Genomic DNA, 112,613 nt, shown 5'->3' on the forward strand with positions numbered 1-112,613 from the left:
GGGCGGCGCGGGCGGACCCACCGGCGCACCAGGCACACCGGGCGGCCCGGGCGGCTGCGGCGGCTGCACGACCGCCGGACCCGCCAGCATCGTCGCGGCATGGTCCAGCCCACCCCCGAGCGAACCGGAACCAGGAGCCCCGGGCGGCGCGGGCGGACCCACCGGCGCACCAGGCACACCGGGCGGCCCGGGCGGCTGCGGCGGCTGCACGACCGCCGGACCCGCCAGCATCGTCGCCGCGTGGTCCAGCCCACCCCCGAGCGAACCGGAACCGGAACCGGGAGCCCCCGGAACCCCGGGCGGCCCCGGAGGCGCGGAAGGCGGCGTCGGCCCACCGGGCGGCGCGGGCGGCGGCGGAACGGTCCCGGGGGCGGCCAGCATCGTCGCGGCGTAGGCCGCACCGCCGGGCGCACCCGGCCCCGAAGGCGCCCCCACGGGCGCAGGCGGCACGGGAGCACCAGGGCCCCCAGACGCCCCGGGCATCCCCGGCGCACCGCCCGCGGACCCCCCGACCGGCCCTCCCGGGCCCGGGGGCACGGGCGGCACCGGACCGGCGCCCTGCGGCGCCCCGCCCGGAACCCCACCCGGCACCCCGGCGGCACCCGCCCCCGAGGCCTCCGCCTGGAGGGCCAGCGCCGGAGCGATCGCGGTCTTCGGCAGCTGGCTGCCACCCGACATCAGCTGGGTCTTGGCCTCCGCGCCGGCCCCGGAGGAAGCCGGGGCGTCGTCGAAGTCGGAGCCCGACAGCGGCGGCGCGAACACCGTCGCGGGCAGCGGTACGGAGCCGTCGTCGGCCCCCGGGTTCACATCCGTCCCGGCCCACGGCGTGGACCCGGCCGGAACCGCGCCGGAAACGGGCCCACCAGCGGAACCACCGAGGGAACCACCGACGGGAGCACCCCCGGAAGCGGAACCCGAGGCAGGACCCGAGGCAGGACCCGAACCCGAACCGGAGCCGGACGCAGCACCCGAACCGGAACCGGACACAGGACCGGACCCCCCGGCCCCCGCCCCCACCACCGGCGGAATCCCCGCCCGATCGGCCGCCTCCTGCAGCCACTCCGGCGGGCTCAGCATGAACGACGTCTGCTCCGAGTCGATCCGCGGCGGCGGAACCGAAGCCTCCGAAGCCGCCGCGGCAGCCGCCCCGTACTCCTCCTCGTACCGCCGGATCACCTCACCCACCGGCAACCCCGGCCACAGCGTCACCTCACCGCTGTCCCGCGCGATGACCAGCCGCTGCCGGCCGCCACCCGACACCGGAGCCCCGGCCCGGTCCTCCGCCCACACCACGAAGCCCAGCCCGAACTCCCGGACCCGCACCTCACGGTGCTGGTACCCGGGCACGTCCCCGTTGATCCACTCTTCGGCGCGCTCCTGCGCCTGCGCGAACGTCACCACGACGCGCTCACCCCTCACCCATGCCGGCGTCAGACACCGGAACCGACCCCGACACTGCAACCGACCGCGCGAATCCGCCGTCCACCATCAGACCGGCCACCGTCTCCAGCTCCGGCGGGTTCCCCGCCAACCGCTCCAGGAAGGCATCGAAATCGGCACCGCACGGCAGCAACAGCCGCTCCACACGCTCCTGCACCGACCAGCCGTCCCGGTCGCGCGCGTCGTCGTACGGGGAGAACCAGACGGAACCGACCCGGTCCCCCCGCACCTTCACCGCGAGCAGCCCGCCCTGCACGAAGGCCACGCACAGGTAGTCCTTCGTCAGGTGGTCCCGCAGACACTTGTTGATGTAGACGAGGTCGTTGACCGCCGCCTCCTCACGCACCGTGAAGAACGGCTGGTCCACCAGCATCCCCAGCTCCACGAACAGCCCCGCGCCCACCGGCGCGCACCCGCCCGCCGCCTTCAGGAACGAGCGGTACGCCTCCGGAAGCCGGTACCCGAGGTCCTCCTCGACGCCCTGGACCTGCGCCTCCGACACCGACACCAGGGACTTCGGCAGCCCCAGGTGCACCGGCCGCACCTCCTGGAGCGGCCGCCCGCCACGCTTCTCGTGGTCCACCGGAGCCGTCGCCAGACCCGCGTGATGCCGCAGCAGCGCCTTCACCTCGACCGGGACCAGCTCCATCCGCCGCGAACCCGCCACGTGGTGCCAGGTCCAGCCGTGCGGCGTCGCCACCGGCCCGACCGTGTCCCACAGCGGATGCCCCGCCGCCCGCATCGCCGCGTTCGCGGACACGCAGTCCGTCAGCCGCAGCTCGTCCGCGCCGAAACCCTCCGGGGGCTCGGCGATCTCCACGGCCGCACGCGCGTACCGCGAGAAGTCGGGGTGACCGTCCCCGTCCATCCGCACACCGTGGGGATGCCGAGCGGCCCGGACCGGGTCCGGGAAATGCACGACCTGCCCCGAGTACGCGGCGTTGGGTGGCACGGCCTGCTGCCCGAGCCGACCTGTCGTCATGGTGGTGGCCCCCTGCTGGATCTGGCTGGTTCACCACAGCCTATGTGCTCGGGCAAGACCCTCACCCGCCCCCGATCCCCACGGGGGCGCGCGGGGCGGGAACATCCGAATTGATACGAATATTCGACCCCGCTTCCACGTGACAGCGGACATTTGACAGGCTGTCCCCGCAGCACGGGGGCGTGCGCGACAGCGGCCACCACCGCCGCCACGGGAGGGAAAGGCACCATGCAGACAGCGACCACGCACAATGCGGGCATGCACCACGCGGCACCCGGCGCCGACCGTGGGCAGAGCACCGAAGCCGGCCCCGCCGGCCCCGCAGGCGACCCCCGCCTGCGCTGGAGCACCGCGACCGGCCCCCACACCCCACCCGTGCTCCGCTTCCGCCGCGACGGCATCCTCCCCACCGTCGCCGCCGCCCTCTCCGTACGCGGCGAAACCCTCACCGGCACCGCCGGCAAGGGCGACCGGCCACCCGTGCTCCACCCGCTCGTCCAGGACTTCCTCGACACCCTCACCAGCGGCCAGCGGGAACGCTTCACCGGCCGCTGCCCCGAAGCGATACTCCTCTCCCGCCACCTCACCACCGTCGAAGGCGCCCGCAGCAGACGCGCCTCCCGCAAACCCCTCACCGCGAGCGAAGCCCGCCGCGCCCTGAAACACTCCAAGATCACCGCACGCCGCATCCGCGAGGACGGCGACCCCCTCCACGGCAGCTACGCACCCCCCTGCCGCTCCTGCGACGCCCTCCTCAACCACTTCGGCGTACGCCCCGTCGACCTCACCCAGCCCGAGTAGCCACCATGACCGCCTCCTCAGCCTCCGCAGCCGCCTCGGCCACACCGGCACCCCGGAACCCCGCCGCCGGCCCCACCGTCGCCGCCTCCTACGGCCGCTCCTCAGCCAACCGCTTCCCCGTCGGCGTCGACGCCGCCCTGCGCACCGCCGGCTGGGAACCCGGCCGCTGGGACATCAAACAGGCCGAATACTGGGCCGACGCCCTGCGCGACCACACCACCCCCGCCGGCCACCGCCACACCGTCTTCCCGGCCGCCGTCGAAGCCTGGGCCGAATTCGGCGGCCTCACCATCACCGCCCCCGGCCCCGGCCGCCAGATAGCCCCCACCCCGGTCCGCCTCGACCCCCTCACCGGCCTCCACCTCGCCCGCACCTTCGCCGACCTCGGCCGCGCCCTCTCCACCCAGCTCTGCCCCCTCGGCTCCGACACCGCCGGCGGCGCCCACCTCGCCATCGACCGCGAAGGCCGCACCTACCTCGTCGACCACACCGGCGACTGGTACCTCGGCACCACCCTCGACGAGGCCCTCACCCTCCTCCTCACCGGCCTCCAGCCCGCCCGCCTCACCACCGCCTGACCACCCGCCCGGGGGCGGGACTACCGGAACGGCAACACCGCCGACACCCTGAACCCGCCCCCCTCCGTCGGACCCGACACGAACACCCCGCCCAGCCCCAGCACCCGCTCCCGCATCCCGACGAGGCCGTTCCCCCCACTGGGCAGATCCGCACCCCGCGCCTCCCCCTCACACGGCCCGTTCTCCACCTGCATCGCCACCTCCCCCTCCCGATGCGCCAGCCGGACGACCACCCGCGCACCCGGCGCGTGCTTGTGGCAGTTCGTCAACGCCTCCTGCACCACCCGGAACGCCGTCTGCTCCACCTCCGCCGGATACGCACACCGCTCCCCCTGCACCACCACCTCCACACTCATCCCCGCCGCCCGCGACTGCCCCACCAGCACCTCCAGCTCCGCCAGCGAAGGCCCCTCCTCCACCACCGGAGCCACCCCAGCCACCCCGGCCGCCACCGAAGCCACCGGAGCCACCGCCCGCACCGGCTTCTCCGACGCCCGCAACACCCCCAACATCTCCCGCAGCTCCGTCAACGCCTGCCGCCCCATGTCCCCCACCAGCGCCGCGTTCCGCACCGCCTTCTCCGGGTCCTTCCCCGCCACCGCCTGCAACGCCGCCGCATGCACCACCATCAACGACACCCGGTGCGCCACCACGTCGTGCATCTCCCGCGCGATCCGCGTCCGCTCCTCCTGACGCGCCCACTCCGCCCGCTCCTCCGCCCGGTCGGCCAGCAGCGACAGCTCCCGCTCCAGCGAGTCCGCCCGCTCCTGCAGGCTCTCCATCAGCCGCCGCCGCGCCCCCACGTACAGCCCGAGCAGCACCGGCGGCACGGTCAGCGCCACCGCCATGAACGCGGACAGCACGAAAACCAGCGCGCCCTCCCCGTCCACGTCCCCCCGCGTCCGCAGATACGTCACGACGAACGTCCCCGCCAACGACATCGAGGCCAGCGTGGCCGTGATCCGCCGCGGCACCTCACAGGCGGCCAGCGTGTACAGCCCCACCACCCCGAGCAGGAACCCCATCGCCGCCGGCGTCACGGCGATCCCGACCAGCACCACGGCGATCGGCCACCGCCGCCGCAGCACCAGCACGGCCCCCACGACGACCCCGAACACCACCCCCAGCGCCACCGGCAGCCCGGCCTCGTGCGCGAAAGGAACCCCCTCCAGGGCGCACTCGACGGCGGACACCACCCCCAGCCCCGCATCGAGCACGGCCCCCCGCCGCCGCTCCCACCACCAGGGCCCGTCCCGCCCCACCCCGTCCGTCTCATCCCCCGTACTGGTCATACCGCCCAGCGTACGCAGCGCGCCTGGCACGGGCGCGAACGGAATTCCGGCGAACGCGGGGTAATCGCACGTCCGCGTGAATCGCCCGCGATCCGAGACCTGAATCCCACATTCCGGACGACAGTGGCGACATGAGCAAATACGCCGACTTCGAGGGCCTCCGCGCCCAGGCCGTCACCCTCCGCCGCGAAGGCCTCAGCCGCCGCCAGATCCGCGACCGCCTACAGGTCGACAACAACGACATCCTCAACCGCCTGCTGGAGGGCGAGCCGGCCCCCGAGTGGACGAAGCGCCCCAACGCGAAGGACGACCTCCGCGACCGGGCCCGCGAGCTCCGCCTCCAGGGCATGACGTACGACCAGATCCAGGTCGAACTGGGCTGCTCGAAGAGCTCGATCTCCCTGTGGGTCCGCGACCTGCCGAAGCCGGAGCGGCGCTCACCGGCAGAGCAGGCCCGACTCGCCTCACGCCGACGCTGGGAGCACGAAACCACCGTCCGCAACGAACGGCGGATTCGCACCAAAGAAGCTGCACGAAGCGAGGTCGGCCAGCTGAGCGACAGAGAACTGTTCGTCGCGGGCGTGACTCTGTATTGGGCAGAGGGAGCCAAGGACAAGTCGTACGACCGCCGCGAGAAGGTCCAGTTCGTCAACAGCGACCCAGGAGTCATCGAGGTGTTTCTCGCCTGGCTGGACCTCATCGGCGTCGATAGGGAGCGGATTCGCTATCGCGTGATGATCCATGAATCGGCCGACGTCAAGGCAGCCGAGGATTTCTGGGCCACGTTCGTCGGAGCAGAGCCAACGCAGTTCGCCAGGGCGACCCTCAAGAAGCACAACCCCCGCACCACCCGCAAGAACGTGGGCGAGAACTATCGAGGCTGCCTGGCCCTCTACGTCAGCCAAAGCGCCGACATCTACCGTCGCATTGAGGGCGCCTGGTGCGGCATAGTAGGTGCGTCCAAGCAGAACCGGAAAGATCGAATGTCCGGTTTGGACTGATTAGCCATCCCCTGTGGTGTAATCGGCAGCACTGGGACCTTTGGAGTCCTATGTCCGGGTTCGAGTCCTGGCAGGGGAGCAATGCAGGTTCGGGTCCTGACCTCACGGTCGGGACCCGGCTTCGTTTCCGACCTGTGACCCCCCGCTATCCTTCACGGGTCCACCCCCGAAGCCGAAGGGCACACCCGTGAGCGCAACCCGCCCGGCAGCCGTCGTCGTACTCGCAGCGGGTGAGGGCACCCGCATGAAGTCCGCGACGCCCAAGGTTCTGCACGAGATCTGCGGGCGCTCGCTCGTCGGTCACGTGGTCGCCGCCTCCCGCGAGCTCGACCCGACCCACCTCGTGGTCGTCGTGGGCCACGCCCGCGAGCAGGTGACCGCGCACCTCGCCGGCATCGACGCCGGCGTCCGCACCGCCGTCCAGTACGAGCAGAACGGCACCGGGCACGCCGTCCGGATGGCCCTCGAAGAGCTCGGCGGCCAGCTCACCGGCACCGTCATCGTCGTCTGCGGCGACACCCCGCTGCTCACCGGCGAGACCCTGCGCGCCCTCGCGGCCACCCACGAGGCCGACGGCAACGCCGTCACCGTCCTCACCGCCGAGGTCCCCGACTCCACCGGTTACGGCCGCATCGTCCGCGACCCGCAGACCGGCGCCGTGACGGCCATCGTCGAGCACAAGGACGCCACCGACGCCCAGCGGGCGATCCGCGAGATCAACTCCGGGGTCTTCGCCTTCGACGGCGCCCTCCTCGCCGACGCGCTCGGCAAGGTCCGCACCGACAACAGCCAGGGCGAGGAGTACCTCACCGACGTGCTCGGGATCCTGCGCGAGGCGGGTCACCGCGTCGGCGCGGCGGTCGGCAGCGACCACCGGCAGATCCTCGGGATCAACAACCGCGTCCAGCTCGCCGAGGCCCGTGCGCTGCTGAACGCGCGCCTGTTGGAGCAGGCCATGCTCGCGGGCGTGACCGTCGTGGACCCGGGCAGCGTGTTCGTGGACGTGACCGTCACCTTCGGGCAGGACGCGCTGGTCCACCCCGGCACCCAGCTGCTGGGCGCGACGCACATCGGCGAGGGGGCCGAGGTCGGCCCGAACTCCCGGCTGAAGGACACCCGCGTGGGCGCGGGGGCCCGGGTGGACAACACGGTGGCGGACGGGGCGGTCGTCGGCGACCAGGCCACCGTCGGCCCGTTCGCGTACCTGCGTCCGGGGACGGATCTGGGCGCGAAGGCGAAGGCCGGTACGTACGTCGAGATGAAGAACGCGACGATCGGCGAGGGGACGAAGGTTCCGCACCTCTCCTACGTCGGTGACGCGACGATCGGCGAGTACACGAACATCGGCGCGGCGAGCGTCTTCGTGAACTACGACGGCGAGCACAAGCACCACACCACCGTCGGCTCACATTGCAAGACGGGTTCGGACAACATGTTTGTGGCTCCGGTCACCATCGGGGACGGCGCCTACACGGCTGCCGGATCGGTGATCACGAAGGACGTTCCGGCGGGTGCGCTGGCCGTGGCCCGCGGCCAGCAGCGGAATATCGAGGGTTGGGTGGCCCGCAAGCGGCCCGGCAGCGCTGCCGCGACGGCGGCGCAGTCCTCGTCCGACAAGGACTCCGGCCACCACTGAGGTGAACTGACCGGAAACGAGTACGCCCGGGACGGCGTACCGTGATAGGTGCACGCAATTCGGCTGGCTCACCGTGTGCGGGACGGACGTACACGGGGGCGAGCAGCTTTTCACACGTCTGAGGAGACAGTGCTGTGACCGGGATCAAGACGACCGGCGAGAAGAAGCTGATGCTCTTCTCCGGCCGCGCCCACCCCGAGCTGGCCGAGGAGGTCGCGCACCAGCTGGGGGTCACCCTGGTGCCGACCAAGGCTTTCGACTTCGCGAACGGCGAGATCTACGTCCGCTTCCAGGAGTCGGCGCGTGGCGCGGACTGCTTCCTGATCCAGAGCCACACGGCTCCGATCAACAAGTGGATCATGGAGCAGCTGATCATGATCGACGCGCTGAAGCGCGCGTCGGCTCGTTCCATCACGGTGATCGTGCCGTCGTACGGCTACGCCCGTCAGGACAAGAAGCACAAGGGTCGTGAGCCGATCTCGGCGCGTCTGGTGGCGGACCTGCTGAAGACGGCGGGTGCGGACCGGATCCTGACGGTCGACCTGCACACGGACCAGATCCAGGGCTTCTTCGACGGTCCGGTGGACCACCTGTCGGCCCTGAACGTCCTCGCGGACTACGTGGGCGCGAAGGTGGACCGTACCAAGCTGACGGTGGTGTCCCCGGACGCCGGCCGTGTGCGGGTGGCGGACCGCTGGTGTGACCGTCTGGACGCGCCGCTGGCGATCGTGCACAAGCGCCGTGACAAGGACGTCGCCAACCAGGTGACGGTCCACGAGGTCGTCGGCGAGGTCAAGGGCCGCGTCTGCGTGCTGGTCGACGACATGATCGACACGGGTGGCACGATCTGCGCGGCGGCCGACGCGCTGTTCGCGCACGGTGCGGAGGACGTCATCGTGACGGCGACGCACGGCATCCTGTCGGGTCCGGCTGCCGACCGTCTGAAGAACTCGAAGGTCAGTGAGTTCGTCTTCACGAACACGCTGCCCGATCCGTCGGACCTGGAGCTCGACAAGATCACGGTCCTGTCGATCGCGCCGATGATCGCCCGTGCGGTGCGCGAGGTGTTCGAGGACGGTTCGGTGACGAGCCTGTTCGAGGAGCAGCAGTAGGCCTGAGGGCCCTGCGCTAGATCCTTTTGGGCGCGGCCTCCCCGCCGGGTACACTCGATGAGTTGCTCGGCGAGGGAGGCCGTACCTGTTTTCCGGTACGGATGCTCCGTTATCGACGCGCTCTTCGTAGCAGGCCGTTTCGGCCGGGTGACTTCTGTCCGTTTCGTCACCCCACGAGGAGTGAGCATGTCCGAGATCAAGCTTTCCGCGCAGCCCCGCGACACCTTCGGCAAGGGCTCTGCCCGCCAGTCCCGTCGTGACGCCCTGACCCCGGGTGTCATCTACGGTCACGGCACCGCCCCGAAGCACGTCGGCGTCGAGTCCCACGCGCTGATGATGGCTCTGAAGACCCCGAACGTGCTGCTCTCCCTGGACATCGCGGGCGCCGGCACCGAGCTGGTCATCCCGAAGGCCGTGCAGCGTCACCCGCTGAAGCGCAACATCCTGCACGTCGACTTCCTGATCGTCCAGAAGGGCGAGAAGGTCACGGTCGAGGTTCCGGTCGTGACCGAGGGCGACCTGGCCCCCGGTGGCAACCTGCTGGAGACCCTCCTCGCCACCGTTTCCGTCGAGGCCGAGGCCACCCACATCCCGACCGAGATCACCGTCTCGATCGCGGGCCTGGAGGCCGGTGCCACCGTGCACGCCTCGGACCTGGTCCTGCCGGCCGGCACCACGCTGGCCGTCGACGGTGAGACCGCCGTGCTGCAGGTCGTCGCCCCGCAGGCCGAGGAGCCGGCCGCCGAGGCGGCCGAGGGTGCCGAGGCCTGAGCCTCGCCCTTCCCCCTCAGCAGTTGCTGACCGACCGCCGTCCGGCTCCACTGGAGCGGGACGGCGGTCGTTGTCGTTCACGGGATGGAGGAGCTTTTGATGTCGGACGATACGGCGCCGTGGCTGATCGTCGGTCTCGGTAACCCGGGAGCGGAGTACGCCGGCAACCGTCACAACATCGGCTTCATGGTGGCCGATCTGCTGGCCGAGCGGATCGGCGGCAAGTTCAAGGCGCACAAGGCGCGGGCGCAGGTGCTGGAGGGCCGGATCGGTGCTCCGGGGCCGGCGAACCGCCGTGTGGTGATCGCGAAGCCGATGTCGTTCATGAACCTGTCGGGTGGTCCGGTGACGGCGCTGCGCGATTTCTACAAGGTGCCGGTGGAGCGGATCGTCGCGGTCCATGACGAGCTGGACATCGACTACGCGACGCTGCGGCTGAAGCTGGGTGGCGGGGACAACGGCCACAACGGGCTGAAGTCGATGACGAAGGCGATGGGTGCGGAGTACCACCGGGTGCGGTGCGGGATCGGCCGGCCGCCGGGGCGGATGCAGGTGGCGGATTTCGTGCTGAAGGACTTCTCGTCGGCGGAGCGCAAGGAGCTGGACTGGTTCGTGGACCGGTCGGCGGACGCGGTGGAGTGTCTGGTCCAGGAGGGTCTGGAGCGGGCGCAGTCCGCGTACAACTCGTAGGGCGGCTGGATGTACGGGAGCCCCCCGCGCCGGATGGTGCGGGGGGCTCCGTCGTGTCCGGGTGGGTGTCAGCCGGTGTTGCGCAGGCCGGCGGCGACGCCGTTGACGGTGAGGAGGAGGGCTCGGGCCAGGAGCGGGTCGGGGGTTTCGCCGCGGGAGGCGGCGGCGCGCTGGCGGGCGAGGAGGGAGACCTGGAGGTAGGAGATGGGGTCCAGGTAGGCGTCGCGGACGGCGAAGGTCTGCTGGAGGACGGGCTGGGAGTCGAGGAGCTTCTCGCCGCCGGTGATGCGCAGGACCTCGCGGACGGTGAGTTCGTGTTCGGCTTCGATGCGGGCGAAGACGTGCTTGAGGCGGTCGGGGACGAGGGTGTCGACGTAGTGGCGGGCGATGCGCAGGTCGGTCTTGGCGAGGGTCATCTCGACGTTGGAGAGGAAGTTGCGGAAGAAGTGCCACTTCTGGCCCATCTCGCCGAGGGCGTCGTCCTGGCCGGATTCGCGCAGGGCCTTGAGGCCGGAGCCGACGCCGTACCAGCCGGGGACGATCTGGCGGGACTGGGTCCAGCCGAAGACCCAGGGGATGGCGCGGAGGCCGTCGAGGCCGGCGCCGGAGTCGGGGCGGCGGGAGGGCCGGGAGCCGAGGTGGAGGTCGGCGAGCTGGTCGACGGGGGTGGCGGCGAAGAAGTAGGCGGGCAGGTCGGGGTCTTCGACGAGCTCGCGGTAGGCGGAGTGGGCGGCGTCGGAGACGATGTCCATGGCCGCGTCCCAGCGGGTGAGGGCGTCGGGGGACTGGCGGGGCGCGGTGTGCAGGGCGGAGGCCTGGAGGGTGGCCGCGACGGTCAGTTCCAGGTTCTCGCGGGCCAGGGAGGGGACGAGGTACTTGTCGGAGATGACCTCGCCCTGTTCGGTGACCTTGATCTCGCCTTCGAGGGTGCCCCAGGGCTGGGCGAGGATGGCGTCGTGGGAGGGGCCGCCGCCGCGGCCGACGGTGCCGCCGCGGCCGTGGAAGAGGCGCAGGCGTACGCCGTGGCGGTGGGCGACGTCGCGCAGGCGGCGCTGGGCGCGGTGGATCTCCCACTGGCTGGTGGTGATGCCGCCGAACTTGCTGGAGTCGGAGTAGCCGAGCATGACCTCCTGGACGTCGCCGCGCAGGGAGACGAGGCGGCGGTAGGAGGGGTCGGCGAGCATCTCGTCGAGGATGACGTCGGCGGCGCGGAGCTCGTCGGTGGTCTCCAGGAGGGGGACGATGCCGATCTTGGCCCAGCCGGCGTGGAGGTCGAGGAGGCCGGCTTCGCGGGCGAGGACGGCGGCGGCGAAGACGTCGTCGGCGCCCTGGCACATCGAGATGATGTAGGACTCGATGACTTCGGGGCCGAACTTCTCGAAGGCGTCCTTGATGGCGGAGAAGACGCCGAGGGTCTTCTGGCCGGCGGGGTCGAGGGGTGCGGGGGTGGGTGCGAGGGGGCGGCGGGAGCGGAGTTCCTTGGCGAGGAGCTTCTGCCGGTAGTCGCGGGGCATGTCGGCGTAGCGCCAGGATTCCTCGCCGAGGCGGTCGAAGAGCTGGCCGAGGGCGTGGTGGTGGGCGTCGGCGTGTTCGCGGACGTCCATGGTGGCGAGCTGGAGGCCGAAGGCGGCGATGGTGCGGATGGTGCGGTCCATGCGGCCGTCGGCGAAGAGGGCGCCGCGGTGTTCGCGCAGGGAGGTCTGGATGAGGGTGAGGTCGGTGAGGAGCTCGGCGGTGCCGAGGTAGTCGCGGCCTTCCTCGTGGGGGGTGCCCTTGGCGAGGCGTTCGCGGGTGTTGAGGAGCTTCTGGCGGATGCAGGTGGCCTTGAGGCGGTAGGGCTCTTCGGCGTTGAGGCGCTTGTAGCGGGGGCTGATCTCGGGGAGGCGTTCGAGGTCGGCCTGGAGGGAGGTGAGGAGTTCTTCGGTGGCGCCGGTGTAGCGGATGGAGTTGGAGAGCAGTCCGCGCAGGTAGTCGATGAGTTCGAGGGCGTCGGTGATGCCGTGTTCGTGCTGGAGGATCAGGACGTCGCGGGTGACGTCGGGGGTGACGTTGGGGTTGCCGTCGCGGTCGCCGCCGATCCAGGTGCCGAAGGTGAGGGGGCGGGTGCCGGCGGGGAGTTCGACGCCGACGCGCTGGAGTTCGGCGGCGAGGTCCTCCAGGACGTCGCCGACGGCGTTGGCGTGGAGTTCGTCGAGGTAGTAGATGGCGTTGCGGGCCTCGTCGGTGGGTTCGGGGCGGACGACGCGCAGTTCGTCGGTCTGCCAGACGAGGTCGATGTTCTCGGCGAGGCGCAGGTCGTGGCGGCGGCGGTCGCCGGCTCCGGTGACGGGCTCTTCGAGGAGGGCGGCGATGCGGCGGAGCTTGTTGAGGACGCTGCGGCGGGCGGCCTCGGTGGGGTGTGCGGTGAAGACGGGGCGGACGTTGAGGTTCTTGACCGTCTCGCGCAGGTGGTCGGGGTCGGCGTCCTTGAGCATGTCGGCGGTGCGCGCGAGGAGGCCGCCTTCGGCGGCGCGGTGGGCGCGCAGTTCCTTGCCGCGGTGGACCTGCTCGGTGATGTTGGCGAGGTGGAAGTAGGTGGAGAAGGCGCGTACGAGCTTGGCGGCGGTCTCCAGGTCGGTGTCGCCGAGCAGGGCTGCGGCGGCCTCGCCGTCGGTGCGGGTGAGTGCGCGGACGCGTTCGACGAGGTCGAGGAGGTCCTGGCCTTCCTGGCGGACGAGGGTCTCGCCGAGGAGGTCGCCGAGGCGGCGGATGTCCGCGCGCAGTTCCGCGTTGGCCGTCTGTGCGGCGTCCTTGCGGTCGGACGGGGCGGCGGGCTGGGTGACGGGGGCCTGGGGGGCCTGGTCAGCACTGCTCACAGGTGCGGCTCCTTGCAGTGTTCGAGCGCTACTGGGCTGTGGGCTCCCCGGGGGTGCGCGTGCGGCGGTGCCGCTCGTGGGTGCGCAGCCCGGGCTGCCCGTGCGGACCGCGCTGTCCGACGACACCAGGATAGGCGGCGTGTCCCTGTGCCCTGGCAGAGCGTGCCCGTGTGCTGGCGGGGCGGCGTGGTGCGGGGGGTGGTGGGGCGGGTCGGGGGTGTGGTGCTGGCGTGCTCCTCTTGCCGGGCGCGAGGGTTTTGCCATACTTACGTTGCCGTAGGTTACGGGTCCGTAGGTCGTGGGTCGTGACCGGGGCACCTGCCGGCTTCTCACCCCCCAGGGGATCCCTGATGACTGTCAGTCCCGATCTGATGGAGGGCGCTTCGGCGTCTTCCGGTACACCGGCACCGTCCGCGACGCGCGGCGGTGAGCAGAAGCGCTCCGTGGAGCAGGTGGCGCTGCTGCTGTTCATCACCGTGCCGTTCCTGGCGCTGCTGGCGGTGGTGCCGCTGGCCTGGGGCTGGGGGGTGAGCTGGCTGGATCTGGGCCTGATGGTGTTCATGTACTTCCTGGCGTGCCATGGGATCACCATCGGGTTCCACCGCTATTTCACGCACGGTTCCTTCAAGGCGAAGCGGCCGCTGCGGATCGCGTTGGCGGTGATGGGGTCCCTGGCGGTGGAGGGGCCGCTGGTGCGCTGGGTGGCGGACCACCGCAAGCACCACAAGTTCTCCGATCACGAGGGTGACCCGCATTCGCCGTGGCGGTTCGGGGAGACGGTGCCGGCGCTGATGAAGGGCCTGTGGTGGGCGCACATCGGCTGGCTGTTCGACGAGGAGCAGACGGACCAGCAGAAGTACGCGCCGGATCTGATCAAGGATCCGGCGATCCGGCGGATCAGCCGTGACTTCGTCTACTGGACGGTGCTGTCGCTGGCGATCCCGCCGCTGGTGGGGGGTCTGGTGACGATGTCGTGGTGGGGGGCGTTCACGGCGTTCTTCTGGGGTTCGCTGGTGCGGGTGGCGCTGTTGCACCATGTGACGTGGTCGATCAACTCGATCTGTCACGCGGTGGGCAAGCGGCCGTTCCGGTCGCGGGACCGCAGTGGGAACGTGTGGTGGCTGGCGGTGCTGTCGTGCGGGGAGTCCTGGCACAACCTGCACCACGCGGATCCGACGTCGGCGCGGCACGGGGTGCTGCGGGGGCAGGTGGATTCGAGTGCGCGGCTGATCCGCTGGTTCGAGCTGGCGGGCTGGGCCTCGGACGTGCGGTGGCCGTCGGGGGCGAGGATCGACGCCCGGCGCAGGGCCACGACCTCGAACGCGGCATGATGGGGGACGTGGCGATCGACGGCAGCACTACCAGCAGCGACAAGCCCAGGCGAGGCCGCCGGGTCCGGATGACGGGCGCCGAGCGGCGCCAGCAACTGCTGGACATCGGCCGCGCCCTGTTCGCCGAGAAGGGGTTCGAGGGCACGTCGGTGGAGGAGATCGCGGCGAAGGCCGGGGTGTCGAAGCCGGTGGTGTACGAGCACTTCGGTGGCAAGGAGGGGCTGTACGCGGTCGTCGTGGACCGTGAGATGCGCCAGTTGCTGGACGGGGTGACGGGTGCGCTGACGGCCGGGCATCCGCGGGAGCTGCTGGAGCAGGCGGCGTTCGCCCTGCTGGACTACATCGAGAACTACACGGACGGTTTCCGGATCCTGGTGCGGGACTCTCCCGTGGCGCAGTCGACGGGCACGTTCGCGTCGCTGATCAGTGACATCGCCACGCAGGTGGAGGACATCCTGGGTCTGGAGTTCAAGGCGCGGGGGTTCGATCCGAAGCTGGCGCCGCTGTACGCGCAGGCGCTGGTGGGGATGGTGGCGCTGACGGGGCAGTGGTGGCTGGAGACGCGGCGGCCGAAGAAGGCGGAGGTGGCGGCGCACCTGGTGAACCTGGCCTGGCACGGGCTGGAGAACCTGGAGGCCCGGCCGCGGCTGGTGGGCCACCGCAAGAGCTGACGCGCGGACGCACGCGCGGGCGGGCGGCGCCCCGTCACCGGTTCTCCGGTGACGGGGCGCCGTCGTATGGGGTCCGCCGTCCGGGGCGGGGGTGTTCAGTGGCCGGTGAGGGGTTCCAGGAATTCCAGCCGGTTGCCGACGGGGTCGTGGGAGTAGAAGCGCCGGTGGCCCGGGAGGTTGTCGTCCCAGACGACGTCCGCTCCCCGTTCGCGGAGTCTGCCGGCGTACTCCTCGATGCCGGTCACGCGCAGTCCGGGGTGGGCCTTGCGGGCGGGCCGGAAGTCCTCTTCCACTCCCAGGTGCAGCTGTACCGCGCCCGCGGCGAACCAGCAGCCCCCGCGCGCGGCGAGGACGGGGGGTTTGGAGATCTCGGTCATGCCCAGGACGCCTTGGTAGTAGGCGCGGAGCCGTTCCTCCGATCCGGGGGGTGCGGCGAGTTGGACGTGGTCGACGGCGGTCAGCACGGTCAGGCCTCCCTGCGGGCGATGGCGAAGATGCGGCGGAAGGGGAAGACGGTGCCCCGGGGTCCGTGGGGGTAGGCCAGGCGCAGGGCTTCGCGGTATTCGGCGAGGAACCGTTCGACGGCGTCGCGGTCGTCGCCGAGGGCGGTGAGCACGGGGCGCAGGGCGGTCCCCTTGACCCAGTCGAGGACGGGGTCGGGGCCCTGGAGCATCTGGTGGTAGGTGGTCTCCCAGACGTCGACGGCGCAGCCGAGTTCGGTGAACCGGGCGAGGTACTCGGCGGGTTCGAGGAGGTGGACGTAGCGGGCGCCGTGTCCGCCGAGGCGCTCGCGCCAGCGCGGGGTGTCGCAGAGCTCGGCGAGGAGCCGGTGGCTGGGGGCGGTGAAGTTGCCGGGGATCTGGAAGGCGAAGGTGCCGCCGGGCCGCAGGCCGTTGATCCAGGCGGCGAAGGAGCCGGGGTGGCTGGGCACCCACTGGAGGGCGGCGTTGGAGACGATCAGGTCGTACGTCTCCTCGGGCATCCAGGTGGCGATGTCGCCGTGGCGGAAGTCGAGGTGGCCGCCGCCGGGGGTGGGGCCGGCGTACTCGGCGTCGGCGAGGCGGAGCATCTCGGGGGAGAGGTCGAAGCCGGTGATGCGGGCCTCGGGCCAGCGGTCGGCGAGGAGGGCGGTGACGTTGCCGGGGCCGCAGCCCAGGTCGGCGATGCGCGCGGGCCGGGTGGGGAGCTCGGATATGCGCGTCAGGAGGTCGAGGAAGGGGCGGGTTCGGTGGCCGGCGTGCCGGAGGTACTGGTGGGGGTCCCAGACGGGTGCGGACGGGTTGGAGCCGTCCATGGCGTGGGGGCGCACGGCCGGCGCGGTGTCGGAATGCATGTTCGAGCCTCCCTACTGGTGGGGCGGTCGGAAGCGGAAGCTGTTCCGGCCCCCTCCATGCCCCGTGCTCCGTCAGAGTATATCTCGATATCAAGATTCTTGAGTTGAAGAGACTTCATGTCGACAGACCCCGTACACTGATCGGCATGGAGGACGAGGTCGACCGACTGGTCGCGGCATGGCGGCGAGAGCGCCCTGACCTCGACGTGGAACCGCTCGAAGTGCTCAGCCGCGTGAGCCGGCTCGCGCGCCACCTCGACCGCGCCCGCAGGCTGGCCTTCTCCGAGCACGGTCTCGAACCGTGGGAGTTCGACGTCCTGACCTCGCTGCGGCGCGCCGGGGCCCCGTACCAGCTCTCCCCGGGGCAGTTGCTGACCCAGACTCTCGTCACCTCCGGCACCATGACCAACCGCATCGATCGGCTGGCCAAGAAGGGCCTGGTCGAACGGCTGCCGGACCCCAGCGACCGGCGCGGGGTGCTGGTACGCCTGACCCCCGAGGGGCGCGACCGCGCCGACCAGTCCCTGGCCGGGCTGCTGGCCCAGGAACGGGCGATCCTGGCCCAGCTCTCCGCGGCCCAGCGGGTCGACCTGGCGGGCCTGCTACGCCAGTTGACCGCTCCGTTCGACAACATCCCCGGCTAGCTCCGCCGGCCGTACGCCGGCCCGCCGGGCCAGCGCCACGGCCGCCAGGGTGGAGTGCACGCCGAGCTTGCCCAGCACGTTCTGCATGTGGGTGCGGACGGTGTGCGGGGACAGGAACAGCCGCGCCGCCACGTCCTTGCGGCCCAGTCCCGCCACCATGCAGCGCAGCACCTCGTGCTCGCGCGGGGTGAGGGACCCCACGAGCCGTTCGCTGTCGGTGCGGTGCTTGCGGGCGGCCGTCAGCTCCCGCAGCACCCCGGTGAGCAGCGCGGGCGCGAGGTGCGTCTCCTCGCGCAGCACCCCCCGGATCACGGCGAGCAGCCGCGACAGCGAGCAGTCCTTCGCCACCCAGCCCGACGCCCCGGCCTGCAGGGCCAGGGCGGCCCGGCGCGGGTCGTCCCGCTCGGCGAGGACCACGGTGCGCAGGCCCGGGTGGGCGGTACGCACCGCGGCGACCAGCGCGATGCCGTCCGCCGCCGGGGCGGACGGGATGCCGGACGGGATGCCGTGCGCGCGCTGGCCGGGTACGGGCAGGGCCGCGCCCGTGGCCGTACCCGTGCCGGAGACGGCACCGGGCGGCCCGGGCGGGCCGGCCGCGCCGGGCGGCCCGGCTGCGCCGAGGTCGGCGTCGACGAGCAGCACGTCGAAGCGCCGGCCTTCCGCGGCCGCCCGTTCGAGACAGCGCTGGGCCGCGGGACCGCTGCCGGCCGCGGACACGTCCACGTCCGGCTCGGCCGCGAGCGCGGCTGCGAGAGATTCGGCGAAGATGCGGTGGTCGTCGACCACCAGGACCCGGATACGAACCACAAAACCCCCAAGGGTCGGGGAACGGACGACTACGGGTACGACGCCCGGGCCGGGTGGCTCCCAGGCCGCCGCGGCCGCCGCCGCGACATCTGTGACACCTACCCGGGACCGGACGCCGTACCCGGCGTGTCTCGACCCCTGAATCAACACCGGCCCCCACCGGCGTCACGCTTCAGCGTAGAGCGGGCGGCGTTCCGTGGTTGGCCGAATAGCAGAAGTTTTCCGAGCGATTTTCGGGTCGCGGGCTCCGCAACGGCCCTCCGCGTGGCCTGATTTCGCCTGCCCGGAAGGCCGGGAGCGTGATTTTCCGACCGGCGCGTGCCCCGGGCAGTTGCACGGGGTCCATTTCACCCGGCGTACGCACGCCGAGCGCCCGCGCAGAGCGCCCGTCCACCGCGCCCGCCGGATACGCGTGCGCCCCCCGCACCGGAGGGGGCGGGGGGCGCTGCGGGGCGCCGGGAGACCGGCGCACGGGGGGCGCGGGGGGCGCGTCAGGCGCGGCGCTCGCGGGCGAAGTTCCAGGCGTCCGTCACGATGCCGGTGAGGTCCGAGCGGGTCGGCACCCAGCCGAGGCGCTCGTGTGCCGTGCGCGCGGAGGCGACCAGGACCGCCGGGTCGCCGGCCCGGCGCGGGGCGACGACCTCGGGGATGTCCCGGCCGGTGACCTTGCGGACCGTCTCGATGACCTCGCGCACCGAGAAGCCGCTGCCGTTGCCCAGGTTGCAGATCAGGTGCTCGCCCCCGGCCGCGACGCGCAGCGCCGCGAGGTGGGCCTCGGCGAGGTCGGCGACGTGGATGTAGTCGCGCACGCAGGTGCCGTCGGGAGTCGGGTAGTCCTCGCCGAACACGGAGATGGACTCGCGCTCCCCCAGCGCGACCTGGAGGACGAGGGGGATCAGGTGGGTCTCGGGGTCGTGGCGCTCGCCGAACTCCTTGTAGGCCCCGGCCACGTTGAAGTAGCGCAGCGAGACCGCCGCGAGGCCGTGCGCCGCGCACTCCCCCGCGATCATGTGGTCGACGGCCAGCTTGGAGGCGCCGTACGGGTTGGTGGGGGAGGTCACCGAGGTCTCGGTCAGCGCGCCCTCGGCGGGCTCGCCGTAGGTGGCGGCGGTGGAGGAGAAGACGAGCGTGCGCACCCCGGCCTCGCGCATGGCGTTGAGCAGGGCGAGGGTGCCGCCGACGTTGTTGTCCCAGTACTTGCCGGGGTTCACGACGGACTCGCCGACCTGGGAGGAGGCCGCGAAGTGCAGGACGGCGTCGTAGGAGGCGTCCAGGTACCGGCCGGCGTCCTGGATGCGGCCGTTGACGAGGGTGGCGCCGGCGGGGACGCCCTCCCCGAAGCCGGTGGAGAGGTCGTCGAGGACGGTGACCTCGTGTCCGGCCTCCAGCAGATGGGCGGCGACGACGCTGCCCACGTATCCGGCACCACCGGTGACCAGGTACTTGCTCACTCGTACTCCTACCTCTCGCGGACGCACGCGGCTGCGCGTGCTGGTGTCTGGCTTACCGGATTCCGCGCTTCCGGGGAAATCGTCCGCCCGTGCGGGTCAGCCCGCGGCCGGCTGCGGCCCGTCGACGGGCTCCTGCGGCCGGCGCGGTACGGGCGGCGCGGCCCGGTCGAGGAGTCCGGTACGGGCGGCCAGTGCGGCGGCCTCCAGCCGTGAGCCTACGCCCAGCTTCATCAGCACCCGCTGGACGTGGGTGCGGGCGGTGCTCGGGGCGATGTCCATGCCGGCGGCGATCAGCCGGGTGTCCTCGCCCTCGGCGACCCGCACCAGGACCTCCACCTCGCGCGGGGTCAGCAGCCGCAGCAGCCGGGTGCCCTCGTCGTCGGGCTGGGCGGCGGGGTTGAGGAGCTCGGCGAAGGCGCTCTGCAGCAGCTGCGGGGAGATGGCGACCTCCCCGGCCCGTGCCTTGGCCAGGGCCCGCTCGACGCCCTCGATGCGCTCGTCCTGGCGTACGTAGCCCGAGGCGCCGGCGGCGAAGGCCGCGGCGATCCCGCGCGGGCTCGGCACCGGGCCGAGGACCACCACGGCGATCTGCGGGCGCTCGCGTTTGATGCGCATGACGGGTTCGAAGACCCCGGGCTCCGCGGGGGTGGCGGTGCCGAGCAGGCACACCTCCGGGGCGCGGCTGATGACCAGTTCGGCGGCTCCGGCCGCGGGCGCGGCCGCCGCGAGCACCCGGTGCCCGCGTAGTTTCAGGGCCGAGGCGAGCGCCTCGGCCAGCAGACGGTGCTCGTCGACCACCATGACGCGTACGCCCATCAAGGCTCCCACCCCAGATCCTTCTGACCCGGCAAGCTACACGCTTGTTCGACGGGGCGCGGCGGTTACCGCGCGAAAGCCCCCGATCGGTGGGCACCGGCCGGGGGCTTTCGCGAGGGTCCGCGTACGGGTGTCAGTTCGCGGCGAAGGAGACGAACAGGTAGTCCTTCTCCTTGTCGGAGTACGGCTTGCTGGCCAGGCTCTCGGCCAGGAACAGGCGGCCGTTGTGGTAGCGGACCTCGGAGCGGTCCGGGGAGAAGCCCGCCTCCAGGCTCCGGCTGCCGGCCGGGTTCTGCATGAGGACGGTCTCCTTCATCGTCTTGCCGTCGAGGCTGACGACCTGCCCGCCGTTGTCGTACGGGGGCACCTTGTAGGCGATGATGTTCGACCCGTCCATCCGCAGCGGGTACATGACGTACTTCTCGCCCGCGTCGGCGCGGTCGCTCGTCGCCTTGCCGGTCTCCAGGTCGAAGGAGACGATCTCGTTGGTGCGGCCGACGGCGTTGGCGGACGAGTTCTGGTGCTCGTACGTCGGCAGGTAGACCTTGCCGTTGCCGACGACCATGTTGGTGCACTGCTCGACCTCGGTGGCCGGGCACTTGGGCGCGTAGCTGCCGGCGGAGAGGCCGATGCGGGTCTTCAGCTGGCCGGCGTCGTCGAGGACGAAGAGGTCGCTGACGTTGGTGGCGTTCTTCGCGGTGTTGCCGACGTTGGCGGCGATGATGAGCGGCTTGGTGGAGATGATGCCGGCCCATTCGATGCCCGCGGACAGCTTGTACGAGTACTTGGGCGCACCGCTGGCGGGGTCGAGGGCCTGCGCGTAGAGGGTCTCGTCGGCGCTGCCGCCGCACTTGCGCAGGACGGCGAGGGCCTCGCCGCCGGCGTAGCCGAGGTCGTAGCAGCCCTGGGCGTCGGTCTTGGGGGTCCACAGGGGCTTGCCGTCGGCGAGGTTCCAGGCGGCGCCGCCGTAGAGGCCGCCGGCGGCGACGGTCTGGCCGCTGAGGGTGATCTCGGTGAACGCCACGGGCTTGTCGCCGCCGGTGGCGGACTTGGCGGTGGCGGTCCACACCATCTTCCCGGTGTTCAGGTCGATGACGCCGGCCTGGGTGCACTGGGGGTACTTCTTCTCGGCGGTGGCCGGGCCCTCCTGGAAGAGGATGGCGGTCTTGTTGTCGCTGATGTGCCGGGTGGCCGCGCAGACGTTGGCGCCGAGCGGGAGCTCCCACTTCTTGCCGCCGTCGACGAGGTTGTAGCCGACGACCTTGCCGATGTCGGACTTGACGTAGGTGGTGTCGGTCAGCCAGGAGCCGTCGACGCCGATCACGTCGGAGCCGGGCACCTGGGTGGTGGCGCTGACCAGCGGCTTCGACTTGGTGTTGGACGGGGCCTTCTCGCTGCCGGCCTGGCCGGGGGCCTTGGGGTCGGGCGAGCCGCTCGCGGCGGCGGGGGGCGGGGTGTCGCCGCCGCCGTCGTCGGAGGTGTACCAGAAGCCGCCGCCGATGATGAGGGCCATGGCCAGGACGGCCGCGGCGACGATCACCAGCTGGTTGCGCACGTCGTTGCCGCCGCCGCGCGGGGCGGGGGCGGACGGCTGCGCGGGGGCCGGGGCCTGGAGGGTGCTCGGCTGCTGCGGGTAGCCGTAGCCGGGCTGCTGCTGGGGGTAGCCGTAGCCGGGCTGGGCGCCGGGCGGGGGCACGGCCGGCCTGGCGGGCTCGGTCGGGGCCTGCTGGGGCTGCGGCGGGGTGCCGGGGGCCTGCGGGCCGGCCGGGGGCGGGCCGGGCGGCGGCGGGGGGCCGCCGAAACCGCCGGCGGGCGGCTGGCTGGGGGGCGGCGGGGTGCTCATCTGCTGCTACTGCCTCTCGGTGGGCGGCTCGGTGGACTCGTTCACTTGCCGAATGCCATCAGGAGCTTCTCGTCCGTGCTGTTGCCCGCGAGGGAGGTCACGGACAGGAAGAAGCGGCCGTCCTCGAAGGACCTCCTGGAGAACATGAAGGAGCCCTCGATCTTCGCGGCCGGGCCCGAGGGCAGGCGGAGCAGGGTCGTGGGCGCGCCGCCGGCGGCCGGGTACGAGAGGATCTCGCCGGGCTGGTCGAGGGTGCCGGTGTGGTAGGCGACCAGTCGGCCGCCCGCGGCCTTCAGGGGGGTCAGGCCCCGCTTCTCCCCCGCGGCCTGGCGCCACTTGGGCTTTCCGGTGGCGAGGTCGAAGGCGACGATCTCGTTGTTGCCGCCGCCCTTGGCGTCGGTCGTGAGGTAGAGGGTGTCGCCGTCGACGGCGGAGTCGCCGCAGCCCTGGAGGTCGTCGAGGGTGCTGCCGCCGCAGTTGACGGTGAAGGAGCCCTCGGCGGCCATGGTGGAGCGCTTCTTGCCGTCCGGGGTCAGCGCGATGACGGCGCGTTCCTTGGTGTCGCGGTTGCCGATGTCGAGGACGGCCGGGGCGACCGAGTAGACGCCGTTGACCTGCCAGCCCTTGGGGAGCCGGTAGGCCCAGGTCTTCTTCCCGGTGACCGGGTCGGCGTCCTGGACCTCGACGATGTGGTCGTCGTCCATGCACAGGGCGATGCCGAGGAGCTTGCCGTTGCCGGCGGCGTACTGGGTGGGCTGGCAGCCCTCGGGGACGTTGCCGGAGAAGAGTTTGTCGCCCGTGCCGATGCGGTAGGCGCTGGTGCCGCCGAGCCGGTTGACGACGACGGTGTCGCCGGTGAGGTTCAGGCCGGCGCTGCCGCCGCCGTCGAAGATGCTCTCCTTGGCGACCTCCTTCGTCCAGCCCTCCTTGCCGGCCTTCAGGTCGATCAGCTTCAGCTGGTTGCAGGAGGCGTTGGAGCCGGTGCCGTCCTTGACGACGACGACGGTCCTGCCGTCGGCGGTGGTCTGGCCGGTCAGCCCGCAGATCTCCGCGCGGGTGTCGACCTTCCACTTCTCCTTGCCGTCGGTCACGGAGTAGCCGACGACGGAGGTGCCGAGGGTCTTGGCGACGGTGTCGCCGACCACCCACTGGCCCTTGGTGGGGATGCCCATGCCGGGGCCCTGGAGTTTGACGGTCTTGAGCCAGAGCACCTTGTCCTCGCCGGACTGGCGGCCCGCGTTGAGGTCGGTCTGCTCGGCGCTGCCGTTGCCGCTGCCGTCGCCCTTGTCGACGGTCGGGGAGCCGGAGGGCTTGGAGTCGGCGGGGGTGGAGCCCTGTGCGACGGGCTGCTTGGGGCCGTCGCCGCCGCTGCCGAACGCGAACCAGGCGCCGGCGCCGAGGACGAGGACGCCCGCGACGGCCGCCGCGACGATCACCGCGCCCTTGCGGCGGCCGCCGGGCGGCGGTCCGGCGGGTGCGCCGGGTGCGCCGGGCGGCGGGAAGCCGTACCCGCCGGGCTGGGCCAGGGGCTGGGGGACGGTCGGCGGCTGCTGGGCGTACGGGTTGCCGCCCTGGGGCGGGTAGCCGTAGCCCTGCTGGGGCGGGCCGGGGAGGTGGCCGTAACCGGAAGGGGGCGGTGGCTGGTTCGGCGGCGGCTGGGGCGGCTCGGTCATCAGCGCATACCTTCGGCTTCAGGCGGTCGGTGGGCCGGGGGGTACCCCGGAGATCGAAAAGAACCGACCCTTTCTATCACTCGTGGCCGGTACGCGACGGGCCGGTCGCACCCCTGTTCCCAAGGGCGGACCGGCCCGTGACGCGCCTGTTATGCGGCCGTACGAGGGCCTCGGCTCAGGCCTCTTCGGCCAGTTCCAGCCAGCGCATCTCCAATTCGTCGCGCTCGGAGATGAGTTCGCGCAGCTCCGCGTCGAGCTTGGCGACCTTGTCGTAGTCGGTGGAGTGCTCGGCGATCTGCGCGTGCAGGTTCGACTCGCGGTCGGACATCTTGTTGAGCTGGCGCTCGATCTTCTGGAGCTCCTTCTTCGCGGCGCGCGAGTCGCCGGAGGAGGTCGACTTGGGCGCGGCGGCCGGGGCGGGTGCCGGGGCGGCCGCCTCGATCATCCGCCGGCGGCGCTCCAGGTACTCGTCCAGGCCGCGCGGCAGCATCCGCAGGCTGGCGTCGCCGAGCAGGGCCATCACGGTGTCGGTGGTGCGCTCGATGAAGAACCGGTCGTGGGAGATCACGATCATCGAGCCGGGCCAGCCGTCGAGGAGGTCCTCCAGCTGGGTGAGGGTCTCGATGTCGAGGTCGTTGGTGGGCTCGTCGAGGAACAGCACGTTGGGCTCGTCCATCAGCAGCCGCAGGATCTGCAGCCGGCGCCGCTCACCGCCGGACAGGTCGCCGACGGGCGTCCACTGCTTCTCCTTGGTGAAGCCGAACTGCTCGCACAGCTGGCCGGCCGTCATCTCCCGGCCCTTGCCGAGGTCGACGCGGTCGCGGACGCGCTGGACGGCCTCCAGGACGCGCAGCGACGGGTCGAGCTCGCCGACCTCCTGGGAGAGGTAGGCCAGGCGGACGGTCTTGCCGACGGTGATCTCGCCGGAGGCGGGCTGGGTCTCGCCCTGGGTGCGGGCGGCCTCGGCCAAGGCCCGCAGCAGGGAGGTCTTGCCCGCGCCGTTGACGCCGACGAGGCCGACGCGGTCGCCGGGGCCCAGGTGCCAGGTGAGGTGCTTGAGGAGGGTCTTGGGGCCGGCCGTGACGGTGACGTTCTCCAGGTCGAAGACGGTCTTGCCGAGGCGGGCGTTGGCGAAGCGCATCAGCTCCGACTTGTCGCGCGGCTCCGGCACGTCGGCGATCAGCTCGTTGGCGGCCTCGATGCGGTAGCGGGGCTTGGAGGTCCGGGCGGGGGCGCCGCGGCGCAGCCAGGCCAGCTCCTTGCGCATCAGGTTCTGCCGCTTGACCTCCTCGGTGGCGGCGATCCGCTCGCGTTCGGCGCGGGCGAAGACGTAGTCGCTGTAGCCGCCCTCGTACTCGAAGACGGAGCCGCGCTGGACGTCCCACATGCGGGTGCAGACCTGGTCGAGGAACCAGCGGTCGTGGGTGACGCAGACGAGGGCGCTGCGGCGCTCCTGGAGGTGCTTGGCCAGCCAGGAGATGCCCTCGACGTCGAGGTGGTTGGTGGGCTCGTCGAGGACGAGGAGGTCCTGCTCGGCGATGAGCAGCTTGGCGAGGGCGATGCGCCGGCGCTCACCGCCGGAGAGCGGGCCGATGACGGTGTCCAGGCCCAGGTCGAAGCCGGGCAGGTCCAGGCCGCCGAAGAGGCCCGTGAGCACGTCGCGGATCTTGGCGTTGCCGGCCCATTCGTGGTCGGCCATGTCGCCGATGATCTCGTGGCGGATGGTGGCCGCGGGGTCGAGGGAGTCGTGCTGGGTGAGGACGCCCATCCGCGTGCCGCCGCTCTGGGTGACCCGGCCGCTGTCGGGTTCCTCCAGCTTGGCGAGCATCCGGATGAGGGTGGTCTTGCCGTCGCCGTTGCGGCCGACCACGCCGATCCGGTCTCCCTCGGACACGCCGAGGGAGATGCCGTCGAGCAGGATACGGGTGCCGTACACCTTGCTGACTGCCTCGACATTGACCAGATTGACGGCCATCAGACGCGCTCCAGGGAAGGGTTTGTGGATCAGCCCCTCAGCCTAACCCTCCGCGCCGACGGCGACCGTTCCACCAGCCAGGCGCCCGCCAGGGCCATGCCGATGGCGGCGGGCGCGGTGACCGGGACGGCGACGAGGGTGGCGGTGTGCCCTTCCAGCAGCCCGCCGAGGCCGGTCATGGACAGGCCGAGGATCCCCAGCAGGCACAGGGTGGTGCCGAGGGCGGCGGCGGGCCCGCTGCCGGGGGCGGTGTCCGCCGGGGAGGGGGTCTCGAAGCGGCGCAGGCAGGCCACGAGGACGGTGGTGAGGCCGGCCGCCAGGAGGATCCTGACGGGGACCTGCGCCCACCAGGCGGCGGTGGCGGGCTCGGGCAGGGCCGGGCCGAGGGCGAGCTGGGCGGCGTACACGGCGAGCATGGCGGTGAGGTGCCACAGGAACGCGGTCATGGCGACCCCGTTGGCGGCGACCACCCCGCGCCAGACGCGGGGCCGGGCGAGCAGGGCGGCGGCGGGCCGCGCGAGCAGCTGGACGGCGCCGACCAGCCACATGCCGTGGCAGAGCAGGGCGAGGGTGGGCGGGGCCATGTTGGACACCTTCTCGCCGGGCATCCCCACCATGGACAGCGGGTACGGGCCGACGGCGACGAGCAGCACCGCCCCGGCGAGGCCGGCGGCGCCGAGGAGGGCGGGGCGGCGGATGCGGCCGTCGGCGCGCAGGAAGCCGAGCTGGTGGACGGCGAGCCAGACGAAGGCGAAGTTCAGGAACTCGGCGTACGGGAGGTGCAGCGCGAAGCGCACGACGTCGACCAGGGCGGCGGCTGCGGCGAGCGCGGCGAAGGCGGCCCACCCCCAGCGGGCGTGGGCGCGCAGCAGGGGCGGGGTGAGGGCCACCATGGCCAGGTAGATCCCGATGAACCACAGCGGCTGGGTGACCATGCGCAGCGCGGCGCCGGCGAGCGGGCCCCGGTCGGCGCCGGCGAGCTGCACGACGAGGGCGAACGCGGCCCAGCCGAGCACGAAGACCAGGGTGGGCCGCAGCAGGCGGCGCAGCCGGGCGCGCAGGAAGGCGGCGTAGACGGGCCGGCCGGCGGAGCGGCGCTCCAGGGACCGGTAGGAGAGGGCGTGGCTGAACCCGCCGACGAAGAAGAAGACGGGCATGACCTGGAGCCCCCAGGTGAGCACCTGGAGCGGGGGCACGAGGGCGAGCAGGTTCCCTATGCCGTCGGCGCTGACGGCGGCCATCAGCCAGTGGCCGAGGACGACGGTCGCGAGGGAGGCGACGCGGAGCAGGTCCACGTACCGGTCGCGCGTGGCGGGGGTGGCGGCGGCGAGGTCGCTGGCGCTGGCTGTCATGTCCCCTACGCTCCTGGCCCGCGGCGGCCGGGAACAGGGCGCGGCTACTCATCCGCGCCCTAGGTACCGGTGGGTGACACGGGGGCCGCTGCGCGGGGCTTCCCCCGCGCGGGGCTGTTCATGGCCCCGCCGGCGTTTGAGGCGCGGGGGTCTGGGGGCGGAGCCCCCAGGAGCGGGGTCCGGGGCGAAGCCCCGGGGAACGGAGGAAGGGCGGGGCGGGGAGACGGCTCCGCGCAGCGGCGCCACGCGCACCCCAGGCGGGACCGGCTACGCCAGGACCGTGGCGCCCGGCGCCGGCGAGGCGGTCACGCGGGTGGCGCGGCAGGTGCCGGAGGCCTCCAGCTCGGCCGCCACCTTCGCCGCCGCCTCGGCGTCCCGCACCAGGAACGCCGTCGTCGGCCCGGACCCCGACACCAGCCCGGCCAGGGCCCCGGCCCCGACCCCCGCCGCGAGGGTCTCGGCCAGCTCCGGCCGCAGCGACAGCGCCGCCGGCTGGAGCCCGTTGGACCGCGGCAGCACGGCGGCCAGCGCGTCGGGGTCGCCGGAGGCAAGCGCCGCCAGCAGCTCCGCCGAGGCCTGCGGGACGGGTACGTCCATGCCCTCCATCAGCCGGTCGAACTCGCGGAACACCGCCGGGGTGGACAGCCCGCCGTGCGCCACCGCGAACACCCAGTGGAAGCCGCCCGCCGCGACGGGGGTCAGCAGCTCCCCGCGCCCGGTGCCCAGCGCCGCGCCGCCCACCAGGCTGAAGGGGACGTCGCTGCCGAGCTCGGCGCAGATCGCGAGGAGCTCCTCGCGGGGGGTGGCGAGCCCCCACAGCGCGTCGCAGGCCAGCAGCGCCGCCGCGCCGTCCGCGCTGCCGCCGGCCATGCCGCCGGCGACGGGGATGTTCTTGGCGATGTGCAGGTGGACGGCGGGGGTGAGCCCGGCCCGGGCGGCGAGGACTTCGGCGGCCCGCGCCGCGAGGTTCGTACGGTCCAGCGGCACCTGGTCGCTGTCGGGGCCCTCGCAGCTGACGGTGGGCCCGTCGCCGGTGGTCGGGGTCGCGGTGACCTCGTCGTGGAGGGAGACGGCGAGGAAGACGCTGGCCAGGTCGTGGAAGCCGTCGGGGCGGGCCGCGCCCACCGCCAGCTGCACGTTGACCTTCGCGGGGACCCGTACGGTCACCGGCCCGTGCGGCGCGGCGCTCACAGCGCGGGCTTCCGCGCGTCGGAGGGCTTGTGCTCGGCGATGGCCGCGAACTCCTCCACCGTCAGGGATTCGCCCCGGGCCAGCGGGCTGATCCCGGCGGCGGTCAGCGCGGCCTCGGCGGCGGCGGCCGAGCCGGCCCAGCCGGCCAGCGCGGAGCGCAGGCCCTTGCGCCGCTGCGCGAAGGCCGCGTCGACGACGGCGAAGACCTCGGCCTTGGAGGCGGTGGTCGCGATCGGCTCGGAGCGGCGGACGAGGGAGACGAGTCCGGAGTCGACGTTCGGGGCGGGCCAGAAGACGTTGCGGCCGATGGATCCGGCGCGCTTGACGTCCGCGTACCAGTTCGCCTTGACGGACGGGACCCCGTACACCTTGTTGCCGGGGCGGGCGGCGAGCCGGTCGGCGACCTCGGCCTGGACCATGACGAGGGTCCGCTCGATGCTGGGGAAGCGGTCGAGCATGGTCAGCAGCACGGGCACGGCCACGTTGTAGGGCAGGTTCGCGACGAGCGCGGTCGGCGCGGGGCCGGGCAGCTCGGTGACGAGCATCGCGTCGGAGTGGACGAGCGCGAAGCGGTCCTTCTTCCGCGGCATCCGTGCCTCGATGGTGGCGGGCAGCGCGGCGGCGAGGATGTCGTCGATCTCGACGGCGACGACCCGGTCGGCGGCCTCCAGCAGGGCCAGCGTCAGCGAGCCGAGGCCCGGGCCGACCTCGACGACGACGTCGTCGGGGCGTACCCCGGCGGTGCGCACGATCCGGCGGACCGTGTTGGCGTCGATGACGAAGTTCTGGCCCTTCTGCTTCGTCGGGCGCACGCCGAGGGCGGCGGCCAGCTCTCGGATGTCGGCCGGGCCGAGGAGGGCGTCGGAAGGGGCCTCGGAGGCCTGGGGGGTCCCGTGGGGCTGCTGCTGCTCTGCGGTGCTCACTGGTAAAGCCTACGGCCGCAGTGCGGCCACGGACTCGCCCCCCGCTGCACGTAGAGCTTCTTCGCCCGGAACGTCTGCTCCCCGGCCGGGGCGTCCTGCGGGCGGCCGCTGCCGCCGAGGGCCTGCCAGGTGGTGACGTCGAACTGGTAGAGGCCGCCGTAGGTGCCGGAGGCGTCGGTGGCGGAGGGCCGGCCGCCGGACTCGCACCGGGCGAGCGCGTCCCAGTCGAGGTGGTCGGCGCCGGCGACGGAGGTCGGCAGGGGCTTCGTGCCGACCTTGACAAGCTGGCTGACGGGTTCGCGGACGACCTCCTCGGCGATCCTGCGGGCGGGCTGGCGGACCCCGTTGACGGTGCGCAGCCCGTACGTGACCCGGCGCGCGCCGGGGCGGCCGGCGCGTTCGACGACCTCGGTGCCGGCGAAGAGGGTGTCGTCGTCGACGCGTTCGGTCTCGTACGGGATGCGTTCCTCGCGGACCTCGCGGGTGCCGGTGATGCGCAGGACGGTGACGGTCTGTCCGTCGCGCGGGAAGGAGTCCGGGGGCACGGAGGTGGTGTCCTCGCCGCGCAGGGTGATGCCGGCCTGGCCGAGGGCCTCCTGGACGGTGGCGGCGTTGGTGCGGATGGTGCGTTCGCGGCCGTCGGCCATGAAGGTGACGCCGCGTTCGGTGCGGACGCTGAGGGTGAGTCCGGCGCGGGGGACGGGGGCGGTGCGGGGGGCGGAGAGGTAGGCGCCCTCGACGCGGACGCCGAGCTGGTGCAGGGCGGCGTCGACGGTGCGGGCGGTGGTCCACAGCTGGCGGCTGGTGCCGTCGAGGGTCAGGCGCAGGGGGCGGCCGTAGCGGACGACGACCTCCTCGCCGTCCTCCAGGGCGGAGCCGCGGGCGGGGGCGACGAGGTCGTGGGGGCCGACGCCGAGGCCTTCGGCGGCGAGGAGGTCCTCGACGTTCCCGGCGAAGGTGTGGAGGGTGCGGGGTTCGCCGTCGACGGTGAGGTGGACGGACTTGTCGGCGGCGACGAAGGCGGTGGTGCCGCCGGCGAGGAAGGCGACGACGAGGGCCTGGGGGACGATGCGGCGCCAGCTGTCGCGGACGGCGGCCCCCTGCCCGGCGGGCCGGGTCCGCCGGCGGCGGCCGGTGGCGGCGGCGGGGGCGGCGGGGTGGGGGCGGTCGGCGCCGGCGCCGGGGTCGGTGGCCCGCCCGTCGCCGGCGGGGCCACCGGGTGCCCGGCGGCGGCCGGTGGCGGGGGCGGGGGCGGTGTCCGGCGGGGTCCCGGGGGCGCGGCGGCGGCCGGTGGCCGGGGCGGGGTCCGGGGCGGCGTCGGACGGGGTGCCGGGGGCGCGGCGGCGGCCGGTGGCCGGGGGGACGTCGGGGGCGGCGTCGGGGTGGCCGGTGGCGCGGCGCCTGCCGGTGGGGCGGCGGCCTTCGGCGGGGGGCGCGGCCGGGGTTCCGGCGGGCGGGGGCGCGGCGGGTGGGGGCGCGGCGGCCGGGGGTGGTCCTGCCGGGGCCGGGGCGGCCCGGCGGCGGCCGCCGCCGCCGGCCCGGCGGGCGGGGGCGGGGGCGGGGTCGTCGGCGGTTCCCGGGGCGGTGGCCGCCCGGCGGCGTGCGGCGCGCCGGCCCTCGGCCCGGGGGGCGGGGACGCCGGGCTCGGGCCCCGGGCCCTGCCCCGGGCCGGGACCCGGACGGGGGTCCGGGCCGGTGCGGTCCGGCTCGGTCTCCGGCCAGGAGGCACGGCGGTGACTGCCCTGCGTATCGCTCACGTCGCTCGCTCCACTGGTCCGGCCCCGGCTGGTTCGGGCACGGCACCCTAGCGGGAGCGGCCGTCACGCACCAAAGCCGTTCGACTACCCAGTGTGTCGAACGAACGGGTGTACCGAAGGTGTCGCGGCGACCGTACCGAAATGTCGGCACATCGCCATGACGTCATGTCGCCATGCGGTGATGTCCCCACACCCGCCCGCCGCTCAGTGGCTCAGTGGTCGAGTCGGTAGTCGAAGGCGCGGGCCGTGTTCGCCGCGAGGGCGGTGGCCATGGCGTCCTCGTCGATCCCGCGCACCGCGGCCATCGCCCGCACCGTCAGCGGGATCAGGTACGGCGCGTTGGGCCGCCCGCGGTAGGGCGCCGGGGTGAGGTAGGGGGCGTCCGTCTCGACGAGCACCAGTTCCAGCGGGGCCACCGCCAGGGCCTCCCGCAGCGGCGCCGCGTTCTTGAAGGTGACGGTGCCGGCGAAGGACATGTAGTACCCGGCGGCCGCGCACTCCCGGGCCATCTCCGCGTCCCCGGAGTAGCAGTGGAAGACCGTCCGCTCGGGCGCGCCCTCCTCGCGCAGCACGCGCAGCACGTCGGCGTGGGCGTCGCGGTCGTGGATGACGAGGGCCTTGCCCTGCCGCTTGGCGATCTCGATGTGGGCCCGGAAGGAACGCTCCTGCGCGGCCATTCCCTCCGGCCCGGTGCGGAAGTGGTCCAGCCCGGTCTCGCCGACCGCCTTGACGTGGTCGAGGGCGGCCAGCGCCTCGATCTCGGCGAGGGCGTCGTCCAGCGCGCCCTCGCCGCCGCCGGCCCGGGCGCCCTGCCGCGACCAGCCGTCCGGATCGCCCAGGACGATGCGGGGGGCCTCGTTCGGGTGCAGCGCCACCGCCGCGTGGACGTTGGCGTGGGCCGCGGCGGTCTCGGCGGCCCAGCGCGACCCCTTCACGTCGCAGCCCACCTGGACGACGGTGGTCACTCCCACCGAGGCCGCCTTCGCCAGCCCCTCCTCGACGGTGCCGGACTGCATGTCGAGGTGGGTGTGCGAGTCGGCCACCGCCACCCGCAGCGGTTCGGGCAGCGGGGGCGGGGCGTCCTTGGCGGAGGAGGAAGGGCTAGGGCTCATGGGCCGATCTTATGACCGGCGCAGCCGCCCCAGCAGGCGGGCGAGCAGGCCGGGCCGCCGCCCGGGCTCGTTGACGGTGACCGGCCCCGGGGCGTCGTGGGAGGGCTTGCGCTGCCTCGGCGGGCGCGGCGGGTTGTCCCCGGCCGGGACGGGTCCGGCGATCCCGGGGGCGATGCGGTGGTGGTAGAGGCGGTCGATGGTGGCGTTCACCTGGGAGACCGTGCCGGCCCGCATGATCCGCACCACGTGCCCGCCGCAGTTCAGGCAGGTCGGGTTGGACAGCGGGGAGGGCACCCGCTCGCCGTTCACCATGTACATGATGAACGGCTGGCCCTTGCCGTCGGTGTGGTGCTCGATCGCATAGGCCTGCTCCCAGCCGTACCCGCACTTCATGCACGCGAAGGAGTAGGCCTCGTGCACGGTCTGCACGTCGGACATGGAAACGGCGGCAGGACCTGCGACGGGGACGGGTACCGGGGTGTCAGCGATCTCACTCATGCCAGCTCCTCTTGTTCCACTGGTGCCAATGACAGTGGACGCCTCTTCGGGCGGGAGCGCATCAGGCCCTGTCCAGTGTTGGACTCTCTTTGGGCCAGTCATGTCTCAAAGCGGCCGGTGCGCGGTCTGAGCTTTGCTTTTCAGGTTAGCTCTTTACCGATCTACGGCATCTTTTGTGCCGCATTCTTTGCCGCGACCACCGCGTCGAAGACTTCGCGCTTGGGTACTCCGGCCTCGGCCGCGACCGCCGCGATGGCCTCCTTGCGCCGCTCGCCCGCCTCCTCGCGCACCCGCACCCTGCGCACCAGCTCCTCGTCGTCCAGGTCCGCGGGCCCGGCGGCCGGCGCGCCCTCGACGACGACGGTGATCTCTCCCCGCACGCCCTCCGCGGCCCACTCGGCCAGCGCGCCCAGCCCGCCGCGCTTGACCTCCTCGTAGGTCTTGGTGAGCTCGCGGCACACGGCGGCCCGCCGGTCGGCGCCGAACACCTCGGCCATGGCGGCCAGGGTGTCGTCGAGCCGGTGCGGGGCCTCGAAGTAGACGAGCGTGCGCCGCTCGCCCTCGACCTCGCGGAGCCGGCCGAGCCGCTCGCCCGCCTTGCGCGGCAGGAACCCCTCGAAGCAGAACCGGTCCACGGGGAGCCCGGAGAGCGCGAGCGCGGTGAGGACGGCGGAGGGCCCGGGCACGGCCGTGACCTTGATGTCCTTCTCCACCGCGGCGGCGACCAGCCGGTAGCCGGGGTCGGAGACCGAGGGCATGCCCGCGTCGGTGACCAGCAGCACCCGCCGGCCCGCCTCCAGGGCCTCGACCAGCTCGGGGGTCCGGGCGGACTCGTTGCCCTCGAAGTACGAGAGGACGCGCCCGGTGGTGTGCACGCCGAGGCCCTGGGTGAGCCGGCGCAGCCGCCGGGTGTCCTCGGCGGCGATCACGTCGGCCCGCTCCAGCTCGGCGGCGAGCCGGGGCGGGGCGTCGGCGAGGTCGCCGATCGGGGTCCCGGCGAGGACGAGTACGCCGTCGGAGGAAGGGGATCGGTCGGCGCGGGGCTGGTCTGCTGTCACCGCCTCATCCTCTCATTGGGGCTCGTGGGGACTGGGGCTCGCACAGGGGCGTTCCCTACGATGACCCGGTGACCAGTACCGCGACGCCGCCGCCCAGCCCCGCGGGGGCCCCGCCCGTCCCGCCGGGCGGAGGCGGCCCCGAGCACGAACCGCCCGCGTGGCTGCGCCGCCTGCGCGGGTTCGGCTACGCGCCGGCCGCGCCGGCCGCCGATGTCCGCACCCGCCTCGTGCCCCCGTACGCCCGGCCGTCCGCCCAGCTGTGGACGGCGCTCGGGATCGGGGAGGCGAGCCGGGAGAAGTGGCAGCGGGCCATGGCGTGGGCGGGGCCGCTGCTGGTGGCGTTCGTCGCGGGCGTGCTGCGGTTCGCGCACCTGGGCAGCCCCAAGGCGGTGATATTCGACGAGACGTACTACGCGAAGGACGCGTGGGCGACCATCCGGCAGGGCTACGAAGCCAGCTGGCCCAAGGATGTCGACAAGTCGATCCTGGCGAATCCCGACCTGGTACCGCTGCCCGCCGACCCCGGCTACGTGGTCCACCCGCCGGTCGGCAAATGGGTGATCGGGCTCGGCGAGTGGATGTTCGGCTTCGACCCGTTCGGCTGGCGGTTCATGACGGCGGTGCTCGGCACCCTGTCCGTCCTGATGCTGTGCCGCATCGGCCGGCGCCTCTTCCGCTCCACCTTCCTCGGCTGCCTGGCGGGCGCCCTGCTCGCGGTCGACGGCCTCCACCTGGTGATGAGCCGCACCGCCCTGCTCGATCTGGTGCTGATGTTCTTCGTCCTGGCCGCCTTCGGCGCGCTGGTCGTCGACCGCGACCGGGCGCGGGCCCGCCTCGCGGCGGCGCTCCCGGTCGACGAGGAGGGCCGCGCCCGCCCGGACGCGGCCGTCGCGGAGACCCTCCGGCTGGGCTGGCGCCCGTACCGGCTGCTGGCCGGCGTCTGTCTGGGCCTGGCGTTCGGCACCAAGTGGAACGGCCTGGTGGTGCTGGCCTTCTTCGGGGTCCTGACCGTGCTGTGGGACGCGGCCGCGCGCCGCACCGCCGGCGCGGGCGCCCCGTACGCGGCGATGCTGCGCCGCGACGCGCTGCCCGGGTTCCTCTCGACGGTGCCGGTGGCGATCGCCGTGTACCTGACGTCCTGGCTCGGCTGGATCCTGAGCCCGGACGACGGCAAGGGCGGTTACTTCCGCGACTGGGCCGCCAAGTACGACCGGAACAGTTCGCTGTCCTTCCTGCCGGAGTGGCTGCGCAGCCTGTGGCACTACGAGACGGAGGTCTACAAGTTCCACGTGGGCCTGACCTCCGGCCACACCTATCAGTCGAACCCGTGGAGCTGGCTGGTCCTGGGCCGGCCGGTGTCCTACTTCTACGAGTCCCCCTCCCCCGGCACCGACGGCTGCCCGGCGACCGAGGCGGGCAAGTGCGCCCGCGAGGTGCTGGCCCTGGGCACGCCGCTGCTGTGGTGGACGGGCTGCGTCGCGCTGCTGTACGTGCTGTGGCGCTGGCTGCTGCGGCGCGACTGGCGGGCGGGCGCGATCGCGTGCGCGCTGGGCGCGGGCCTGCTGCCCTGGTTCAACTACCAGGAGCGGACGATCTTCTACTTCTACGCGGTGGTCTTCGTCCCCTACCTGTGCCTGGCGGTGGCGATGATGGTCGGTGCCCTGCTGGGGCCCTCTGGCTCCTCGGAGCGGCGGCGGGCCCTGGGGGCGATCGGGGCGGGGGTGCTGGTGCTCCTGATCATCTGGAACTTCATCTATTTCTGGCCGATCTACACCGGCCAGACCCTGCCCATGGACTCGTGGCGTGGCCGGATGTGGCTGGATACGTGGATCTGACCCCTTACCCGCGCGTAAGGTGAGCCCCACAGGTTCTTTGAACGCGTTCAGAGAACGGGGGCTCCTGGGGAGGGGACAGAAGTGAACGGGGCGGCGAAGGGTGCCATCGTCGGCGGGGTCTTCCTGGCGATGGCCGGCGGTGCGGCGTACGGGGTGATCACCCTGGTGGGTGACAGCGGCGACAGCGGCGCCGGTACCGGCGGCGGCAAGAACGGCGCGGGCGGCACCGGCTCGGTCACCGCGCCGAAGGCGACCGGTCCGGTCACCGACCAGGAGACGGCCCGGGTCGCCAAGGAGTTCCTGGCCGCGTGGGCGTCCGGCGACGCCCGCACGGCGGCCGACCTGACGACCGACGCCCAGGCCGCGCAGCCGGCGGTGGCCGATTTCCGGTCCAAGGGGGTCGTGTCCAAGGCGGTCATCACCCCCGGCACCCCCGACGGCGCCACCGTGCCCTTCAAGGTCGAGGCCGAGATCACCCACGAGGGAACCACCAAGCCCTTCGTCTACGACTCCCGGCTGACCGTCGTCCGCGGCGCCGGCAGCGGCAAGCCGCTCGTCGACTGGCAGCCCTCGGTGATCCACCCCCAGCTCCAGAAGGACGAGCGGCTGCGCGCGGGCACCCCGGCCAGCCCGCCGGTCCAGGCCGTCGACCGCCACGGCAAGGAACTCACGCCCGAGCGCTACCCGTCGCTGCGGCCGGTGCTGGACGCGCTGCGCAAGACGTACGGGCAGACGGCGGGCGGCACCCCCGGCGTCGAGGTGTGGATCGAGCCGGCCACCGCCGACGCCCCCAAGCGGAGCCTGGCGACACTGGTCGAGGGCAGGCCCGGGCAGCTGCGGACCGTCCTCGACGCCGACGTGCAGGCGGCGGCGGAGAAGGCGGTGGGCCAGTACGAGGAGGCCTCGGTGGTCGCGGTCCAGCCGAGCACCGGCGACATCCTGGCGGTGGCCAACCACCGCCGCGACGGCTTCAACGCGGCGATGCTGGGCCGGCGGGCACCCGGCTCGACGATGAAGATCGTGACGGCCGCGATGCTGCTGGAGAAGGGCCTGGTGGCGGCCGACCGGCCGGCGGCGTGCCCGGCGAGCGCCACATGGGACGGGAAGGTCTTCCGCAACCAGGGCGGCTTCTCCCTCCAGGGCCAGCCCTTCTCGACCAGCTTCGCCCGGTCCTGCAACACCGCCTTCATCAGCCTGATCGACGACGTGAAGGACAACGGCGCGCTGCCGAGGACCGCCAAGGAGGCCTTCGGCCTCGGGCTGGACTGGAAGACGGGCATCCCCTCGCAGGACGGCACCGTGCCGGTGACGTCGGGTTCGGCGGCCGCCGCCGAGTACATCGGGCAGGGCGCCGTCCAGATGAACCCGCTGAACATGGCCTCCGTGACGGCGACGGCCCGCACCGGGGTGTTCCGCCAGCCGGTCCTCGTCAAGGCCTCCCTGGACGGCCGCACCCTGGCGACGGCTCCGCGCTCCCTGGCACCGGGGGTGTCGGCGCAGCTGGTGCGGATGATGCGGCAGACGGCAACGAGCGGCACGGCGGCGAAGGCCATGGCCGCGGTCGGCGGCTCCGACAAGGGGGCGAAGACCGGCTCGGCGGAGGTCGACGGCGCGGCCGCGCCGGACAGCTGGTTCACGGGCTTCAGCGGCGACGTGGCGGCGGCGGCCATGGTCGAGGCCGGCGGCCACGGCGCCGACGCGGCGGGCCCCGTCGTGGCAACGGTCCTCAACACCCCCTGACACCCTGGGCCACGGCAAAGGACGAAGCCGGCCCACGGAACCCGGGGCGCAGCCCGGGGAACGGAGGAAGGGCGGGGCGGGGACAAAACACTTCGCCCCCGTCCCGGCACGGCGCTAGCGTCCCGGCATGACGACGACGAGCAGCAGCACCCCGCACCCCCTCTTCGCCCGGGCCCTCGCCGAACTCGGCCTGGACCTCGCCATCCGCACCTTCCCCGAAGGCACCCGCACGGCCGCCGAGGCCGCCGCCGCGGTCGGCTGCGAGCTCAGCCAGATCGTGAAGTCACTGGTCTTCGCCGCGGACGGCGTCCCGGTCCTGGTCCTCATGGACGGCGCCTCGCGCGTCGACGTCGAAGCGGTACGACGTCAACTGGACGCCGTGGAAGTCACCCGCGCCGACGCGGCCCTCGTCCGCGAGACCACCGGCTACGCCATCGGCGGCGTCCCGCCCTTCGGCCACCGCACCCGCACCCGCGTGCTGGCGGACCAGGCCCTCCTGCGGCACGACGTGGTCTGGGCGGCGGCCGGCACCCCGCACACCGTGTTCCCGATGCCCCCGCGCGAACTCGTCACCCTCGCGGCCGCCGAGCCGGCCGACGTCCGCGAACGCCACTGACGGCGACGAGCACCCAAAAAAGCGCCAAAGCGACAAAGCGCTACAGGCAGGAGCGCAGCGCCCGCACCAGCGCCTGCGCGCGCGGGTCGGCGGTGACCGACTTGGCGTGCGCGTTGGTGACGTACCCGAAGCCGATGCCCGCCTCCGGGTCCGCGAAGGCCAGCGAGCCGCCGCGGCCCGGGTGGCCGAAGGAGGCCGGGGACAGCAGCGGCGACGCCGGCCCGTGCAGCATGTAGCCGGGGCCGAAGCGGGTCCCCACGACCAGCACCCGGTCAGGGCCCGCCGCGAACTCGGTGCCGGCCAGCGCGGTGGTCGCCGGGGTGAAGATCCGCGCCCCGTCCTCCACCACCCCGATGGTCGCCGCGTAGAAGCGTGCCAGGGCGCGCGCCGTGCCGATGCCGGCCGATCCGGGCAGCTCCGCCGCCTGGTAGACGGGGTCGTTCTCGTCCGGCTGGGGGTCGATGGCGGCGAAGGCGCGGCGGGTGAGCGACTCCGGGTCGGCGTACGCCTCCGAAACGTTTCTCCTCGGCCGCGTCTTCAGCAGTCCCGCACTCGGCGGCGGCTCGACGGGCGCCACCCGGCCCACCCGGTGCGCCTCGCCCTCCGGCAGGCCGATCCAGAAGTCCAGGCCCAGCGGCTCGGCCATCTCCTCGGCCAGGATCCCGCCGATGGTGCGCCCGGTGGCCCGCAGCACCAGCTCGGACACCAGCCAGCTGAAGGTCTGCGCGTGGTAGCCGTGCGCGCTGCCGGGCTCCCAGAACGCCTGCTGCGCGGCGACCGCCCGCGCCCCCGACACCCCGTCCGCGGCTTCCGCCATGGTCAGGCCCCGGTCCAGGGCGGGGACGCCGGCCTGGTGCGCGAGCAGGTGGCGGACCAGGGTGCGCTCCTTGCCGCCCGCCTTGAACTCAGGCCAGTACGAGCTCACCGGCGCGTCCAGGTCCAGCAGTCCCCGCTGGTGCAGCAGGAGCGGCACGGCCGCGGCCACGCCCTTGGTCGCGGACCGCACGATCGTCGCGGTGTCCTCGGCCCAGGGCTCGGTCCCGTCGGCGTCCTTCGTGCCGCCCCACAGGTCGACGACCTTGCGGCCGTCCCGGTACACGGTCACGGCCGCGCCCCGGTCCCCGAGGACCTCGAAGTTGCGCGCGAAGGCCTCGCGTACGGGCTCGAAGCCCCCGGTCACCACACCCTGGATGTTCACGAGCACACCAACAACCGCGGACCTGCGCTTATGCCGCGGCCACCGAACGCGGGTCGAACCCGAACGGCAGCTCCAGCCGGTGCGCGCCCATCAGCTCCTCGTCGCACAGCAGGTCGCGGGTGCGCCCGTCGGCGGCGATGACGCCTTCGCTGAGGATCACCGAGCGCGGGCAGAGCTCCAGGGCGTAGGGCAGGTCGTGCGTCACCATCAGGACGGTGACGTCCAGGGCGCGCAGGATGTCGGCCAGCTCGCGCCGCGAGGCGGGGTCGAGATTGGAGGAGGGTTCGTCCAGGACGAGGATCTCCGGCCGCATCGCGAGGACGGTCGCCACCGCCACCCGGCGCCGCTGGCCGAAGGACAGGTGGTGCGGGGGGCGGTCGGCGAAGGCGGCCATGCCGACCTGTTCGAGGGCCTCGCGGACCCGCGTCTCCAGCTCGGCGCCGCGCAGGCCGGCGGCGGCCGGGCCGAAGGCGACGTCCTCGCGGACGGTCGGCATGAACAGCTGGTCGTCGGGGTCCTGGAAGACGATCCCGACGCGGCGCCGGATCTCGGCGAGGTTGCGCTTCTCCACGGGCAGCCCGGCCACGGTGACGGAGCCGACGCCGCCGCCCAGGATGCCGTTGAGGTGCAGGACGAGGGTGGTCTTCCCGGCTCCGTTGGGCCCGAGCAGGGCGACGCGCTCGCCGCGGCCGACGGTGAGGTCGACACCGAAGAGGGCCTGGTGCCCGTCGGGGTAGGCGTAGGCGACCCCGGACACCTCCAGCGAAGGCACGGGACGGCTAACGCCAGTGGAGGCCTCAGAAGCCTTAGAGGCGGAGGGAGCGGTCACAGCGTCCAACCCATCAGACAGACGGCGAGCGCCGTCACCGGGAGCACGGCCGAGTACGCCCACTGGGCGCGGGTGGCCGTCACGTCGTCGATCACCGGCATGGAACCGGCGTAGCCGCGGCTGACCATCGCGAGGTACACCCGCTCGCCGCGCTCGTAGGAGCGGATGAAGAGGGCGCCGGCGGTCTTGGCGAGCACCCCCCAGTGCTGGATCCCGCGCGCCTCGAAGCCGCGCGAGCGCCGGGCGATGGACATCCGGCGCAGCTCGTCGGTGATGACGTCCCCGTACCGGATCATGAACGAGGCGATCTGCACGAGCAGCGGCGGCAGCTTCAGCCGCTGGAGGCCCAGCAGCAGGGCCCGCAGTTCGGTCGTGGAGGCGAGGAGCACGGAGGCGGCCACGCCGAGGGTGCCCTTGGCGAGGACGTTCCAGGCGCCCCACAGCCCGGAGACGCTCAGCGACATGCCGAGGACGTCGACCCGTTCGCCCTGCGACACGAAGGGCATGAGCACGGCGAACAGCACGAACGGCACCTCGATCAGCAGCCGTCGCAGCAGGAACCCCGCGGGGATCCGGGCCGCCGCGGCGACGGCGGCCACGAGGACGGCGTACAGGCCGAAGGCCCACATCGCCTCGCGCGGTGTCGACACCACGACGATCACGAAGGCGGCGGTGGCGGCGATCTTGCAGTGCGGCGGCAGCTCGTGCACGGGCGAGTGCCCGTGCCGGTAGAGCTTGTGCGCGTGGCCCGCCCCCATGTCAGCCCGCCGAGGGGGCGGCGGTGGAGGACGCGGTCAGGTCCTGGGCGCGGCGGCGGCGCGCGACCCAGAAGACGCCGCTGCCGACGGCTACGGTCGCGCCGACGCCGATGACTCCGGCGAGGCCGCCGGACAGGCGGGCGTCGTCGACGTCCTTGACGCTGTAGTCGGCGAGCGGCGAGTCGGCGCTGGCGTGCGCCCGCGTCTTGGCGTCGATGCCCTTGTCGGCGGCGACCTTCTCCAGGCCGTCCGGGCTGCTGGAGGCGTAGAAGGAGACGAACCCGGCGAGGACGAGGGCGGTGACCAGGCCGGTCAGCCAGAGCTTGCGGGTGGAGCGGGCGGCGACCGGGACGGGGGCCGCGGCGGGCGCGTCGACGAGTTCGCCGCCGACGCGCAGCTTCAGCGGGGCGGCCAGGCCGCGGGCGCCGTGCACCAGGTCGGGGCGTACGGCGATCACGGCGCCGACGGTCGCGGCGGTGATCAGCGCCTCTCCGATGCCGATGAGCACGTGGACGCCGACCATCGCGGTGAAGACCTTGCCGAGCGGGACGTCGGTGGTGCCGCCGAGGGCGTAGAGGAGGGTGAACATGACGGCCGCGCCGGGCACCGAGAGCAGGGCTCCGGCGAAGGCGGCGACGGTGACCGAGCGCCGGCCGGAGGGCAGGAGCCGCAGCAGGACGCGGAAGACGGCGTAGGAGACGAGGACGGTCACCACGGCCATGTTCAGGATGTTGACGCCGAGCGCGGTCAGGCCGCCGTCGGCGAAGAGGATGCCCTGCATCAGCAGGACGACGGAGACGCAGAGCACGCCGGTGTAGGGGCCGACGAGTATCGCGGCGAGCGCGCCGCCGAGGAGGTGGCCGCTGGTGCCGGCGGCGACGGGGAAGTTCAGCATCTGCACGGCGAAGATGAAGGCGGCGACGAGGCCGGCCAGCGGGGCGGTGCGTTCGTCGAGCTCGCGGCGGGCGCCGCGCAGGCTGACCGCGACAGCGGTGGTGGCCGCCACTCCTGCGGCCACCGAGACGGGTGCGTCGATGAATCCGTCGGGCACGTGCATGGAGCGGCTCCGCTTCCTCTTCCTCACATGGGTGTTTAACCGTTCAAGAGTAGTGCCCACTTGCAAACGATTGGCAAGAGCTGCCGCCGCACAAATACATACGTGCGGTTTCGTGGGAATGTGCGAGGCTGGACGGGCAAACGGACGTAAAAGTTCCGATTCAAGGAGTCCGGTCGATGTCAGCCACCGCCGAGAATCCGCCAGCCACCGCCGCGGCCGTCGAGGAGCGGGTCAGCGCCCGCGTGATCAGCGACGACCCCCTCTACCGCGCGATCCCGGTCGCCCTGCGGTTCGCCCCCGCCGAGCCCCTGGCCGTACGCATCGTCTTCCCCGCCGAGCTCTCCCCCGAGGGCACCGACAACGAGTGGGTCCTCCCCCGCGCGCTGCTGGAGGCCGGCCTGCTCGCACCGACCGGGACCGGGGACGTACGGGTCTGGCCCTGCGGCCGGGTCCAGGCGGTGGTCGAGTTCCACTCCCCTGAGGGTGTCGCCGTCATCCAGTTCGACAGTGCCGTCCTGCGCCGCTTCCTGCGCCGCACGTACGCCACCCCCGGCGCGGCCGCGCGCCCCGCGGCCACCCGTACGGCCTAGCGGGAACGCGGCCGGCCCCGCACCTGGGGTTCCAGATGCGGGGCCGGGACTCACATGCTTCAGAACGTCGGCGAAGCATTAGCCGCCCGACGGGTCAGGCGTTGACGAGCTGGCGCTCCTTGTCGGGGTCCTCCGGGGACCCGGCCTCCGGCGCGGACTCCCCGAGGTGCTTGCGCAGGCTCTCGCCCTCCACGTCCACGTTGGGCAGGATCCGGTCCAGCCACGCGGGCAGCCACCAGGCCTTGTGGCCGAGCAGCGCCAGCACCGCCGGCACGATCGCCATGCGCACCACGAAGGCGTCGAACAGGACGGCGACGGCCAGACCGAAGCCGATCATCTTCACCATCGCGTCGCTGGCGCCCAGGAAGCCGGAGAAGACGGCGATCATGATGACCGCGGCCGCCACGACCACACGGGCACTGAACCGGAAACCGGTCACCACGGCCTGGCCCGGGCGCTCGCCGTGGACGTACGCCTCCCTCATCCGGGTGACGAGGAAGACCTCGTAGTCCATCGCCAGGCCGAACACGACGCCCACCATGAAGATCGGCATCATCGACATGATCGGACCGGTCTGCTCCACCCCGAAGACGGACCCGAGCCAGCCCCACTGGAACACCGCGACGACCGCGCCGAGGGCGGCGACGACCGACAGCAGGAAGCCGAGGGCCGCCTTGAGCGGAACCAGGATCGAGCGGAACACCAGCATCAGCAGCAGGAACGCCAGGCCGACCACGAGCGCCAGATAGGGCAGCAGCGCGTCGTTCATCTTCTGCGAGAAGTCGATGTTCATCGCGGTCGCACCGGTGACGAACACGTCGTTCCCGTTGCCCTCGCGGATCTTGTGGACCAGGTCCTCGGTCTGCGTCGAGGACGGGCGCTCCTTCGGGATCACGCTGATGACGGCGGCGTCCTTGGCCTCGTTCTGGTGCGGCGGGGTCACCGCGACCACGCCCTCCAGCCCCTTGATCCGGTCGACGGTCTTGTCGGCGAGCGCCTTGTCGCCGTCCACGACCACCATCAGCGGACCGTTGAAGCCCGGGCCGAAGCCCTCGGACAGCATGTCGTACGCCTTGCGCTGGCTGGTGGAGACCGGCTTGGAACCGTCGTCCGGCAGGCCCATCTCCAGCTTGCTCGCCGGCACCGCGACGGCGCCGAGACCGATCACACCGACCAGCAGCACCATGATCGGGCGGCGCAGCACGAAGCGGGCCCAGCGGGTGCCGCCGTTGGGCTTCTCCTCGGCGCCGGCCGGGCGGCCCTTGCCGAAGATCTTGCTCTTCTTGCCGGCGGGCAGCACCTTCTTGCCCGCGAAGCCGAGGATCGCCGGGACCAGCGTCAGGGCCACGAGCACCGCGATGACCACCGTTCCGGCGGCCGCGACACCCATCTTGGTCAGCATCGGGATGTTGACGACGGCCAGGCCCACCAGGGCGATGACCACGGTCAGACCGGCGAACACCACCGCGGAGCCCGCGGTTCCGGCGGCGCGGCCCGCGGCCTCGTCACGCTCGCGGCCCTCGGCGAGCTCCACGCGGTAACGGGAGACGATGAACAGCGCGTAGTCGATGCCGACCGCGAGGCCGATCATCATCGCGAGGGTGGAGGTGGTGGAGCCGAGGTCCAGCACGTTGGCGAGCGCGGTGATCGAGGAGACGCCGATGCCGACGCCGATCAGCGCGGTCAGCAGCGGCAGCCCGGCCGCGATCAGCGAGCCGAAGGTGATGACCAGGACGATGCCGGCGATGAGGATGCCGATGGCCTCGCCGGAGCCCGTCTCGGGGGCCTCCATCAGCGCGTCGCCGCCGATCTCCACCTGGAGGCCGGCCTTCTGCGCGTCGTGCCCGGAGTCCTTCAGGGCGTCACGCGTGACGTCCTTCAGCTCCATGCCGCTGACCTTGTACTTCACCGTGATGTAGGTGGTGGAGCCGTCCTGGCTCACGGCCTGCATCCGGTACGGGTCGTCGACGGTGGCGACCTGTGCGGCGCCCTCGCCCTGCTTCAGGCCCGAGATCAGCTTCTCGACCTCGGCCTTGGGCCCCTGGTCGGTGACCTTCGCGCCGGCCGGGGCCTTGACGACGATCCGGGCGGTCGCGCCGTCGGCGGACATGCCCGGGAACTTCTTGTCCAGCAGGTCGAAGGCCTTCTGGGCCTCGGTGCCGGGGATGGAGAACGAACCGGAGGTCGGCGCGGCGGCCGTCGCGGCGCCGAAGCCCGCGGCGAACAGCAGCGCCACCCATATGAGGGCGACGAGGCCGCGGCGCCTGAAGGCGCCGCGCCCGAGCCGGTAGAGGAAGGTGGCCACGTCGTGGTTCTCCCGTTTCAGGTCGTGGGATGGATCCTGCGCCCATACGGCCATGGGCCATGGGCGGATCAGGGCGTGGAAAGCCGGCCCGACGACGAGAGCGGCGTGTCAGGAGCAGCAGGCGGTTCTTGTGCTTCTTGCGGGAATCAGACGCCGAGGGCGGGGAAGACCACGGCGTCGATGAACTGGGTGAGGAACGCCCGGTCGACGGACCGGTCCTCGATCAGCGGCAGGGCGATGAACGCCCCGATGAGCATGTGCGGCACGAAGTCCAGCGCCGGACAGTCCGGGCGGACCTCGCCCCGTTCCACCGCGCGCCGGAGCATGGCCTGGAGGCCGTTGATCTCCGGGTCGACCAGCAGGTCGCGCAGCGCCCGGTGCAGCTCCGGGCTCTCGTGGACGGCATGGGCCAGACCCCGCATGAGAGCGGTGTCCTTGGCCATCTGCGCGTCGTCGGAGTGCTCGACCATGCGGGCGAAGTCACCGCGCAGGGTGCCCGTGTCGATCTCCCGCAGGGAGACCGGCTGGGTACATCGAAGGGCCTTCGCGACCAGCTCCGGCTTGCTCCCCCACTGGCGGTAGAGGGTGGCCTTGCTGGATTTCGTACGGGCGGCGACCGCGTCCATGGTCAGCGCCTCGTAGCCGACCTCGCGCAGGAGGTCGAGGACCGCCTCGTGGAGCTCGGCCTCCCGCTCGGGGGTGATCCGGCTGCGCCGTGCCGACATCGCGTCGGTGACCCGGCAGCTTCCCTTCATCACGACCACCCATCCGAACGAAACGGTTTCGTACACCGGATAGCCTACCTCCGCCCTTAACGAAACGAAACCGTTCCGTTTCGCTACGGCGGTGGCGTCGGTCACACGGGCGGCACCCCATGGAGCACCTGTACGAGTTGCCGGGCCCCCCTGGCGCGGAAAGCATTGTGGGGTGAGTCACGACGTCGCGTACCTCCGCTTCCCGCACCTGCACGACGACCTGCTGTGTTTCGCCACCGAGGACGACCTGTGGGTCGCCCCCCTGGTCCCCGAGGGCCACACCCCGGGCCGGGCCTGGCGCCTCAGCGTCGACCGCACCCGGGTCGGCCACCCCCGCTTCTCGCCCGACGGCCGGCACATCGCGTTCACCACCTGGCGCAGCCTCGACCCCGAGATCCACCTCGCCCCCGTCGACGGCGGGCCGGCCCGCCGGCTCAGCTACTGGGGCTCCACCGACACCCGCGTCTGCGGCTGGGACCCCGACGGCAACATCCTGGCCGTCTCCTCGCACGGGCAGCCGTTCTCGTACTACTCCTGGGCCTACAAGCTGCCCACCGACGGCAGCCCCGGCGGCCGCCTGCCCTGGGGCCCCGTATCCGACATCCAGGTCGCCGACGCCGACGGCGAGCACCGCAGCCTGCTGCTGACCGGCAAGCCCCCGCACGAGCCCGCCGCCTGGAAGCGGTACCGGGGCGGCGCCACCGGCCGGCTCTGGCTGCACGGCAAACGCCTGCTGGAGGACATCGAGGGCCACCTCGAAGCACCAATGTTCGTCGGCGGCCGCATCGCCTTCCTCTCCGACCACGAGGGCGTCGGCAACCTCTACTCCTGCCTGCCCGACGGCACCGGCCTGCGCCGCCACACCGACCACGAGGAGTTCTACGCCCGCCACGCCTCCAGCGACGGCTCCCGCGTCGTCTACCAGTGCGCCGGCGACCTCTGGCTGGTGGACTCCCTCGCCGAGGACGCCTCCCCGCGCAGGCTCGACGTCCGCCTCGGCGGCCCGCGCGCGGGACGGCGTACGTACCAGGTGCCCGCCGCCAGCAACGTCGACTCGCTGTCGGTGGACACCACCGGCCGGGCCAGCGCCGTCGTCGTCCGCGGCAGCCTGTACTGGCTCACCCACCGCGACGGCCCGGCCCGCACCATCGCCGACACCCCGGGCGTACGGGTGCGCCTCCCGGAGATGCTCGGCAGCGGCGGGCAGGTCGCCTACGTGACCGACGCCGAGGGCGAGGACGCCATCGAGATCGCCTACCTCCCCCGCGCCTCCGGCGAGCGCGAGCCGCGCCGGCTGGCCTCGGGCGAGCTGGGCCGCGTCACCGAGCTGCTGTCCGATCCGGCAGGCGAGCGCCTCGCCGTCGCCTCCAACGACGGACGGCTGCTGCTGATCGACGCGACGGAGGAGTCCAACGGGGAGGTCACCGAGCTGATCCGGTCCATCAACGGACCCGTCACCGACCTCGCCTTCTCCCCCGACGGCTGCTGGCTGACCTGGTCGCACCCCGGCATCGGCCACTCCCTGCGGCAGATCAAGATGGCGAAGATCTCCGGTCCGGGCGCGCGCGTCGTCGTCGACGTCACCAACGGCCGCTTCGCCGATGAAAACCCGGTTTTCACACGGGACGGCCGCTATCTCGCCTTTCTGTCGTGGCGCGGGTTCGACCCGGTGTACGACGTCCACACCGGCGACCTGTCCTTCCCGCTGGGCTGCCGGCCGTACCTGGTGCCGCTGTCCTCCGCCACCCCCTCCCCCTTCGCCTTCTCCCCCGACGGCCGCCCGGCGGCGGGCGGGCTCGACCCCGTCGAGGGGGAACCCGGGGAGGGCGACGGCACGGTGACGGTGGAGGTGGAGGGCCTGGAGAGCCGGGTCACCCCCTTCCCCGTGACCGCGTCGAAGTACTCGGCCCTGCACCCCGTGAGCGGCGGCGGACTGGTGTGGCTGCGCTGGCCCATCTCCGGCGCGCTCGGCGAGACCTTCGCCAACCCGGCCGACACCAGCGGCAAGCCGACGCTGGAGCACTTCGACATGACCAAGGCCCGCAAGAGCGAACTGGCCTCCGGGCTGGACTGGTTCGCGGTCAGCGGCGACGGCACCCGTCTCGTCGTCAACGACGACGGTGACCTTCGCGCCGTGCCGGCCACCGAATCGGGTGACGGCGACTCCACCGTCTACCTCGACCTGCGCCGCATCCTGCACGAGGTGGACCCCGCGGCCGAGTGGCGGCAGGCGTACGAGGAGGCCGGCCGGCTCATCCGCGCGTACTTCTGGGAACCGAACATGTGCGGCATCGACTGGAACGCGGTGCTCGGCCAGTACCGGCCCCTGGTCGAACGGGTCGCCTCCCCCGACGAGTTCGCCGACCTGCTGCGCGAGGTCCTCGGCGAACTCGGCACCTCGCACGCCTACGTCTCCCCCGCCCGCCGCAACGAGGGCCCGCCCCACTACCAGCGGGCGATCGGCCTGCTCGGCGCCAACCTGGTGCGCCGGGACGAAGGATGGGTGGTCGCACGGATCCTGCCCGGCGAGTCCTCCGACTCCAAGGCCCGCTCCCCGCTCGCCGGCACCGGCATCCGCGACGGCGCGGTGCTCACCCACGTCGACGGCCGGCCCGTGGATCCGGTCGCCGGCCCCTACCCGCTGCTCGCGGCGGCCGGGGGCACCACCGTGGAGCTGACGTTCACCCCGGCCGAGGGCGAGGGCCGCTCCCGGCGCGTCGCGGTCGTCCCGCTCGTCGACGAACGGCCGCTGCGCTACCAGGACTGGGTGTCCAAGCGCCGCGCCGTGGTCCGCGAGGTCAGCGGCGGCCGCTGCGGCTACCTGCACATCCCCGACATGGGCGGCTCGGGCTGGGCCCAGTTCAACCGCGACCTGCGCATGGAGATGTCCCGGCCCGCCCTGATCGTCGACGTGCGCGGCAACGCCGGCGGGCACATCAGTGAACTCGTCGTCGAAAAACTCACCCGATCGATTCTCGGCTGGGACCTCACCCGCGACGCCCAGCCGGTCAGCTACGCCTCCAACGCGCCGCGCGGGCCGATCGTGGCCCTGGCCGACGAGGCGACCTCCTCCGACGGCGACATGATCACCGCCGCGTTCAAACTGCTCGGCCTGGGCCCGGTGGTCGGCCAGCGCACCTGGGGCGGGGTCGTCGGCATGACGGGCCGGCACACCCTCGGCGACGGCACGGTCATCACCGTGCCGATGAACGCCGCCTGGTTCCCGGAGTACGGGTGGTCGGTGGAGAACCACGGGGTGGAGCCGGACCTGGAGATCATGCGCACCCCGCTCGACTGGGCCGAGGGACGGCACGCGCAGCTCGACGACGCCGTGTACCTGGCGCTGGAACTGCTGGAGCAGGACCCGGCCGCGATCCCGCCCGGCTACACGGACGTCCCGGACGGCCGCCGCCCGAAGCTGCCGCCGCGGCCGTAGCGCGCGGCACGACGCGGCGCGCGGTACCCGTGGCGCACGGCACGAGGGGCGCGACCCGTGAGACGTACGGGTCGCGCCCCTCGCCTGCGTGTGCGGCCGGTGTCAGGACCGGCTGTCGTCGAGCTCGTCACGGACGCCGTCGACCGGCTGCCGCGCCTGCGGCTTCCCTTTTGATCAGAGGCTACGGGTGCGCTCCTGCTCGTCGGCGGCTCCGCCGGCGCCCACCAGCCCCTTGGGCACTCCGGCCAGCCGGGGTTCGAACCGCTTCATCTCGCGCCGCCCGCCCGCCGCGATGACCGCCGGCAGGTAGCCGCGTACGGCCTGCGTGCCCCGCAGCCACCACTGCGCGTACACGTGCGCCGAGCGCCGCTCGATGCCGGCGACGATCCGGTCGACGGCCGGGCCGAGCGGGTAGGTCCGGTTCGCCGGCCAGGGCAGCCGGCCGCGCAGTTCGCGCATCACGTCGTGCTGGTCGGCGCCGCGGACCATGTCGGTGTCGGTCCAGGAGAGGTAGCCGACGCCGACCTTGACGCCCTTGTAGCCGACTTCGGCGCGCAGGCAGTGCGCGAAGGCCTCGACGCCGGACTTGGAGGCGCAGTACGCCGACATCATCGGCGCGGGGGTGATCGCGGCGAGCGAGGCGATCTGGAGGAAGTAGCCGCGGCTCTCCATGAGGACGGGCAGGAAGGCGCGGGCGGTCACCGCCCCGCCGATCAGGTTGACCTCGATCACCCGCCGCCAGGCCTCGGGGTCGGAGTCCACGAAGGGGCCGCCGGAGGCGACGCCCGCGTTGGCGACGACGATGTCCACCTTGCCGAAGCGCTGCTTGACCTCCTGCGCGACCCGGGCCATCGCCTCGTGGTCGGTGACGTCGGCGTACCAGTGGTCGCTGTCGGTGTGCAGCCGCTCGGAGACCTCCTTGAGCGCCTCCGGCTCCAGGCCGACGAGCGCGATCTTCGCGCCGCGGGCGGACAGTTTGCGGGCGAGCAGCTCGCCGACCCCGCGGGCGGCGCCGGTGACGACGGCGACCTGGCCTTCCAGACTGCTGCGAGCACTCACGGCGTCTTCTCCTTCTCGGTCGCGATGGCGGTCGTGGTCATGGTCGGGTCCGTGGTCGTGTCCGTGTCCGTGGTGTCCGTCGCGCTCGGGGCGGCGTGCGGGGCGCTCGTCGCGGGCGCGGCGAGGTACCGGGACGTCAACTCGCGCAGGGCGGAACTCACCGCTTCGGGTGCCTCGACAGGGGTCATGTGCCCCATTCCGGTGAGTTCGGTGAGCCCGACGCAGTGCGGCAGCGCGGCCGCGAGCCCGCGGGCGAGCACGACGGGGGTCAGCCGGTCGTCGCGGCCCACGATGACGGCGGTGGGCACCGTCAGCCGGGCCACCCCCTCGTCCAGGTCGAGGCCGGCCAGCACGTGCGACCACGCGCGGCGCACCCCGGCGGGGCAGGCGTGCACGATCCGTGCGCAGGCTTCCACCCGTTCGGGCGCGGAGCCCGGGCCCATGGTCGCGTACTTGAGGACCGCCCGGGTGGCGGGGGTGACGGGCCCGAGCGGGGCGGGCGACCCCAGCAGTCCCCGGGTCATACGGGTCCGCGCGCGCCCGGGGCGCAGCGGCAGCACGGTCGCCTCCGCGACCAGCCGCGAGCTGCCGGTGCTGCACAGCAGGGCGGCCGCGGCGTGCTCGGCGAACCGGGGGCGGCCGACGGCGGCCATGACGGTCATGCCGCCCATGGAGTGCCCGGCGACGACGGCCCGCTCGCCGGGGGCGAGGGTGGCCTCCAGCACGGCGACCAGGTCGTCGGCGAGGGCGGCGGTGCTGTACGCGGCGGCGGCCGGGCTGCGGCCGTGGCCGCGCTGGTCGTAGGCGATGACGCGATGGTCGCGGGCCAGTTCCCGGATCTGGGCGGCCCAGAAGGCGGTGGAGCAGGTCCAGCCGTGGGAGAGGACGACGGCCGGGGCGCCCTCGGGGCCGTGGACCTCGACGTGGAGGCGGGCCCCGTCGGCGGAGACGGCGACCAGTTCGCGGCCGGCCGCGGGGGGCGCGTACCGCCCGGCGGTGACGTGCGGCGGCCGGCTCATGCCGCGCCCTCGCCGGCGGTGGCCGACTCGGCGGCGGTGGCGGCAGCGGCGGTGGCGGCCGCCGGCGCGGCGGCCGCCGGGCGCTGGGCGGAATCCTCGCGCCCCCGGACCCGTACGACCTCGTACTCGGCCAGGTCGACCGTCAACGTCTCGCGCCGGAACTCACCCGTCGTGCCCGGCCAGACCGTGGTGTTGCGGCCCTGTGCGTCCAGGTACCAGCTGGTGCAGCCGCCGGTGTTCCACACCGTCCGCTCCATCCGCGCCTGCACGCGCCGGTTCCACCGGTTGACGGCGGAGGGGCGGGCGGCGAGCGCGGTGCGGCCGCCGCGCGGGCCGTCGCCGAGCAGTGACAGCTGGTGCAGGTAGTCGGCCATGTAGTTCAGCTGGGACTCGATCATCAGGATCATCGAGCTGTTGCCGAGTCCGGTGTTCGGGCCGATGATCGTCATCCAGTTGGGGAAGCCGGCCGCCGTCGCCCCGCGCAGCGCCTGCATCCCGTCCTTCCAGGTGTCCGCGAGGGTCTGCCCGTCCGCGCCGACCACCCGGTCGGCGATCGGCATGTCGGTGACGTGGAACCCGGTGCCGAAGATGATCGCGTCGACCTCCGCCTCGGTCCCGTCGGCGGCGACGAGGACCGAGCCCCGCACCTCCTTCAGCCCGGAGGCGACCACGTCCACGTCGGGCCGGGCGAGCGCGGGGTAGTACTCGCTGGAGAGCAGGATCCGCTTGCACCCGATCCGGTACGAGGGCGTCAGCCTGGCCCGCAGCACCGGGTCCTTGATGGAGCGCGCCATATTCGCCTTGGCCAGGGCTTCGATGAGCCCGAGTTGGTTCGGCCGCTTGGTGAACGCGCTGACCTGGAGTTCCCGGATCCCCCACAGCAGCCCGCGCCGGGCGGTCTGGGTGAAGGGCAGCTGCCGGTGCAGGCGGCGTTCGAGGGAGCTGATGGCCCGGTCGGTGCGCGGCATGACCCACGGAGGGGTGCGCTGGAAGAGGGTCAGGCGCGCCGTCTTCGGGGCGATGGCGGGGACGATCTGGATCGCGGAGGCGCCCGTGCCGATCATCGCGACGCGCTTGCCGCGCAGGTCGTAGTCGTGGTCCCAGCGCGCGGAGTGGAAGACCTTGCCGGGGAACTCCGCCAGCCCCGGGATCTCCGGCATTTTCGGGTCGGACAGCGGGCCGGTCGCCGACACCACGACGTCGGCGGTGAAGGCGCCCGCCGAGGTGTCGATCTCCCAGCGCAGTTCCTCGGCGTCCCAGCGCATCATCAGGACCTCGTGGCCGAAGCGGATGTGCGGCCGCAGCCCGAACGTGTCGGCGACGTGTTCCAGGTAGGCGCGGATGGCCGGCTGCCCGGAGAAGGTGCGGGGCCAGTCGGGGTTGGGCGCGAAGGAGAAGGAGTACAGGTGCGAGGGGACGTCGCAGGCGCACCCGGGATAGCTGTTGTCGCGCCAGGTGCCGCCGACGGAGTCGGCCCGTTCCAGGACGACGAAGTCCGTGATGCCCTCGCGCCGCAGCCGGACGGCCGCGCCGAGTCCGCCGAAGCCCGACCCGATCACCGCCACCCGTACGTGCTCGCGCCCGTGTCCGCGCCCGTCCATGCCGCTCATGCCCGCCGCCTCCCGCTTCCGCAGTCCGTCCCAGCCACGTCAAGCCACGCCGTCACACTCATCCGAACACTGCCAGCAATCACTGGCACAATCGGGAGCGTAGAGCAGCGCCGTACCCATGGGTAGGGGTCGCGCCCGGAAAGTTACCCGGGGTACGCCCTAGGCTGCGCATGTGGAGACGCGGGGGACGTGGGAGGCGGAGGCGGCCGTGAAGCGCGAGTACCGGACCCAGGAGCTGGCCGAGGCAGCCGGCATCCCGGTGCGCACCCTGCGCTTCTACCGTGAGCGCAGGCTGCTCCCGCCGCCGCGCCGCGAGGGCCGGATCGCCTGGTACGACGACCAGCACCTGGCCCGCCTGCGCACCATCGCCGCCCTGCTGGAACGCGGCCACACCCTCGGCGGCATCGCCGAACTCACCGCCGCCTTCGAGAAGGGCCGCGACGTCGGCCAGCTCGGCGAGCTGCTCGGCATGGGCTGGTCGGACGAGACGCCCGTACGGCTCACGCCGGAGGCGCTGGCCGACCACTTCGAGGGCGAGGTCACCCCGGAGAACCTGGCCGCCGCCCTCGACCTCGGCTACCTCGCCACCGACGGCGAGGAGATCGTGCACGTCAGCCGGCGCCTGCTGGACGTCTCCTCCGCCCTGGTCCGCGAGGGCGTACCGCTCGCCGCGGTACTGGAGACGGGCCGCCGGGTCCGCGCCCACGCGGACGCACTGGCGGAGCTCTTCACCGAGCTGATCTCCGGCCACCTCGGGGAGGAGGCCGTCACCCGGCTGCGGCCGCTCGCCAAGAGCGTGGTCGAGGCCGAACTCACGATGGCGATGGACCGCCTGCACCAGCGGCGCGGCCCTGCGGCGCCCCGGCCGTCCCAGCCGCCTCAGACGCCGCGCTCGTAGACGACGGTCACCGGCGCGTGGTCCGACCAGCGCTCCGGGTGCGTCTCGGCCCGCTCGACGAACGCCTTGACGGCCCGGGCGGCCAGTCCCGGCGTCGCGACCTGGAGGTCGATGCGCCAGCCGGCGTCGTTGTCGAAGGCCCGCCCGCGGTAGGACCACCAGGAGTAGGGGCCCTCGGTGTCGGGGTGCAGGACGCGCACGACGTCCACGTAACCGGCCTCCGAGTAGACCTTCCCGAGCCACTCGCGCTCCTCGGGCAGGAAGCCGGCGTTCTTCCGGTTGGTCTTCCAGTTCTTGAGGTCGGCCTCCTGGTGGCAGATGTTCCAGTCGCCGCACACCACGACCTCCCGGCCGTCGGCGGCCGCGCGCACCTTCAGCGCCCGCAGGTAGGTGTGGAACTCCGCCATGAAGCGGTACTTCTCCTCCTGCTTCTGCGTCCCGGCCTCGCCGGAGGGAAGGTACAGGCTCGCCACGGTGACCCCGGGCAGGTCGATCTCGACGTACCGCCCGCTCGCGTCGAACTCGTCACTGCCGAAGCCCACCTGTACCCGTTCGGGTGAGTTCCGCGTATACAGGGCGACGCCGGCCCGGCCCTTCACGGCGGCCGGCGCGAACACGGTGTGCCAGCCCTCGGGCTCCCGGGCCTCCACCGGAATCTGCGATTCCTCCGCCCGTACCTCCTGCAGGCACACGACGTCGGCATCGGATCCGGCGAGCCACTCCACGAAGCCCTTCTTCGCGGCGGCGCGGATCCCATTCACATTCACGGAGGTCACGGTGAGCATCCCAGCACCATAACCGCAGCCTTCCGTACGATGTTCTGATGTCTCACGGGATACACCTGCGCGCCGTACCGTACGACCACCCGGACGCGCTGAAACTCGACGCCCAGGTCCAGCTCGAATACCAGGAGCGCTACGACGGCGAGGGCGACGCCACCTTCCTCGACCCGGCGATGTTCGTCCCGCCGGCCGGGCTCTACCTCCTGGCGTACGACGCCTCGGACACCCCGGTGGCCAGCGGCGCCTGGCGGGCCCAGGACCACAACGACGAGGGCTACTCGGACGGCGACGCCGAGGTCAAGCGCATGTACGTCGTACCCGAGGCCCGCGGGAAGGGCCTCGCCCGCCGCATCCTGGCCGAACTGGAGGCCGACGCGACGGCGGCCGGGCGCCGCCGGATGGTCCTGGAGACGGGCGACCGGCAGCCGGAGGCGATCGAGCTGTACCTGTCGTCGGGGTACACGCACGCGGAGAAGTTCGGCTACTACCGGGAGTACGAGTCGAGCCGCTGCATGGCGAAGCCGCTGCCGTCGCCCGCCGCCCCCGCCTGACCGAACCGCCGACCCGCCGACCCGCCCGTCGGTACCGCTCCGGGCGCTCGAACGCCGCGCAGGCCACGCACGACCCGCCGCCGGCGTTCGACCGCCCGCCCCCCGCCCCGCTACCGCCCGAGCCACTCCGCCCGGTCGCTCCCCCACCGCGACGGCCCCCGCCGCCACTCCCCGAGCGGACTCGCGGCGTGGCGCAGCGTCCCGTACCCCGACGGCCCCTCCCGCAGCCACGGCCCCGCCGCGTACCCCGGCACCCCGGGCCCCGCCCCCGGGACGTCCCGCACCAGCCACGACGCCGTCCCGGCCAGGGAGAACCGCAGCAGCCCCCCGGTCCCGCCCGCCAGCGCCCTGAGGACGCCCGCCGCGATCAGGTACCCCGTCCCGTGGTCCAACGCCTGCGCCGGCAGCACCCCCGGCACGCCGTCCTCCCCCGCGCACCGCGCGGCGATCCCGTACCCCGCCTGCACCAGCGAGTCGAACCCCCGCCGCCCGGCCCACGGCCCCCGCCTGCCCCACGCGCACAACTCCGCCACCACCAGCCCCGGCCGCCGCTCCAGCAGCTCCCGCCCGCCCAGGCCGAAACGTTCCAGCGCCCCCGGCCGGTAGCCCGTGACGACGACGTCCGCCCCGTCGAGCAGCCCCTCCAGTACCGCCCGGTCCTCCGCCCGCGCGAGGTCCAGCAGCGCCGACCGCTTCCCGAACCCGGTGTCCGCGTACGCGTCGTCCGCCTCCGGCAGCCCCGGGGGGTCGATCCGCAGCACGTCCGCCCCGAGCACGCCGAGCGTGCGCGTGGCGACGGGGCCGGCGATGACCCGGGTCAGGTCCAGCACGCGCACCCCCGAGGCCGGAAGCGAAGCGGCCGCCGGCCCGAGCGGACGCACGCCGCGCGCGTCCCCCCGTACCCACTCCGCCAGCGGCTGCGCGGCCCCGTACTCGGGCGCCACCGCGACGGCCAGCCCGCCCTCCCCGTGGACGAGCTCCTGCACCTCCACGGCGCTACGCCCGGCGAGGGCCCCGCGCACCGCCTCCGGGGTCGCCGGCACGCCGAGGGCCCGTACGAGGGCCGCCTCGTGGTGCGGATAGTTGGCGTGGGTGCGCACCCACCCGTCGGCGGCCCGCCAGAACCCCGACAGCGGGGCGAAGCCCACCGGGGCGCGGCCCTCGATCCGAAGGTGGCGTTCGCTGACGAAAGCCGTCGCCACGGCCCCCTCGTCCACGATCACGGGAGCCGCGTCCAGGGCCGTCCCCCCGGCCCGTACGGCGGCCAGCTCGGCTGCCGCGAGCGCGCACACCCCGACGGTGGCCCGCGCCAACTCGCGCACCGGCAGGGGACCCTCCAGGCCGCTCGGGCCCCGGTACTCCACCCGCTCCGACAGCCCGTCGGCACCGCCGAGGGCTTTCCACGCCTGCGCCGTGGCGCCGTCCTGGTTCGTCATGCGCCCCAGTGTGGCGTGACGGATCTTCAGGGAAAGCAGAAAGTCCCGCCCGATCTTGCGATCGGACGGGACCTTCATCGTCTGTGGACCTGTGGGGATTTGAACCCCAGACCCCCTCGATGCGAACGAGGTGCGCTACCAGACTGCGCCACAGGCCCTTGCGACGTGTGAAACATTAGCATCCCCGCGCCGCTGCTCCAAAACGCGTTCCCGGCCGCGGGCCGGCGGGGCGCGGCGACCACCTCCGGCGGGGTCCTCGCAGGTCACCCGCCGGAGGCCGGGACGTTCACTCGTTCGCGGCGCGCGGCCGGTCGTCGCTTTCGTACTGGTCGAAGAGCGGGGTCCGCCCGGCCTCGCGGCCGCGCGGGCGCGGGGTGGCCGGGTGGGGCTGGGGCTCCGGCTTGGCGGGGGCCGGGCCCGGCTGGGCGCGCAGCCGCGGGTTGGTGGGCTCGGCGGCGCTCGAACGGGTGGCGCTCCAGCCGTCCGGGTTGACCGGCCCGGTGGCGCGCGGGGCGACGGGGGCCGTCACGTACGTGGGCAGCGGGACCGGTACGGGCTCCCAGCTGTCGCCGCGCGCCGGGCCGCGCTCGCGCTCGCGCTGCTGGTCGACCCACTCGGCATGGTCGGTCTGCTCGACGAGCGCGCGGCGCCCGGCCTCCTGGGGGGAGACCGGCGGCGCAGGGTCCGGCTCGGCGGCGCCGGCGGGCTCGGGGTCGCGGCGGCGGGAGCGGCTCTCGCGCAGGGCGCGGGCGGCCGCCTCGGCGCGGCGGCGGTCCATGGTGAACTCGTAGCGCCGGCGTTCCTGGACGCGCAGGTGCACGATGTACGCGCTGAGCAGGAGGGCCGGGACGGCCGGCGCCCACAGGTAGCGCAGCCCGCCGACGGCCGCGGCGATGGCGCCGCCGCTGAAGGCGAGGAAGAGCAGGGCCGTGGTGCGCCGGCGGCGCGCGAGGACCTGGAGGCGCTGCTGGCGACGGACCCGCTCGACCCGTTCGACCTCGACCGATCTCGGTTCGGCCCGGGTCGGGGGCACGCCGAAGGCCCGGGCGTCGGCGTCCACGGAATTCACCGTTTCGGTCGCCGCGTCCGGGTCCGCGTGGGGCTGGGGATCCGCCTGGACTTCACCGCGCTCACGCAGCCCCTTGGCGTAACGGCGCTCCATTCCCGCCCGGCCGGAAAGCAGCCGAATGGCGGTGGAGAAGCGTTCCGTCGGACGCGCTTCGTTCAGCTCGTCCTGCCTCCGGAGCCACATGGGCACCAAGTAGGCGGCCCAGGCCCCGACGATGACTGCGTAGATGAGGCCGCTGCTGCTCACACCCACACCGTAGAGGGGCGCGGCCGGACGGATCAGCCAATTGGGCCGGTGTGTCGCACGATCCGGCTGATATCACCGACTTTTTTTGTGATTCTTCGGATCAGGTTATGGGCGAATCGAGCGGTAATTCGAACGCTTTTGCGATTACCTGCCTTACGGCGTGGTCGTCGGCGGCGGGCTTTCCTTCTTGCGCACCCGGTTCCAGCGGCGCAGCAGCCCCTGCGGGACCTCCTCCGCGGTGAGCGCGAAGACCAGGTGGTCGCGCCAGGCTCCGTCGATATGGAGATAACGCGGCCGCAACCCCTCCTCCCGGAAGCCCAGCTTCTCCACCACGCGGCGGCTGGGGCCGTTCTCGGGGCGGATGCACACCTCGATGCGGTGCAGCCCGACCTTCAGGAAACAGTGGTCCACGGCGAGCGCGACGGCCGTCGGCATCACCCCGCGGCCCGCCACGTCCCGGTCCACCCAGTAGCCCACGTGGGCGGCGCACATCGATCCCCAGGTGATCCCGGCGACCGTCAGCTGGCCGACCAGCCGCCCCTGGTACTCGATGACGAAGGGCAGCATCCGGCCCGCGTTCGCCTCCGCCCGCAGGTGGCGGACCATCTGCCGGTAGGTCGGCCGGTGGATCACCGGCCCCCACGGCGCCGGCGGCGGGATGGTGGCCTCCCACGGCCGCAGCCAGTCGCGGTTGCGCCGGTTGACCTCGCGCCAGGCGCGCTGGTCGCGCATCTTTATCGGCCGCAGCGTGACGTCGCCGTCCGCCAGCACCACCGGCCAGGACGGGCCGTTCAGCTCGGGCTCCCGGGGGCCGCGTCCGGTCTGGGGTGGTCGCCGCCCCGGATCTGGTCGACGGCGTGCGGCAGGATCCGCGACAGCACCGCCAGGCCGTCCTTGACCCCGCCCGTGGAGCCGGGCAGGTTCACGATCAGCGTGCGGCCCGCCACGCCGGCCAGGCCCCGCGACAGGGCGGCGGTCGGCACCTTGGCGAGGCCCTCGGCGCGGATGGCCTGCGGGATGCCCGGGATCTCGTAGTCGAGCACGCGGGCGGTCGCCTCCGGGGTCCGGTCGGTCGGCGAGATGCCGGTGCCGCCGGTGGTCAGGATGACCTCGTACCCGGCGGCGACGCCCTCCCGCAGCGCGGCCTCGACGGGGTCGCCGTCCGCGACGACGCGCGGGCCGTCGACCGCGAAGCCCAGCTTCTCCAGGGCCTCGGCCAGCAGCGGACCGCCCTTGTCGGCGTACACGCCCTGCGAGGCGCGGTTGGAGGCGGTGACCACCAGGCCGCGGGGTACGGGCGCGCCGTCGGCGGCGGCCGGCGCTTCCCGGGTCCCGCGGGCCACGGGCGGCACGTGGCTGTGGACCTCGCCGCCGCGCGGCGGCGTCACGAGCGCGTCCAGTCGCCGGACTTGCCGCCCGTCTTCTCCTCCACCCGGACGTCGGTGATGACCGCGCCCTTGTCGACGGCCTTCACCATGTCGATCACGGTGAGTCCGGCGACGGCGACGGCGGTCAGCGCCTCCATCTCCACGCCCGTGCGGTCGGTGGTCTTGACGGTGGCGAGGATCTCGACGGCGTCGTCGGCGACCTTCAGGTCCACCTTCACCCCGGAGACCGCCAGCGGGTGGCAGAGCGGGATCAGGTCGGGGGTCTTCTTGGCCCCCATGATCCCGGCGATCCGCGCGGTGGCGAGGGCGTCGCCCTTCGGCACTCCCTCGCCGCGCAGCAGCTCGATCACCCGGGGCGAGACCAGGACGCGGCCGCTGGCGCGCGCCGTGCGGGTGGTGACGTCCTTTGTCGATACGTCGACCATCCGGGCCGCGCCGGCCTCGTCGATGTGCGTCAGCCTGCTCTGCGTACTCATGTCTACGTGCCGCTCCCGCTCCGGGCCCCGAAACGCCGGGGCCTGTGTGGTGCAACACGCTACCCGCACCGGGCCCTCCCGAGCCGGGCAGGACCACTGGGCGAACGGGGCGGCCGGCCGCGCGGGGCGACCGGCCGGACGCGGCCGCAGTGAGGGCGGGTCGGCTAGCCGAGCGGGATGACTTCCAGCTCGCTGCCCGGCTCCACCGAGGTGACGTCCTCGGGGACGACCATCAGCGAGTCGGCGTGCGCCAGGGCGGCGATCAGGTGCGAGCCCGATCCGCCGACCGGGCTGACGGTGCCCGCCTCGGGGTCGTACTTCCCGCGCAGGAACTGCCGGCGGGCGGCCGGGGAGCGCAGCGGCTCGTCGGCCTTCAGCACGGCCCGCACGCCCGGACGGCTGACCTGCGACGCCGGCAGCCCCATGAGGGCCCGGATGGCGGGGCGCACGAACAGCTCGAAGGAGACGTACGAGGACACCGGGTTGCCGGGCAGGGCCAGCAGCGGGGTGTGGTCGGGGCCGACCGTGCCGAAGCCCTGCGGCTTGCCGGGCTGCATCGCGAGCTTGCGGAAGTCGACACCGGCCGCCTGCGGCTCCTCGCCGTCGCCGGAGCCGGCGGCGGTCAGGGCCTCCTTGACCACGTCGTACGCGCCGACGCTGACCCCGCCCGTGGTGACCAGCAGGTCGGCGCGGATCAGCTGGTCCTCGATGGTGGAGCGCAGCGTGTCGGCGTCGTCGGCGACAGCGCCGACGCGGTAGGCGATGGCACCGGCGTCGCGGGCGGCGGCGGCCAGGGCGAAGCTGTTGGAGTCGTAGATGGTCCCGGCGGCCAGCGCCTCACCCGGCTGGACCAGCTCGCTGCCGGTGGACAGCACGACCACGCGCGGGCGCGGGCGGACCCGTACGGTGCCGCGGCCGATCGCCGCCAGCAGCGCGATCTGCGGCGGGCCGAGGACGGTGCCGGCGGCCAGCGCCAGGTCGCCGGCCTGGACGTCGCTGCCGCGGGCGCGGACGTGCGCCCGGGCCTCGGCCGCGCGGTGGACCCGCACCTCGCCGCCCGCGCCCTCGGGCGCGGCGCTGGCCGGGGTCATCCCGGAGGCGGCGCCGCCGCCCGTGCCGCCGTCGGTCCACTCGACCGGTACGACGGCTTCCGCTCCGGGGGGCAGCGGGGCGCCGGTCATGATGCGGGCGGCCTGGCCGGGTCCGACGGTGGGCAGCTCGCCGCTGCCCGCCGCGACGTCGCCGATGACCGTGAGCACCGCGGGGAACTCCTCGCTCGCACCCTGGACATCGGCCGTGCGGACGGCGTACCCGTCCATGGAGCTGTTGTCGAAGGGCGGGAGGGCGACGGGCACGGTGACGTCCTCGACCAGGACGCAGCCCTGGGCGTCGAGCAGCTGGAGCTCGATGGGCTCCAGCGGCCGGACGGCTGCGAGGACGTCCGCGAGGTGCTCGTCCACCGACCACAGGCGGTGGTGGCCGGTGTCCTGCGGTGCTCTGCTGCTCAAGGTGCTACATCTCCTCCGTGACGTAACGGTGAAGCCAGGTGCGGAACTCCGGGCCCAGGTCCTCACGTTCGCACGCGAGTCGGACGATGGCCCGCAGGTAGTCCCCCCGGTCCCCGGTGTCGTAGCGGCGGCCTCGGAAGACCACGCCGTGCACCGGGCCGCCCACGCTCTCGTCGGCGGCCAGCTTCTGCAGGGCGTCGGTGAGCTGGATCTCCCCACCGCGGCCCGGCTCGGTCTCCCGCAGTATGCCGAAGATCGCGGGGTGCAGGACGTAGCGTCCGATGACCGCGTAGTTGCTGGGCGCCTCGGCGGGCTCCGGCTTCTCCACGAGGCCGGTGATGCGGACGACGTCGTCCTCGCCGGTCGCCTCGACGGCGGCGCAGCCGTAGAGGTGCACGTGGGCGGGGTCGACCTCCATCAGGGCGATGACGGTGCCGCCGGTGTTCGCGTGGACCTCGACCATCCGGCGCAGCAGGGGGTCGCGCGGGTCGATGAGGTCGTCGCCGAGGAGGACCGCGAAGGGTTCGTCGCCGACGTGCGGCTCGGCGCACAGGACGGCGTGGCCGAGGCCGCGCGGGTCGCCCTGGCGGACGTAGTGCATGGTGGCGAGGTCGCTGGACTCCTGGACCTTCTTCAGCCGGTCGTCGTCGCCCTTGGCGGTCAGGGCCGACTCCAGCTCGTAGTTGCGGTCGAAGTGGTCTTCGAGGGCGCGCTTGTTACGACCTGTGATCATCAGGACGTCGTCGAGGCCGGCCGACACGGCCTCCTCGACCACGTACTGGATGGCCGGCTTGTCCACGACCGGGAGCATTTCCTTGGGGGTCGCCTTGGTCGCCGGCAGGAAACGGGTACCGAGGCCCGCAGCCGGAATGACGGCTTTCTTGATCACAGGGTGCGACTGAGTCATGGGCAGAACCATAGTGGGTCGTACCGAACACCCGGCCAGATTCCGGTAAATAGATCCAACTCTGTCCTGATAGAAAAGGAAATGTGACCTAACTGTGGTAGAGAGCCTGTCCGGAAATGCACCGTTCCCTCCCGAGAAGGCCGCCCTGCGCCGCCAACTCCTCGCCGCTCGGCAGGCCTTGTCACCCGAGGCCCGCCGCACGGCGGCGGGCGCGCTCGCGCGCTCCGCGCTGGCGCTGCCGGAACTGGCCGGCGCGCGCACGGTGGCCGCGTACGTCTCCGTCGGCGCGGAACCCGGCACGCGCGAGCTGCTCGACGCGTTGCGCGACGCCGGCAAGCGGGTGCTGCTGCCCCTGCTGCTGCCGGACAACGACCTCGACTGGGCGGCGTACGAGGGCCCGGGCAGCCTGGCCGAGGCCGCGCACCCGGGGAAGATGCGGCTGCTGGAGCCCTCCGGTCCGCCGCTGGGCCCGCAGGCCGTCACCGGGGCGGACGCGGTGCTGCTGCCCGGGCTGGCGGTGGACCGGCGCGGGATGCGGCTCGGACGGGGCGGGGGCTCGTACGACCGGGTGCTGGCCCGGTTGGAGCGGGCCGGCGCGCATCCGGCGCTGGTGGTGCTCCTCTACGACGAAGAGGTGGTCGCGCGGGTCCCGGAGGAACCGCACGACCACCCCGTCCAGGCGGTCGCCACCCCGTCGGGGGTGGTGCGCTTCACGGCCTGATCACGCCGGGGCGGTCAGGCCGTGCGCGCCGCTCACGGCTTGAGCGTCAGGGTGTCCACTGTCGACTTGTCGACGGCGTCCTTCCCGAACGGCCAGTCCAGCAGCTCACCCTTGGCCCAGAGGGTCGTCTGGTCCGTGTAGTTGCCGTCGTACGCGTGGCCCGAGGCGCCGGTCAGGTTGATCCAGCGCGACTTGTCCAGGTCGTTGAGGTTGACGACCATCCGCATCGACGGCACCCACGTGACGTCGTACCCGCTGGAGGCGTTCCAGCCGGTGGCGTTGACGGTGGCCTCGCCGCCGCCCAGGTTCCACGGGCCACGGTTGAGGAGCCACTGCATGAAGCCCGGGCCCTCCTTGCCGATGGTCTGGTTCTTCAGCGTCAGCTGGTGCAGCCGGCCCCAGCTCCAGGTCGACTGGTCCTTGCCGAGCTTGGCGGTCAGCTCCCAGCGCGCGTCCTCCATCGCCCGGGCGAAGAGCTCGTCGCGGGTCTTGATGGGCTTGTCGTGGACGGTCTTCGGGGTGGCGGTCCACCACGGCGACTTCTCGTCCTTGACCAGCCGGCGGACCACCTCGAACCAGCGGTCGCCGCCGTCCGGCTGCGCGGAGTCGGGACCGCGCGTGCCGCACTCGCGGACGGTCTTGGCGAGGTCGTCGTTGGGGCCGGTGCTCTCCTCGATGACGTTCATGCAGCTGCCCTCGACGCGCAGCTCCTTCGGCATCTTGTCGCCGAACGCCAGCTTGAGGATGTTGCGCCAGACCGCGTTGAAGTACGCGGCCGCCGCCGAGTCGTTCTCCTGGGTGTAGTTCCAGCCCTCCAGCAGCTTCTGCGCCGAGCGCACGTCCGGGTCGGAGACGGGGATCCTGGCCAGCATCGGGGTCAGCAGCGCGGCGATCTCGCTGCTGTTGTCCATCTGCATGGTGCGCATGTCGTCGGTGGAGATCTTGCCGCTGTCCTTGATCTTCGCCTCGATGAGGTCGTTGATCCGCTGGCTGCGGGCGCCGTAGCCCCAGTCGGTGGTCAGGACGTACGGGTACTTGCCCGCGCCGCCGGGGCCGCTCGTGCCGGTGCCGGTGCCGGTGCCGGTGCCGGCGCCGGCGCCGGCGCCGGTCCCGGTGGTCGCGGACTCGGTGACGGCCTGGTTGGCGGTGACGATGTAGCCGCGCTGTGGGTTGAGCTCCCAGGGCAGCTCGTTCTGCGGGATGTAGCCGGCGTTGCCGTCGCGGCCGCCCTTCCACGCGTACTTGGGGTCCCAGCCCGGGGCCGGCATGCGGCCGTCGCCCTGGCCGCGGACCGGGATGCGGCCCGGGGCCTGGTAGCCGATGTTGCCGGTGGGGCCCTTGTTGTCGGCGTAGATCAGGTTCTGGGACGGGACCTCGAAGTCCGCGGCCGCGGCCCGGAAGCTCGGGAAGTCCTTGGCCCGGTCCAGCTTGAAGACGGCGTCCATCGACTTGCCGGGGTCCAGGGCGGTCCAGCGCAGGGCGACGGCGTAGCCGGTGCCGCGGTCGGGGGCCGAGCTCGGGACGGGGGCGCGGGAGCCGACGGTCTCCAGCTGGTCGCTGCGGTCGGAGATCAGCGGTCCGTTGTTGGTGGTGCGGACGGTGATCTTCTTGCTCTTGCCGCCGGCGACCTTGATCTCCTCTTCACGGGTGGTGAAGGGGACGACCTTGTTGTCGTAGACGTAGCCCTCGGGACGGACCTGCTCCAGGTAGAGGTCGGTGACGTCGGCGCCAAGGTTGGTCATGCCCCAGGCGATGTCGGCGTTGTGGCCGATGACCACGCCGGGCATGCCGGAGAAGGTGAAGCCGGCGACGTCGTACTGGCACTTGGCCGAGACGGCGCGGCAGTGCAGGCCCATCTGGTACCAGACCGAGGGCAGCTGCGGGGACAGGTGCGGGTCGTTCGCGAGCAGCGGCTTGCCGGTGGTCGTGTACTTGCCGGAGACGACCCAGGAGTTGGAGCCGATGCCGCTGCCGTTGGGGCCGAGGATGGCCGGGATGTCGTCCAGGGTCTTGGCGAGGGAGGTCAGCTGCGTGCGCAGGCCGACGGCCGCGCCCTGGGCGCTCGCGTTGTCGGCGAGGCCGGTGGCGGGGTTGACTCCGCCGTTGGGGGTGGCCTGCGAGCCGGTGGCGCCGGTGCCCGTGGTGGCGCCCGTGCCGGTGCCCGGGCCGGGGGTGGCGCCCGTGCCGGTGGTGCCGGTGCCCGTGCCGGTGGTGCCCGTCGTGGAGGAGCCGGAGGCCGCGGTGCCCTGGGGCGCGTACTTGCCGCCCGCGACGGTGCCGCCCTCGACGATCGGCTTGTTCCGGTCGAAGGGGTAGGCGGGGTAGAGCTCGTCGATCTGCGCCTGCGTGAGCTTGTTCGACATCAGCGAGCGGTCGATCTCGTCCTGCATGTTGCCGCGCAGGTCCCAGGCCATCGCCTTGAGCCAGGCCACCGAGTCGACCGGCGTCCACTGCTCGGGCTTGTAGCCGTCGGTGATCTTCAGGGCGGCGTGCTCGACGGAGAGGTCCTTGCCGGACTTCCCCTTCAGCCACGTGTTGACCCCGTCGGCGTAGGCCTGCAGGTACTTCTTCGTGTCGGCCGAGAGCTTCTTGTCGTACTCCTCCTGCGCGACCTGGCGCCAGCCGAGGGTGCGCAGGAAGGCGTCGGTCTCGACCTGGCCGGAGCCGAACATCTCGGAGAGACGGCCGGAGGTCATGTGACGGCGTACGTCCATCTCCCAGAACCGGTCCTGCGCGTGGACGAAGCCCTGCGCGCGGAAGAGGTCCTCGTCGTTGTCGGCGTAGAGCTGGGGGATCCCGTGCTCGTCGCGCTTGACGTCGACGGTCCCGGTCAGGCCGGGGACCTTGAGGGAGCCGGTGGTCTGCGGGAACGAAGCGCGCACGGTGTCCACGCTCCAGTACGCGCCGTAGCCGAGGCCCGCCAAGAGCGCCAGGACCAAGACGAGCACGAGCAGGCGTGCGCGTCGTCCCTTCTTCTTGACGGAAGGTCCGGATTCTTTGGCGGGCATCGCTGTCCTTCGAGGGGCAGGGTGGTCCTGGGAGTGCTGGGAGCAACCATAGGCGCAGGACCGCCTCCGTTGATCCGCCAGGGGTCAAGGTCCGTAGGACAGGGGGGAACCGCCGTTTCACAATGTGGGTATCGCGTAAAGAGTCCGTCAAAGATTAGGTAAGGTAACGAAGCACTTGCCGAATACGCCGCCGGTGGAACGTTCCGCCGGACGCGCTTTGAGGAAAGGGCCGCCCACTGACTGTCCACACGCTCAACGAGCTCCTGCTGGTCTGCTCGCTCGTGCTGCTCGTCGCGGTCGCGGCGGTACGCATCTCTTCACGCAGCGGCCTCCCCAGCCTGCTCATCTACCTCGGCATAGGCATCGCCATAGGCCAGGACGGCATCGGCAACGTCGTATTCGACAACGCCGAGCTGACGCAGGTCATCGGTTACGCCGCGCTCGTCGTCATCCTCGCCGAGGGCGGTCTGGGCACCAAGTGGAAAGAGATCAGACCGGCCCTGCCGCAGGCGGTCGTCCTGTCGCTGGCCGGCGTCGCGGTGAGCGTGGGGGTCACCGCGGCCGGCGCGCACTACCTGGTCGGACTCGAATGGCGGCAGGCACTGCTGATCGGTGCGGTCGTCTCCTCGACCGACGCGGCGGCGGTCTTCTCCGTCCTGCGGAAGGTTCCGCTCCCCTCGCGCGTGACGGGTGTGCTGGAGGCCGAGTCCGGCTTCAACGACGCCCCCGTCGTCATCCTGGTGGTGGCCTTCGCGACGGTCGGTCCGGTGGACGCCTGGTACGTCCTGGTCGGCGAGATCGCGCTGGAGCTGGCGATCGGCGCCGCGATAGGCCTGGCGGTGGGCTTCCTGGGGGCGTACGGGCTGCGGCACGTGGCGCTGCCCGCCTCCGGCCTGTACCCGATCGCCGTGATGGCGATCGCGGTGAGCGCGTACGCGGCCGGCGCGATGGCGCACGGCTCCGGCTTCCTCGCGGTCTACCTGGCGGCGATGGTGCTGGGGAACGCGAAGCTGCCACACTGGCCGGCCACGCGGGGGTTCGCCGACGGGCTGGGCTGGATCGCGCAGATCGGCATGTTCGTGCTGCTGGGCCTGCTGGTGACCCCGCACGAGCTGGCCGGGGACTTCTGGCCCGCCGTGATCATCGGACTGGTGCTCACGATGGTGGCGCGGCCGCTGGAGGTGTTCGTCAGCCTGCTGCCGTTCCGGGTGGCGTGGCCGGAGCAGGTCCTGATGTCGTGGGCGGGGCTGCGCGGCGCCGTGCCCATCATCCTGGCGACGATCCCGATGGTGACCGGGATCGAGGGCAGCGACCGGGTCTTCAACATCGTCTTCGTGCTGGTCGTCGTCTACACGCTGGTGCAGGGGCCGACGCTGCCGTGGCTGGCGCGCAAGCTGAACCTGCGCGAGACCGACGAGGCCGCGGCGGACCTGGGCATCGAGTCGGCGCCGCTGGAGAAGCTGCGCGGGCACCTGCTGTCCTTCTCGATACCCGAGGCGTCGCGGATGCACGGCGTGGAGGTCGGCGAGCTGCGGCTGCCGGCGGGGGCGTCGGTCACGCTGGTGGTCCGGGACGCGAAGAGCTTCGTGCCGGCGCCGTCGACGGTGCTGCGCCGGGGGGACGAGCTGCTGGTGGTGGCCACGGATCCGGTGCGGGACGCGGCGGAGGCGCGGCTGCGGGCGGTGGCGCGCGGCGGCAAGCTCGCGGGGTGGCTGGGCACCGGTGGCGGAACGTCACTCTAGGTGCCGGAGGGTGGCCGTTCGCGCCACCCGGGCGGCGGTTTTCAGTTAGAGCGGCATTCTAAATCAGCAATTTCGGTGGCTTGCACCCGACCTTGCCCCCATTTCGGAGGGTCGGAATGCGAAGTTCCAGTTAATCGCAGGTGAAGACATGCCTTGTCACCGTAATCACAGGGCGTGGTAGTGGATTCCCCTGTACGATGAAGGCACACCACATCGAACCAACTCTGCCTGACGCAGAGCTGGCGCGACCGCAAAGCGGCCGTGGCACCCTCCCGCAGTGGGCGCCCAGGTATCACTCGGTTCTGCGCAAGAGGACAGCTCTCGGGGCTCCCACATGTACGGGTGCGGTCGCTCACAAAGCGGCCCGCCGTCCGCAGACGGGGATGCTCTACCAGGCAGCGGAAAGGCCAGGCCGTGACATCCGCGGTCACGACCGACACGTCCGCCCGACCCGGTTACGGGCAGCTCCTGCGCACGCCCGGCGCCCTCTCCTTCGTCCTCCCCGGCTTCGCCGCCCGCCTGCCCTTCGGCATGCTGACCATCAGCATCCTGCTGCTCGTCCAGCACGCCACCGGCTCCTACGGCGACGCCGGCATCGTCTCCGCCGTCACCGGCGTCTCGATGGCCCTGTTCGCCCCGGTCATGGGCAAGCTCACCGACCGCCGCGGCCAGAGCGCCGTCCTCGTACCGGTCGTCCTCGCCCACGCCACGGCGGTCTCCGCCCTGACCGCGCTGGCCCTGCTCGGCGCCCCGCTGTGGGCGCTCGCCCTGGCCGCCGTCCCGGCCGGCGCCTCCGTCCCGCAGGTCGGGCCCATGGTCCGGACCCGGTGGGCGGTCAAGCTGGAGGGCTCCCCGCTGCTGCCGACCGCGGCCGCGTTCGAGTCCGTCACCGACGAGTTCACCTTCGTCGTCGGCCCGGTGCTCGCCACCGCGCTGTGCACCGGGGTCCACCCGGCCGCCGGCCTGGCCACCGAGGCGGCCCTGACCCTGCTCGGCGGCCTGTTCTTCGCCGCGCAGCGCTCCACCGAGCCTAAGACCGCCCCCGCGGCGGCCGCCGGCGAGAAGCACGCCTCGGCCCTGTCCTTCCCCGGCCTGCGCGTCCTGATCGTCGCGTTCCTCGGCATCGGCGCCGTCTTCGGCGGCATGCAGGTATCGCTCACCGCCTTCGCCGGCGAGATCGGCAACCCGGGCGCCAACGGCCTGCTCTACGGCGTCTTCGCGGCCGGCAACATGATCGCGGGCATCACCATGGGCGCCGTCGCCTGGAAGATCGGCCCGCGCCGCCGCCTGATCCTGGGCTACGTCGGCCTGACCGCCGCCGCCTCGGTGCTGTGGGCCGTGAACTCGGCCGTCCTGATGGGCGCGGTCGGCCTGGTCGTCGGTCTGTGCATCGCCCCCGCGCTGATCACCGGCTACACGATGATCGAGCAGCTGGTCCCGGCCGCCTCGCGCACCGAGGCCTTCACCTGGCTGACCGGTGCGGTCGCCTTCGGGCAGGCCGTCGCCGTGATCGTGGCCGGCCGCCTGACGGACGCGCACGGATCCTCGTACGGGTTCCTCGTGCCGCTGGCCGCCACCGCGCTCGCGCTGGTCACCCTGGTGGCGCTGCGCGCGAAGCTCGCGCCGAAGGCCCCGAGCCGCATCGTGAACTCGTCCGCGCCGGCCGCCACCGCGCCCGGCCGGACCGGGCGGGAGCGCACGGCCGAGCGTGGGATCGGTCACCGCGCGCCTGTGACGGTGGACTGATCCGCCGGAATACGTCACCATGGAGCGTCGTTAGCACTCATTGAGTGAGAGTGCCAGGAGGAAATTCGTGCCGACCTACCAGTACCAGTGCACCGAGTGCGGTGAGGGCCTTGAGGCCGTGCAGAAGTTCACCGATGACGCGCTGACCGTGTGCCCGAGCTGCGACGGACGCCTGAAGAAGGTGTTCTCCGCGGTCGGCATCGTCTTCAAGGGCTCCGGTTTCTACCGGAACGACAGCCGTGGCGCCTCGTCGAGCAGCACGCCCGCCTCGAAGCCGTCCTCCTCGTCGTCCACGTCGACGTCGACCGCTTCGGCCCCGGCCGCCGCGTCGTCCTCGACGTCCTCCAGCGCGGGCGGCAGCAGCTCCAGCTCGGCCGCCTGACCTCGTACGCCTTGCGCAAAGGCCCCGTTCGCCCTCCTGGGCGGCGGGGCCTTTCGCGTCCCCCGTTAGGGTGGCCGCATGGTGAACGCAGAGATCGGTGTAATCGGCGGCTCGGGCTTCTACTCCTTCCTGGAGGACGTCACCGAGATCCAGGTGGAGACCCCCTACGGGCCTCCGAGCGACTCCCTGTACCTGGGCGAGCTCGCCGGCCGGCAGGTGGCGTTCCTGCCGCGGCACGGGCGCAGCCACACCGTGCCGCCCCACAAGATCAATTACCGGGCCAACCTGTGGGCGCTGCGTTCGGTCGGCGTCCGGCAGGTGCTGGGGCCGTGCGCGGTGGGCGGCCTGCGGGCGGAGCACGGGCCGGGCACCCTGCTGGTACCGGACCAGCTGGTCGACCGTACGAAGTCCCGTGCGCAGACCTTCTTCGACGGGGAGCCGCTGCCGGACGGGAGCGTCCCGAACGTCGTGCACACCACGTTCGCCGACCCGTACTGCCCGGTGGGGCGCTCGGTGGCGCTCGCGGCGGCGCGCGGACGGGAGTGGGAGCCGGTGGACGGCGGCACCATGGTCGTCATCGAGGGGCCCCGCTTCTCGACGCGTGCGGAGTCCCGGTGGCACGCGGCGGCCGGCTGGTCGGTGGTCGGCATGACCGGGCACCCGGAGGCGGTCCTCGCCCGTGAGCTGGGCCTCTGCTACACGTCGATGGCGTTGGTGACGGACCTGGACGCGGGTGCGGAGACGGGCGAGGGGGTCTCGCACACGGAGGTCCTGAAGGTGTTCGGCGAGAACGTCAGCCGGCTGCGCGAGGTCCTGTTCGACGCCGTGGCGGGCCTTCCGGCGACCGAGGACCGCGACTGCCTGTGCACCCACGCCCACGACGGCTGGGACCTGGGCATCGAACTGCCGTAGGCGCGCTGGAGGCGGGCCGCAGGCGCCATGGAGGCGGGCCGTGTCCTTGACGGGCCACGGCCGGCCTCGGGTGCCGGGCGGGGGAATCGTTTCTTCGGGTGATGTCACGTTCCGCGGGGCCGTCCTGTCTCCTCTGCGAAGGGGTCGACGGGACCCCCACGTGGAAGAGGCCGCCATGCCGCGCATCTCGCTCACCCCGCCCCGCACCCTCCTCACGCGCGTCGGCGCCTGGTACGCGCGCCGCACCTACGGCAAGGTGCTCGACCCCGTCCAGGCGTACGGGCACAACGCGCGCGTGCTGTTCTCGTACGCCCGTTTGGAACAGCGGGCGGCGAAGTGAAGCGCGCTCGACGCCGGGCTGAAGCACCTCGCGGTGATGGCCTGCGCCGCGCGGATCAACTGCTCCTGGTGCATGGACTTCGGCTACTGGGAGGGCCACGAGCTGGGCCTGTCGCCGGAGAAGATCGAGCGGGTGCCGCGGTGGCGCGAGGCCCGGGAGGTGTTCACCGAGCTGGAGTTGCTGGTGATGGAGTATGCGGAGGCCATGACCGAGACCGAGCCGGCGGTCACCGACGAGATGGCGGCCGGGCTCATCGCGCGGCTCGGTGAGGCGGCGTTCGTCGAACTCACCGCCGTGGTGGCCCTGGAGAACTGGCGTTCGCGCGTGAACAGCGCCTTCGGTCTGACCAGCCAGGGGTTCTCGGAGGCCTGCCGGGTGCCGGGGCGGCCCTGAGCGGCCGGGCGGGGTGGCGCCCCTTGCGGGTGAAGAGGTTGTCCACAACCTGGGGATCGTCCACAGGCCGGAGCGGGCTACGGCGAAGGGGCGGATCGTGGGAGGGTCCGGGCGCTGGACCCGGACACCGGATCTCGACCCCTTCGGCGGTGATCAGCATGTCCATGACCTCTCCCGACTCCCCCGGCTCCCCGGCCTCTCCCTCGGCTTCGGCTTCCTCGCCGTCCGCCACGGCCTCACCTTCCTCACCTTCCTCGCCGTCCTCGCTTTCCTCCGCGTGCCGCCCGGCGCGGCCCGTGCCGCCGTTCCCGCCGCTGCGCGTCGGCCGGGCCCGGGGGCGGCTGCGCCGTGCGGTGCGCCGCAGGCGGCGGGTCGCCTCGGCCGGGCTGGCCGTGGTGGCGGCCGCCCTGGCCGTGGGCGGGACGGACGCGCGGGCCTCCCGGGGCGCGGCGCCGCCCGAGGTGAAGCCGCCGCCCGCGGCGGTGCGGCTGGTGTCGGCTCCGGTGCGCATCGCGGACGCCGCCACGGTGCGGCTGCTGCGGCGCGGGGACCGGGTGGACGTGGTGGCGGCGGAGCGCACGGGGCCGCCAAGGGTGGTCGCGGCGGGGGCCAGGGTGGCCGAGGTCCCGGCGCCGGAGGGGGGTGCGGGAGACGGCGGGGCACTGGTGGTGCTGTCGGTTCCCCGGGAGACCGCGCGGGCCCTGGTGGGGGCGGGCGCGGTGGCGCGGCTGGCGGTGGCGTTGTGCTGATTCGCACTGATGTGCAGTCGAGTCGCTCGCCTGTGGGCACGGATTGGACATGGCGGGCCATCACTGCCGTAGCTTTCGGAACCGTTGGCTCCGTGTACAGCAGTGACGAAGAAAGGCTCAGTCGTGAGCGAGAAGAAGGAGAGCGTCCTGGCGGGCTTCAAGGCCTTCCTGATGCGCGGCAACGTGGTGGACCTGGCGGTGGCGGTGGTCATCGGCGCCGCGTTCACGAACATCGTGAACTCGATCGTGAAGGGCATCATCAGCCCGGTCGTGGGCGCCATCGGCACCAAAAACCTGGATGTCTACACCTCGTGCCTGAAGGCACCTTGTGGGGTGGACGCCAAGGGCGAGCCGACCGGCGTGAACATCATGTGGGGCTCGGTCCTGAACGCCACGCTGAGCTTCGTGATCACCGCCGCGGTCGTCTACTTCCTGATGGTCCTGCCGATGGCGAAGTACCTGTCCCGGCAGGAGGCGCGCCGCAAGGCCAGGGAGGGCGTGAAGGAGACCATCGAGATCACCGAGCTCGAAGTGCTCAAGGAGATCCGCGACACCCTGGTCTCGCAGCGCAGCGGGAACGGCGAGAACGCCAGGACCCCGGGGGCCCGCGACGGCTTCTGACCGCCGCGGCGGATCAGATGTGGTGCGGGGGCTTCTCGTCGAGGAAGCGGGCCAGGTCGGCCGCGCTTCCGCCGGCGGGCGGCCGCTCGCCCCAGCCGCGGTCGGTGTCGTCCGACGACTGCCGGTCGAGCGGGTCGTCGAAGACCAGCTTCGGCCTGGGCTTCGGGGCCGGCTTGGACGGGTCCTGCGCCCCGGCTGCGGGCTCGGAGGGCTGCGGGTCGGAGGCAGAGGCGGCGGTGCTCATGCCCCAAGGGTACGGCCGGCCCCGTCCCGGGCGCGGGCCCGGGACGGGGCGCCGGCGCCCGTCGCGGCTCCCGTCAGCTGGGGGCTTCCGCGCCCTTGCGGGCGTAGAACCACCAGCAGACGGCCAGGCAGGTCGCGTAGAAGCCGATGAACATCCACAGGGCGTTCGTGACGGCCATGGCCGCGAACATGGCGGGGATGAAGAAGAAGCCGTAGGCGGCGATGGCGGACGAGAAGCCGGTGACGGCGCCCGCCTCCATCTCCGACTGCTTCAGCGCGGCCGCCTGCGCCTCGGGACCCTGGCCCACGGCCTGGCGCATGTGCTGCTCCCTGAAGATCACCGGGATCTGCCGGAAGGTCGATCCGTTGCCCAGTCCGGAGAAGGCGAAGGCCACCAGGAAGCCGGCGAAGAAGGCCCAGAAGCTTCCCTGGTCCCCGCCGGAGGGCAGCGCGAAGATCACGACGACCAGGGCGGCCGCCATACCGACGAACGACAGCATGGTCACCCTGGCGCCGCCGATCCGGTCGGACAGCCAGCCGCCGGCCCAGCGCATCAGCGCGCCGATGAAGGGGCCGATCCAGGCGTAGGTGGTCGCCTGGTATCCCTGCGCCTCGAAGTTGTTCTTGATGAGCAGGGGCAGGCCGGCGGCGAAGCCGATGAACGACCCGAAGGTGCCGACGTAGAGCCAGGTCATCAGCCAGTTGTGCTTGCGCTGGAAAATGACCTTCTGCTGGCTGAAGGGGGCGGCGGCCACCTTGAGGTCGTTCATCAGGAACCAGGCGAGCAGCGCCATGACGACCAGCAGCGGCACCCACAGGAAGGCGCCGTTCTGGAGCCAGATGTCCGTGTTCTTCTTCGTGTCGTGCTGCGGGCCGCCCGCGGGGGGTCCCAGCACGGCGGCGGTGACGACCAGGGGCGCGACCAGCTGGACGACGCTCACGCCGAGGTTGCCGAGGCCGCCGTTGAGGCCGTTGGCGCTGCCCTTCTCCCGTTTGGGAAAGAAGAAGCCGATGTTGGCCATGGAGGAGGCGAAGTTGGCGCCTCCGATGCCGCAGACGGCGGCGATGAGGGCCAGTTCCCAGTACGGGGTGCCGTTGTCCTGGAGCGCGAAGCCCAGCCACAGCATGGGGGCCACGAGGACGAGCGTGCTGAAGGCGGTGAACTTCCGCTCGCCGAAGATCGGCCCGATGAAGGTGTAGAGGATCCGGAAGGTGCCGCCGGTGATGCCGGGGATGGCGGTCAGCCAGAACAGCTGCGACTTGGAGAAGCCGAAGCCGACGTCGTTCAGCTTGACCACGGTCACCGACCAGACCTGCCAGACCACGAAGCCGAGCATCAGCGCCGGGATGGAGATCCAGAGGTTGCGCTGGGCGACCCGGCGGCCGGTGGACTGCCAGAAGCCCTCGTCCTCGGGGCGCCAGTCCCCGATGACGGCGCCCGGCTTGTAGGTCTCCTTGCGGTGCGAGCGCACCGCGGACGGGGTGGGCGTCGGGAGGGACATGGTCATCGGTCCTTCGGGTCGAGGAGCCACAGCGCGATCACGACGAGGAAGGAGAGGATCAGGAATCCCGCTCCCCACCAGGCCGTGGCCGTGTTGCCCTTCATCCACTCGTTGACGGTGACGGTCAGCGCCCAGAGCTGTCCGATGACGACCGTGAGGACGAGGGCGAGACGGGCGTTGAGCTTGGAGGAGCGCTCCGGTTCCTGTTCGGTGCCGGCGCCCGGGCCGGGGCCGGTGCGCCGGATCCGCGGGTCGCCGTAGCCGCTGGTGGGGCGGATCTGCGGATACCGCTCGTGCACGGGCCGGTTGAGCCGGGGCTGGGCGCTTCCCGGGTGGTACGCGGGGCGCGGGGGCGGTTGATCGGTCATGTCCGCCTGCTCTCGGTGGCGCCGGCCGCTCCGGGGCAGCCCAGGCGCTGGGCCGCCGCGGGGCGGGAGTCGCCGAACTGCCGGCAGAGGGCGTCCTTGGCGGTCTCTCCGGACCGGGCGGTGGCGATGGCCCAGACGCTGCCGTCGGACCGCTCGGTGAGGAAGATTCTGGGGAGGGGGCGGGGTGGCGGGCCGGCGGTGACCTCTCCGGTGCGGGCGTCGAAGACGCCTTCGTGGCAGGGGCAGTACAGCTCGCCGTCGGGGCCGCGGTCCTCGCGCCACAGGACGGCGCAGGCCAGGTGGGTGCAGACCGCGGAGTAGGCGACGAGGCTTCCGTCGGCGAGCCGGACGGCGAGGGCGCGGTCCTCGTCTCCGGGGAAGCGGAAGGCGACGGACTGGCCGGGGGCGAGCGTGTCGGTGACCTTCTTGGGTTCGGGCAGGTGCTCGCTGTCGCCGTGGCGGTGCAGGATGCCGGCGGCGACGCCGACGCCGCCGATGGCGAGGCCGCCGGAGACGGTGGCGACGATCCGCAGGTAGTCGCGGCGGGTGGTGAGGGAGTCGGCGCTGATCCGGTCGCGGAGTTGCTCGGCGGCGGCGTCCCTGCCGTCGCCGGCGCCCTGGCCGGGCTGGGGGGCGGGCTGTTCGGTCACGCTCATCGCACGTCCACCCCATTGACTTCGACGACGGGCAGGCCGCCGGGGACCGGCCACTGGACCTTGTCGGCGGGGACGACCATGGCCACGCCGGTGGAGACGACCACGTCGCCGAAGGCGAACGAGTCGGCGACCTGGACGCCGGGCCGCTCGGCCTGGAGCTCTTCGAGGGTTCCGTAGAAGAGGGCGCCGGTGGGGCAGACGGTGGCGCACATGGGGGCCAGGCCGTAGGCGGTGCGGTCGTAGCAGAGGTTGCACTTCATCTGGAGCTTCGCCTGGAGGTCGATCTTCGGTACGCCGAAGGGGCAGGCGTTGACGCAGTTGGCGCAGCCGATGCAGCGGGTGGTGTCTGCCTGTTGGACGACGCCGTCGGCGGTCACCAGGATCGCGTCGGCGGGGCAGACCTCGGCGCAGGGGGCGACGGGATCCTCGCAGTGCATGCAGACGGTCGGCAGGGAGGCCACGGACTGGCCGGGGTCGCTGTAGTCGAGGTGGATCATCGACTTCCCGCGGTGCGAGTCGCATTCGCGGCAGGCGGAGACGCAGGCCTGGCAGCCGATGCAGCGGCCCGGGTCGATGAAGATCGTGCGGCCCATCATGGCGGCGTCAGCTCCTCTCCGCGGTGCCACGGCCCTGCGGGGACGTGGGCGGCAGGGGGTCGGTGCGGGAGACCTGGGCCTCGGGGTAGGCCTGTCGGCCGGGTGCTGTGGGGGGTGCGGGGACGTCGTCGACGCGTTCGGCCGGCTCGATGCGGGCGGCGCAGACCTTGTACTCGGGGATCTTCGAGCGGGGATCGAGGGCGTCGATGGTCAGGGCGTTCGCGGCCGTCGGTACGGGCCAGTGGTAGGGGATGAACACGGTGTCGGGCCGGATGGCCTCGGTGACGAGGGCCGGGAAGACCTCGCTGCCCCGGCGGGTGATCACGCGGACCGGGTCGCCGTTGCGGAAGCCGTGGGAGGGGTGGACCTCGACCCAGGGGCGCGGGGTCTGTTCGACGAGGGCGCCCAGGCGGCGGGTCTGGTTGCCGGAGAGGAAGTGCGCGACGGTGCGGCCGGTGGTGAGGGAGAGGGGGAATTCCTCGGTGTAGGCGTCCATGGGCGGATGCCATTCCACGACCTGCATGTGGATCTTGCCGTCGGCGTGGTAGGTCCGGCCGTCCTCGAAGAGGCGGGGGGTGCCGGGGTGGTCGGTGGAGGGGCAGGGCCAGGAGATGCCGCCGGTGGCGTCGAGTCGGTCGTAGGTGATGCCGTAGTAGTCGTTGACGGTGCCGGCGGAGGCGATGCGCAGTTCCTCGAACACCTCGCGGGAGCCGGGGAAGTCGAAGTGGTCGCCCTCGCCGAGGCGGCGGGCGAGCTCGCAGATGACCCAGGTGTCGGTACGGACGCCGGCCGGGGGTTCCTGGGCTTTGTTGTGCTTGACGACGCGGGCCTCGGCGTTGGCCATGACGCCCTCGTCCTCGGCCCAGGTGGTGACGGGGAAGACGACGTGGGCGTTGGCCGCGGTCTCGGAGAGGAAGAAGTCGAACTGGGCGTGGAACTCTGCGGTGTCGTAGCCGGCCTTGACCACGGCGTAGTTGGGCAGGGAGACGAAGGGGTTGTTGCAGATGCCGATGAGGCCGCGGATCTCCCCCCGCTGCATCTGCCAGACCATTTCCATCATGGAGGTGCCCGCGCCGGGGAGTTCGGATTCCTCGATGCCCCAGATGCGGCAGATCTGCGCCCGGTGTTCCGGGTTGGTGATGGAGCGGCCGCCGGGGAGGAGGTCGGATTTCTGGCCGTGTTCGCGGCCGCCCTGTCCGTTGCCCTGGCCGGTGATGGTGCCGTAGCCGGCACCGGGTTTGCCGATGTTGCCGGTGGCCACGCACAGGTTGATGACGCTCAGGCAGTTCTCGACGCCCTGGGAGTGGTGTTCGATGCCGCGGGCGTGCCAGGCCATGGCCTTGCCGGCGGTCGCGAAGACGCGGGCGACCTGGGCGATCTGCTCGGCGGGTACGCCGCAGATCTCGGCGGCGCGGGCGGGCGGGTAGTCGGCGACGGTCTTCTTGACCTCGTCCCATCCCGTGGTGTGTGCGGCGAGGTAGGCCTCGTCGGTGAGTCCTTCGGCGACGATCACGTTCAGGACGGCGTTGAAGAACGCGGAGTCCGTGCCGGGTCTGAGGGCGACGTGGATGTCGGCGGTGCGGGCGATGGCCGTTTCGCGCGGGTCGACGACGATCAGGGTGGCGCCGCGGTCGCGTGCGCCCCACAGGTACTGGGTCATCACGGGGAAGCACTCGCCGACGTTCGAACCGGCGATGAGCAGGCAGTCGGTGAGCAGGATGTCGGAGAAGGGGTTGCCGGCGCGGTCGATGCCGAAGGCGAGTTTGTTGGCGCCTGCGGCGCTGACCATGCAGAGGCGCCCGTTGTAGTCGACGTGCCGGGTCTTGAGGGCGACGCGGGCGAACTTGCCGACGAGGTAGGTCTTCTCGGAGAACAGGCTGGCGCCGCCGAGCAGCCCGAAGGCGTCGTTGCCGTGGGCGGACTGGATGCGGCGGATCTCGGAGACGGTGAAGTCCAGGGCCTCGTCCCAGGAGACCTCCCTGAACTGCTCGTCGCGGGAGCGGCGCATCAGGGGCGCGGTGAGCCGGTCGGGGTGGTTGACCTGCTGGTAGGCGTTGATGCCCTTGGGGCACATCCGCATCCGGTTGATGTCGTGGTTGCGGGGTTCGACGCCGAAGACCTTGCCGCCCCGGTCGACGCGCAGGTACATGCCGCATTGGACGCCGCAGAAGCAGCAGTGGGTGGGGACGAGGGTCTCGCCGTTCTGGTCGGCGTGCCAGCGGTCGGCGGGCAGGCCGCCGGCGTCGCGGAAGTTGCGGGTGCCGGGCGGGGCGATCGCCGGGTCGAGGGGCACGGGGGTGTGCTTGGCGGGGTCCGTCGCGGTCACTTGAAGCCCTTCTTGACGTGGGTCAGGTAGGCGTTGCCGCGCAGGATCCGCTTGCAGCGGGGGCAGTACTCGACGAAGGCGTTGAAGTCGAGGCGGAGGTCGCGCATGGTGCCGCGGAGGTTCTCGACGTACGGGGTGGTGTCGATGGGTTCGCCGCAGCGCTTGCAGGCGAAGATCTGCTCGTCCTGGCGGGCGGTGTATTTGAACAGCTGCATGCCGACGGCGGCCGGGCGCTGGACGATGTGGAAGAACTTCCCGAAGGGGATGTAGATGAGGGTGAAGACGACCGAGACCATGTGGAGGATCGCCAGGAACTCATAGCCCCCGCCGTGCAGGAAGATCGACGAGAAGGTGAGCAGGAGTCCGGTCACCGAGATCACGATGAGGCAGATCAGCGGGAGCAGGTCGTAGGCGAAGCGCTGGCCGGTGATGGCGCCGCGGTCCTTCATGCGCCGCCACAGGAAGTACGAGGCTCCGGGGATGACGAGGGCGGCGGCGATGTCGAGGCCGTGGAACATCAGCCAGCCGAGGACGTTCAGGGAGTTGAAGCCGAGGACCTTGAAGCCCCAGATCCGCATCTCGTAGCCGGGGCCGGAGCCGCTGGCGGAGGTGAAGGTGAACCAGCCCCAGGTGAGGGGGAAGGTGATCGCGGCGGCCAGCAGGCAGCCCCAGAAGGTGAGCTGGTGGGCGGCCCAGCGGGGGCGGGAGCGGGCGCCGAGGAACTTCTGGAAGCCGAGGTAGGTGGCGATCATCCGCGGGAGGGCCGTGGGTGCCTTCTTGAAGTTGGCGGCCGAGAAGAAACTGCCGAAGCCCTTTGTGAAGAGGCGGCGCGCGCCGGGTGCGGAGACCCAGACGGTGTAGCGGTAGGCCACGCCGAAGGCCAGGAAGACGGTGGCGACCGCGTAGGGCAGCAGGGCGGAGTCGAAGTCCCGCAGGAGGCGGCTGCCGAGCACGATCGCGGCGATGAGCAGGACGGATACGGCCGCGCCGGCCAGGGTGGCGCGTGTGGCGACGGACCGGCCGGCCGGCGGCCGGGGTTCCGGCGCGCCGTGGGGTGGCGGCGGGGCTGCGGGGAGTGCTTCGGTGGGCTCGGACACAGCACCACGCTAGGTGGTCTGTACCGTTTAAGCCTGTTATGCGGCCTTTATGGTTGCTCCGAACGGGTCATACGGCCCGCAGACCGCGGGCGGCGAAGACCGCCTTGGCCTCGGCCACCTGTCCGGCGGTGGGCGACGGCGTGTCGTGGAGGGTGAAGGGCATGCCCAGCGCCTCCCACTTGCTCTCGCCCAGCTTGTGGAAGGGCAGGACGTCGACCCGCGAGACGTTCCCGAGGGCGGCGGCGAAGGCGGCGACGCCGTCGATGTTCTCGCGGGCGTCGGTGAGGCCGGGCACCAGTACGAACCGCAGGTGCACCTCCTTGCCCAGGCCGGCAAGGCGGCGGGCGAAGTCGAGGGTGGGTTGGAGCGGGCGGCCGGTGACGTGCCGGTAGGTGTCGCGGTCCCAGGACTTGATGTCGAGCAGGACGAGGTCCACGTCGCGCAGCAGCGCGTCGGTGGCGCGGGCGCCGAGGAAGCCGGAGGTGTCGAGGGCGGTGTGCAGGCCGAGCTCGTGCTTCATGCGGTGCAGGAGTTCGCCGGCGAAGACAGGCTGGAGGAGTGGTTCGCCGCCCGAGAGGGTGGCGCCGCCGCCGGAGGCGGAGATGAAGCGGGTGTACTTGCGGGCCTCCGCGATGACGTCGTCGGCGGCGGTGCGCTTGCCGCCGCGCATGCGCATGGTGTCGGGGTTGTGGCAGTACAGGCAGCTCAGGGGGCAGCCGGCGAGGAAGGTCACGAACCGGGTGCCGGGGCCGTCGACGCCGGTGGAGAGGTCCCAGGAGTGCACGGATCCCTCGCTGGGACGGTGGGTCGCGGCGGCGGCCGGGGTGCGTCCGCGGGTCACGGGCGTGGCGGCCGCGGCGGGGCCGACGGGGAGGCTCGTACCGAGGAGGACGGTCATGGTGGGTGCTCCAGACGTGTTCCGGTGTCCGATGTTCGAGGGGGGCCGCCCTGCGGCCCGCCGGGCGGCGGGGCCGGGGACCGGGGGCGGCAGGCGGGGGCCGGGGGTGTGGTTACAGCGAGCCGTGGAAGGTGCGGTTGAGTACGTCGAGCTGCTGGTCCCTGGTGAGACGGACGAAGTTGACCGCGTACCCGCTGACGCGGATGGTGAGCTGCGGGTACTTCTCGGGGTGTTCCATGGCGTCGATGAGGGTGTCGCGGTTCAGGACGTTGACGTTCATGTGGAAGCCGTCGACCGCCATGTAGCCGTCGAGGACGCCGGCGAGGTTCCTGATCCGCTCCTCGGGGGTGCGGCCGAGGGCGTCGGGGGTGACGGTGTTGGTGAGCGAGATGCCGTCCTCGGCGTCCTCGTAGGGAAGCTTGGCGACGGAGAGCGCCGAGGTGACGTAGCCGTGGGTGTCGCGGCCGTTCATCGGGTTGGCGCCCGGGGAGAACGGCTCGCCGGCGCGGCGGCCGTCGGGGGTGTTGCCGGTCTTCTTGCCGTAGACGACGTTCGAGGTGATCGTCAGCACGGACTGGGTGTGTTCGGCGCCGCGGTACGTCTCGTGCTTGCGGATCTTGCGCATGAACTCCTCGACCAGGCGGACCGCGATCGCGTCGACGCGGTCGTCGTTGTTGCCGTAGGCCGGGTAGTCGCCCTCGACGAGGTAGTCGGTGGCGAGGCCGGTCTCGTCGCGTACGGCGGTGACCTTGGCGTGCTTGATGGCGGAGAGGGAGTCGGCGGCGACCGAGAGGCCGGCGATGCCGCAGGCCATGGTGCGGCGGACGTCGCGGTCGTGGAGGGCCATCTCGATGCGCTCGTACGCGTACCGGTCGTGCATGTAGTGGATGACGTTCAGTGCGTGGACGTAGGTCTCGGCGAGCCACTCCATCTGGGTGTCGAAGCGCTCCATGACCTCGTCGTAGTCGAGGACGTCGGTCGTGGGGGCGGCGGTCCGGGGGCCGACCTGGGCGCCGGACTTCTCGTCGCGGCCGCTGTTGACCGCGTAGAGGAGGGTCTTGGCGAGGTTCACGCGGGCGCCGAAGAACTGCATCTGCTTGCCGACGGGCATCGCCGAGACGCAGCAGGCGATGGCGGTGTCGTCGCCGAAGCGGGGGCGCATCAGTTCGTCGGACTCGTACTGGACGGAGGAGGTGTCGATGGAGACGCGGGCGCAGAACTCCTTGAAGCCCTGGGGCAGGCGGGGTGACCAGAAGACGGTCATGTTCGGCTCGGGGGCCGGGCCGAGGTTGTAGAGGGTCTGCAGGTAGCGGAAGGAGGTGCGGGTGACGAGCGGGCGACCGTCCTCGCCCATGCCGGCGATGGACTCGGTGACCCAGGTCGGGTCGCCGGAGAACAGTTCGTCGTACTCCGGGGTGCGCAGGAAGCGCACGATGCGGAGCTTGATGATGAAGTCGTCGACGAGTTCCTGGGCGGTTTCCTCGGTGAGGAGGCCGGCTTCGATGTCACGCTGAAGATATATGTCGACAAAGGTGGAGGTGCGGCCGAGCGACATGGCGGCGCCGTTCTGTTCCTTCACGGCGGCCAGGTAGGCGAAGTACAGCCACTGGATGGCCTCGCGGCCGGTGCGGGCGGGGCCCGAGATGTCGTGGCCGTAGGAGGCGGCCATGGTCTTGAGTTCGGCGAGGGCGCGGATCTGCTCGGCGAGCTCCTCGCGCAGGCGGATCGTCTCCTCCAGCGAACGCACGCCCGCGGGGAGCGCGTTCAGCTCGTCCTTCTCGTCCCGCTTGGCGGCGATGAGGCGGTCGACGCCGTAGAGGGCCACGCGGCGGTAGTCGCCGATGATGCGGCCGCGGCCGTACGCGTCGGGGAGGCCGGTGACCACGCCGGCCTTGCGGGCGGCGCGGATCGCGGGGGTGTAGGCGTCGAAGACACCGGCGTTGTGGGTCTTGCGGTAGGTGGTGAAGACCTTCGCCAGTTCCTCGGAGACCGGGTAGCCGTAGGCGTCCAGGGCGCCGGCGACCATGCGCCAGCCGCCGTTCGGCATGATGGCGCGCTTGAGTGGGGCGTCCGTCTGGAGGCCGACGACCAGGTCCTTGTCGCGGTCGACGTAGCCGGGGGCGTGCGCGGTGATGGTCGAGGGGATGTCGTACGCGACGTCGTAGACGCCCTTCTCGCGTTCCCGGGGGAACTTGTCGGTGAGGGACTTCCATACGGCGGTGGTGCGTTCGGTGGGTCCGGTGAGGAAGGAGTCGTCGCCCTCGTAAGGGGTGTAGTTCTGCTGGATGAAGTCGCGGACGTCGATGGCGTCGCGCCAGAGGCCGCCCTGGAAGCCGTTCCAGGCTCCGGTGTGCATCGTGGTTTCCGCAGGGGTGGCAGTCATGGCCGGCACCTTCCGAGTCGCCTCATTGCTTGACTCCATTGCACGCCCTTTGATCGATCATTTGGAGCCGCGTTGGTCCCGAGTCGGGGGCCGAAGGTCCCCGGGCCGACCGGCACCGATTGCCGCACATGGGTGGTGACCTGGGGTTTCCGGTGGGGACCAAAGTCCCTCGTGCTCTTGTGAAAGCATTCACAAATATCGTGCAGGGTCGCCTGAAATCCGATGATCCGACGTATGGGCGCGCCTGTGGATATCCCGGCGCGCGTCGTGGGCGGCCCCGCGCAGCATGGGAGTCGTGAGAGAGGGACCCGCGTGAGGGGGACACGGGTCAGCTGGGGGCTTCCGCGCCGGGCCGGGCGTAGAACCACCAGGCCACGACCACGCAGCTCGCGTAGAAGCCCACGAAGCCCCACATCGCGCTGGTCACGGCGAAGTTGGCGAACATCGCCGGGATGAAGAAGAACCCGTAGGCGGCGATGCCGGCGGTGAACCCCGTCACCGCTCCGGACTCGATCTCCGCCTGCTTCAGGGCCGCCGCGTACTGCGGGGTGCCCTCCGTCAGGCCCTTCAGGTGCCGGCCCCGGAAGATCACCGGGATCTGCCGGAAGGTCGAGCCGTTGCCGATGCCCGAGAAGAAGAACGCAGCCAGGAAGCAGAGGAAGAAGCCGTGGAAGGAACCCTGATCCGAGCCCGTGGGCAGGAAGTCGATCACGCCGATGAGCGAGGCGCCCATGCCGACGAACGACAGGATCGTCACCCGGGCCCCGCCCAGCCTGTCGGCGATCCACCCGCCCGCCCAGCGGGCCAGGGCCCCCAGCGCCGGGCCCATCCAGGCGTAGGCCGCCACCGAGTACGCCGGGAAGGTGGTCTTGATGAGCAGCGGCAGCGCCGCGGCGAAGCCGATGAAGGAGCCGAAGGTGCCGACGTAGAGCCAGGTCATCAGCCAGTTGTGCTTCCGCCGGAAGATGATCTTCTGCTGGCTGAAGGGGGTGGAGGCGACCTTGAGGTCGTTCTGCCCGAACCAGGCCACCACCGCGAGGACGACGACGACCGGGACCCAGACGAAGGCCGCGTTCTGGAGGTGGATCTCCGAGCCGTTCGCCTTCCGCTGGCCCGCGCCGATCGCGAGTACGGACGAGGTGATCAGGATCGGGGTCAGCAGCTGGACGACCGAGACGCCCAGGTTGCCGAGGCCGCCGTTGATGCCGGTCGCGTTGCCCTTCTCCTGCTTCGGGTAGAAGAAGCCGATGTTGGCGAGGGAGGAGGAGAAGTTCGCGCCGCCGATGCCGCAGAGCGCGGCGATCGCGACCATCGTGCCGTAGGAGGTGTCCGGGTCCTGCACGGCGAAGCCGAGCCACAGCAGCGGGACGATCAGCACCAGCGTCGAGAGCGCCGTGAAGCGGCGCTGGCCGACCATCGGGCCGAGGAAGGTGTAGAAGACGCGGGCGGTGCCGCCCGTGATGCCGGGCACGGCGGTCAGCCAGAACAGCTGCGACCGGGTGTAGCCGAATCCGACGTCCTTCAGGTTGGTCGCCGTGATGCTCCAGACCTGCCAGACCACGAAGGCCACCAGGAGCGCCGGGACCGCGATCCACAGGTTGCGGGTCGCGACCCGCTTGCCCGTGGAGTTCCAGAAGGACGGATCCTCCGGCCTCCACTCGGTGATGGTGCGGCCCGGGCGGTACTGCTCCGGGTCGGCCGGTACCTCCGGCGCTTGCTGGGTTGCGGTACTCATGGCGTCGTCCTGAATTTCGGGGAGGGTGGTGGCCCTTCCAGGCTCTGCCCGCGGGGGCGGTGCGCGGCAGGGGCGAACGTCGTGCGGACGGCGGGACAAGGTCCCGCCGGGGGAAGTGCGTTGGTCGGTCCCGCGGTGTCCGCGTCCGCCCGGGGTACCCGTGCGCCGCGGGCCGCGCGCCTCGGCCGTCAGGCGTGCGGGCCCTGGTGTGCTGGGCGGTATGACGTACGTACCGATGACCGCCCGCAGCCGCGTCGAGGGCCACCGGACCGCGACCACCCTGGAGCTGTTCTTCGACCTCTGCTTCGTGGTCGCGATCGCGCAGGCGGGCCAGCGGCTGGTGCACGCGCTGGCGGAGGGGCATCCCGGAAGCGGGGTGATCGGCTACTTCTTCGTCTTCTTCGGCGTGTGGTGGGCGTGGATGAACTTCACCTGGTTCGCCTCCGCCTACGACTGCGACGACGTGCCCTACCGGGTGACGACCCTCGTGCAGATCGCGGGGGTGCTCGTCTACGCGGCCGGGGTGAGCCGGGCCTTCGACGGGAACGACTGGACGGTGGCCGTCATCGGCTACCTGATCATGCGCGTGGCGCTGACGGCGCAGTGGCTGCGGGCCGCGGCCGGGGAGAGCGGGGCGGCGCGGAGCGCCGCGCTGAAGTACGCGGCGGGGTTGTTGCTGTGCCAGGCGGGCTGGGTGGGGCTGCTGTTCGCGCCGGACGACTGGAAGCGCTGGCTGTTTGTGGTGCTGGTGGTGGCCGAGCTGTTGGTGCCGGTGGTGGCCGAGAGCGGGCACCAGACGCCGTGGCACGCCCATCACATCGCGGAGCGGTACGGCCTGTTCACCATCATCGTGCTCGGCGAGACGATCGCCGCGAGCACGGTGGCGGTGAAGTCGGCGATCGACGAGCACGAGGCGCTGGGTGTGCTGCTGCCGATCGCGGCCGGCGGGCTGCTGATCGTCTTCGCCGCGTGGTGGATCTACTTCGCGGTGCCGATGCACGAGCGGCTGAACTCCAACCGGGAGGCCATCCCGTGGGGCTACGGCCATCTGCTGATCTTCGCTTCGGGTGCGGCGATCGGGGCGGGCATCGAGGTGGCGGTGGAGCACGCGGTCGGCAAGGCGCACATCTCGCAGGTGGCGGCGAACGCGGCCGTGACCGTGCCGGCGGCGCTGTTCCTGCTGATGGTGTGGCTGCTGCACTCGCGGCACTTCAAGCGGGGCGCCGCCCAGCAGCTGGTGCTGCCGTTGTGCGCCGTCGCGATCCTCGCCTGCACCTGGGCGGGTGCGTACGCCGTCCTGTACGCGGGCCTGATCGCGGCCGCCGCGGTGGTGGCCGGGACGGCCCTCGCGGTACGCCCGGTGCCGGAAGCCGTCTGAGGCCGGCCGAGGCCGGGGCGGCCGGGGCCGTCACCCACGCGGTGCCGCCACCGTTCTCCAGCGCAGGACGCCACGGTGACGGGCGACGGCAGAGAGGCACCTCGGATGACACTCCCCTCGCAGAGACTCGGATCCGGCCCCGGCGCGGAACTGACCGAGCCGGGTTTCTGGCAGCGGCCGCCGGCCGAGCGCCTCGCGGCCTTCGCCCGCCTGCGGGCCCTGGACTCCCCCGTGTTCGTCCCGGAGGGCGGCGGCCGCACCGGCCACTGGGCGCTGGTGCGCCACGCGGACGTACAGGAGGCCAGCCGGCTGCCCAAGGTGTTCGCGAGCGCCCCCGGGGTCACCACGCCGGAGCCGGCCCGCTGGGTGCGGGCCCTGTTCGGGGACTCGATGGTCAACCTGGACGGCGCCGACCACGCGCAGCTGCGGAAGATCGTGCAACGGGCGTTCACGCCCCGGCTGCTGGCGGCCGCGGAGGAGGACATCCACGCGGTCGCGGCCCGGATCGTGGACGACGTCCTGGAGCACCGGCCCGACGAGTTCGTCTCGGCGGTGTCCTCGCGGCTGCCCCTGGAGGTCATCTGCAACATGATGGGCATCCCGGAGCGCTACCGGGCGGAGATCGCCGACCGGGTCAACCACGCCTCGGAGAACATCGGTGTGGAGCGCGGCCTGGCGTCGCGGCTGCGGATGCCCGGGCGGGGGCTGCGGGCGCTGGCCCGGATGCAGCGGATGGTGGCGGGCATCGGGCGGGAGCGGCGCCGCAACCCGTCCGACGACCTGATCTCGGCGCTGGTGTGCGCGAACGTGGACGGGCAGGCGCTCGGCGCCCGCCAGTTGGGGGCGTTCTTCAGCCTGCTGATGGTGGCGGGGGTGGAGACCACCCGCAACGCCATCACCCACGGTCTGACCCTGCTGACGGACTTCCCCGGCCAACGGGACCTGCTGCTGTCGGACTTCGAGAGGTACGCGGACGGCGCGGTGGACGAGATGATCCGCCATTCGACGCCGATCATCCAGTTCCGTCGGACGGTCACCGCGGAACACACGCTGGGCGGGCACGCGTTCGTGCCGGGGGACAAGGTGGTGCTGTATTACGCGTCCGCCAACCGCGACGAGGCGGTCTTCCCGGACCCGGACTCCTTCGACATCACCCGCTCGCCCAACCCGCACCTGGGCTTCGGCGGCGGCGGACCGCACTTCTGCCTGGGTGCCCATCTGGCCCGGGTGGAGATGAAGGCCCTGTTCCGGGAGCTGCTGACCCGGCCGGTGGGGCTGCGGGCGGTGGGCCTGCCGGATCTGGCCGGGTCCAACTTCGACAACCGGGTCCGCTCGCTGCGCTTCGCCTTCGAACGGCCCTGACGCGGGGCGGCGGCCGGGGAAAGGGGCCGGCCGCCGGGCAGGCTGGGGGCCCGGCGGCCGGAGTTCGGCGGCGGGCGCCGCCGCCGTGGCTACTTCTGCAGGCTCTGCACCGCGAGGACGCAGTGGGCGCTGCTCGTCAGCACCGCCTCGTCGCCGGCGAAGCCCTGGAGCAGCTCCGGCGTCACGGCCTGGCCCGGGACGGCCTCGGGCCAGGCGCGGGTGGCGAACAGGAAGTACGCCTGCCCGCTCTCGTTCGCGGCGGCGACCCACTCCGGCGGGGCGGTGCAGGTGGCGTTCAGGCCGGGCATGGTCAGCGCGATCTGGTCGTCGGCCAGCAGGATCTGCACGGGGAAGGTCCGCGGGTTGCGGGTGCCGTCCATGACGACGTCGCCGATCTGCAGACCGATCTCCTCCAGCAGCCCGCGGGCGGCCGCCTCGCCGCCCTCCCGGCCCTGCGGGCCGTCGCCGAGGGTGTAGGCGATGAGGTACGGGACGTCGTGGCCCTCGGAGGGGTCACCGATCCAGGCGAGGACGGAAAGGGTGCCGAGCCGGGAGCGGTCGATTTCGGCTTGCGTGGAAGTCATGCGCCGCACCTTAGTGCTCTCCCGCCCGGCCCTTTCACGGCCTTTCACCCGCGCGGGCTACACGGCCCAGTATCCCCCTCCGGAATTCGGCCGCGTGTTCGCGTCCTGATACTGGAGCCGCACAATGCGCTGGTTTTCCGGAATCTCGAACACCACCCAGCCCTCCACCCGCTCACCGACCGCGAGGGAATCGAAGACGATCGGTTTGCCGGTCGTCAGTTCCCCGGTGCGCACCGCCGGGTGGCGCTTGCCCGCGCCGTCGTACGCCCACATGCGCCCGAGCGCCCCGTACGAGGCCCCGCCGACGTTGACGAACGACATCGAGGCGGCCACCCAGCGCTTCCCGGCGGGCGGCGCGTAGTTCGGCTCGACGCTGACGGCGGGGTCGACGAACGCGGCGAGCACCACCTGGAGGTGTCGACCCACCTCCTGCCCTTGTACCCGTACGGAGTCACCCACATGGGCATCCTTCACGGCCCCGGCCGCCGCGGCCCGGTCGGGGGCGGCGGGCTCCTCGTCGCCGCCCGGTACCCCGTCGTCGGCCGGGGCGCCGGGCGCGGCGGCCCGGACGGGGGCCGCCCCCTCGGGGGCGCTCTGACAGGCGGTGGCGGTCAGCAGCAGGGCGGGCAGGAGCGCGGCGGCGGCGAGCAGGGGGGCGGTGCGACGCATACGGGGACCCCTTCGGGGATCTTCGGAAGAAGGCGTTTGCCGGCGATATCTTTCGGCCAGTCTCACGCGCCCGAGCGGGGAATTGCACACACCGACACGAGCGCGGGGACCGAGTTGGCCGCCGACTGCCAGCACAATGCGTTCCGGCGGAATCCCGCCACCCGCACCCACCCGGAGGAAAAATGCGCACCCCCGCCCGCCGAATGGCCCTGACCGCCTTCTCCGCCCTGGCCGTCACCACCCTGTTCGCCACTCCCGCCCTGGCCACCGTTTTCCACCAGGGCATTTCCCTGCGGTCGCAGGCGCACATCAACCGGGAGGGCGAGGTCGTCCTTTCGGGCACCTACCGGTGCGAGCTCTCGCCGGCGTCCGGCGCGGTCCAGATCAAGGCCACCGTCGTCCAGGACGGCACCCGCCTGAGCATCGGGGCCGGCGAGGTCTTCTGCGACGGCCGCGCGCACCACTGGAAGGCGGTGAGCCCGATGACGGCCGGCCTGCACGCGGGCCCCGCCCGCGCCGTCGCCGAGCTCCAGGAGATCCACATGGCCGGGCTGATGCCCCGTGCGCTGAGCACGGTCGCGGAGGACCGGCAGGACATCGAGGTGGTCGTCGACCACCGGTAGGTCTCGCGGGCGGGGCCGGTAGCCGCCGCTACCGGCACTCCGGCGCGACGCCCGTCATCGACATGAACTGGGCGGTCTGGCATCCGGGCTCGCTGTGCGGCCGTCCGGTCGTCCAGTCCACGACCGCCTGTGCCCCGGCCGCCAGCAGCAGTACCAGGAGCGTTACCACGACGCCCGTGACCGCGCCCCTGTTCAGGCGGCGCACGGCTCGTTCCGGCAGCCACGCGGAAGACCACGCTTCGGTTTCATGGCCGAATCATCACCCCGCCCCCCGCATCCCACAACCCGGCGTGACCGCACGGTCACAGGACCCGCGGTCACGCCGTGCCGTGCGCGGTGTCCCCCGCGTCGAACTCGCACCACACCGCCTTGCCGTCCCCCCGGGACTCCACCCCCCAGTGCGTCGCCAGCGCGTCCACCAGCAGCAGCCCGCGGCCGGTGGTCGCCGCCTCGCCGGGGGTGCGCCGGCGAGGCCACACGCTGGAGCGGTCCTTGACCCACAGCCGGATCCGCCGCACCGGCTCCGGCAGCACCTCCATGGTCAGCACCGCCCCGCCGTCCGTGTGCAGCAGGGCGTTGACCAGCAGTTCCCCGGCGGCCAGCTCCACGTCGTCGGCCAGTTCGGCCACGCCCCAGTCGCGCAGGGCCTGCCGCAGGGCGTAGCGGGCGTCGGAGAGCCCCTCGGGGTCCGCCTGGTGGACGTACTGGTGGATCCGCGGGGCCCGGTGGGTGCCCGGGTCCGGGGCCCGCCGCAGCACCAGGAGGGCGACGTCGTCGCCGGAGCCCCAGCGCTCCCACAGCCGGTCGGAGAGGTGGTCGGCGAGCTCGCCGGCGCCCTGCGGCCCGCTGCGCACGGCGTGGGCGAGGGCGTCCATGCCGGCGGTGATGGTGGAGCCGGGCTCCTCGACGAGCCCGTCGGTGCACAGTACGAGGGTCTCGCCGGGGACCAGGTCCAGCCGGGTCTCGGGGAAGTCCTCCTCCCCGAAGGCCGAGGCCAGCCCGAGCGGCAGGCCGCCGCGCACGTTGGGCCAGCCTGTACGGCCGTCCGTGTGCCGGATCAGCGGCCCGAGGTGGCCCGCGCGCACGGCCCGTACCCCTCCGGTCTCCAGGTCCACCTGGGCGTACATGCACGTCGCGAAGCGTTCGGTGTCCAGTTCGGCGAGGAAGCGCGAGGCCCTGGCCAGGACGGTGGACGGCGGGTGGCCCTCGCCCGCGTAGGCGCGCAGCGCGATGCGCAGCTGGCCCATGATGGCGGCGGCGTGCGTGTCGTGCCCCTGGACGTCGCCGACGACGATGCCGACGCGGTCGCGCGGCAGGGAGATGACGTCGTACCAGTCCCCGCCGACCTCCCGTCCGCTCCACGCGGAGTGGTAGCGCACGGCGATCTCCCCGCCGGTGATCTCGGGGATGCGGCGCGGCAGCATCGAGGCCTGGAGGCCGGTGGCGAACTCGCGCTCCTGGTCGAACAGGAGCGCCCGCTGGAGGGACTGGGCGACGATGCCGGCCAGGCCCAGGCACAGGTTCTGCTCCTCGGGGCTGAACTCGGTGCGCCGGCGGTAGAAGAGCACGAGGCCGCCGATGGCCCTGGCCTGGGCGATCAGCGGCAGGTAGGCGGCGGCGTCGAAGCGGATGCGGCGCAGGTAGTCGGCGAGCAGGGGGAACTCGTCGGCGAGCGCGGTCAGCGAGGTGGCGAAGCGCGCCTTGCGGGTGACCACGGCCTGCGACAGGGGGAGGGATCCGTCCAGACGGGTGAACTTGCGCTCGTCGAGGATCTCCAGGGACTCCCCGCTCAGCGCGATGATCTTGATGGCGTCGTTCTCGACGAGCCCCAGGGCCAGGCCGTCCGCGCCGAGCCGTTCGAGGGCTCCGGCGCCGGTGAGGGCGGCGGTGACGTCGTCGACGGTGACGGCCCGCGACAGGGCCTCGGTGGTGCGCTGGACGATGGCGGCCTGCTGGATGCGGGCGTTCTCCAGTTTGCGCAGCACCGTCGCGTGGGCGAGTTCGGCGGTGGCGTCGCGGACGATGCCGACGATCCGCAGGGCCCGGCCGCCGGGGTCGCGCAGCACCCGGCCCTGGGTGTGCGTCCACTGGTCGCGGCCGTCGCGCCGGCGCACCGTGAAGTACGAGCCGTACGTCTCCCCGCCGCCGGCGAGGACGCCTTCGACGGTGTCGTTGAGCCGGGCCGAGTCGTCGGCCGGGATCCGCAGGCCGAGGCCCTCGGGGGTGTGGTCGAACTCGTCCGCCTCCAGGTCGAAGACGGCCAGCCCGGCCTCGTCCAGGGCGAGGGTGCCGCTGTCGAGGTCCCATTCGAAGCTGCCCATGCCGTTGAGCGCGAGCCGCTCGCCGGGGCCCGTCAGGGGTCCGGGCGCGCCCTGCCCCCCGCCGTCCCGTTCCGCCGCTGCCACGAGACACACACCACCTAACGGCCGGGCCAGCACGGCTGCGAGATCAGCCGCTCCCATTCCTCGTCAGGATGCCCCGGGAGGGTGCGCCCGGCCTCCCGCCAGCGCTTGACGAGGGACAGGTAGATCGCCGCCGGGTCCCCGGCCCCCGTCCCGTAGGCACCGGGTCCGTAGGCACCGGGTCCGTACGGCCCCGGCCCGTGGGAGCCCGTCCCGTGCGTCCCGGCCCCGTGCCGGCCCGGTCCGTACGGCTTGCCCGCGGCCGCCCCCGACGGGGGCTGCTCCCCCCGGCTGGCGGGGATGCGCACCCAGCCACGGCCGCCCTGTGCTCGCTCCGCGTCCATCGCGGACCCCTCTCAGGTGGATCTCAGCGTAGATACGTCTCCGGATGTCCGGCGGGGGCCCGGACGGCCCGGACCCCGCCGGCGCGGCCCGGCAGCGGACCCCGCGCGCCGAGGCGCTTGCGGACTCCCTTCACCAGTCTCCCCGCCGTGAAGCCCGCGCCGTGCACGAATCGCATGGAAGGTCCGAATGAGGGAGCCGTCAGCAGTCCCGCGAAGAACAGTCCGGGCCAGGAGGACTCGAAGCCGGGGCCCAGTTCCGGCGCGTCCGACTCGCCGACGGTGGCCAGCGCGGCCCGCAGCCCCGCGTCGAGGAGGGTGAGGCGGGCCAGCCGGGGGGCGAAGCCGGTGGCCGCGATGACGTGCGCGGTGTCCAGGACGACGGACTCCCCCGCGGCCGTGGTCAGCCCGAGCCGGGTCCGGCCGCCGCCCACCGCCACCGCCCGGTGCAGCCGGTGTCCCATGAGCGCGGGCACCGTCCGCTCGAAGCGGTCCCGCAGCCACCACGCGCCGGCCGGCCCCAGGGCCGTGGCGGCGATCCGCTCCCGCGTCGGCGCGGGCAGCCCGCGCACCGCCCAGGGCAGCTCCGACCACGCCCAGCTCCGCCAGCCGGTGCCGAGGCCGCTGTGCGGGGCGCGCAGGGCCCGCAGCGCGGGCCGGTGCAGGGGCTGCGGGACGGTGTTCCAGTTCAGCCGGGACCGCCGGGCCACCAGGCACGGCCGGGCCCCCGACTCCGCGAGGAGCGCGGCGGTCTCCAGCGCGGCCTGTCCGGCGCCGAGGACGGCCACGTCCTGCCCGGCGAAGCGGGACAGGTCGCGGTGGCCGCTGCTGTGCGAGTAGTGGGCCGGGGGCAGGTCGCGCAGCGCCTCGGGGTGCCGGGTGAACGGCATGACTCCGACGGCGAGGGCCACCGTACGGGCGAGGAGCGGCGGCCCCTCGGCGGTGCGCACCCGGAAGCCGTCGCCCTCGGGGGTGACCTCGGTGACGGTGGCCTCCTCCACCTCCGGCAGACCGGCGTGGCGGGCGAACCAGAGGCCGTACGCGCTGAAGGTGCCGATCGGCAGCGGGCGGCCGTGCTCCGCCGTGAGGCCCCGGGTGGCGCAGTACTCGGCGAGGGTGTAGCGGCCGCCGGGGGCGGAGAGGCTGGAGGACCAGGGCTCCGACTTGAGGTACATGCCCTCGGGCATGTGGTCCCGCCAGGAGGCCATGGGCCGGCCCAGCACCCGTACGCCGATGCCGGCCGCCGCGGCGTGCGCCGCGATCGACAGCCCGTACGGGCCCGCGCCGACCACCACGAGATCGTCCATCCGCCTCACGGCCGCTCCTGTCCTCCAGCTCGATCACCACGCCGCCACCGCGTGACGGCACGTCACCAGGTCACGGGACGACCGTCACCCCGGCGTCACGGGACGGCCGGCACCCCGGCGTCACCGGATCACCGCGCCACCAGCTCGTCCGGTTCCGCCGACGCCTCGGGGGCTCCCGGCGGGGCCGGCCGGACCGGCGCGAGGCCGTCCCCCCGCTCCCGCTCCCCGCCGCGCTGGCGCGGGGCCCGCACCGCGCGGACGGAGCGGGCCTGCGCCGGGACCCCGCGCAGGGCGTTCGCGCCCTTGCCCAGCCCCCGCCCCAGGAAGGCGCGGAGCATGGCGAGGAACGGCCCGGGGTCGTCGGCCGCGAACCAGGCCGCCTCCACCCGCCCCCGCAGCCCCCGCAGCCCCGGTAGCCCCGGCAGCCCCGGCCGTCCCCGCAGCCCCGGCAGCGTGCGGCCCCGTACCGCCGCCAGCAGGGCGTAGTTCTCCGCGAGGAAGACCCGCCCCGGGCCGCCGACGGGCTCCGGGACCCGTTGCCCCGTCAGGTCCAGGTACATCGCCTGGACCACGTCCAGCCCCGCGTCGTCCGCGAACAGCCGGAACTGCGCCCCCGGGCGCGGGTTGAAGTCCACCAGCCGGAAGGCACCGCGCTCGTCGCGGCGGAAGTCGAGGTCCAGGATCCCCTGGTAGCCGAGCCGTTCGGCCAGCCGCAGCCCGGACTCCTCCACCGCCGGGTCCGCCAGCCACCGCCCCACCGCCGTCAGCCCCGCCCGCACCGGCCAGGCCAGCTCCTTGCGCCCCGACCCGGACAGCAGCGGCCGCCCGCCCCGCCCGAAGGCCCCGTGGAAGAACCAGTCCGTGTCGGGTCCCGCGGGCAGGAACCGCTGGAGCAGCAGCCGGCTCCCGGCCTCGGCGGTGCGCTCGTACAGCTCCCGCGCCGCGGCGGCGCTGTCGACCAGCGTGGTGCTGCGCAGCCCGCTCCCGGCGGGCAGCAGCCAGGGCCGGCTCCACTTCGCCACCAGCGGCAGCCCCAGCACCCGGGCGGCCCGGGCCGCTTCGGCGCCGCCGGCCGGGATCACGGTCTCCGGGTGCGGGACGTCCCAGCGGGCGCACAGCCGGGCCAGCTCCGCCTTGTCCGCCACCCGGGCGGGCAGGTCGTCGGGCTGATGGGGGATCCGGAAACGGTCCGTCAGCATCGGGGCCACCCGGGACACGGCGATGGCGCTCAAGTCGTCCATCGCGACGAGCACCGCCGGCCGCCCGATCCGCTCCGACACCCCGACGAGGCACTCCAGCAGCGCCTCGGGCGCCTCCGGGTCCAGCCCGCCGGCCGGTCCGGGGTGCGTGGCACGCAGGTACCGCGAGCGACCCACGGGACCTCCCCCGGCTTCGACGACGGCATGGACCTCCACGCCCTTGCGCCCGAGCGATCTGACGGCGCCGAGGGTTCCGTGGTGGAACGGATTGCGATCGAGTCTGAGCAGAACTGCGGGCACATGGCCGTCGAACGCGTACATACAAACGGACTTTCACCTAGTCGGACCAAGCGGAAGGGATGCGCAGCTGCGAATGGCCTAGGCGGCGGCCACCGGACAGGCCGTTCGTCAGATGTGATGTCTAACGTCGGTGGCAAGCACACCGGTTCGGCAGAGCTCGGGAGACGACATGCCCAGACCACACCACCGCCTGGTGAGCACCTGCGTCGGGACGGTCACGGCCGGGCTGCTCGCCACCGGCGCAGCGCTCGCGGCCCCGGACGACGACCCGCCCAGGGGCTCCGACACCGCTTTCGGCGCCTATCTCGACTACGGGCCGGCCGGGGTGGCCCGCATCCCGGCCCTGTCGCACTGGCTGGGCGGCCGGGAGATCCGCGTCGGGCACACCTACCTGCCCGGCGACTCCTGGGCCGGGATCGAGGGCCGCGTCCCGTTCCTGGAGGACTGGGCGCGGTGGCGCCGGGCCAAGGACGACCGGATGTTCGTCCTGAACGTGCCCATGCAGGCCCGCAACGAGGGCCGGGTGCCCGACTGGCAGGTGGCCCAGCTGATCCGGGCCGGCGCGCAGGGCGAGTACGACCGGCACTTCCGGCGGCTGGCCGAGCGGCTGGTGGAGCTGGGCGTCCCGGACACGGTGGTGGTGCTCGGCTGGGAGATGAACGGCACCACGTACACCCATCGCTGCGGGCCCGACCCGGAGCACTGGAAGGCGTACTGGAGGCGGGTCGTCAACACGATGCGCTCCGTACCCGGCCAGCGGTTCAAGTTCGATTTCACCCCCAACCGGGGGACCGACGCGATCCCGTGGACCTCGTGCTACCCGGGCGACGACGTGGTCGACGTCATCGGCATGGATTCGTACGACCAGGGCCCCGGCCGGACCTTCGACGACCACGTCAGCCAGCCGTACGGACTCCAGCAGCACGTCGACTTCGCGAAAGCACACGGCAAGCGGATCTCGTACCCGGAGTGGGGGCTGTTCCGCAACGGGGACAACCCGGAGTACGTGCGGCGCATGCTCCAGTGGATCGACGAGCACCACCCGCTCTACCACACCATCACCGACTACTGCCCGCACGGCGTCTGGCAGTGCAAGCAGAACCCGCGGTCCGCGAAGGCCTTCCGCGACGCGCTGACCGAGCACGGACCGGTCGTGGTCCCGACCCCGGTGGTACCCACGCCCGTGATCCCGACCCCGGTGGTACCCACCCCGTCCGTCCCCCTCCCCCAGATCCCGACGCCGCAGATCCCCACGCCCCAGGTCCCGACGCCGCAGATCCCGACGCCCGAGGTCCCCACCCCGTCCCTGCCCACGCCCACCCCCACCCCCACGCCCGTCCCGGAGCCCGAGGTCTCCGTCCCGCCCGTGGTCCCGCCGGTGCCCACCCCGCAGGCGTCCCCGACCCCGACGCCCGCCACGCCCCGGCCCGAGCCGCAGCCCACCCGGCCGTCCCAGCCGCCGAAGCCGCAGCCGAAGCCGCAGCCCGAGCCGAAGCCCCAGCAGCCCGTCAACAGCAAGCAGTGGTGCCTCCCGCTCGACTTCGGCGACTGGTTCTCGAAGCTGATGGGCAAGCAGTCGGTCTGCATCACCTTCGGCGGCTGGGGCGGGGACTCCGGGTTCTGGCCCTTCTAGGCGGGTCATCGCACCCGCAGTTCGTTCAGCCGCGCCCGCCAGTCCCGGGCGGCCGGCAGCGCCTCGCGCAGCGCGCCCACCGCCCGCTCGCGCCCCGTGACCTGCGACTCGTGCAGCCGCATCAGGGGCGCGAGCGCGTGCGTGGCCATCAGGAGGCGCTGGTTGACGACCGTCTCGGGCCGCCAGTGGTTCTTGTACGGCTCGTTGCCGCGCAGGAAGCTCACCACCGGCCGGCCCTCCTCCAGCGCCCGCCCGGCCTCGTAGCGCAGCAGCAGCGTCGCCACGTCGACCTTCCGCTCGCGCAGGTCCGGGTCCGCGCCGTACAGGTAGCCGCCGCTGAGCGCGGCGGACATCAGGGTGACGTTGGCCGCCACCACGTTCCCGTCCAGCCGGAACTCCGTCAGCCGGCCCTCCCCGGCCCGCACCATGCGCCGGGTGGCCCGGGTCAGGTGCTCGGCGAAGCGGGGCCGCAGGTGCTCCGGCGTCACCCCGCGGCCGCGCCACTGCTTCTCGTGCAGCCGCAGCAGGGTCCGTACGGCCTGCGGCACCTCGCGCTCGGTGACCTCGTGCTCCTCGATCCCGGCCGCGTCGGTCTTGCGCAGCTTGGCCCGGACCCGCTGGGCGCCGGAGGCCGGCATCCGCTTGACGAGCTGGTCGAAGGGGAGCGCGGGCAGCTCCATGCAGGTGGAGTCGGTCAGCCGGGCGGAGACCCCGGGCCAGGCCTCGAACACGGCCTCCGCGGCGGCGCCGGGCCGGACCTCCCGCAGGTCGACGACGGCGCTGCGGGCGGCCCGGTGCAGGCCCCGGGCCAGGGCGGGCACGACCTGCTCGGCGTGCTCGCGCGACACGAGCACGTCGAAGTAGTCGGTGATCGGCCCGCCCAGCGGCACCAGCCGCGGCAGCGGACGGTGGACGAGCATCAGCGCGGCCACCCCGACCAGCTCCTCGCCCCGCCGCACGAGCAGGATCCGCAGCCGGCCGTCCTTCCCGTACGTCAGCCACCACGAGTGCAGCCAGGCGTGGCTCTGGAAGGGGGTGGCGGTCGGACACTCCCGGACCAGCCGGTTCCAGGGTTCCTCCAGCGCCGCGAACTGCCGGGAGTCCCGGCACAGCGTCACCGTCAGGGCCCCGGTGGAGCCCCGCGTCATCGCACGGACTCCTTCTCCTTGGTCTCGGAGTGCCCGGAGTGCTCGCCCTGGGCGGGCAGCGAGGCGTACTCCTCCACGGCGCCCTCATCGGCGCCCGCTCCGGCCGGGCGCCCCGTCTCCTCCTGCTCGCCGGAGCGGCGGCGGCCGGGCCGGGCCAGCAGCCACAGGCCGCCGAGCAGCCCGCCGGCGCACAGTCCGACGGCGGCGCTGATCGCGGCCGACGGCGAGGCCGGGTCGCTCGGCGCGACGGCCTGGCTGAACAGGAGCAGCTGCACGCCGGTGTTCTTGGCGGCCTGGTTGCTGCTGAGGGTGAGGGCGTCGGCGACGGCGTTGGCGATGTCGGCGGCCTCAGCGGCGCTCCTGGAGGTGCCGGTGATCGCGATCATCGGGGAGTCGGGGGAGGTCTCGGCGCGGACCTGCGTCCGCAGCCGCCGGGCGTCGACGCCCGCGCGGGGCTGGGCGTAGGCGAGGGTGGAGCTGCTGGTGGCGATGCGCCCGTAGGCCTGGGCGAACCCCTGGGCGGTGGCGGGCTGGGTGGTCTCGTTCGGCACGGCGACGACGTAGCCGGTGGCGGCGTACTCGGGCGCCTTGAGCACCCCGTACGCCCCGCCGGCGGCCATGCCGAGCAGGGCGCAGGCGGGCAGCGGCCACCACACGGGCGGCGGCAGGAACCGGCGCTTCCTGGCGGAGCGGTGGACGGACTTCTTCTGGTCCGGACGGTCCGCACGGTCCGCACGGTCGGGGCGGTCGGGGCGGTCGGGGCGGTCGGGACGGTCTGCGCGGTCTGCGCGGTCTGCGCGGTCGGCACGGTCGGCCATGGTGGTGCTCGCTTCCTGGGTGAAGGGGAGTACGTACGGTGGAAAGAAGGGGGATCAGCCGTCGCCGCCGGGCGCGGCCGCGTCCAGCCCCGCCGGTGAGCGGGGCGCCGGGTCCGGGGCGGTGCCCCGCGGCTCCGTGCCACCGCGCGCCGGGGGCAGGGGCACGGGCGCGGCCAGCGCGAGCCCGTAGACGTCCAGCAGCCGCGCCGCGCTGCGCGCGATGTCGTACCGGCGCACCACCGGGGGCGCCGGCAGCCGGCTCGCGCCCGCCTCCATGTGCCCCCGCAGCGCGGCGACGAGCTCCTCGGTGCCCGTGCCGATCCGTCGCGCCCCCGGCGCCTGCGCGGCGGGGAGGTCGTCGATGGCGGGGCAGGTCACGTGCAGCACGGGCAGCCCGGCGGCCAGGGCCTCGACGACGGCCAGCCCGAACGCCTCCTCCCGGGAGGGGGACACGAAGACGTCCATGGCGGCCAGCAGCGCGGGGATCCCGGGGGTGCGCCCGTCGGGGCTGTCGCCCAGCGGGTCCCGCTCCCCCAGCAGATGGATCCTCGCCTGCGCGCCCAGCTCGGCGGCCAGCGTCCGCAGCGCGGCCCGTTCCGGCCCGTCCCCGGCCAGCAGCAGGTGCGCGCCCGGCAGTGCGGCGACGGCCCGGACGAGGACGTCGAACCGCTTGCCCGGCACCAGCCGCCCGACCCCGCCGACGACGAAGGCCCGTTCGGGCAGTCCGATCCTGGCCCGGGTGGCGCGGCGGACGCCCGCGTCGAAGCGGAACCGGGCGGCCTCGATGCCGTTCGGGACGACGTGCACCCGGGCGGGGGGCACCCCCCAGCCCTCCAGGCGGGCGGCGACGGTGTCGGACACGGCGACGGTCGCCGCGCCGAGCCGCTCGCTGGCCAGGTAGAGGGAGCGGACGCCGCGGGAGAGCGGGCGGCCCTCGATCTCGGCCTCGCCCAGGGAGTGTTCGGTGGCGACCGTCGCCGCGACGCCCGCGAGCCGGGCGGCGAGGCGCCCGTAGACGCAGGCCCGGTAGAGGTGGGTGTGGACGAGGTCGTAGCGGCCGCGCCGGATGAACCGGACGAGCTTGGGCAGGGCGCCCAGGTCGCGGTTGCCGTTCATGCCCAGGTGGACGACGCGGACCCCGTCGGCGCGCAGCCCGTCGGCGACCGGGCCGGGGTTGGTGAGGGTCAGGACGTCGCAGGGCATGGGCATGTGGCGCAGCAGGAGCCGCAGTTGCTGTTCGGCGCCGCCGACGCCGAGGCCGGTGATGACGTGGAGGGCCTTCACCGCAGCACCGGTACCTTCCGCCGCAGCTCGCGGGCCCCGTGGCGGAGTTCCTTGATCCGCAGCCGGGCGGCTCCGTCGGCCTGGCTGACGTGCGTACGGGGCAGGGCGTGCAGGCCGGCGAGGCGGCCGGGGGAGATCGCGCAGGCGTAGCCGTATCCGGCGGCGCGGGTGGCGTCGACGACGCGGGCGTCGAGGTGGCCGTAGGGGTAGCAGAACCCGTCGGGCAGGGTGCCGGTGAGTTCGCGCAGGAGTTCGCGGCTGCCGCGCAGTTCCTGCTGGAGGACGTCGTCGGGGGCGGCGGTGAGGTCCTGGTGGAGCAGCCCGTGGGAGCCGATCTCCTGGCCGGCGGCGGCGACCTCGCGGATCTGCTCGGCGGTGAGGAGGGACTTGCGGGGGCCGAGCGGGTCCCAGACGTTGTCGACGCCGAGCCGTCCGGGCAGGACGAACAGGGTGGAGGTGAAGCCCTGGCGGCGCAGCAGGGGCAGGGCGCGGGTCAGGTAGTCGGTGTAGCCGTCGTCGAAGGTGAGGCCGACGAGGCCGTGGCCGCGTCCGGCGGCGCGGGCGCGCAGCAGTTCGCGGACGGACACGCCGCGCAGCCCCCGGGAGCGCAGCCACAGCAGCTGGGCCTCCAGGGTGCCCGGGGTGACGGTGATGCCGTACGGGTCCTCGGCGGGGTCGGTGAACTCGGCGACGGAGTGGTACATCAGGACCCACGGCGACGGGGTACGGCGGGCGGTGGCCGCCACGGCGGCGGGTGCCGTGTCGGTGTCAGCGGGCATTGCGGAACCTCTGGGTGAGCTGGGTGATCTGGACGGCGGTCTGGGCTGCGAGCTGGGCGATCTGGCCGGGCAGGGCGGTGATCTCCAGGGCCCGTATGGCCATTCCGGTGGCCCCGAACATGGCCGGGACCAGCAGGCAGCCGAGGGCGGCGCTGAGCAGCGGGTCGGGGATCATCGGTCCGGCGAGCCAGCCGGTGGCGCAGGCGGAGGCGGCCGCGACGGTGAGGCGGCCGATGCTGACGGCGACGCGGCGGGCCTGGATGGCGATGATGCGGGAGCCGATGCCGGTCAGGAGGAGGGCGGCGGTGGCGGTGATGCCGGCGGCGTTGGCGGCGGCGATGCCGTAGGTGCCCCACCAACCGACGAAGAGGGCTCCGGCGGCGATGTTGACGAGCAGCCCGGCACCCATCGCGAGCGCCGGGAACCAGGTGGGCCGGGCGGTCGAGAAGAAGGGCCGGGACAGGGCTCCGACGAGGCAGTGGCCGAGGAGTCCGAGTCCGTAGACGCGCATGACGGAGGCGGTGGTGAGGGTGTCCTGGTGGGTGAAGGCGCCGCGTTCGAAGAGGACTTCGATGATCTGCGGTGCGTAGCCGATGACGAGGGACACGCCGAGGAGGACGGCGAGGGAGGCGAGCGCGAGGTCCTGTTCGACGCGGCGGCGGGCCTTCTCGCGTTCGCCGCCGGCCATGGCCTGGGCGACGACGGGGAAGGTGACGGTGCAGATCATCAGGGAGAGCACCATCGGCATCTGCGCGACCTTCTGCGCGTAGTTGAGGTGCGAGATGGCGCCGGGGGGCAGGGAGGCGGCGAGGAAGCGCTCGACGAGGACCTGGGACTGGCGGAAGACGGCGAAGGAGATGACGGGGGCGATCACGCCGAAGGCGATGAGGGTGGGCCGGTCGCGGTCGCGCTGGCTGCGCGGGGCCCGCCGGGCGCGGGGCGGTCCGAAGCCGACGTTGCGGATGAACGCGGGCAGTTGGACCAGGACCATCAGCAGTCCGCCGGCGGCGACCCCGGCGGCGGCGGCGCGGACGCCCCACAGGGTGTGGAGGGCGACCATGGTGCCGATGATGCCGACGTTGTAGGCGACGTAGATCGCGGCGGGCGGCAGGAAGGACCGGTGGGCGCGCAGGGCGGCGCTGAAGTATCCGGCGACGCCGAAGGTGAGGACGGTCAGGGCGGTCATCCGGGTGCACTGGACGGCCAGTTCGGGGTCGGGCAGGCCGGGTGCGAGGACGTCGACGACCAGGGGTGCGGCGATGACGAGGAGGGAGGCGACGGCGGCGAGGAAGACGACCAGGCGCGGCAGGGTGGCGCCGACGAGCAGGCGTACGGGGTCGGCCGCGCGGGCTTCCCTGCGGGTCAGCCCGGCCCGGCTGGCGGCGCGCCGGGCGAGGGCGTGGCTGAAGGCGGGCACCATCAGCAGGGCCATGGCGTCCTCGATCAGCAGCGTCGAGGCCATCTCGGGGACGGTCCAGGAGATGAGGAAGGCGTCGCTGTCGTGGCCGGCGCCGAAGAGGTGCGCGATGGTCTGGTCGCGGACGAGGCCGAACACGGCGCCGGCGGCGGTCAGTCCGGCGGTGACGGCGGCGGCCTTGGCGAGGAACCGCCCGAGCGGGACGCCGCCCTTGGCGCCGGGCTTGTCGGCGCCGCTCCCGGCCCGGTCCCCGGCCCGGTCCGCGGCCCGGTCCGCGGCCGGGGGTACGGCCGGGGGTACGGCCGCACCTCCGGGCGTAGCCCTTGACGTCCCCCTTGACGTCCCCCGGGCGCTGCTCCCGGCCTTCCTCCCGGCGCCGCCCGTGCCCCCGGCGGTGGCCGGCCGGCGGGCCGGGACGGTGCCGTCGGCGGTGGCACCTGCGGCGGGGCCCGCGGCCGCGGCGAGGTCGCTCGCCGGGGCCGCGGGCCGCCGCCAGGGGGTCGTGTCGGTCACCGGACGGCCGGCCCGTCGGCGGGCGGGCCGGCCGGGGCGGCCGGGGCCGCGGGGACGGGGGAGGGCAGGGCCCACCAGGCCGCGAGCCCGATGATCACACCGGTGAGGACGGTGGAGGGGCCGCCGATGTCCGCGTACAGGAAGTCGGTCAGCTGCCAGACGAACAGGCCGACCGCGACCAGCCCGCAGTCGCGCAGCCCCTTGTCCGCGGAGAGCGCGTACCGCCGCAGGCCCGCGACGAGCAGGGCGGCCCAGCCGCCCGCGAGCGCGAGGAGTCCGACGAGGCCCTGTTCGCCGAGGACCAGCAGGTACATGTTGTGCGGGGACAGCAGCGGCTGCTTCACGAAGGCCTGGCCGGCGCCGGCGGTGTCGCTGCCGGAGGACAGTCCGAGCGAGGAGTGCCCGTCGCGGTGGGCGGGGAACCCCTTGAGGCCCACGCCGACGGCCGGCCGCTCGCGCCACATCGACTCGGCGGCGGCCCACATCGTGTAGCGGTCGGTGACCGACTGGTCGGGGGCGCTGGAGACCCGGGTGATGGAGCCGAGGCGCTCGGCGACCATCTCGGAGCCCAGTCCGAGGCCGCCGACGAGGACGACCCCCAGGGCGGTCAGCGCCACCAGCACCGTCAGCGCCCGCCGGATCCCGGCCAGGCACATCACCAGCAGCGCCGCTGCGACGGTGGCGATCCACGCGCCGCGGCTGAAGGACAGCACCAGCGGCACCACCAGTGCCAGGGCGCAGCCCCCGGCGGCCCGGCGGACCCTGGCGGGCAGTCCCGGTGCGAGCGCGGCGGCGGTGGCGACGATCAGCCCGTAGGCGACGACGGTGGCCATGCCCATGACGTCGCCGGGGCCGAAGGTGCCCACGGCGCGGACGTCCTCGCCCTGGTAGGAGGCCCCGGTGTGGGTCGCGTACTGCACGACGCCCACGGCGCCCTGCACCAGCCCGAGCAGGACGAAGCACCCGGCGGCCAGCCGGAACTCGCGGGCGTCGCGCACCAGCAGGACCACCGCCGCCGGGACCAGCACGAACACCTGGAGGTAGCGCACGAATCCGGGCAGCGCGGCGTACGGGTCCCCGGCGGTCATGGTGGAGACGGCGAGCCCGATCCCCGGGGTCCCGAGTACGAGGACGCCCAGCGGGTTCAGCGCCCGGACCCGGCCGCGCAGGGCCTGCACGGCGCAGACCAGGGCGAGCAGCAGCGAGGCGGCGTCGGCGGGGCCGACCTTCCCGGAGGCGGTGGCGTCGCCGGCGGGGAGCGGGGCGAGCAGGAGCAGGACGGTCGCGGCGAGCGGCAGCAGCGGCCAGTGCCGGCGCAGCGCGTCGGCGCCGGCGGGCAGGCGTACGGATCCGGGGACGGCGAGGCTCATGGCTCAGCTCCCGCCCAGCCGGAAGCGGAAGAAGGAGGCGGCGGTCCGGGCGAGGATCCACAGGTCCTGCCAGAGGGACCAGGTGTCGATGTAGTGGTTGTCGAAGCGGGCTCGGTCCTCGATGGAGGTGTCTCCGCGCAGCCCGTTGATCTGGGCGAGCCCGGTGATGCCGACGGGCATCCGGTGGCGGGCCTCGTAGCCGGGGTGGACACTGCTGAACTTGGCGACGAAGAAGGGGCGTTCGGGGCGCGGGCCGACCAGGCTCATGTCGCCGCGCACCACGTTCCACAGCTGCGGGAGCTCGTCCAGCGAGGACTTGCGCAGGAAGGAGCCGACGGGGCTCATCCGGCGGTCGCCGGCCACGGTCCAGCGGGTGGCGGACTCGTGTTCGTCGGCGCGCAGGGTGCGGAACTTCAGCAGGGTGAAGGGCCGGCCGTAGAGGCCGACCCGCTCCTGCCGGAAGATCACCCCGGGGCCGTCGGAGAGCCGTACGGCCAGCGCGCAGGCGCCCATGACGGGGGCGGCGGCGAGCAGTGCGAGGGCCGCGAGGGCGGAGTCGATGAGCCGTTTGGCGGAGCGCTCCAGCGGCCGGGCGGGGCGGGGCAGCAGGGGCTGGACGGCGTATCCCCACAGCTGGTCGGCGGGCTGGGCGACGCGCATGCCGGTGACCTTGGCGGTGCCGGCGGGGTCGGCGAGCCAGAGCCGGCAGCCGTGGTCGTGGAAGAGGCGGACCAGGGCGGCGGTGCGTTCGTCGGCCTCGGGCGGCCGGGTGAAGACGGCGCAGCGCACGGAGTTCTGGATGACGGCCCGGCGGACGTCCTCGTGGGTGGCGAGGACGGGCAGCGGGCCGCCCTCGCCGTCGGCGGGTTCGGCGGTGTCGGCGATCCCGACGGGCCGCAGCCCGTACTCGGGGCGGCCGTGCAGGGCGGCGGCGACGGCGCCGGCGCCGTCCCCGGGGCCGACGACGAGCGTGGACTCGGGGTGCGCGGCGGCGGAGCGGCGCCACAGCCCGTGGACCAGCCCGCGGCCCGTGCAGGCCAGGACGGTCTGGAGGCAGACGGCGGTGAGCAGCGCGTTCCAGCCGAGGGCCCGTCCGGGCGCGGTGGCGGCGAGGACGGCGGCCGCCGCGCACCACAGCGCGGCGGTGCGGCCGGCCAGGGCGGGGAGTTCCAGGAGGGCGGAGGGCGCGAGGCGGGGCCGGTAGAGGCCGCCCCGTGCCTGGAGGGCGGCGTTGACGGCGGCGAGCAGGACGGCGGCCGCCGCGGCGGCCTGGGGCGGGAGCAGCGGCCCGGGTACGGCGGTCACGGTGACGGCGGCGGCCAGCGCGTCGGCGGCCAGGAGCGGGGCGGCGCCCCGGCCGCGGCGGGCCCGGCCCGGGCGGACGGCGGGCCGGGCCCGGTCGGCCCGGGGTCCGCGCGGCGGGTGGATGGCGGTCACGGCACGGCGGTTCGTCGCGGGTGCCGCGATGGGCGCCATGGCGGGTGTCGCGGCGGGTGTCACGGCGGGCGGGGCGACCGGTGACACGGAGGCGAAGGCGCTGCCGCCGGTGTGCCCCGTGCCGCTCTGCCCCCCGGTGTGCCGGGCGGGTGCGCTGTCCATCGTCATCGGCTGATGCGCTCCTGGTTCAAGGGGGAGGGCCTGCCCAGCAGTTCGTGGTACAGGCCGGTGACCGCGTCCGTGGTCCGCCGCACGTCGAACTCGGTCCGGGCGTGCTGCTGGGCCTGCTCCCCGAGTTCGGTGAGCAGCCGCGGTTCGGCGAGCAGCCGTCCCAGGGCCTTGGCCAGCGCCGTCGGGTCATCCGGCGGTACCAGGCAGAGCCGCCCGTGGCCGGACGGCAGGCTCTCCCGGGCACCGCTGACGTCGGAGACCAGGACCGGTCGGCCGCAGGCCATGGCTTCGAGGGGGGCGAGCGCCATGCCTTCCCACCGCGACGGCAGTACAACGAGATCGGCGGCCCGAAGCCACGGTCGGATGTCGGCGGCGGCCCCGGCGAAGTGGACTCCGGGGGGTGCGGCGCGGCGCAGCCGTTCGGCGTCGGGACCGTCGCCGACCAGGGCGAGGCGGGCGCCGGGGACGGTGGCCGACACCTCCGGCCAGGCGCGCAGCAGGACGTCCTGGCCCTTCTGGGGGCAGAGCCGGCCGACGCAGACGGCCAGCGGTCCGTCGCCCGCGAGGGGGGCGGGCAGCCGCAGGGCGGTGCGGGCCTCGGCGCGGTCGCGGCCGGGGTCGGGGTGGGCGGGGCGGAAGTGGGCGAGGTCGACGCCGTTGCGGACCACCGCCCAGCGGGCGTGGATGCCCTCGGACTCGCCGGCCCGGCGTTCGGCCTCGCTGACGCAGAGCACCCGGTCGGCCCAGCGGGCGCCGGCGCGTTCCCAGCGCAGCGCGAGGGCGGCGGTGGTGCCGCCGACGGCGTCGAAGGACCAGGCGTGGGGCTGGAACACCGTGGGGAGGGAGCCCCGTACGGCCATCCGCCCGGCCAGTCCGGCCTTGGCGCTGTGGGCGTGCAGCAGGTCGGGGCGGACGCGGCGGATCAGCCGGGCGGCGCCGAGCACTTCGGCGGGCAGTCCGGGTCCGGGGGAACGTCCGGCGCGCCAGGTGAGCACCTCGGCCCCGGCGGCCCGGGCCGCGCCGGCGAGGACGCCGCCGTCCGGGCAGGCGACGACGACGCGCAGCCCGGCGGCGCACTGGGCCGCGGCGAGGTCGGCGACGACCCGTGCGACGCCGCCCTCGACGGGCTGGACGAGGTGGAGGACGGTGAAGGACCGCGCGGCCGGGGAGCCGGCCGGCGAGGGGTGTTTCGGCACGTGGAGCGGTCTCCTGCGCTCAGCGGCGCGCGTCTGTCTGAACGAAGAGCACACCGAGGAATTGACCCTGGCTTTCGCCCGTGAACCTGAAGCTCAGGCTGTGGGCGCCACCGGACAGGGCGGGACTCAGATCGAACACGTCCGCGTCATATCCGAGATTGTTAATATTTTCAGGCTGTCGTACTGATACGGGCCGCCCGAATTCCGTGATCGTGGAATTCATGACGTCGTTGAACGGGTTCTCGGCATCGCTGACGTTGATCCGGCGGCCGCTGTCGGCCGTCACCGTCAGTGAGTCCCCCAGGGCCCCGCGGTCCCCGTCGTAGGCGACCACCCCGGCCTTGCCCGCGGACCCCGCGGGCGCGTCCAGGCCGGCGACCTCCACCTGCTCCGCGGCGGCCTCGCCGGCCCCCGCGGCCAGCGACTCGAAGCCGTCCCACAGGGAGATCCTGCGCAGCGGCTCCTGCGGGTGCTCGTACGCGACCACCAGCGTCCAGCCGCCCCAGGCACCCACCTGCGAGTGCCCCATGGCGACGTTGAGCTGGGCCACGGTCCACATCCCGGCGCCCCCCTTGCGCACCAGCGGGGTGACATCGGCCGAGGCCTGGTAGGCGTCGCTGCCGGCGTCCGTCCGGTGTCCGATCACCGTGTCGGCGATCACCGGCTTGTACGCGCCCCCGGGCTCGGCGACCAGCACGCGGCCGTTGTCCTCCGGCGGCTTCTGCTCCCCCACCCGCAGGTTCCCGCCCCAGTAGAGCCGGGCGTACGAGACCTTCGCGCCCCGCGGGACCCTGAGCTCGGACCGGGTGGAGTTGTAGGTGTCGGGGTCCTTGTCGACCTCGTCGTAGAACATCTCGAAGTCGCCGTTGGTCCCGGCGGCGCCCTTCTTGACCTCCGCGCACGGCTCCGCCTGCGGGGACTCCTCGCGGCGGCAGCTGATCACCGAGTTCGAGGCCCGGACCAGCCCCCCGTGCTGCACCGCCTGGTAACGCTGAGTGAAGGGGATGCGGGGCAATTCACGGGCCGCGGCGGGGACCGCGGCGTCCGCCGGGGCGGCGTGGAGGGAAAGCGTGAGGCAGGACAGCAGGCCGAGCGCGCCGAGGATTCTGCGGGAGGAACCCATGACCCTGTCTCCATTTTCGATCAAGGGGACAAAACAGGAGTGAACTTTGTCAGAAATCAGGCTGGAAATCACGCCGGACTCGCTCGTACGGCCTTTCGGGCGATGGCACGCACCCTGACGGTGGGCGCGTCGTTATGCGGTTGCATCGTTGTTCGACGTTCGAACCGAAAGGAATAACGGAGATGAAGAAGAGGCTGATGCGCGGCACGACGGTGGCGCTCGCCGGAACCGCGCTGCTGATGGGCGGCGCGGGCCTCGCCTCCGCGCACGGCGGCGACGGCGCGACCGCCGAGGGTCTGGCGGCGGGTTCCCCCGGCGTGCTGAGCGGCAACCTCGTCCAGGTGCCCGTCGACGTCCCGGTCAACGTCTGCGGCGTCACCGCGCAGCTGGTCGGCCTGCTGAACCCGGCCTTCGGCAACCGCTGCGTGAACGCCTGAACGTCAACCACGCCGCCCGAAACGGCGGCATCCGGGTGAAGCGACGCAACCGGAGCGGGATCCGGGCCGTTGTTCCGGATGCTCCAGCAGCGGGCAATCCTGCAGAAAAGGGACGATAATGATCAAGAAGCTTGTAGCCGGCGCAGCGGTTGCCGCCTCCACCGTCGGCCTCGGCGCCGCCATGGCCCCGCAGGCGATGGCGATCGGCAACGACAACGGCATCAACACCGTGAACGGCAACAACTCCGCGCAGATCTACGGCAACCAGGCCACCTACGGCAACATGAGCCCGCAGATGGCGCTGATCCAGGGCTCCTTCAACAAGCCCTGCATCGCCCTGCCCGCCAAGGTCAACGCCCAGTCGATCCTGTCCGCGGTCAACATCGGCGTCCAGGACATCCCGGTCCTGTCCAGCCCGCAGAACCAGCAGTGCACCGAGAACTCCACCCAGGCCAAGGGCGACGAAGCCCTCTCGCACATCCTGGACAACATCCCGGTCCTCTCCGGCAACGTCTCCTCCGGCAGCTGACCGAGGAAGCACCGCGCGAGGCCGTCGCACCCCCCGGGTCGCGGCGGCCTCGCCGCGTAATCGGGCGCCGGGAATTCCGCTCCCGTGAATAGGGATCGAAAATCTCCCCCGGGGAAATACCCGGATTCCGCGGTTTCTTTTTCCCGGCCCACTCGTTGTTCTGTATGCAGCGGACAGACCTCTGCGGGAAGGATCGAATTCAGATGAAGTACAAGAAGGCAGTGGTGATGGCCGCCGGCTTCCTCGTCGCCGCCGGTGCCGCCTCCCCCGCCATGGCCGACGCGGTCGCCGACGGCAAGGCCGTCGGTTCCCCCGGTGTCCTCTCCGGGAACCTCGTGCAGGTCCCCGTGCACGTCCCCGTGAACGTCTGCGGCAACACCGTCAACATCATCGCGCTGCTGAACCCCGCGTTCGGCAACACCTGCGTCAACGACTGACGAAGCGACTGCGCCCGCGAGGGCGGACCTCCTCGGGTGGCCTCGGAGTGCACGGCGGTGCACTCCGAGGCCACCTTCGATTCAGGACCGGCCCCCGCGCCGGTAGACAGGGAAGGACCCATGCGACAGGTACTGAGCCGACAGGTACTGGGCAAGGGGGTGCTCACGGCTGCGGCCGCGTCGAGTCTGCTGTCGATCGCGACCGGCGCGGCCTACGCGCATCCCGGGGCGATGGCCGAGGCCTCGCATTCACCGGGCGTGCTGTCCGGCAACAGCGTCTCGGTACCCATCACCCTTTCGCCGAACGTGTGCGGCAACAGCGTGGACGGGGGTGCGGCGCTCAACCCCTCGATGGGCAACAACTGCGCCACCTCGACCGGCTCCGACACGGGCCACCACGACTACGAGCGCTACCTCAGCCCCGAGAACGCCGAGGCCTTCCAGCGCTACCTGGACGAGCACCCCGGCGGCCGGCACGCGCTGCCCGCGCAGCGCGGCGAGGACGAGGGCGGCTACGGGGAGCGCGGCGCGGAGGCACCCCGCACGCGGACCCCCCGGCACGCCGCGCCCCGGCCCGAGGAGGCGCGCCCCGAGGCGCCCCGCCACGAGACCGGCCCCCGCCACGAGGACGCCTACGGCGGTCCGGGCGAGGAGGACCGGGGCCCGCGGGGCGGGGAGGAGGAGTGCGACGACCACCCGCCCGCCCACCACGCGCAGCACCCCGCCCCGCACCCGGCGCCCCCCGCGCCCGCGCCGCACCACCCGAAGCCCAAGCCGCAGCCCAGGCCGGCCCCCAAGCCCCGGCCCGCCCCGGCCCCCGCCCCGCCCGCCGCGCAGCCCGCCCCGGCACCGGCGCCCGCCCCGGCCCCGCTCCCCGCCCCGGCCCCCGCGCCGCAGGCCCCGGCCGCCGAGGCGCCCGTACCGCCGCAGGAGCACGCCGAGACGCTCCCCGCGCCGGTCGAGGAGCAGCCGCACACCCTCCCCGCGCCCGTCCCGGCCCCCGAGGCGCAGCCCGCTCCTGCGCCCGCCCCCGGGCCCGCGCAGGAGCTCCCGGCACCGCGGCCGCCGCACGGCAGCCAGCCGGAGCGGCCGCTCCCGGCGCCCGTCCCCGTACCGGACGTCGTCCGCCCCGCGGACCAGCCCCCGGCCGCCCCGGCCGGCGACCTCCCGGTGCACCTGCCCCCGGCGCCCGCGCCGGCTCCGGCGCCCGTCCCCGCCGCCGCTCCGCCGGTGACGCTCCCGGCGCCCGTCCCGGCGCCCGCGCCGGCGCACGCGGGGCCCCAGCTGGCGGCCACCGGTGCCGGTGAGCTGGGGGCCATGGCGGCCCTCGCCTCGGCTCTCGTCCTCGGCGGCGCGATTCTCTACCGGAGGTCGCGCGCCGCCTGACGGGAATACCGGTAATCGGAAGAAATATCGGCCGGAGAATCCACCGTCGGATTCTCCGGCCGCTGCCGTGCGGCCGCGGGCCGGCGTTTCCGGAGCGGCCGGGAATCGTTACCAGGACGAAAGCGGCGAGCCGGTCGCCGCTGCCGCCCGGTCCACGAAAAGAAGAGGATTTCCCACCATGAAGCTCTCCCAGGTCGCCGCCGTCGTCGTCGGTTCCGTCGCCGCCCTCGGCGCCACGGCTCCCGCCTTCGCGGCCGACGCCCCCGCGATGCCCCCCATGAGCGCGACGGGCGGAGTGACCGAGCTGCTGGGCGCCGTGAACCCCGTCTCCGAGGCGCTCCCGCAGACGGCGGGCAACGCGCTGGCCGAGCAGGGCGACACCGTCGGCAAGGTGGTCCAGACGGCGCAGGGCGTCAACAAGGTCCGCAACGACATCCCCGGCACGGCCCTGGGCCTGGCGAACGGCGCCACCAAGGCCTCCCCGCTGCTCGGCGGAGTGGAGCTCAACGGCGGCAAGTGACGCCGGGGCGCTGCCGAAAGGCACCCGACACGACTGTGGGCGCCACCGGCGAGGCCGGTGGCGCCCACGGTCACGTGGTGCCGACTGCGAGGAACGTCAGTCGTTGACGCAGACGTTGCCGAACGCCGGGTTCAGCGCGCCGATGATGTTCACGGAGTTGCCGCAGACGTTGATCGGAACGTGGACCGGCACCTGGACCAGGTTGCCCGAGAGAACACCGGGGGAGCCCACGGCCGCGCCCTCGGCCTGGGCGTCGGCGGAGGCGGCACCGGCGGCACCGGCCACGGCGAGACCAGCGGAGGCCAGGGCCACGGCGGCCTTCTTGGCAGCAGAGTTCATGGGGAGTGCACCTTCTCGTTCGATGTCCTGCCCCGGTCCCGGGGCTCACACCGAGCGAAACGGTCCAGCGTCCCGGATCGACACGGCCGACGGCCGGATCTGACCTGTTCAGCCCAATAGTCGTAACCATTCTGCCCGTCGGGGTCCGCCGCGGCCGCCGGCTAGCTGCCGACGGGGATGTCGGGGATCTGGACGTCGGGGACGGTCGGGACGGCCGGCGCGACCCCGGGCACCGCCGGGACCGCCGGGGTCGCGGGCACCGCGGGGACGGTGACCGGGAGGTCCGGCAGCTTGGGGATGGTGACCGGGAGGTCCGGCAGCTTGATCTCGGGCAGTTTGATCTCGGGGAGCTTCGGTACCTCGATCGGCGGGAGCTTGATCCCGCCGAGCAGGCCCGTGAGCGAGTTCAGCAGGTCCGAGAGGGTCTTCGTGAGGCCGGCGAGGAGGTCGTCGATCGGGCCGGCGGCGACCCGCTCCCGGGATTCCGCCGCCTCCTCCAGCCGTTCGATCTGCTGCTGCACGGCCGCCGCCTTCCTCTCGACGGCGGCGGCGCCCTGGCCGTCCGCGGCGCCCGCGGGGGTGGCCGCGCCGGACAGTATGACGACGGCGAGGGCCGACGGGACGAGGACGCGGAGGCGGGACGCCTTGGTGGAGTGCATGAGGAATCCTTCGAGGTGGTCGCGCAAGCGGACCCGAGTAGTCCGCTTACTCACCCACCGTGCGAACACCCTCGACGGAGCGCAACCGGAGCCCGCGCGCCCGGGGCGCGCCTGGGGCTGCGTACGGGCTTCGCGCAGGTGTCCGCAGCGGTCTCACCCGCCCCGGGGAAATCCCGTCCCCGGACGGGCCGTTTGAGTGAAGCAGCGCAACCATGCCGCGCGGCGGCCGGTTGATCAGGGCGCTCCACTAGCGGGCACTCGTGCGACAGAAGGATCGATGATGCTCAAGAAGATCATGACCGCCGCTGCGGTCTCCGCCGTTGCCATCGGCGTCGGTGCCGCCGCCCCGGCCATGGCCATCGGCAACGACAACGGGATCAACACCGTCAACGGCAACGGCGCCCAGCAGATCTACGGCAACCAGAAGACCGCCGGCGACATGAGCCCCCAGCTCAGCCTGGTCCAGGGCACCCTGAACAAGCCCTGCATCGGCCTGCCGGCGAAGGTCAACGTCCAGTCCGTGGCCGCCCTCATCGCCAACGTCGGTGTCCAGGACATCAACGTCCTGTCCAACCCGCAGAACCAGCAGTGCACCGAGAACTCCACCCAGGCCAAGGGCGACGAGCCGCTCTCGCACATCCTGGACAACATCCCGGTCCTGTCCGGCAACGTCTCCTCCGGCAGCTGACCGAGTCCCACCCCTCCTGGTCTGGGGCCGCGTCGGCCCGTGGAGCGCAGTGACGAGGGCCCCGGCGGCGTCCAGCCGCCGGGGCCCTCGTACGCGTGGGGCCGCCCCCGTCACCCCGTCCAGAAGTCCCACCACCGCGTCAGGACCAGCATCCCGATCACCCCCAGGTGCAGGGCGGGCGGGGCCCAGGCGAAGTCGGTGAAGAACTCCCGCAGCGGGCCGGGCGCGGGCAGCCGTCCCGTACGGACGTTGTGGGCCGTGACCGCCCAGAACATCAGCAGCGTCGCCACCCAGGCCAGGCAGCACCACAGGCACAGGGCGTTGATCGCGTAGAGCGACTGGACCATCAGCCAGGCGCAGAAGGCGGTGCCGAAGGCGGTGCCGGCGTTCAGTCCCAGCCAGAACCAGCGGCCGTGGCGGGCCCCGGCGAGCAGCCCCGCGCCGACGCAGACCACGACCCCGTAGGTGGCCAGCCCGAGCATCGG

At 72.9% G+C, this 112,613-nt stretch carries 101 protein-coding genes, 2 tRNA genes and 1 pseudogene (1 of these 104 cut by a window edge); 37 read left to right on the plus strand and 67 right to left on the minus strand.

What is annotated here, in order from left to right; all coding sequences use genetic code 11:
• Positions 1–1,401, minus strand: a pseudogene (locus ACZ5NJ_RS22250) (SUKH-4 family immunity protein); the annotation flags it as partial.
• Positions 1,402–1,408: 7 nt separating this feature from the next.
• Positions 1,409–2,422 carry an SMI1/KNR4 family protein gene (locus tag ACZ5NJ_RS22255; protein ID WP_468766839.1) on the minus strand — a complete coding sequence of 338 codons (1,014 nt, stop codon included), beginning with the start codon at positions 2,420–2,422 and terminating at the stop codon, positions 1,409–1,411.
• A gap of 258 nt (positions 2,423–2,680) precedes the next feature.
• On the opposite strand from ACZ5NJ_RS22255, the gene ACZ5NJ_RS22260 reads away from it, so the two are divergent.
• Together ACZ5NJ_RS22260 and ACZ5NJ_RS22265 are read left to right on the plus strand one after the other, a co-directional pair.
• A complete protein-coding gene (locus ACZ5NJ_RS22260) occupies positions 2,681–3,223 on the plus strand; it encodes a YwqJ-related putative deaminase (protein ID WP_468767058.1) in 543 nt (180 codons plus the stop codon).
• Between the two features lie 5 nt (positions 3,224–3,228).
• Positions 3,229–3,801: an SUKH-3 domain-containing protein gene (locus ACZ5NJ_RS22265; RefSeq protein WP_468766840.1), complete on the plus strand. Its 573-nt coding sequence runs from the start codon at positions 3,229–3,231 to the stop codon at positions 3,799–3,801.
• 20 nt (positions 3,802–3,821) lie between these two features.
• On the opposite strand, the gene ACZ5NJ_RS22270 is transcribed toward ACZ5NJ_RS22265, so the two are convergent.
• Positions 3,822–5,093 carry a sensor histidine kinase gene (locus tag ACZ5NJ_RS22270; RefSeq protein WP_468766841.1) on the minus strand — a complete coding sequence of 424 codons (1,272 nt, stop codon included), beginning with the start codon at positions 5,091–5,093 and terminating at the stop codon, positions 3,822–3,824.
• 131 nt (positions 5,094–5,224) lie between these two features.
• Here ACZ5NJ_RS22270 and ACZ5NJ_RS22275 point away from each other — a divergent pair, with 131 nt between their 5' ends.
• From ACZ5NJ_RS22275 to pth, 6 genes are all read left to right on the plus strand, one after another.
• A complete protein-coding gene (locus tag ACZ5NJ_RS22275; RefSeq protein ID WP_468766842.1) occupies positions 5,225–6,094 on the plus strand; it encodes a hypothetical protein in 870 nt (289 codons plus the stop codon).
• Positions 6,095–6,101: 7 nt separating this feature from the next.
• Positions 6,102–6,173, plus strand: a tRNA-Gln gene (locus ACZ5NJ_RS22280).
• A gap of 108 nt (positions 6,174–6,281) precedes the next feature.
• Positions 6,282–7,730: a bifunctional UDP-N-acetylglucosamine diphosphorylase/glucosamine-1-phosphate N-acetyltransferase GlmU gene (gene glmU / locus ACZ5NJ_RS22285; protein ID WP_468766843.1), complete on the plus strand. Its 1,449-nt coding sequence runs from the start codon at positions 6,282–6,284 to the stop codon at positions 7,728–7,730.
• A 134-nt stretch (positions 7,731–7,864) separates the two neighbouring features.
• Positions 7,865–8,842: a ribose-phosphate diphosphokinase gene (locus ACZ5NJ_RS22290; RefSeq protein ID WP_468766844.1), complete on the plus strand. Its 978-nt coding sequence runs from the start codon at positions 7,865–7,867 to the stop codon at positions 8,840–8,842.
• Between the two features lie 186 nt (positions 8,843–9,028).
• Positions 9,029–9,613 carry a 50S ribosomal protein L25/general stress protein Ctc gene (locus ACZ5NJ_RS22295; RefSeq protein ID WP_468766845.1) on the plus strand — a complete coding sequence of 195 codons (585 nt, stop codon included), beginning with the start codon at positions 9,029–9,031 and terminating at the stop codon, positions 9,611–9,613.
• A 99-nt stretch (positions 9,614–9,712) separates the two neighbouring features.
• Positions 9,713–10,303, plus strand: coding sequence for an aminoacyl-tRNA hydrolase (gene pth, locus ACZ5NJ_RS22300; RefSeq protein ID WP_468766846.1), 591 nt, complete (start codon positions 9,713–9,715; stop codon positions 10,301–10,303).
• Positions 10,304–10,371: 68 nt separating this feature from the next.
• Here pth and ppc read toward each other — a convergent pair whose 3' ends face one another.
• Positions 10,372–13,065 (minus strand): phosphoenolpyruvate carboxylase, encoded by a 2,694-nt coding sequence (gene ppc, locus ACZ5NJ_RS22305; protein ID WP_468767062.1) that lies wholly within the window; start codon positions 13,063–13,065, stop codon positions 10,372–10,374.
• A gap of 443 nt (positions 13,066–13,508) precedes the next feature.
• Here ppc and ACZ5NJ_RS22310 point away from each other — a divergent pair, with 443 nt between their 5' ends.
• Together ACZ5NJ_RS22310 and ACZ5NJ_RS22315 are read left to right on the plus strand one after the other, a co-directional pair.
• Positions 13,509–14,489: an acyl-CoA desaturase gene (locus tag ACZ5NJ_RS22310; protein WP_468767063.1), complete on the plus strand. Its 981-nt coding sequence runs from the start codon at positions 13,509–13,511 to the stop codon at positions 14,487–14,489.
• Positions 14,486–15,160 carry a TetR family transcriptional regulator gene (locus ACZ5NJ_RS22315; RefSeq protein ID WP_468766847.1) on the plus strand — a complete coding sequence of 225 codons (675 nt, stop codon included), beginning with the start codon at positions 14,486–14,488 and terminating at the stop codon, positions 15,158–15,160. The genes ACZ5NJ_RS22310 and ACZ5NJ_RS22315 overlap by 4 nt, the downstream gene beginning before the upstream one ends.
• Positions 15,161–15,255: 95 nt before the next feature.
• On the opposite strand, the gene ACZ5NJ_RS22320 is transcribed toward ACZ5NJ_RS22315, so the two are convergent.
• Both ACZ5NJ_RS22320 and ACZ5NJ_RS22325 read right to left on the minus strand, forming a co-directional pair.
• Positions 15,256–15,624, minus strand: a complete 369-nt coding sequence (locus ACZ5NJ_RS22320; RefSeq protein WP_468766848.1) for a VOC family protein — start codon at positions 15,622–15,624, stop codon at positions 15,256–15,258.
• Between the two features lie 2 nt (positions 15,625–15,626).
• Positions 15,627–16,493 carry a trans-aconitate 2-methyltransferase gene (locus ACZ5NJ_RS22325; protein WP_468766849.1) on the minus strand — a complete coding sequence of 289 codons (867 nt, stop codon included), beginning with the start codon at positions 16,491–16,493 and terminating at the stop codon, positions 15,627–15,629.
• Positions 16,494–16,639: 146 nt separating this feature from the next.
• Between ACZ5NJ_RS22325 and ACZ5NJ_RS22330 the strand changes: the two genes are divergently transcribed.
• The gene (locus ACZ5NJ_RS22330; protein WP_366450841.1) at positions 16,640–17,137 is read left to right on the plus strand and encodes a MarR family winged helix-turn-helix transcriptional regulator; all 498 of its coding nucleotides are present in this window, start codon (positions 16,640–16,642) and stop codon (positions 17,135–17,137) included.
• Here ACZ5NJ_RS22330 and ACZ5NJ_RS22335 read toward each other — a convergent pair.
• The 13 genes from ACZ5NJ_RS22335 to rsmI all read right to left on the minus strand — a co-directional run bounded on the left by ACZ5NJ_RS22335 (position 17,096) and on the right by rsmI (position 33,593).
• Positions 17,096–17,944, minus strand: a complete 849-nt coding sequence (locus ACZ5NJ_RS22335; RefSeq protein WP_468766850.1) for a LuxR C-terminal-related transcriptional regulator — start codon at positions 17,942–17,944, stop codon at positions 17,096–17,098. The two genes, ACZ5NJ_RS22330 and ACZ5NJ_RS22335, sit on opposite strands and share 42 nt — an antisense overlap.
• A 491-nt stretch (positions 17,945–18,435) precedes the next feature.
• Positions 18,436–19,395, minus strand: a complete 960-nt coding sequence (gene galE / locus ACZ5NJ_RS22340) for a UDP-glucose 4-epimerase GalE (protein WP_468766851.1) — start codon at positions 19,393–19,395, stop codon at positions 18,436–18,438.
• A 96-nt stretch (positions 19,396–19,491) separates the two neighbouring features.
• On the minus strand, positions 19,492–20,211 hold the full coding sequence (locus tag ACZ5NJ_RS22345) for a response regulator transcription factor (RefSeq protein WP_468767064.1): 720 nt from the start codon (positions 20,209–20,211) through the stop codon (positions 19,492–19,494).
• A 133-nt stretch (positions 20,212–20,344) separates the two neighbouring features.
• Positions 20,345–22,054 (minus strand): outer membrane protein assembly factor BamB family protein, encoded by a 1,710-nt coding sequence (locus ACZ5NJ_RS22350; protein ID WP_468766852.1) that lies wholly within the window; start codon positions 22,052–22,054, stop codon positions 20,345–20,347.
• A 41-nt stretch (positions 22,055–22,095) separates the two neighbouring features.
• A complete protein-coding gene (locus ACZ5NJ_RS22355) occupies positions 22,096–23,727 on the minus strand; it encodes an outer membrane protein assembly factor BamB family protein (RefSeq protein ID WP_468766853.1) in 1,632 nt (543 codons plus the stop codon).
• A gap of 175 nt (positions 23,728–23,902) precedes the next feature.
• Entirely contained in the window at positions 23,903–25,702 is a 1,800-nt protein-coding gene (locus tag ACZ5NJ_RS22360) for an ABC-F family ATP-binding cassette domain-containing protein (RefSeq protein ID WP_468766855.1), read from the minus strand.
• A 29-nt stretch (positions 25,703–25,731) separates the two neighbouring features.
• The gene (locus ACZ5NJ_RS22365) at positions 25,732–27,054 is read right to left on the minus strand and encodes an acyltransferase family protein (protein WP_468766856.1); all 1,323 of its coding nucleotides are present in this window, start codon (positions 27,052–27,054) and stop codon (positions 25,732–25,734) included.
• A 267-nt stretch (positions 27,055–27,321) separates the two neighbouring features.
• On the minus strand, positions 27,322–28,245 hold the full coding sequence (locus tag ACZ5NJ_RS22370; RefSeq protein WP_468766857.1) for a 4-(cytidine 5'-diphospho)-2-C-methyl-D-erythritol kinase: 924 nt from the start codon (positions 28,243–28,245) through the stop codon (positions 27,322–27,324).
• A complete protein-coding gene (gene rsmA / locus ACZ5NJ_RS22375) occupies positions 28,242–29,168 on the minus strand; it encodes a 16S rRNA (adenine(1518)-N(6)/adenine(1519)-N(6))-dimethyltransferase RsmA (RefSeq protein WP_468766858.1) in 927 nt (308 codons plus the stop codon). Before rsmA ends, ACZ5NJ_RS22370 begins: the two co-directional genes overlap by 4 nt.
• Positions 29,165–30,925, minus strand: a complete 1,761-nt coding sequence (locus ACZ5NJ_RS22380) for a ubiquitin-like domain-containing protein (RefSeq protein ID WP_468766860.1) — start codon at positions 30,923–30,925, stop codon at positions 29,165–29,167. The genes rsmA and ACZ5NJ_RS22380 overlap by 4 nt, the downstream gene beginning before the upstream one ends.
• Positions 30,926–31,137: 212 nt before the next feature.
• Complete coding sequence (locus ACZ5NJ_RS22385) at positions 31,138–32,037, minus strand: TatD family hydrolase (protein WP_468766861.1); 900 nt, start codon at positions 32,035–32,037, stop codon at positions 31,138–31,140.
• A 9-nt stretch (positions 32,038–32,046) separates the two neighbouring features.
• Positions 32,047–32,535, minus strand: coding sequence for a hypothetical protein (locus ACZ5NJ_RS22390; RefSeq protein ID WP_468766863.1), 489 nt, complete (start codon positions 32,533–32,535; stop codon positions 32,047–32,049).
• A gap of 161 nt (positions 32,536–32,696) precedes the next feature.
• Positions 32,697–33,593, minus strand: a complete 897-nt coding sequence (rsmI, locus tag ACZ5NJ_RS22395) for a 16S rRNA (cytidine(1402)-2'-O)-methyltransferase (RefSeq protein WP_468766864.1) — start codon at positions 33,591–33,593, stop codon at positions 32,697–32,699.
• Between the two features lie 68 nt (positions 33,594–33,661).
• Between rsmI and ACZ5NJ_RS22400 the strand changes: the two genes are divergently transcribed.
• The 3 genes from ACZ5NJ_RS22400 (at position 33,662) to ACZ5NJ_RS22410 (ending at position 37,784) form a co-directional block, all read left to right on the plus strand.
• Positions 33,662–35,428, plus strand: a complete 1,767-nt coding sequence (locus ACZ5NJ_RS22400) for a dolichyl-phosphate-mannose--protein mannosyltransferase (RefSeq protein WP_468766865.1) — start codon at positions 33,662–33,664, stop codon at positions 35,426–35,428.
• Between the two features lie 81 nt (positions 35,429–35,509).
• The gene (locus ACZ5NJ_RS22405) at positions 35,510–37,168 is read left to right on the plus strand and encodes a penicillin-binding transpeptidase domain-containing protein (RefSeq protein WP_468766867.1); all 1,659 of its coding nucleotides are present in this window, start codon (positions 35,510–35,512) and stop codon (positions 37,166–37,168) included.
• 127 nt (positions 37,169–37,295) lie between these two features.
• On the plus strand, positions 37,296–37,784 hold the full coding sequence (locus ACZ5NJ_RS22410) for a YbaK/EbsC family protein (RefSeq protein ID WP_468766868.1): 489 nt from the start codon (positions 37,296–37,298) through the stop codon (positions 37,782–37,784).
• A 40-nt stretch (positions 37,785–37,824) separates the two neighbouring features.
• Here ACZ5NJ_RS22410 and ACZ5NJ_RS22415 read toward each other — a convergent pair whose 3' ends face one another.
• Genes ACZ5NJ_RS22415 through ACZ5NJ_RS22430 form a run of 4 tightly spaced genes read right to left on the minus strand, consistent with a single transcriptional unit; the run spans position 37,825 to position 41,626 of the window.
• Entirely contained in the window at positions 37,825–38,982 is a 1,158-nt protein-coding gene (locus ACZ5NJ_RS22415) for a serine hydrolase domain-containing protein (protein WP_468766869.1), read from the minus strand.
• A gap of 28 nt (positions 38,983–39,010) precedes the next feature.
• Positions 39,011–39,811, minus strand: a complete 801-nt coding sequence (locus tag ACZ5NJ_RS22420; protein WP_468766870.1) for an energy-coupling factor ABC transporter ATP-binding protein — start codon at positions 39,809–39,811, stop codon at positions 39,011–39,013.
• Entirely contained in the window at positions 39,808–40,569 is a 762-nt protein-coding gene (gene cbiQ, locus ACZ5NJ_RS22425) for a cobalt ECF transporter T component CbiQ (protein WP_468766871.1), read from the minus strand. The genes ACZ5NJ_RS22420 and cbiQ overlap by 4 nt, the downstream gene beginning before the upstream one ends.
• Before the next feature lies 1 nt (position 40,570).
• Entirely contained in the window at positions 40,571–41,626 is a 1,056-nt protein-coding gene (locus ACZ5NJ_RS22430; RefSeq protein WP_468766872.1) for an energy-coupling factor ABC transporter permease, read from the minus strand.
• 176 nt (positions 41,627–41,802) lie between these two features.
• Here ACZ5NJ_RS22430 and ACZ5NJ_RS22435 point away from each other — a divergent pair, with 176 nt between their 5' ends.
• Positions 41,803–42,216, plus strand: a complete 414-nt coding sequence (locus tag ACZ5NJ_RS22435) for an SsgA family sporulation/cell division regulator (protein ID WP_468766873.1) — start codon at positions 41,803–41,805, stop codon at positions 42,214–42,216.
• 94 nt (positions 42,217–42,310) lie between these two features.
• Here ACZ5NJ_RS22435 and ACZ5NJ_RS22440 read toward each other — a convergent pair whose 3' ends face one another.
• Positions 42,311–44,521 (minus strand): MMPL family transporter, encoded by a 2,211-nt coding sequence (locus ACZ5NJ_RS22440; protein ID WP_468766874.1) that lies wholly within the window; start codon positions 44,519–44,521, stop codon positions 42,311–42,313.
• Positions 44,522–44,667: 146 nt separating this feature from the next.
• On the minus strand, positions 44,668–45,246 hold the full coding sequence (locus tag ACZ5NJ_RS22445; protein WP_468767066.1) for a TetR/AcrR family transcriptional regulator: 579 nt from the start codon (positions 45,244–45,246) through the stop codon (positions 44,668–44,670).
• 202 nt (positions 45,247–45,448) lie between these two features.
• Here ACZ5NJ_RS22445 and ACZ5NJ_RS22450 point away from each other — a divergent pair, with 202 nt between their 5' ends.
• Positions 45,449–48,712 carry a S41 family peptidase gene (locus tag ACZ5NJ_RS22450; RefSeq protein WP_468766875.1) on the plus strand — a complete coding sequence of 1,088 codons (3,264 nt, stop codon included), beginning with the start codon at positions 45,449–45,451 and terminating at the stop codon, positions 48,710–48,712.
• A gap of 174 nt (positions 48,713–48,886) precedes the next feature.
• On the opposite strand, the gene ACZ5NJ_RS22455 is transcribed toward ACZ5NJ_RS22450, so the two are convergent.
• From ACZ5NJ_RS22455 to ACZ5NJ_RS22465, 3 genes are read right to left on the minus strand one after another with little or no spacing between them, the layout of a single operon-like run.
• Entirely contained in the window at positions 48,887–49,771 is an 885-nt protein-coding gene (locus tag ACZ5NJ_RS22455; RefSeq protein ID WP_468766876.1) for an SDR family oxidoreductase, read from the minus strand.
• On the minus strand, positions 49,768–50,790 hold the full coding sequence (locus ACZ5NJ_RS22460) for an alpha/beta fold hydrolase (RefSeq protein WP_468766877.1): 1,023 nt from the start codon (positions 50,788–50,790) through the stop codon (positions 49,768–49,770). The genes ACZ5NJ_RS22455 and ACZ5NJ_RS22460 overlap by 4 nt, the downstream gene beginning before the upstream one ends.
• Complete coding sequence (locus ACZ5NJ_RS22465; protein ID WP_468767067.1) at positions 50,787–52,391, minus strand: flavin-containing monooxygenase; 1,605 nt, start codon at positions 52,389–52,391, stop codon at positions 50,787–50,789. The genes ACZ5NJ_RS22460 and ACZ5NJ_RS22465 overlap by 4 nt, the downstream gene beginning before the upstream one ends.
• A 181-nt stretch (positions 52,392–52,572) precedes the next feature.
• Between ACZ5NJ_RS22465 and ACZ5NJ_RS22470 the strand changes: the two genes are divergently transcribed.
• Entirely contained in the window at positions 52,573–53,298 is a 726-nt protein-coding gene (locus ACZ5NJ_RS22470) for a MerR family transcriptional regulator (protein WP_468766878.1), read from the plus strand.
• Here the strand turns inward: ACZ5NJ_RS22470 and ACZ5NJ_RS22475 are convergent.
• Positions 53,280–54,083: an exodeoxyribonuclease III gene (locus ACZ5NJ_RS22475; RefSeq protein WP_468766879.1), complete on the minus strand. Its 804-nt coding sequence runs from the start codon at positions 54,081–54,083 to the stop codon at positions 53,280–53,282. The two genes, ACZ5NJ_RS22470 and ACZ5NJ_RS22475, sit on opposite strands and share 19 nt — an antisense overlap.
• Positions 54,084–54,121: 38 nt before the next feature.
• On the opposite strand from ACZ5NJ_RS22475, the gene ACZ5NJ_RS22480 reads away from it, so the two are divergent.
• Complete coding sequence (locus tag ACZ5NJ_RS22480; protein WP_468766880.1) at positions 54,122–54,631, plus strand: GNAT family N-acetyltransferase; 510 nt, start codon at positions 54,122–54,124, stop codon at positions 54,629–54,631.
• A gap of 110 nt (positions 54,632–54,741) precedes the next feature.
• Here the strand turns inward: ACZ5NJ_RS22480 and ACZ5NJ_RS22485 are convergent, their stop codons facing one another.
• From ACZ5NJ_RS22485 to galU, 8 genes are all read right to left on the minus strand, one after another.
• Positions 54,742–56,067, minus strand: a complete 1,326-nt coding sequence (locus tag ACZ5NJ_RS22485; RefSeq protein ID WP_468766881.1) for a CoA transferase — start codon at positions 56,065–56,067, stop codon at positions 54,742–54,744.
• Positions 56,068–56,151: 84 nt separating this feature from the next.
• Positions 56,152–56,225, minus strand: a tRNA-Ala gene (locus tag ACZ5NJ_RS22490).
• 128 nt (positions 56,226–56,353) lie between these two features.
• Positions 56,354–57,382, minus strand: a complete 1,029-nt coding sequence (gene sepX / locus ACZ5NJ_RS22495; RefSeq protein WP_468766882.1) for a divisome protein SepX/GlpR — start codon at positions 57,380–57,382, stop codon at positions 56,354–56,356.
• A 153-nt stretch (positions 57,383–57,535) separates the two neighbouring features.
• Positions 57,536–58,156 carry a GNAT family N-acetyltransferase gene (locus tag ACZ5NJ_RS22500; protein WP_468766883.1) on the minus strand — a complete coding sequence of 207 codons (621 nt, stop codon included), beginning with the start codon at positions 58,154–58,156 and terminating at the stop codon, positions 57,536–57,538.
• Positions 58,157–58,173: 17 nt separating this feature from the next.
• Entirely contained in the window at positions 58,174–58,770 is a 597-nt protein-coding gene (locus ACZ5NJ_RS22505) for a MogA/MoaB family molybdenum cofactor biosynthesis protein (RefSeq protein WP_468766884.1), read from the minus strand.
• The gene (moaC, locus tag ACZ5NJ_RS22510; protein WP_344151322.1) at positions 58,767–59,246 is read right to left on the minus strand and encodes a cyclic pyranopterin monophosphate synthase MoaC; all 480 of its coding nucleotides are present in this window, start codon (positions 59,244–59,246) and stop codon (positions 58,767–58,769) included. The genes ACZ5NJ_RS22505 and moaC overlap by 4 nt, the downstream gene beginning before the upstream one ends.
• A 164-nt stretch (positions 59,247–59,410) precedes the next feature.
• Positions 59,411–60,754 carry a molybdotransferase-like divisome protein Glp gene (gene glp / locus ACZ5NJ_RS22515; protein WP_468766885.1) on the minus strand — a complete coding sequence of 448 codons (1,344 nt, stop codon included), beginning with the start codon at positions 60,752–60,754 and terminating at the stop codon, positions 59,411–59,413.
• A gap of 4 nt (positions 60,755–60,758) precedes the next feature.
• Positions 60,759–61,661: a UTP--glucose-1-phosphate uridylyltransferase GalU gene (galU, locus tag ACZ5NJ_RS22520; protein ID WP_468766886.1), complete on the minus strand. Its 903-nt coding sequence runs from the start codon at positions 61,659–61,661 to the stop codon at positions 60,759–60,761.
• A gap of 94 nt (positions 61,662–61,755) precedes the next feature.
• On the opposite strand from galU, the gene ACZ5NJ_RS22525 reads away from it, so the two are divergent.
• Positions 61,756–62,382 (plus strand): 5-formyltetrahydrofolate cyclo-ligase, encoded by a 627-nt coding sequence (locus tag ACZ5NJ_RS22525; RefSeq protein ID WP_468766887.1) that lies wholly within the window; start codon positions 61,756–61,758, stop codon positions 62,380–62,382.
• Between the two features lie 32 nt (positions 62,383–62,414).
• Here the strand turns inward: ACZ5NJ_RS22525 and ACZ5NJ_RS22530 are convergent, their stop codons facing one another.
• Positions 62,415–65,390 carry a penicillin acylase family protein gene (locus tag ACZ5NJ_RS22530; protein WP_468766888.1) on the minus strand — a complete coding sequence of 992 codons (2,976 nt, stop codon included), beginning with the start codon at positions 65,388–65,390 and terminating at the stop codon, positions 62,415–62,417.
• Positions 65,391–65,671: 281 nt separating this feature from the next.
• Between ACZ5NJ_RS22530 and ACZ5NJ_RS22535 the strand changes: the two genes are divergently transcribed.
• From ACZ5NJ_RS22535 to mscL, 8 genes are all read left to right on the plus strand, one after another.
• Complete coding sequence (locus ACZ5NJ_RS22535) at positions 65,672–67,132, plus strand: potassium/proton antiporter (RefSeq protein ID WP_468766889.1); 1,461 nt, start codon at positions 65,672–65,674, stop codon at positions 67,130–67,132.
• A gap of 414 nt (positions 67,133–67,546) precedes the next feature.
• Complete coding sequence (locus ACZ5NJ_RS22540; protein ID WP_468766890.1) at positions 67,547–68,878, plus strand: MFS transporter; 1,332 nt, start codon at positions 67,547–67,549, stop codon at positions 68,876–68,878.
• A gap of 67 nt (positions 68,879–68,945) precedes the next feature.
• A complete protein-coding gene (locus ACZ5NJ_RS22545) occupies positions 68,946–69,260 on the plus strand; it encodes an FmdB family zinc ribbon protein (protein ID WP_468766891.1) in 315 nt (104 codons plus the stop codon).
• 78 nt (positions 69,261–69,338) lie between these two features.
• The gene (locus ACZ5NJ_RS22550; RefSeq protein ID WP_468766892.1) at positions 69,339–70,172 is read left to right on the plus strand and encodes an S-methyl-5'-thioadenosine phosphorylase; all 834 of its coding nucleotides are present in this window, start codon (positions 69,339–69,341) and stop codon (positions 70,170–70,172) included.
• A 175-nt stretch (positions 70,173–70,347) separates the two neighbouring features.
• Entirely contained in the window at positions 70,348–70,512 is a 165-nt protein-coding gene (locus ACZ5NJ_RS22555; RefSeq protein ID WP_468766893.1) for a hypothetical protein, read from the plus strand.
• Positions 70,513–70,548: 36 nt separating this feature from the next.
• Positions 70,549–70,905, plus strand: a complete 357-nt coding sequence (locus tag ACZ5NJ_RS22560; protein ID WP_468766894.1) for a carboxymuconolactone decarboxylase family protein — start codon at positions 70,549–70,551, stop codon at positions 70,903–70,905.
• A 158-nt stretch (positions 70,906–71,063) separates the two neighbouring features.
• Positions 71,064–71,654, plus strand: coding sequence for a hypothetical protein (locus ACZ5NJ_RS22565; protein ID WP_468766895.1), 591 nt, complete (start codon positions 71,064–71,066; stop codon positions 71,652–71,654).
• A gap of 123 nt (positions 71,655–71,777) precedes the next feature.
• Positions 71,778–72,275, plus strand: coding sequence for a large conductance mechanosensitive channel protein MscL (gene mscL, locus ACZ5NJ_RS22570; RefSeq protein ID WP_468766896.1), 498 nt, complete (start codon positions 71,778–71,780; stop codon positions 72,273–72,275).
• Positions 72,276–72,288: 13 nt separating this feature from the next.
• Here mscL and ACZ5NJ_RS22575 read toward each other — a convergent pair whose 3' ends face one another.
• The 10 genes from ACZ5NJ_RS22575 to ACZ5NJ_RS22620 form a co-directional block, all read right to left on the minus strand.
• Entirely contained in the window at positions 72,289–72,519 is a 231-nt protein-coding gene (locus ACZ5NJ_RS22575) for a hypothetical protein (protein ID WP_468766897.1), read from the minus strand.
• A 73-nt stretch (positions 72,520–72,592) separates the two neighbouring features.
• Positions 72,593–74,020: a NarK family nitrate/nitrite MFS transporter gene (locus tag ACZ5NJ_RS22580; protein WP_468766898.1), complete on the minus strand. Its 1,428-nt coding sequence runs from the start codon at positions 74,018–74,020 to the stop codon at positions 72,593–72,595.
• A gap of 2 nt (positions 74,021–74,022) precedes the next feature.
• Entirely contained in the window at positions 74,023–74,388 is a 366-nt protein-coding gene (locus ACZ5NJ_RS22585) for a hypothetical protein (protein WP_468766899.1), read from the minus strand.
• A complete protein-coding gene (locus tag ACZ5NJ_RS22590; RefSeq protein WP_468766901.1) occupies positions 74,385–75,044 on the minus strand; it encodes a QcrA and Rieske domain-containing protein in 660 nt (219 codons plus the stop codon). Before ACZ5NJ_RS22590 ends, ACZ5NJ_RS22585 begins: the two co-directional genes overlap by 4 nt.
• The gene (locus tag ACZ5NJ_RS22595; protein ID WP_045946573.1) at positions 75,041–75,640 is read right to left on the minus strand and encodes a 4Fe-4S dicluster domain-containing protein; all 600 of its coding nucleotides are present in this window, start codon (positions 75,638–75,640) and stop codon (positions 75,041–75,043) included. The genes ACZ5NJ_RS22590 and ACZ5NJ_RS22595 overlap by 4 nt, the downstream gene beginning before the upstream one ends.
• 7 nt (positions 75,641–75,647) lie before the next feature.
• Positions 75,648–77,966: a molybdopterin oxidoreductase family protein gene (locus ACZ5NJ_RS22600; RefSeq protein WP_468766902.1), complete on the minus strand. Its 2,319-nt coding sequence runs from the start codon at positions 77,964–77,966 to the stop codon at positions 75,648–75,650.
• On the minus strand, positions 77,963–79,063 hold the full coding sequence (locus ACZ5NJ_RS22605; RefSeq protein WP_468766903.1) for an MFS transporter: 1,101 nt from the start codon (positions 79,061–79,063) through the stop codon (positions 77,963–77,965). The genes ACZ5NJ_RS22600 and ACZ5NJ_RS22605 overlap by 4 nt, the downstream gene beginning before the upstream one ends.
• Positions 79,064–79,130: 67 nt before the next feature.
• Positions 79,131–79,961, minus strand: a complete 831-nt coding sequence (pflA, locus tag ACZ5NJ_RS22610) for a pyruvate formate-lyase-activating protein (protein WP_468766904.1) — start codon at positions 79,959–79,961, stop codon at positions 79,131–79,133.
• Positions 79,962–80,073: 112 nt separating this feature from the next.
• Positions 80,074–82,344: a formate C-acetyltransferase gene (gene pflB, locus ACZ5NJ_RS22615; RefSeq protein ID WP_468766905.1), complete on the minus strand. Its 2,271-nt coding sequence runs from the start codon at positions 82,342–82,344 to the stop codon at positions 80,074–80,076.
• Positions 82,345–82,672: 328 nt separating this feature from the next.
• Entirely contained in the window at positions 82,673–84,079 is a 1,407-nt protein-coding gene (locus tag ACZ5NJ_RS22620) for an MFS transporter (RefSeq protein WP_468766906.1), read from the minus strand.
• A 220-nt stretch (positions 84,080–84,299) separates the two neighbouring features.
• On the opposite strand from ACZ5NJ_RS22620, the gene ACZ5NJ_RS22625 reads away from it, so the two are divergent.
• Entirely contained in the window at positions 84,300–85,457 is a 1,158-nt protein-coding gene (locus ACZ5NJ_RS22625) for a low temperature requirement protein A (protein WP_468766908.1), read from the plus strand.
• Positions 85,458–85,562: 105 nt separating this feature from the next.
• Positions 85,563–86,819, plus strand: a complete 1,257-nt coding sequence (locus ACZ5NJ_RS22630) for a cytochrome P450 (RefSeq protein WP_468766910.1) — start codon at positions 85,563–85,565, stop codon at positions 86,817–86,819.
• Between the two features lie 89 nt (positions 86,820–86,908).
• On the opposite strand, the gene ACZ5NJ_RS22635 is transcribed toward ACZ5NJ_RS22630, so the two are convergent.
• Both ACZ5NJ_RS22635 and ACZ5NJ_RS22640 read right to left on the minus strand, forming a co-directional pair.
• Positions 86,909–87,403: a DUF5949 family protein gene (locus ACZ5NJ_RS22635; protein ID WP_468766911.1), complete on the minus strand. Its 495-nt coding sequence runs from the start codon at positions 87,401–87,403 to the stop codon at positions 86,909–86,911.
• A 57-nt stretch (positions 87,404–87,460) separates the two neighbouring features.
• Complete coding sequence (locus tag ACZ5NJ_RS22640) at positions 87,461–88,072, minus strand: DUF4352 domain-containing protein (RefSeq protein ID WP_468766912.1); 612 nt, start codon at positions 88,070–88,072, stop codon at positions 87,461–87,463.
• A 182-nt stretch (positions 88,073–88,254) separates the two neighbouring features.
• Here ACZ5NJ_RS22640 and ACZ5NJ_RS22645 point away from each other — a divergent pair, with 182 nt between their 5' ends.
• Positions 88,255–88,695: a DUF6299 family protein gene (locus tag ACZ5NJ_RS22645; protein ID WP_468766913.1), complete on the plus strand. Its 441-nt coding sequence runs from the start codon at positions 88,255–88,257 to the stop codon at positions 88,693–88,695.
• A 28-nt stretch (positions 88,696–88,723) separates the two neighbouring features.
• Here the strand turns inward: ACZ5NJ_RS22645 and ACZ5NJ_RS22650 are convergent, their stop codons facing one another.
• From ACZ5NJ_RS22650 to ACZ5NJ_RS22670, 5 genes are all read right to left on the minus strand, one after another.
• Positions 88,724–88,900 carry a hypothetical protein gene (locus ACZ5NJ_RS22650; protein WP_468766914.1) on the minus strand — a complete coding sequence of 59 codons (177 nt, stop codon included), beginning with the start codon at positions 88,898–88,900 and terminating at the stop codon, positions 88,724–88,726.
• Between the two features lie 112 nt (positions 88,901–89,012).
• Positions 89,013–91,157 carry a SpoIIE family protein phosphatase gene (locus ACZ5NJ_RS22655; protein WP_468766915.1) on the minus strand — a complete coding sequence of 715 codons (2,145 nt, stop codon included), beginning with the start codon at positions 91,155–91,157 and terminating at the stop codon, positions 89,013–89,015.
• Entirely contained in the window at positions 91,115–91,441 is a 327-nt protein-coding gene (locus ACZ5NJ_RS22660) for a hypothetical protein (protein WP_468766916.1), read from the minus strand. Before ACZ5NJ_RS22660 ends, ACZ5NJ_RS22655 begins: the two co-directional genes overlap by 43 nt.
• Before the next feature lie 23 nt (positions 91,442–91,464).
• Positions 91,465–92,745, minus strand: coding sequence for an NAD(P)-binding domain-containing protein (locus ACZ5NJ_RS22665; RefSeq protein ID WP_468766917.1), 1,281 nt, complete (start codon positions 92,743–92,745; stop codon positions 91,465–91,467).
• A 128-nt stretch (positions 92,746–92,873) separates the two neighbouring features.
• Positions 92,874–94,265, minus strand: a complete 1,392-nt coding sequence (locus ACZ5NJ_RS22670; RefSeq protein WP_468766918.1) for a carboxylate--amine ligase — start codon at positions 94,263–94,265, stop codon at positions 92,874–92,876.
• Between the two features lie 148 nt (positions 94,266–94,413).
• Between ACZ5NJ_RS22670 and ACZ5NJ_RS22675 the strand changes: the two genes are divergently transcribed.
• Positions 94,414–95,877, plus strand: a complete 1,464-nt coding sequence (locus ACZ5NJ_RS22675; RefSeq protein ID WP_468766919.1) for a glycoside hydrolase family 26 protein — start codon at positions 94,414–94,416, stop codon at positions 95,875–95,877.
• Between the two features lie 5 nt (positions 95,878–95,882).
• On the opposite strand, the gene ACZ5NJ_RS22680 is transcribed toward ACZ5NJ_RS22675, so the two are convergent.
• The 9 genes from ACZ5NJ_RS22680 to ACZ5NJ_RS22720 are packed head-to-tail and all read right to left on the minus strand — an operon-like array spanning position 95,883 to position 107,133.
• Positions 95,883–97,025 carry a GNAT family N-acetyltransferase gene (locus ACZ5NJ_RS22680; protein WP_468766920.1) on the minus strand — a complete coding sequence of 381 codons (1,143 nt, stop codon included), beginning with the start codon at positions 97,023–97,025 and terminating at the stop codon, positions 95,883–95,885.
• The gene (locus tag ACZ5NJ_RS22685; protein ID WP_468766921.1) at positions 97,022–97,843 is read right to left on the minus strand and encodes a YveK family protein; all 822 of its coding nucleotides are present in this window, start codon (positions 97,841–97,843) and stop codon (positions 97,022–97,024) included. The genes ACZ5NJ_RS22680 and ACZ5NJ_RS22685 overlap by 4 nt, the downstream gene beginning before the upstream one ends.
• Positions 97,844–97,897: 54 nt before the next feature.
• Positions 97,898–99,127 (minus strand): glycosyltransferase, encoded by a 1,230-nt coding sequence (locus tag ACZ5NJ_RS22690; RefSeq protein WP_468766922.1) that lies wholly within the window; start codon positions 99,125–99,127, stop codon positions 97,898–97,900.
• Positions 99,124–99,906 carry a polysaccharide deacetylase family protein gene (locus tag ACZ5NJ_RS22695; protein WP_468766923.1) on the minus strand — a complete coding sequence of 261 codons (783 nt, stop codon included), beginning with the start codon at positions 99,904–99,906 and terminating at the stop codon, positions 99,124–99,126. Before ACZ5NJ_RS22695 ends, ACZ5NJ_RS22690 begins: the two co-directional genes overlap by 4 nt.
• Entirely contained in the window at positions 99,896–101,836 is a 1,941-nt protein-coding gene (murJ, locus tag ACZ5NJ_RS22700; protein WP_468766924.1) for a murein biosynthesis integral membrane protein MurJ, read from the minus strand. Before murJ ends, ACZ5NJ_RS22695 begins: the two co-directional genes overlap by 11 nt.
• On the minus strand, positions 101,833–103,206 hold the full coding sequence (locus ACZ5NJ_RS22705) for an O-antigen ligase family protein (RefSeq protein WP_468766925.1): 1,374 nt from the start codon (positions 103,204–103,206) through the stop codon (positions 101,833–101,835). The genes murJ and ACZ5NJ_RS22705 overlap by 4 nt, the downstream gene beginning before the upstream one ends.
• 3 nt (positions 103,207–103,209) lie before the next feature.
• A complete protein-coding gene (locus ACZ5NJ_RS22710; protein ID WP_468767069.1) occupies positions 103,210–104,805 on the minus strand; it encodes an exopolysaccharide biosynthesis polyprenyl glycosylphosphotransferase in 1,596 nt (531 codons plus the stop codon).
• A gap of 2 nt (positions 104,806–104,807) precedes the next feature.
• Positions 104,808–106,010 (minus strand): glycosyltransferase, encoded by a 1,203-nt coding sequence (locus ACZ5NJ_RS22715; RefSeq protein WP_468766926.1) that lies wholly within the window; start codon positions 106,008–106,010, stop codon positions 104,808–104,810.
• A gap of 19 nt (positions 106,011–106,029) precedes the next feature.
• Positions 106,030–107,133: a DUF3344 domain-containing protein gene (locus tag ACZ5NJ_RS22720; protein ID WP_468766927.1), complete on the minus strand. Its 1,104-nt coding sequence runs from the start codon at positions 107,131–107,133 to the stop codon at positions 106,030–106,032.
• Positions 107,134–107,315: 182 nt separating this feature from the next.
• On the opposite strand from ACZ5NJ_RS22720, the gene ACZ5NJ_RS22725 reads away from it, so the two are divergent.
• From ACZ5NJ_RS22725 to ACZ5NJ_RS22745, 5 genes are all read left to right on the plus strand, one after another.
• Positions 107,316–107,570: a chaplin gene (locus ACZ5NJ_RS22725; protein WP_468766928.1), complete on the plus strand. Its 255-nt coding sequence runs from the start codon at positions 107,316–107,318 to the stop codon at positions 107,568–107,570.
• A gap of 118 nt (positions 107,571–107,688) precedes the next feature.
• Positions 107,689–108,099 carry a rodlin gene (locus ACZ5NJ_RS22730; protein WP_468766929.1) on the plus strand — a complete coding sequence of 137 codons (411 nt, stop codon included), beginning with the start codon at positions 107,689–107,691 and terminating at the stop codon, positions 108,097–108,099.
• A gap of 203 nt (positions 108,100–108,302) precedes the next feature.
• Positions 108,303–108,536: a chaplin gene (locus ACZ5NJ_RS22735; RefSeq protein ID WP_468766930.1), complete on the plus strand. Its 234-nt coding sequence runs from the start codon at positions 108,303–108,305 to the stop codon at positions 108,534–108,536.
• Positions 108,537–108,656: 120 nt separating this feature from the next.
• Positions 108,657–109,922: a chaplin gene (locus ACZ5NJ_RS22740; protein WP_468766931.1), complete on the plus strand. Its 1,266-nt coding sequence runs from the start codon at positions 108,657–108,659 to the stop codon at positions 109,920–109,922.
• A gap of 178 nt (positions 109,923–110,100) precedes the next feature.
• Positions 110,101–110,442 carry a hypothetical protein gene (locus ACZ5NJ_RS22745; RefSeq protein WP_468766932.1) on the plus strand — a complete coding sequence of 114 codons (342 nt, stop codon included), beginning with the start codon at positions 110,101–110,103 and terminating at the stop codon, positions 110,440–110,442.
• 96 nt (positions 110,443–110,538) lie between these two features.
• On the opposite strand, the gene ACZ5NJ_RS22750 is transcribed toward ACZ5NJ_RS22745, so the two are convergent.
• Entirely contained in the window at positions 110,539–110,781 is a 243-nt protein-coding gene (locus ACZ5NJ_RS22750; protein ID WP_468766933.1) for a chaplin, read from the minus strand.
• 161 nt (positions 110,782–110,942) lie between these two features.
• Positions 110,943–111,440: a hypothetical protein gene (locus tag ACZ5NJ_RS22755; protein WP_468766934.1), complete on the minus strand. Its 498-nt coding sequence runs from the start codon at positions 111,438–111,440 to the stop codon at positions 110,943–110,945.
• A gap of 280 nt (positions 111,441–111,720) precedes the next feature.
• On the opposite strand from ACZ5NJ_RS22755, the gene ACZ5NJ_RS22760 reads away from it, so the two are divergent.
• Positions 111,721–112,128: a rodlin gene (locus ACZ5NJ_RS22760; protein WP_468767070.1), complete on the plus strand. Its 408-nt coding sequence runs from the start codon at positions 111,721–111,723 to the stop codon at positions 112,126–112,128.
• 110 nt (positions 112,129–112,238) lie between these two features.
• Here ACZ5NJ_RS22760 and ACZ5NJ_RS22765 read toward each other — a convergent pair whose 3' ends face one another.
• Positions 112,239–112,613 carry the 3' portion of a vitamin K epoxide reductase family protein gene (locus ACZ5NJ_RS22765; RefSeq protein ID WP_468766935.1) on the minus strand. Its footprint extends 264 nt past the window's final position, so the window shows 375 of its 639 coding nt (coding positions 265–639); its start codon lies off the right edge, out of view — the gene reads right to left on this strand; it ends in the stop codon at positions 112,239–112,241.

This window comes from Streptomyces sp. NPDC032091 (genome assembly GCF_055580265.1).

Bases quoted from the DNA above. Each gene is read 5' to 3' on its own strand.
- pflA (WP_468766904.1), bottom strand. From the start codon at position 79,961: ATGACCGTCCTCCTCGGTACGAGCCTCCCCGTCGGCCCCGCCGCGGCC.
- ACZ5NJ_RS22720 (WP_468766927.1), bottom strand. From the start codon at position 107,133: ATGGGTTCCTCCCGCAGAATCCTCGGCGCGCTCGGCCTGCTGTCCTGC.
- ACZ5NJ_RS22310 (WP_468767063.1), top strand. From the start codon at position 13,509: ATGACTGTCAGTCCCGATCTGATGGAGGGCGCTTCGGCGTCTTCCGGT.
- ACZ5NJ_RS22705 (WP_468766925.1), bottom strand. From the start codon at position 103,206: ATGAGCCTCGCCGTCCCCGGATCCGTACGCCTGCCCGCCGGCGCCGAC.
- ACZ5NJ_RS22550 (WP_468766892.1), top strand. From the start codon at position 69,339: ATGGTGAACGCAGAGATCGGTGTAATCGGCGGCTCGGGCTTCTACTCC.
- ACZ5NJ_RS22410 (WP_468766868.1), top strand. From the start codon at position 37,296: ATGACGACGACGAGCAGCAGCACCCCGCACCCCCTCTTCGCCCGGGCC.
- ACZ5NJ_RS22345 (WP_468767064.1), bottom strand. From the start codon at position 20,211: ATGGGCGTACGCGTCATGGTGGTCGACGAGCACCGTCTGCTGGCCGAG.
- ACZ5NJ_RS22480 (WP_468766880.1), top strand. From the start codon at position 54,122: ATGTCTCACGGGATACACCTGCGCGCCGTACCGTACGACCACCCGGAC.
- ACZ5NJ_RS22585 (WP_468766899.1), bottom strand. From the start codon at position 74,388: ATGACCGATCAACCGCCCCCGCGCCCCGCGTACCACCCGGGAAGCGCC.
- pth (WP_468766846.1), top strand. From the start codon at position 9,713: ATGTCGGACGATACGGCGCCGTGGCTGATCGTCGGTCTCGGTAACCCG.
- ACZ5NJ_RS22360 (WP_468766855.1), bottom strand. From the start codon at position 25,702: ATGGCCGTCAATCTGGTCAATGTCGAGGCAGTCAGCAAGGTGTACGGC.
- ACZ5NJ_RS22270 (WP_468766841.1), bottom strand. From the start codon at position 5,093: ATGACCAGTACGGGGGATGAGACGGACGGGGTGGGGCGGGACGGGCCC.
- ACZ5NJ_RS22655 (WP_468766915.1), bottom strand. From the start codon at position 91,157: ATGGGAGCGGCTGATCTCGCAGCCGTGCTGGCCCGGCCGTTAGGTGGT.
- ACZ5NJ_RS22695 (WP_468766923.1), bottom strand. From the start codon at position 99,906: ATGCCCGCTGACACCGACACGGCACCCGCCGCCGTGGCGGCCACCGCC.
- ACZ5NJ_RS22665 (WP_468766917.1), bottom strand. From the start codon at position 92,745: ATGGACGATCTCGTGGTGGTCGGCGCGGGCCCGTACGGGCTGTCGATC.
- ACZ5NJ_RS22325 (WP_468766849.1), bottom strand. From the start codon at position 16,493: ATGCATTCCGACACCGCGCCGGCCGTGCGCCCCCACGCCATGGACGGC.
- ACZ5NJ_RS22295 (WP_468766845.1), top strand. From the start codon at position 9,029: ATGTCCGAGATCAAGCTTTCCGCGCAGCCCCGCGACACCTTCGGCAAG.
- ACZ5NJ_RS22590 (WP_468766901.1), bottom strand. From the start codon at position 75,044: ATGAGCGTGACCGAACAGCCCGCCCCCCAGCCCGGCCAGGGCGCCGGC.
- ACZ5NJ_RS22265 (WP_468766840.1), top strand. From the start codon at position 3,229: ATGACCGCCTCCTCAGCCTCCGCAGCCGCCTCGGCCACACCGGCACCC.
- ACZ5NJ_RS22575 (WP_468766897.1), bottom strand. From the start codon at position 72,519: ATGAGCACCGCCGCCTCTGCCTCCGACCCGCAGCCCTCCGAGCCCGCA.
- ACZ5NJ_RS22635 (WP_468766911.1), bottom strand. From the start codon at position 87,403: ATGACTTCCACGCAAGCCGAAATCGACCGCTCCCGGCTCGGCACCCTT.
- ACZ5NJ_RS22685 (WP_468766921.1), bottom strand. From the start codon at position 97,843: ATGGCCGACCGTGCCGACCGCGCAGACCGCGCAGACCGCGCAGACCGT.
- ACZ5NJ_RS22750 (WP_468766933.1), bottom strand. From the start codon at position 110,781: ATGAACTCTGCTGCCAAGAAGGCCGCCGTGGCCCTGGCCTCCGCTGGT.
- ACZ5NJ_RS22560 (WP_468766894.1), top strand. From the start codon at position 70,549: ATGGCCTGCGCCGCGCGGATCAACTGCTCCTGGTGCATGGACTTCGGC.
- ACZ5NJ_RS22660 (WP_468766916.1), bottom strand. From the start codon at position 91,441: ATGGACGCGGAGCGAGCACAGGGCGGCCGTGGCTGGGTGCGCATCCCC.
- cbiQ (WP_468766871.1), bottom strand. From the start codon at position 40,569: ATGGGGGCGGGCCACGCGCACAAGCTCTACCGGCACGGGCACTCGCCC.
- ACZ5NJ_RS22355 (WP_468766853.1), bottom strand. From the start codon at position 23,727: ATGACCGAGCCGCCCCAGCCGCCGCCGAACCAGCCACCGCCCCCTTCC.
- ACZ5NJ_RS22755 (WP_468766934.1), bottom strand. From the start codon at position 111,440: ATGCACTCCACCAAGGCGTCCCGCCTCCGCGTCCTCGTCCCGTCGGCC.
- galU (WP_468766886.1), bottom strand. From the start codon at position 61,661: ATGACTCAGTCGCACCCTGTGATCAAGAAAGCCGTCATTCCGGCTGCG.
- ACZ5NJ_RS22735 (WP_468766930.1), top strand. From the start codon at position 108,303: ATGAAGTACAAGAAGGCAGTGGTGATGGCCGCCGGCTTCCTCGTCGCC.
- pflB (WP_468766905.1), bottom strand. From the start codon at position 82,344: ATGACTGCCACCCCTGCGGAAACCACGATGCACACCGGAGCCTGGAAC.
- ACZ5NJ_RS22745 (WP_468766932.1), top strand. From the start codon at position 110,101: ATGAAGCTCTCCCAGGTCGCCGCCGTCGTCGTCGGTTCCGTCGCCGCC.
- ACZ5NJ_RS22315 (WP_468766847.1), top strand. From the start codon at position 14,486: ATGATGGGGGACGTGGCGATCGACGGCAGCACTACCAGCAGCGACAAG.
- ACZ5NJ_RS22725 (WP_468766928.1), top strand. From the start codon at position 107,316: ATGAAGAAGAGGCTGATGCGCGGCACGACGGTGGCGCTCGCCGGAACC.
- ACZ5NJ_RS22555 (WP_468766893.1), top strand. From the start codon at position 70,348: ATGCCGCGCATCTCGCTCACCCCGCCCCGCACCCTCCTCACGCGCGTC.
- ACZ5NJ_RS22435 (WP_468766873.1), top strand. From the start codon at position 41,803: ATGTCAGCCACCGCCGAGAATCCGCCAGCCACCGCCGCGGCCGTCGAG.
- ACZ5NJ_RS22330 (WP_366450841.1), top strand. From the start codon at position 16,640: ATGGAGGACGAGGTCGACCGACTGGTCGCGGCATGGCGGCGAGAGCGC.
- ACZ5NJ_RS22445 (WP_468767066.1), bottom strand. From the start codon at position 45,246: ATGTCGGCACGGCGCAGCCGGATCACCCCCGAGCGGGAGGCCGAGCTC.
- ACZ5NJ_RS22760 (WP_468767070.1), top strand. From the start codon at position 111,721: ATGCTCAAGAAGATCATGACCGCCGCTGCGGTCTCCGCCGTTGCCATC.
- ACZ5NJ_RS22645 (WP_468766913.1), top strand. From the start codon at position 88,255: ATGCGCACCCCCGCCCGCCGAATGGCCCTGACCGCCTTCTCCGCCCTG.
- moaC (WP_344151322.1), bottom strand. From the start codon at position 59,246: ATGAGTACGCAGAGCAGGCTGACGCACATCGACGAGGCCGGCGCGGCC.
- ACZ5NJ_RS22730 (WP_468766929.1), top strand. From the start codon at position 107,689: ATGATCAAGAAGCTTGTAGCCGGCGCAGCGGTTGCCGCCTCCACCGTC.
- ACZ5NJ_RS22385 (WP_468766861.1), bottom strand. From the start codon at position 32,037: ATGAGCCCTAGCCCTTCCTCCTCCGCCAAGGACGCCCCGCCCCCGCTG.
- ACZ5NJ_RS22710 (WP_468767069.1), bottom strand. From the start codon at position 104,805: ATGGACAGCGCACCCGCCCGGCACACCGGGGGGCAGAGCGGCACGGGG.
- ACZ5NJ_RS22530 (WP_468766888.1), bottom strand. From the start codon at position 65,390: ATGCCCGCCAAAGAATCCGGACCTTCCGTCAAGAAGAAGGGACGACGC.
- ACZ5NJ_RS22255 (WP_468766839.1), bottom strand. From the start codon at position 2,422: ATGACGACAGGTCGGCTCGGGCAGCAGGCCGTGCCACCCAACGCCGCG.
- ACZ5NJ_RS22680 (WP_468766920.1), bottom strand. From the start codon at position 97,025: ATGACGCGGGGCTCCACCGGGGCCCTGACGGTGACGCTGTGCCGGGAC.
- ACZ5NJ_RS22390 (WP_468766863.1), bottom strand. From the start codon at position 32,535: ATGAGTGAGATCGCTGACACCCCGGTACCCGTCCCCGTCGCAGGTCCT.
- ACZ5NJ_RS22580 (WP_468766898.1), bottom strand. From the start codon at position 74,020: ATGTCCCTCCCGACGCCCACCCCGTCCGCGGTGCGCTCGCACCGCAAG.
- ACZ5NJ_RS22350 (WP_468766852.1), bottom strand. From the start codon at position 22,054: ATGAGCACCCCGCCGCCCCCCAGCCAGCCGCCCGCCGGCGGTTTCGGC.
- ACZ5NJ_RS22565 (WP_468766895.1), top strand. From the start codon at position 71,064: ATGTCCATGACCTCTCCCGACTCCCCCGGCTCCCCGGCCTCTCCCTCG.
- ACZ5NJ_RS22620 (WP_468766906.1), bottom strand. From the start codon at position 84,079: ATGAGTACCGCAACCCAGCAAGCGCCGGAGGTACCGGCCGACCCGGAG.
- ACZ5NJ_RS22475 (WP_468766879.1), bottom strand. From the start codon at position 54,083: ATGCTCACCGTGACCTCCGTGAATGTGAATGGGATCCGCGCCGCCGCG.
- ACZ5NJ_RS22430 (WP_468766872.1), bottom strand. From the start codon at position 41,626: ATGCACGTGCCCGACGGATTCATCGACGCACCCGTCTCGGTGGCCGCA.
- ACZ5NJ_RS22595 (WP_045946573.1), bottom strand. From the start codon at position 75,640: ATGATGGGCCGCACGATCTTCATCGACCCGGGCCGCTGCATCGGCTGC.
- ACZ5NJ_RS22460 (WP_468766877.1), bottom strand. From the start codon at position 50,790: ATGAGCCGGCCGCCGCACGTCACCGCCGGGCGGTACGCGCCCCCCGCG.
- ACZ5NJ_RS22465 (WP_468767067.1), bottom strand. From the start codon at position 52,391: ATGGACGGGCGCGGACACGGGCGCGAGCACGTACGGGTGGCGGTGATC.
- ACZ5NJ_RS22625 (WP_468766908.1), top strand. From the start codon at position 84,300: ATGACGTACGTACCGATGACCGCCCGCAGCCGCGTCGAGGGCCACCGG.
- ACZ5NJ_RS22640 (WP_468766912.1), bottom strand. From the start codon at position 88,072: ATGCGTCGCACCGCCCCCCTGCTCGCCGCCGCCGCGCTCCTGCCCGCC.
- ACZ5NJ_RS22675 (WP_468766919.1), top strand. From the start codon at position 94,414: ATGCCCAGACCACACCACCGCCTGGTGAGCACCTGCGTCGGGACGGTC.
- ACZ5NJ_RS22260 (WP_468767058.1), top strand. From the start codon at position 2,681: ATGCACCACGCGGCACCCGGCGCCGACCGTGGGCAGAGCACCGAAGCC.
- ACZ5NJ_RS22485 (WP_468766881.1), bottom strand. From the start codon at position 56,067: ATGACGAACCAGGACGGCGCCACGGCGCAGGCGTGGAAAGCCCTCGGC.
- ACZ5NJ_RS22275 (WP_468766842.1), top strand. From the start codon at position 5,225: ATGAGCAAATACGCCGACTTCGAGGGCCTCCGCGCCCAGGCCGTCACC.
- ACZ5NJ_RS22670 (WP_468766918.1), bottom strand. From the start codon at position 94,265: ATGTACGCGTTCGACGGCCATGTGCCCGCAGTTCTGCTCAGACTCGAT.
- ACZ5NJ_RS22740 (WP_468766931.1), top strand. From the start codon at position 108,657: ATGCGACAGGTACTGAGCCGACAGGTACTGGGCAAGGGGGTGCTCACG.
- ACZ5NJ_RS22630 (WP_468766910.1), top strand. From the start codon at position 85,563: ATGACACTCCCCTCGCAGAGACTCGGATCCGGCCCCGGCGCGGAACTG.
- ACZ5NJ_RS22365 (WP_468766856.1), bottom strand. From the start codon at position 27,054: ATGACAGCCAGCGCCAGCGACCTCGCCGCCGCCACCCCCGCCACGCGC.